Origin of the sequence: Pedobacter chitinilyticus, assembly GCF_003313385.1 — a bacterium.
Classification (GTDB): domain Bacteria; phylum Bacteroidota; class Bacteroidia; order Sphingobacteriales; family Sphingobacteriaceae; genus Pedobacter; species Pedobacter chitinilyticus.
Genome location: NZ_QMHN01000008.1, coordinates 1 through 115,343 on the forward strand (window position 1 = coordinate 1; position 115,343 = coordinate 115,343).

Consider the following 115,343-nt stretch of genomic DNA (forward strand, 5'->3'; position numbering starts at 1 on the left):
GTTTTGGCACCAACGATGATGTTGCCCGTAGTATAGCTGATGCTATAGTTCGCTGCAGTAAAGGTGCCTCCGGTAGCGGCACTTGGTGTAACGGAGCCTGTATAGGTACCAACCGAAGCATTTGCCAAAGCACCTGTGCCATAGGCCAAAGTTACGCTACCAATAGTCTCTCCATTTTGAAGCCCGTTTGATGTGAAAGTTGTAACACCAGTTCCATCAGTCAATGCCTGTCCATAAGTTTTATTAACGTTGTTAGCCGTTATTGTGAGTGACCTTCTACTAACTGAACTGTTACCCATGGCAACGTTAACTGCTGTTGCGCCAGTACTACTCAATAAAATATTGCCACTATAGTTACCATATCCAGCTGACGCCGCCAGACGAATATATACCGTTCCCGATATGGCATCCGAACTTCCTAAAGTAGTCGTAGGTGCATAATCAATGTCATTTACACTCACTTCAAAACCAGCTGGTGATGTTATCAACACCCCTGCCTGCATGTTGGTTCCTGTTACGGAAAACTGAGTAGCGGTAGAAGCTTGTCCGTAGGTGGTAAAAAGAGCCGCGGGTGTTCCACTAAATGTGATAGTGGGCTGGGTATTCACCAAAAAAGTATTAGTGCTAGAATTGACGCTTTGCGCTTTCGGGGAAAGCTCTGCGGTGGCGTAAAATGTATGTGATCCTTCGGCCAATGGAGCAGGTTGTGTATAACTGAAACTACCAGATACACCTGCAGTTGTAGCGTTGAGCAAAATCCCATCAACGTAAATCCTTACCGTACTATTAGGCGTGGCAGTACCTGTATAGGTTGGTGTATTGGTGGTAATAGTTGCCGCGTTGGCAGGTGTAGTTAGCGACGGTGCAGCCGTAATCTCCTGTACAGCTACGGTTGTTGATCCAGCAGTACTTGTACAGCCATTCACTGTGTAAGTTACACTATAAATTCCAGCCATACTGGTAGTGACATTGGTAATCGATGGATTTTGAAGCGATGAACTAAAACTATTAGGACCGCTCCAAGTGTAGGTAGCTCCAATAACAGTACCTGTACTTAGGTTGATGGTACCACCCTCTACCACTGTACCGCCGCCAGAAGCGGTTGCTGTTAATACAGGAGGCTCGGTGATGGTAGCACTTGCCGTTGTTGTACACCCTTTTGCATCTGTAACCGTGACGACATAAGTTCCAGGAGCTAGCCCCGTTGCTGTAGCGTTGATTCCGCCGCCTGAAGACCAGGAATAAGTATAAGGAGCAGTTCCTCCAGATGGTATAGCAGTGGCCGTTCCGTTTGAAACTCCGTTACAGGTTGCATTGGTTTGGGAACTACTGGCAGTTAAAACAGAAGGCTCGGTGATGGTGAATGTTTGAATAACCCCTTTACAGGTCTCATCGGTAGCGGTAACCGTATACGTTCCAGGAGCTAGCCCCGTTGCCGTAGCGGCCGTTCCGCCCGAAGGTGACCAACTGTAGCGCACAGCTCCTGTTGTGCCCAATGGTTGAATAGTGGCGGTTCCATTTGCTGCTCCAAAGCAGGTCACATTCGTTTGCGATGATACTGCGGAAAGCGTATAGGTTTGTGCTGTACCGGCAGTATTCTGCGTCATGGTCACCTCGAATGGCAAACCAGACCCATTACAGGAATACTGATGGAGTAAAATACGGACATAGCCGCAAAATGTTGCCGTGAAACTCACGGTAGACTGTAGGCCGCAATAATCATCATTATAGCCTATAAGCCCCCCCGTGGCATCGTTATATACCGTAAGTTGGGTATCATAACCAGGATAAACCCATTCGTCCCAATCTGGATCATAATATCCAGGACCTCCACCACCACAGGTGCTTACTGTATAAGAAGCGCCGCTCTGGACGTAGGCCAGCACGTACTGTCCTGAATTATAGGTGAGCTTGGTGTTCTGTCCCACTCCTGGAGGAGTGAGTGATCCCGCGACGAGTGTGTTGTTGTTGCCACATTGCGCCATTACAGCTCCCGCCACTAAAGTCAATAGAAAAGTAAAGATTATTCTCATAAAAAGTATTAAAATGTTTGTTTATAGTCAATAGGGAATAAAGCAAATAGAAAGGACGTAGCTAAAAAAGCATTTCCGCACAACTCATGAGAATATGTTGGCTGCCTAAAAAAACCTATCGAGAGCAACTTCGGCATGAAAGCGTATATACGGAAATAGTGTTTGGGTCTAAAACTTTAAGTTGGACGAAACTACTCTTTTTTTTTCATTCAAAAAAGCATCTAATTTAAAAACAGGCAGTTAACTTTTATTCAGCGCAAATAGTTTTGAGGGCCTGTATCTAAAAACACCTGTCCTTTGACGTTCTTTAACACTTAAAAACACTTCGGAAGGTCAATTGTGTAGCTTAATTTATTGTATGCGATTTAAACGTCTTTTTCCCCAATCAGCGATCAGGTTCAACAAAGTTTATTAAAATATAGAAGTGTGCTTATCCCCTACTTGACAGGTTGATCGTTCTTATTTGAAACCTTGACTTGGCCTTGATTTAGCGTTGACTTGGCCTTGATTAGACCTTGGCTTTAAGTATTTGATTATTTATACTTTATGCGTAACTTAGGGTAAGTTATTTCGGTATCATAAAGTTACGAAATTCATGGCGATCCAGCAAAAAGGATCTCTTCTTTCGGGGAAAGTTGGAGGTAAGGTTTATTCCAATCAACATGGGAAGACCGTTGTTAAGGCACAATCTAAAAGACCACACCGTTTATCGTTAGGTAGTTTAAGAAGTGGTAAAGATTTATCAGAGGCTAGTGTTCATAGTAAAAACGTAAGGCTTGCGCTTGCTGACTTGGTTAACGATTACGGCGACCGAACGCTTTACTATCGTTTAACTGCTCGTTTTTACGATGTTTTGAGGCCGCTCCCTAAAAGCAAGCTTGGCCGAAAGAAAATTAAGGATGGCGACATTAATGCTTTGCTCGACTTTCAATTTAATGCCCATTGTGGTTTGGATGCGCTGTTGTTTAAACGACCAACGGTGTTGGTTGATGTGCCAGGTTTTTTAGACATCCAATTTAGTGTTGATGGCTCGGAAAGGATTTCGGGTTTGTCTGCTGATTTGAAGGCTTTGTTGTTGCAAATTAGCTTGCTGCGATATGATTTAGAAACTGGTGCCAGCGATTTGATCAGTATGGGTGATTTGACTGGGGATCGGTTATTGGCGGCGAAGAAAAGGCTTGCGGTTGACTTGAAAGGGAATGTATTGTTTTTGGTAGTGGTGGGCATCCAATATCTTCGTGATGGTTACCGCTCTTTTGCTCAGGATAAATTTGCTGCTGCGATTACGCATGCTTTTCGTTTTAAGGATGGCAAACAGGTGTTTTTTAAGCCTGTTTTGGAAAAGGTTGCTCCTAAGGTAAAGGTGAGGAATCAAGTATTGTGGGATGAGTGATTATTTTATTTTCACATGCTACTTAGCGAGTGTTTCCATTTTTTTAGTCTAGTGAGATTTTGGCGAAGTTATGGTCGTCTTTTTAAAATAGCTTTTGAAAAGATGCACGAAAACCATGTGTCAAGTTCAATGTTTAAATGGTTGTGAAGATTTTAACATAGATCAAGATTTATGATTTTTCACCAATGTACTTTTGCTAATGAATAAAGACAACAACATATTTTAATCCTCAACAAAAACTTAAAACCATGAGCACACTAAAACTAAAAGACGGCACAGAGATTTTTTACAAAGACCAAGGTCAAGGACCCACTTTAATGTTTCACCACGGCTGGCCATTATCCTCAGATGATTGGGATGCACAGGTGATTTTCTTTTTACAGCGAGGCTACCGAGTAGTGACTCATGACAGAAGAGGTCATGGACGTTCAAGCCAAGATATTTACGGGCATACGATAGAGCAATACGCTTCGGATGCTGCTGAATTGGTTGAATTTCTTGACTTGAAAGATGTGGTGCATATTGGTCACTCTACCGGTGGTGGTGAGGTGATCCGCTACGTGAATAAATACGCGAAAGGTAGGGCAAAGAAAGCCGTGTTAATTAGTGCTGTTCCACCGATCATGGTTCAGAGCGACAGTAATCCTGATGGTGTTCCTATGTCGGTTTTTGATGGCATCAGGGAGCAAACACTGAATAATAGACAGCAATTTTATATTGATTTGACGATTCCTTTTTACGGATATAACAGAGAAGGTGCTGAAGTGAAAGAGGGTATCCAAAGAAACTGGTGGAGACAAGGCATGATGGGTGGTATTGTTGCTCATTATGATGGCATTAAAGCTTTTTCAGAAACTGACTTTACTGAGGATTTGAAAGCCGCTGATATTCCAGTGCTAGTGCTTCATGGTGAGGATGATCAAATTGTACCTTATCAAAATGCTGCTTTAAAATCGATTAAATTATTAAAACATGGAAAACTGATTACGTATCCTGGTTTTTCTCATGGCATGCCCACTACGGAAGCGGCTACGATTAATAAAGATCTTTTGGAGTTTATAGAAGATTAATGGTTTGAATTAAATCTACAGATGACCCAATTTTAAAAGCAGTTCTGAAAAGGGCTGCTTTTTTGTTTGAATTGATTTTAATATCATAAGCAAATGCTTGTCCTAGAGTGAGAATAAACCTAATATCTGGCAACTCATATGCAACATTTTGCGATCAATATCGTCTAGCCAATAATGAAACGAATCATCTTGATCATGCTTATGCTGTATGTGCACACTTTATCAGCACAGCAAACAGAAATAACTAACCACCATATTTCTTCTTATTTTAAGGAAATTGAGAAGGCAACCAAAAGGAATATCAAACTATGGGATAAGCAACTTTACCAGAACATACTTCTGGTTGATCCAAAGACACGACAAGTCTATAGCAACACACCAGATTCCGCAAACATTTTGACACTACAGCATGGTATTTATAGCGGTAAACTACCAGAAAACATCAATATCGCGAATACGGCACTATCGTGGAGTGGAAAGCGTTGGGCAATGATCATGCTTCCACTATCCAACCATAAATATGATAGAATCAATTTACTGGCCCATGAGCTATTTCATACGCTACAACCTGAGCTGGGTTTCCAGCAATACAACAAGGAGAGCAATCATCTAGATCAAAAAGATGGTAGAATCTATCTTCGATTAGAACTGGAAGCACTAAAAAAAGCTATCCTTTCCAAATCAGAGAAAGCGCGGCAAATACACTTGGCTAAGGCTATTCTTTTCCGCAAATACCGAAACTCTCTTTTTCCGAATTCGGATACCTTAGAAAACCAATTGGAACTTAACGAAGGTCTTGCAGAATTTACAGGTCTTATCATTAGCGGGAGAAATCATAAAGAAACCACAGCACATTTTAGGAACGAGATTGACTCGTTCTTCAAAAACCCCACCTATGTACGTTCTTTCGCTTATTACACTACTCCTGTATATGGCTATCTGCTTTACAAGAAAAATAAGTATTGGAATAAAGAAATCAGGCCAGATGCTAATCTTACCGATTTCTTCATCCAGCAATTAAATATCGCTGTACCGCAAGATCTCAAAGCAAATTCCTTAAAAAGTGCTGACGAATATCATGGGCAACTTATTTTTAAGGAAGAAATCCTCAGGGAGGAAAGAATCAAAAAACAGATTTACGAGTATAAGGTCAAATTCATAGAGCAACCTCATTTTGAGATACACCTTAAAAAAATGAACATCTCCTTTGATCCAAGAAACATCCTTCCAATAGAAGAAAAGGGAACAGTATATCCAAAAATGAGAGTCACTGATGTATGGGGCATCCTAGAAGTGGAAATGGGAGCATTAATGAGTTCCAATTGGAATAAGATATCCATCACCAACCCAACGAAAATATCTCCCAATAAAGTGGAGGGAGATGGTTGGATCCTCACATTAAAAGATGGCTACGTAGTGAAAAAAGAAGAAAAAACGGGTAATTACATCATTAGTAAAACAGAATAAGGATGACATAAGCTAAGACGGAATTATGCGGAAGTAATCAGTAAAGCTAGGAGAGCGAAGCTATTAATCCCTACAGCTCATTAGTGTTTATACAACCTTATTCGGTTTATTTAACTCCACAATTGACCCAATAAAAAAGCAGTTCCGAAAAGGGATGCTTTTTTATTTGAATTGATTTTAATCATATCACAAGCGGACGCTTGCGCTAGAAGAGGGAGTTCAATTTGAATACACTGTAAATTTATTTTTTAGTATTTTTGTATATATCAAAATATTATGGAGCTGATTTTAAAATCAAATGACGAAAAAAGTCTTGCAAAGATTATTGCGTTAGCTAAAAAGCTTAACATAATCATTGAAAAGAAAAATGCAGTTTCTAAGAAAACTGCAAAAAGTGATCTCAAGGATCGCATCCTTGATTTTAAGGCAAAAGAATCCTCATCTTTTGGCGATGCTACCGAATGGCAAAAAAAAGAAAGATCGGATCGTGAATTACCTTTTTCATAGAAATGGCTTTTCTTACACCTCATTAGACAACCTGGCAAACTTATTTCTATACTCAATTGGGGTAAGTCCTGTAAGCTTCTTGAAAATGTCCCTGAATGATTTGGTATCGGTATAACCTACATCAAACATAATTTCGGTGATGTTTTTTCTGGAGGCTTCAAAGAAAGTTTTAGCAGCTTCTATTCTTACCCTTTGTATATATTCTAGCGGCGTGTTATTGGTGGCGTCTTTAAACCTTCTTTCAAAAGTTCTACGGCCTGAATTGATCAATTTTGCTAAAATTTCTATGGATATTTTATCGCTGTAATTTTTCTCGATGTAGTCCTGCACTTTTTTAATGTCCTCGTCGCCATGGTTTCGTTGACCTTTGAAGATGGCGAATTGAGATTGGCTATCTCGCCCAATATCTAAGGCAAAGTATTTTGAAACCATTACGGCTACTTCCCTATCTGAAAATTTTTCGACCAAGTATAGAATCAAATTCCATAAACTGCTTGCGCCACCACTACTGTAAATGTTATCGTGCTCCGTAATGATTGCCCCATCCTCTACCCCTATTGTGGGATATCTTTCTTTAAATTCATTGATATAGGCCCAATGGGTCGAGCATTTTTTTCCATCAAGCAGACCTGTTTCGGCTAAAAGGAAAGCGCCAATACACAAACTGGCCAAGCTTGCGCCCTGATCGTGCAGCTTTTTAAAGTAAGGAATGGCTTCGGCATTGGCTTTAATGCCTTTGGCTGTATCGCCAAAAGTTGGTGGGATGATCAATAAGTCTGTTTTGGCCACGTCTTTAAGCAAACGGTTGGTTTTGACCATGTATTCGCCATTGTTGGCGGGTACATATTCGTTTAGTCCTACATATTCGACATTGAAAATAGGCTTTTTACCAAAGGCGGTTAAAAACTCGTTGGCGGTATGAAAGGTTCTAAACGGTGGGGTTACCGCTTCAATGACCCCATATTCGGGCACAAAAACAGAGATCTGCATATCAATATTGTTTATTGAGCTACAAGGTAAAAATTATTTTGTCACAATTGACCCCTTATTTGTCGTTTTCGCCACAGCTCCATTTTTTACCGTCCTCCTATCTTTGAAATATCAAATCAATCTAAAAATAAAGGATGACACAATTATCAAAAATTACGGTAGAAGCAACAGTGAATGCTCCCGTAGCAAAAGTATGGGAGGCTTGGAATACGCCAAGCGATATTATGCAGTGGAACACTGCCGATCCAGCTACCTGGCATACTCCTAGCAGTGAAAACGATTTGCGAGTTGGCGGCAAGTTTAAAAACAGAATGGAAGCTAAGGATGGCAGCTTTGGTTTTGACTTTGAGGGGGTTTACGACAGCGTGATCCCACACCAAGAAATTACCTATACCATGGGCGATGGCAGACAGGCGACCACCTTGTTTACTGAAAAAGATGGCAAGACTCATTTGGCTACTACTTTTGATCCTGAGACACAGAATGATCCTGAATTTCAGAAAGCGGGATGGCAAGCGATTTTAAATAATTTCATTAAATACGTTGAATCGAAATAATCATGAAAAAGAATAAAATTATCTTTTGGATAGCGACCATCATCATTGTACTTTGGGAAGGCGTGATGCCTTTGAGCACTGTTCTTTTTATGCCCGATTATGTTACTGCGGGCACTAAACCACTAGGTTATCCTGACTATTTTGCCTATGCCTTGATCATCTGTAAGGTGCTAGGTTGTGTGGCCATTGTATTTCCAAAAATACCGAGTAGGTTAAAAGAATGGGCTTATGCGGGGCTTACCTTCAGCTTGATTTTTGCCTTCATTAGCCATGCTTGTGTAGACAAGAACATTGCCTATATGCTGATGCCGCTGGTGGTATTGGCCATCTTAATGGTTTCGTATGTGTATCATCGTAAAATAAATCTTAATCGACATGAAAAGTAATTCAGTTTCCCTACATCGGGTAATTAAAGCAAGTCCTGAAAAAGTATTTAGGGCATTTGCAGATCCTTTAGCGCATGCTACTTGGTTACCTCCTTACGGTTTTATCTGCACTGTACAGCAAATGGATTTTAAAGAGGGTGGTCAGTTTAAAATGACGTTTATCAATTTCAGTACGGGTAATAGCCACTCTTTTGGCGGCAAGTATCTTGAAATTAAACCTAATGAATTTATTAAGTACACCGACACTTTTGATGACCCGAACTTACCGGGCGAAATGACCACTACTATTTGGCTGAACAAAGTGATTTGTGGTACTGAACTGAAAGTGGTACAGGAAGGGATTCCAGCAATGATTCCTGCTGAGATGTGCTATTTGGGCTGGCAAGAATCCTTAGAAAAATTGATGAAATTGGTGGAGCCTGAAATTCCAGACGCTTAATCGTTTTGCCATGGCAGCATCTAACCAAAACCCATTTGTGAGTGCTGTTTTCCTTACCTTTTCTGGTAATTGTAAGGAAGCACTCACTTTTTACCAAACTTGCTTTGGTGGAGCTCTTCGATTTGATTTTTTTGAAGGGCTACAGGGTTACGCACAGCTGCCAGTCATCAATGGTTCGCTTGTTTCCGACACCATCAACATCCATGGTTCTGATTTGGTGCACAATGAAGGTAGAATACTGGGAAATCACATCGCGATTTTTATGCAATGCGCAAATGTGGAGGCTAGAAAGGTACTCGTTGAAAAACTACAACAAAACAAAGAGTCTGGTTTTACTGGAAATAACGTAGAAAAGCTTATCGAAATCACTGATGCCTTTGACGTAAGATGGATATTGCACGCTTGACAATAGTATAATTCCAATCTCACTTGGTTTGAACGCAGTTCTGAAAAGAGCTGCTTTTTTTGTTACTTGCTATTGTTATTTTGAACACAGTGTAACAATTTGATTTTTTCTTTGATGAATAATACAATTAACTTGTCCAAAGTAGTTTGGTATTTATTTCTTCAATAAGAGTAACGATTTGAACGGATTGGCGATTATGAACAATGACTTTAATTTTACTTACATTGAACCTGAGAAGCAATTTGCCGATTTTGTAGAAAGTATTGGTATATTTTTTAATTCCTCGACAACACCCAAAGAAGTAGTGGTTTTACCTGATGGAAGAATTGATCTTTTCTTTTGGAAATCTGACGAGGAAACCTTTGAGATCATCCTTTTAGGCCTAGAAACAGTAGCAGAGCAAAGAAGCCTTCCGCCTAAAACCATCATTTATGTGATTAGTTTTAAACCGCTTGCGGTGGAATATCTTTTACGAGAATCTATTGCTGAGTTATTAAATACTGGGAAAAAGCTACCTTATGGTTTCTGGAGTTTCGGCATTAACGACCTTAATGACTTTGACACCTTTTGTTTAAAGGCTAACCAGCAATTAGCCGTACATTTACCAGCAAAAATTGATGAAAGAAAACGCAAACTTTTTGAGTTAATTTATGCGTCTAATGGTGAAATGACTGTAAAAGCACTTTCGGAAAATGTTTTTTGGAGCAGCAGGCAGATCAACCGATATTTTACCCAACAGTTTGGTCTGCCATTAAAAGCCTACTGCAGTATTTTACGTTTTAGGGCATCATTAAATCATATTGCTAAAGGAAAACTTTTCCCAGAACTAAATTTCACGGACCAAACTTATTTTATTAAGGAAATCAGAAAATTTTCTGGTGTGGTTCCAAGAGAATTATCCCAAAATAAAAACGACCGATTTGTACTATTATCCGTCCTTAAACAAAAATAGTTTTGTGTCATCATTTAATTGACACATTATGTTATTGACAAATAAAGAAATCGCTATTATTGGCGGAGGCCCTGGGGGCTTAACATTAGCAAAGCTTTTACAACTCAAAGGAATTAGGGTAAGGGTATATGAAAGGGATATAGATAAACATGCTCGTGTACAAGGTTCGCCGCTTGATCTTCATGAAGAGTCGGGCATGGCTGCCTTAAAGAAGGCAAACTTGTTAGACGAGTTTAAAAAGTGTTTTATGTACGGTGCGGATAAAAAGTTAATTACTGATGATCAAGCGAATATCTTTTTTAGTGATCATGACACCAAACTGGAAGAGAACTTTGGCGATCCGCATTTCCGTCCAGAGATAGATCGTGGTGTACTTAGACGGCTGTTGCTAGATGCGCTGCTACCTGAAACGGTAATTTGGGACAGCCATTTCGTGCGGATGGAAAAGCAGGATGATGGTTGGCTATTACATTTCAAAAATGGACAGTCTGCATACGCTGATCTGGTAGTGGCTGCAGATGGTGCCAATTCCAAAATACGTCCTTATCTTACTGATATTAAACCTTTTTATTCGGGCATCACCATGCTGGAAGGCAATATTAATTGTTCGAAACAGGCAGTACCTCGTATAGATGCTTTGATTAAAGGTGGAAAAATAATGGCTTTTGGAAATAAAAAGAATTTATTGCTGGGCCAGAAAGGTAATGGCGATTTGGGTTTTTATGCCAGTTTTAAAGCTGCCGAAGATTGGGCCACCACCAATGGACTAGATTATACAGATGGTGCTCAACTATTGGATTGGTATAAGAAAGAATATTCGGAATGGGACAGCATTTGGCAGGAGCTGTTTGAAAAAGCAGCACTACCTTTTATTCCACGGCCAATTTACTGTATGCCTTTGACACAAAGTTGGGAAACATGCCACAACTTGACCATGCTTGGGGATGCAGCGCATGTAATGCCACCCTTTGCCGGAGAAGGTGCTAACATGGCCATGTTGGATGCTTTAGAACTGAGCGAATGTTTGACCTCGGACCGATATGCTACTTTACAGGAAGCCATTTCATTGTTTGAAATAAATATGCGTAAAAGAGCGGCTGCTGCTGCACAAGAATCTTTGGAAAATGGGGAACTGATGCATTCGGAAAATGCATTGACCCACATGTTGGAAATGTTTTCTGGTCACTAAATTTGAGGTATTTATTGGCAACGATATGGCCAATTTTGTACCGCGTACTGATATTGAAGCCAGACGAGCTCTTGTTGAAAAATGGCATTCAACAAGAAGCTTAGGTCGTTGAAAAATTTGATGACAAGCTGATTGGGATCAACGGTGCTTTTAATGTAAGATGGGTGTTATGTGTTTAACTAAAATCAAAATGTCCACTAGTTTTTCTTCCATTGGTCTGTCCTGAATGAAGAAACTGGCAGCCCTTCTACGCTATATAACTCTCCTACACACCAATCTGTAAAGGCGTATCTTACGGCAACAGGCTGTTTTACCTTATCGCTATAAACCCTCACTACATCATTGTGTATTACGGCTGTAGCGGGATAAAATACCTGATCTGCTGCTGCCACCTCAAATTGTGTCAATGGTTTTCCATGAGTGGTTAAGCCTAGCGGAACGTGATTAAAACTCACGGTAACGGTATCATTTTTTACCACCATTTTTTTATAGGTTGGACTGGCTGCTGGAAAGCCCTTTTTTTGATAGGTATTGGATAATGCTAAATAAGCCAATCGCTTAGCCACGATGGTTTTATCGGGCGGATGAATGTTTCTTTCTTCGCCAGCATCAATTAGGATGGCCACTCCCGAATTGCTTAGCGTGTCGGGTAATTTCAACTGCGCCTCACGCAGCAAGGGCACCTTATATTCTTGTTTTTGTGGATATCTCATTGGTGCCAGCTGGGCCAAGTAGAATGCCCAGTCGCCTATTTTCCATTGCTCACGCCATGACTTCACCATTGTATATTGCAATGCTAAATAGTCATCGTAGTTATGGCGGTTTTGTTCGCCCTGATACCAAATTACTCCTGCAATGTGATAACCAATTAAGGGGGCAATCATGCCATTGAACAAATTGCCTGGGGTTTGATGCACTGCTTTGGAAATGGATTGGTTTGTGGCTAAGCGTTCTTGTAAAGTCTCGGTCACTAAATCTTTGTCTATCCACGCCTCAATTGCCGAGCCACCCCAGGTGACCTGAATAATGCCTACTGGCACCCCCAATTGCTTACGTAAATATTTGGCAAATTGATATCCCGCAGCACTAAATGGCGCCACTGATTCTGCATCGGCGGCCTGCCAATTCCCCTCTACCTTGGTTTGGGGAGTAGCGGCATGTTTACGAGCCATTTTAAATAAACGGAGCATGGGATCAGGTGATTCCATTAACAAATCCAATGAATTGGTAATTGGCAAGACATTGTAGCCTTTAACGGGCATATCCATATTTGACTGTCCCGAACAAATCCAAACCTCTCCTATCAAGATATCGTTAAGCACGATCTTATTTTGTTGGCTCACACTGATCTCAAAAGGTCCACCTGCATGAGGCGTGGCTACCTCTACTGACCAGTTCCCCTTTTCATCGGGCTTGGTGGTATAGGTTTTACGATCCCAAGAAGTTTGAACCGTGATTTCTTTTTTACCCATGGCGTTACCCCATATTTTGGCGTTACTTTGCTGTTGGAGCACCATATGGTTAGAAAAAAATGCTGGCAAGGTTACTTGTGCTTGTGCCATGGTGGCCATTCCGAAAAAGGAAGCAAATAGCAATGGTATCAATTTTTTCATGTATTGTTTTTAAGGTGAAGCTACCGATGGTTTAAGCAGCGATTAAAAATGAATGCACTACCTAACAATAGTAGTTGAAAAACTTGGAGCTACCAAACCTAAATGAATAAAACTGGTATGGGTAGTTTGTATTTTACTTGTACCTCCGCGTTAAGATTGCTTCGTGCCTCGCAATGACGAATGATAACTTTAATCTTGCGCATTTAATTCATTACCATCACTAGAAAGCGGCTCAGCTAGTATCCGTTTGAATTGGCTATCATTTGTCTAGAAAATTCATCCACAGATATTTAACACTTTTTAACAAGCCTTTAACAGTTTGGCCTTACTTCAAAAATTAGCTTTGTTATAAACTAAACAAGTATGGAAAAATATAGACGCATCAACAATCTAACTGGATTGGTAATTTTCTTCTTCGCCTCCTTTGTATACTGGTTATGCATGGAGCCTACCTTAAGTTTTTGGGACTGTGGCGAGTTTATTGCTGCTTCATTTAAAATGCAAGTGGGGCATCAGCCTGGAGCGCCTTTGTTTTTGATGATCGGTAAATTGTTCTCGTTATTGGCCGGAACGGATGTTACTAAAGTTGCTTACTGGGTTAATTTCGTTTCGGTGGTTTCCAGCGGGGCAACTATTATGTTTCTTTTTTGGACGATTAACGCCATTGCACTCAAATTAATTAAGCCCGAGAATGGAAAGATGAATGGCACTCAGCTGTTCACGGTGGTTGCTGCTGGAACTGTAGGTGCCTTGGCCTATACTTTTTCGGATACTTTTTGGTTCTCGGCGGTAGAAGCTGAGGTATACGCCATTTCTACGTTGTGTACGGCGATTGTATTTTGGGCGGCCTTGAAATGGGAGACTCACCTTAACGACAAATGGTTGTTATTCATTGCCTTTATTATTGGGCTTTCGATTGGTATGCATCTTTTAAGTTTATTGATTATTCCGTCGATCAGTTTGCTGTATTACTTTAAGAAATCTGCGAAGGTTAGCTTATGGGGATCGATAAAAGCATTTTTATTAGGTTGTTTGATCTTGGGTTTCATTCAATTTGGTATTATCCAATACCTGGTTTTATTTGCGGCTAAGGTTGATCTGTGGTCGGTAAACTCCTTAAAAATGGATTTTGGCCAAGGGGCGCTTTTATTTTTAATTGCTATTGCTGCTGTGTTAGCTACCGGCGTATTTTATAGTATCAAGAAACGCTTGTACCAACTTCATTTGGTCCTACTGTCTACCATTCTGGTTTTATTTGGTTTTAGTTCGTATTTCATGATCATTATTAGGGCCAATGCTAAACCGAACATTAACCTATCTAGTCCTGACACGCCTTTGTCGTTGTATTCGTATTTGAGCAGAACTCAATATGAAGAGAAACCTTTACTGAACGGGCAGTTCTTCGACTCCAAACCTATAGATCTCAAAGAAAAAGGAACCACTTACAGACGTGGAGAACACGCTTATGAGGTGTCAGGAAAACAATTTAGTTATGTTTACGACAAGAACACTTTTTTCCCAAGAATTTATAGCAGTAAGCCTGCTCACATTCAATTTTATCAAAATTGGCTAGGTTTATCTCCCGAGCAAAGTCCAACATTTTGGAATAGCCTTAGCTTTTTCAACAGCTATCAAGTTAACTTTATGTATTGGCGGTATTTTTTGTGGAATTTTTCGGGCAGACAGAATGATGTACAGGGACAGGGGTCTATTACTGAAGGCAACTGGACTACGGGCATCAAGCCGATAGATGCGTTGAGATTAGGCAATCAAAAGGAGTTACCGCTAAGTATTACTGAAAATGCAGGTCGTAATTCATTTTATGGTTTACCGCTCCTCCTTGGTATTCTAGGTTTAGCTTATCTGTACCGAAAAGACAAAAAAGCTACGATTGTTTTAGGTTCACTTTTCTTCTTTACAGGAATAGCCATCATTCTATTCATCAACCAAGATCCTTTACAGGTTAGGGAAAGAGATTACGCTTATGTAGGTTCATTTTATGTATTCGCCATTTTTATAGGCTTAAGTGTTTTTGCGCTTAAAAGTTACCTGCAAAGATTATTAGCGAATAGAACCAGTCTTGTGTTAGCTACCGCCATTGCTTTATTTGCTGCTCCTTTATTAATGGCCTTGCAGGGCTGGGACGATCATGATCGAACTGGCAAAACCACCGCTTTGGATATGGCGAAAAACTATCTCAATAGCTGTGAACCCAATGCCATTTTGTTTACCAATGCTGATAATGACACTTATCCGCTTTGGTATGCGCAGGAAGTGGAAGGCATTAGAACGGATGTACGTGTGGTGAATCTCCAGTTTTTATCTACGGCTTCTTATATCGATCAAATGAAGCGAAAACAGGATCAATCTGAAGCCCTACCCATCTCCACGACCAGAGAAAAGTATAAGGAAGGGGTGCGAGATTACCTTTCTTATGTTGATTATGGATTGACTGATAGTGTAGAGCTAAAAGATTTGCTGGCTATCCTGACTTCGGACCATAATGATGATAAAATTCAAATGAACGACGGTAGTTATGAGAACTTTTTACCTTCTCAACACTTGAAGCTGAGTATTGACCCTACTAAAGTGGTTGCCACACATACTGTACCAGCAGCGCAGAAGCACCTGATTGCGGATCAAATGGAATGGAAATTCAACAAAAACCATCTCTTTAAAAGCGAGTTAATGGTTTTTGATATCATTGCCAACAACCAGTGGAAGCGCCCCATCTATTTTGCTACCAATGTATCTGATGATACTTATGTTGGGCTAGATCAATATTTGTATCAGGAGGGTTTTGCTTATCGATTACTGCCGTTAAAGCCTACATCGGATGTGGCCACGGACAAGTCGGCACGGACCAATAATGCGTTGGCCTATCAACATTATGAAAAGTTTGCATTGGATGGCTTTAAGGAAGCGAAATATCTAGATCCGGAAAGTAGAAGGGTATTACATGCTACTTGGGGTTTTGCTAATACGCTAAGCTCAAACTTAATCCAAAACAACCAAATCAAGCAGGCTGAAAGGGTTATTCAATTGAGTATGGATAAATTGCCTTTGAAGAACAGTTCTATTTCTGATACGCTTAACAAGATTTCGTTGGTTCAAAACTTATACGCGATTAACCGTCATGGGGATGCGAATAGATTGATTAAAGAAACTTCGCAGTTTATTGATCAAGAATTTGGCTATATCCTTTCGCTAGCGAATAAAAATCAAAATGAGCTTATTTATGATATCAAACAAGGAATGTATGTTTTGCAGGCTTTTAATGAATTGGCCAAAATTTATCAGCAAAAGGCTATTGCAGACCAGCTTAAACTAAAAATAGAAAGTTATCACACGCGATTTTCTGCAAGTTAAGAGCTATATCACGTTTTTATAAAAAAGCAGTTCCGAAAAGAACTGCTTTTTTATTTATTAGAAACCGTTTAAATTTCATTCAAAGAAAGTACACGAATGGCGGGGACGCCATTCTTTGGCGCAAGGCTCCTTGGTATTAAGATTCTTTGACCTCAAGCCGACGTTTGACCAAGTACAAAATGGTGAGAGCGCGGTTTTGCCCATACAATTTCTTGTTACCAAAGTTCTTTTGGTGTCCCCTACAAATACCATTTGTAAAACATACAGTTTAAGGCTTTATAATTTTCTCTGATAGTGCAATCAGTTCGCCTTGAGTGCTCTGTGCTGCTTCATTGGAGAGTAAGACAATGCCTGAGTTCGATTCTGGATAAAACACCATATAACTGCTGAAACCTAAACTACCACCTGTATGTGAAATGCTTCGTTTGCTGTTTCCCGCTTGTTTCACTTTCCAATTGAGCGCGATGGCACCGTCTTCCAATTTACCAAAAGTAGGTTGGTGACTTAATTTCACTGCTTCATTTGCTTCGTTGAGCTGAAACGCCATGTATTTTAACATGTCGGCACTGGTAGAGGCGATACTTGCGGCTACTTGTAAGTCTTCCCAATCAATGACAGGCATGATACGCCCTTTACCATCATAGCCTTTTGCCATTTGTACAGGCTGCTTTCCAGGTTTAATGAGTAAGGTATTTTTCATTTTCAGCGGCTCTACAAAATGCGTTTTCAATAGTTGATCAAAAGGGCTTTGATAAACTGTTTCCATCATGTGTCCCAATAGTTGTGCGGCTGTATTGCAATGACGTGCCATCGTACCAGGTGCTACCTTTAATGTCACTTGATGAAGATCTCTGTAAAAATCTAGTTTGCTGTATTTTCGATGAACCGAATCCAATATATAATGGATTGAGTCTGGATTGGCCTTGCTAAAAAGATCCTTTTCTGGCATCCAGTTAGGCAGACCAGAAGTTAGATTTGCTAAATTGACTACGGTAATAGGTGTTCCATTGTAATTGAAATTAGGATATTCTTCTTTCAAATATTTACGGATATCGTCCTTTAGGCCAATTTTTTTATCCACTACCGCTTTAGCCAATAAGGTTGAGCCAAAGGTTTTAGTAATAGAGGCTAATTCATAAACGGTATTGGATGTCGGCAATTCCTGCTTATCTCTTGATGTTGAACCGTAATTGTAGAGATATGGTTTGCCATCTTTAATGATTCCTATGGACAAACCGACTCTAGCACTATTGTTCATAAATGTGGAAACGGTTTGGTCTACTAAAGAATCTAGTCCAGTTTTTAATTGATTATCGCTGGGGGTTTTGTTTGGATTGGTCTGAGCTACGCTAATTATTGAGTATGTCAGAAAAGCGAATGAGAGTAATGCTTGTTTCATCTATTTATCATTTGTTAACCATAAGACGACCATATTTTCAAAAGGTTGCAAGATTTTCCCATAGCTAAGCGAGCGTATCTTAAAACGAGTCCTATCCACAAGACTAAATGTAACAAACCATAAAATGATCTGTCTTAATTCCGAACCAAAAACATCTATCTAGCAATTAGTTACTTAAACCCATTTTTAAACCTCAAAAAATAAAACTATGCGCTATTCATTACTTTTTTTACTTTGCTTTTTTTTCGCTTTCTCTGCAAGTGCACAAAAAGACACTGTTTTTATCTCAGAAAAAAACATCAACCCAAAAGTTTTACGAGAAGGCACCCATCGATACCTTGTGTATTTTAAAATGAGCAAGGACTCGGTGCGCACGCAAACCCAATTTTGGACAAGAACCATCAAAAAGACGGATTACCATGGAGTACCAGCCATTGAAATTGATCAGATATGGGAAGATAAAGACAGCATTATGCATATTGTCAAATCGGTTTCGGATGCCAAAACCATGAAACCGCTGTACCATCAAACGTGGTGGAAAGTGCAAACTTCGAGAACATCTCCGACAAAAACAGTGAGTGCAACTACGGTTGATTTTTTAAACAAAACCGTTGAATACAATGGGAACAGGTTAAGTGATACTGATACCGAAAAGCAACCCAAAGCCATATGGGACGGATACAAATCATCTGTAGACAAGTTTTTCCTCAATTGGCATTCAGACTTAGAGACTTTTCCGCTATTACCCTACAAAGATGGATTGACTTTTGTTATTCCATTTTACGATCCTGGTACAGCTTCTAGTCTTCAAAAGGTTGCTTACACCGTTAGCGGCTCTGCCCAACTTGTTGGTTACGATGATCAAAAGATTGATTGTTGGTTACTGACGCACGAAAGCAAAGGAAACAAGGAGGTTTTTTGGATCAGTAAAAAAACAAATGAGGTATTAAAGTTAGAGCAAGAAATAAACGGAAAACTTTATAGATATAAAATAAAGCTAGGTTTTAGTAGCTAACGGGATACGCCCCTTATGTGTCTATGTGGTTATAAGTTTCCTTTAGTTTTAAAAAATCTATAAATGAACCACATAGACACATAGCAAACCCATAGCTTTAATAAATGGAGCTTATTCTTCTTAAAGTCCTATGTGTCTATGTGGTTATAAGTTTCCTTTAGTTTTAAAAAATCTATAAATGAACCACATAGACACATAGCAAACCCATAGCTTTAATAAATGGAGCTTATTCTTCTTAAAGTCCTATGTGTCTATGTGGTTATAAGTTTCCTTTAGTTTTAAAAAATCTATAAATGAACCACATAGGCACATAGCAAGCCCATAGCTTTAATAAATGGAGTTTATTCTTCTTAAAGTCCTATGTTTCTATGTGGTTATATTTCCCTTTATATTTAAAAATCTATAAATAAACCACATAGATACATAGGAAAATGAATAGCGGCTAATCTTTGCTTTGTTATTTAATATCCACTTTTTCAACTCCATAGTTTACGCCAATTCGTAAAGCTTTCAAACCACTTACTCCTTGTAGCTCTTCGAGTTCGAGCATTTCTACATCCGACATTAAAAGTCCTTGTTCTTGTAAGTAGCTGATGTAGGTGAGGTATTCATTCGCCTCGAAAGCGTTATAATAAATCATGGCAATTTTGCCAGGCTGGGTTAGTCTTTCGTCCTTATCCTTGATTTTCACTTTATCGATGCGTTTTTTAATCACCTCATAGCGAATGTTATAAGTTCCTTCTACGTCAAAGCGTCGCTCATCATTTCTAAAACTAATATCAATAGGGTTTGAATGAATGAAAATGAGCTGGGTAGTTAACAATGGTTTCTCCATTTTATCTACCAAGCGGTTGGTTAAACGTGCAATTTCCACCATTGATTGCAATTGCCAAAGCCGCATGTTCTTTAAGAAAAGCATGTCAAATGGTTTGTCAGGAGCAATGTCCTGTCCAATGTAAATATCGTATTCTACCCCATCGGTACGGAATTTCGCAAAATAAAACGGAAAGGTTTTCTGCAATTCGTCTTGGGCACTTTCTAAATACTCTCCTACTGAGGCGTTGATGAACTGCATGGATGTTTCCAAAGTTCTTCGGTTTTTGAAGGCTTCTCCTGTTTCTGGATTGATGCTTTCAAAATATTCATCTACAATGGCCTTGGTTGAAGGGTGGTTTTTTTCGACATGTTTCAATACAGGGTATACCTCGAACTCCAAAAACTCATTTAACGAATCTTCGTCACTAGAACTAATAAAAGCATCGGTTCTTTGCATCCAGTTTTTACAACTGTACAGGATTTTGTCTATTAAATCAAGCTTTACTGTTTTCTTTAACGCAATTAGCGATGTGCTCAGCTTATTTAACTGCAGTTTTAAATCTTCTTTTAAGGCTTGATTTCGTTCTATGGTAGAATTTCTAATATCAATAGCCCCAAATAATGGGTATAGATTTTTGAAGGTAACGGTTTCAATATCTTGAGCATTTTTGTTGCCTTTGTTTTTCTTGATGAATTCCCACACCTGCTCATTAAATTTCCACTGCACGGAAGGTTGTAATGCCGTAAATTTATCTTTAAGCACTTCGTCCATCTTGGTGTTAAATTCTTCTATACGATACTGGAAAAGCTGTCCTAGAAGCGGCATCGCCGAATGCAAACGCGAGAGTAGCATGTCGTCAATCAGTACTTCTTTTTTTGAGTAAATTTCCAATATCCCTACTAGTTGTGCATTGTAAAAAACAGGCAAAATAGAATACGATTGGATACCGCTTTTTCGAATGGCCTCCATAAATGGGGTTTTCTCTATTTGCTCATCCGTAATTTTATTAAAAAAGATCGGTTGCGGATTATTCTTGTATAGTTCTAACTGATTATAAAAAATGCTGTCATCTATGCCGAAATGTTTGCCCGCATTAATGAGAATACTCGAATCGTCATCGACATCTAGCACAGGCTTATCGTTTACCGTAATCAAGGGCAACAATCCAAATTCGATATCTGCATTCCCGCCCAATGTTCTCAGGGTTTGAATGACATGTTGGTAAGCCTCGGTTTGATAGTTATGGTTCACCAACGATTCCCTAATGCCATCGATGGCGTGCTGTAGTGTTACGTCCGTTACCGAAATTACGGTAAAACCATCAAACTTGAAATCGCTCAGGGGTAATACTTCATGTAGCAATTCCAAACCACGCTCATCGTCTACAAAGCCCGAGAATTGCTCAAAATTAAGTACTGGTAATTCTTTTTTATTATAACTGATATCTACAAACTGCGTGTCTACGTTCACATTATAATACTGCGTCAAGCCTGTTTCTGGATTGTTATAGGCAAAGCGCATTTCGTTATTGGTTAAAGCCGAATAGTTATAGTATCGCTTTAAAATCACGTTATAAATGAACTTGATTTGGTCTTTTTCTTTTTGTTTTTGATATTCTCCTCCAGCTTTGCTGTGCTCTTCTACATTTTTTTGAATGAAGTTATAAAGCAAATCGGTACTGAAGAAAATTTGATCTGGAACTGGCGTACTTAGTGCCCAATACAATTCCTTTTCGTTGGCCATTAAAGGCGTTAAAATGGTAAAAATGAGTTCCAACGTTTCTTTGTACTGAGCCAAATCCTCAACCATCAGGTTTTTAGCCAAAGCCCCTTCCTTCTCTATCTTTTCTAGTAAAAACCTGTAGAATTCCTTTTTAATGGTTTCTTCGGTTTTTAACCTCCTTTTTAAATAAGCAACCAATGGCCTGAAAGAGAGATTCCACTCTATCTGACAGGCAATACATTCGTTTTTATTTATTTTTATAACGTTGGTGTTCATTACTTAAAATCTAAAGTTCATTGAAAATTGAGGATACCAGCCCTCTTTTGAATAAGCGGCAATTATTCTTAAAATGGTTAACTGTGCTGGTGAGAAGTACAGACCGCCACCTACGCCATGATGCCAATTATCGGAAGCATCATTTCTTTCCCATACTCTTCCCACATCATACAACCCCATTAGTCCTACTTGGCCAGGTAATACATAACTGATAAAATCGCCCAGTTTTAACCTTAACTCCAAATTATTGTAAAAACTATGCTTGCCCGCAAAGCGATATTGCCTGTAGCCTAATAGCGTACCTTCGCCTCCCAAATAGGCATATTGATAAAAAGCAGGATTACCTACCGTTACCGCGCCGCCAAATCTGTTGGCCAATACCAAATTGGCACGTCCATCTAAGTTTTTGTACAAAGCTATGGAGCCGTTAAATTGCGCAAATGACCTTGCAGCACTGCTCACCCCTTGATAGCCTAATAACTTAAAATCGATATAGCTTCCTAAGGTGGGTAGCATTTCGTTATCCTTGGTGTTATTAATGAAGTTAACGATTGCGCCTACATACAGTTTTTCACGATCGATCACCAAACGATCTGACGAGTTTAGCTCCGATACGTTATTGATGAATTTATTTTGGTTATCCTCTTTATCGAAAGTATAGAATTGGAAGCTTGGCCCTACACTAAAGGTAGATTTTGGCCTACGCCAGCGTAAACTGGTTTCGAACTGAAAGAGGTTCATTCGGGTGCGGTAATATCTAATGTTGTTGTCGAAGGAGGTTTCGTTACCTACGCCAAAAAAGTTTCGGGTATTGTCTGGTGCCTGCACACTGGCATGCACCACCACATCAGCATTGCCAATAGCTTTTAACCAATCGCCAGTATATTTAAACCTAACCGCCGAAGTGGCAAAGGCATATAACATCCTAAAGGACTGCGAATTTCCGTAGGGTTGTTTTCTGAAGCCTGGGTTGGTAATGTTCATGAACGCTCCTAAAGAAAAGCCATCATCTACGTTGAAACCTACGTTTGGATAGAGCGAGGTTCTGCTATACAAATCCTTGCCCAAATAAGTAGCATTACCTGTATCGCTAGATAGTTTTGTGCGCAGTTTATTGGCTGCTTCGCCTTCAAATATATTCTCATCTTTAAGGCCAAACAAGCGAACGGATTGACGAGAAGCGGTTACATTGTACACTTTTTTCCCATGCCCAGCAATGATTTTCAAAGTAATGGGCGAAGTTTTATTGTTGAGGAATACGCTGTCATTTCCGTCTCGCATATATAAGCGAATTTGTTTTGTGGTTTTAGGATCGAAAACGCGGCTGAAAGTTACATCTTTTACATTCCCCGACTTGTTGATTTTGTACAGTTCTACTTTCAAATGACCATTGTCTAAACTGTTAATCTCGGCCTTCTCATTTTTATGGCTCGCTTGCACGTCTACAATGCGATTGAAAAAGTGGTAATACTCATTCATCACCTTGGGAATGGTGGCTTTACGTTGTTTAAGTTGCGCCAAAAATTGGTCATGCCTTAACGCATAGCTTTCTTTAGGCAGTCTTTTTAAAGCTTCCTCAAAAATCTCGTCGGTAAAAAGGTCACAAAACTCCTTCACATCCTTGTCCCATTGTTCTTCGGTATATTGTGACAACAGTTTGCTATTCATCGCCCTGCCTTCCCATAAGAACCAGTTTCCATCTTTCAAATCTCTTTCGAAGCCTTGCATCATTGGCAGCAAATCAGATTTTTGAGCAAAACGCTGAATTTTACCATCGGCCCTAAAGAATACTTGGTCACGGTCTCTTGGGATGGCGATATATTTCAAACCTTTTTTGGTGCTATCGGCTTTCCAACGCCATTGGTCTTCGTGTCGATCCCAATCGCCTAGCAACACATCCAAAGCCTTTGCCCTTAAGTACAACTTTGCATCGTAAGTATTGTCGTTGTCTTTATCTAGCTTTTTAAGCATTTTGGCTGTATTGTCCGAAGGTCCAAGGGGATTTCTTTCTTCCAATAGGCATATTGTGTTTTCAAATAAGGAAGCGTAATCGCCCAAATTTTTATCAGGAGAAACCAAACCAATCATCGGGTTGCTATGAGGTACGCCCGCAGCTTTAGCCAAAACAGGCACCACCAATGCCGTGAATGGATGTTGTGAAGCCATGTTGTCACGCATTACATCTTTAGCGAAGGTATTCCTCAATCCTTGCGGCAATAATACTTCAGGGTATTTCTCGACACTGCGCAGTACATATTCCTTACCGTTTTTATCCTCCAATCTTAAGGAACGAGATTGGTTACCCCCACCCAATTGGGTTGGTTTTAAACCTCCCGCTATTTCCGAAATACGGATGACAGGTACTTTGGTATCCGTAGCATAGTCTTTCCGATAGTTATCGCCAAACAGGTAACGGTGAAACCTGCTTACACTGTCGAACGATGGCTTTACTTTGACCATCACACTGTCCGCCGTAATTACTTTGGCTAATTTTGAGGGTGTATTTTCTGTTTTTTGAAAAGGCTGTGTATAGCTAAAAACTTTGTTTACGCCTGTATCGCTAAAGGTGTAATATTCGTAGCGCATGTCATTATTCATCAGCTGATCGGCTACCACGTAACCATTTTGAAAGCTATGGAATAGTGAGTTTTTTCCAAGCTTATTGGGTGAGTGCTTTGCTCCTGCCCCACTTACAATTTGCAATTGTTTATTTTTGATCAGCTGTAAACCATGCTCGTGCCCTGCAGCGTAAACCACGTTAGGGACCTCACCAAAAACACCATTCACCTTTTCTATCATTTCCTTATATAAAGGATGTTTCATATCCTCTGGGCTTAAAAAAGTTGTTCGTAAAAAAGGATAAAGGGAGCCGATGATTGGTAAAGGGATATATAAATTTTTATTGAGCGAGGTCAGTGGGAAAAGATGATTTTTAAAAGTAAAGTAACCACCATGTGCTCCATAACTTTGGAAAGGATGGTGAGAGGCCAAAATGATCATTTTATCCTTATTTTGGTCGAAGAGCTCCCGCATTCGCATGATCACCTCTTCTTTGCTATTGCATTCGCAATCTGGATTTGCTTTATCATAAGGAAAAAGCCACCATTCACTATCGTAAGCAATGATGGTCAATTTATCTGTAAGGTTAATGGCTACAGGATTGGGGCAACCATTATCAGGAATAAGCTTGAGCAAAGGATCGTTAAAAGAAGCTAAATACTGCCCCTGCGCCTGAATTTTAGCCAAACCATTGGGACCAGATTTATCCCAATCGTGATTGCCTGGCACAAAGTAAACCGCAGCACCGTTGGCACGCATGGGTTCAAACTGCGATTTTAAAATCTGCTCGGTTTCTTTAATGTTATTGCTTCCTGGCAAAGCCATCCCCGTAGGGTAAATATTATCTCCCAAGAAAAGGGTGGTTGTTTTTCCTTTGATGACATGGTTTGCCGCACTTTTTAGAGATTCTAGTTGGCCCGTATTCATTTCTCCAGCATCGCCAATTAAAATGACACGGTATTTTACTTCTTGCTGTGCAAAAGCAAACAAGTTAGTTAAGGTAAATAGAACGATTAGCGTAATTTTTTTAAGCATAAGCTACTTTTTTGTTCTTTTATAATCAAATCTCAAAATATTTCCATACTGGGTATCGCTACCTTCGTTGGAGATAAATAGGTTCCCTTGCTTGTCGAAGGCAATTCCCTCAGGTTGGTTAAATGTATTGGAGCTTAAATGGTAGGCGGCTTTAATTTTCCAATGCTGATCAGCTACGACCAATGCCTTGTTAATGGCTGATACGATGTACCATTCTTTGGTGATGGGATGCTGCGCCAAAGCTGATGGATGAAATGTTCCTTTTTTGCGACCAGTTAATTTTTCAAGGGTACTGGCATCTACATTAAAGTTGCTGGCCAAGGTAAAGCGACCATCATTTTGCATGTTTAGGATAAAACCACTGGTGTTTTTTGAGCCTTTATCTTGTTTACATTCCTTGCACAACACATAAAGTTGTCCATTGGCTGGATTGGCATACATGGCTTCGTATTCGCCTTTGGGTAAAATCGACTTGGTTTCTATTACGTTTGAGGCTTGCTCTTTCTGGGTCTCGGTAAGCGGAAATGCATATAAATCGCCATTACTTTTAAGCACGATGACTTTGTTTTTGGCTATCGCGATATCTTCATAATCGCCATTTTTAGCAAACTTGGTAGAGGTGTGTTTTTTTGATCCCAAAGGAAACACAAATACTCTCCCTTCTTCGTCTTGCTCGGCGTAAACCGTAGCATTATTTCCATTTAAGAAAGCAATGCCCGATATTTCCTGCAATACGTCTGGCATGTTATATTTTTGCGGGGTAGCCAGGTTGTAACCTGGTGGATTTGCATTCTTTTTTGTTTTTTCCTGTGCACAAGAAAGTAAAGTAATAGCGCAACCAAAACAGCTGGCAAAAAATAAAAACAAAAATTTCTGATATCTTTTGATGGCGTAATTATTCATGGTTATACTTTGTTTTTTAAATATTGATAAATGGCGTATTGCGACTGAACCAAATCACCTTCTACTGGCACTGGAATGTTGTTCATTTCTTCGTCGATCAACACCGCTTGTACATTGTCTTTTAGTTGCAGGGATAGGATTTCTTTCAATTCTGCCTTGATGGTTGTATTAAAAATAGGAAAACAAACTTCAATTCTTCGGTAGATATTTCTACTCATCCAGTCTGCCGAACCTAGGAACATTTCTTCGTTGCCATTGTTGTGAAACAAAAAGATTCTGCCATGCTCTAAATAGCGGTCGACAATACGTCTGATGGTGATGTTTTCCGTGGGCACTAGTCTGCAAATCCCCCTAATGATGAGGTTAATTTTCACTCCCGCATGGGCTGCTTCGTAAAGTTTGTTAATCATCACGGCTTCTTCCAAATTGTTGAGCTTAATGGTAATGGCTGCTGGTTGCCCCAAATTGGCAAATTCGATTTCACGCTGGATCAACTCCAAAAATTTGGTCTGCAAGTTAAATTGTGCCACCAATAAATGGTTGAACTTGATCAGATTGGGATTAGATGGCTTTTCACGTCGGGCCAAAAACAAGAACAATAATTCGAGTTCACGTAACATGCCTTTGTGAGCCGTCATTAAAATATGATCGGTATAAAAATTGGCCGTGGTTTCGTTAAAGTTTCCTGTCGCAAACAGACCAGTATATTGCATTCTAATTCCTTGTTTGCGTTTTACTAAAGCTACTTTGGCATGAACCTTTAAGGCGGTAACGCTGTAAATAATCTCCACCCCAGCGGCCTTCATTTTCTTTGCCCATTTGATGTTGTTGGCTTCATCAAAACGTGCTTTCAGTTCGACCAATACCGTCACTTTCTTTCCATTTTTGGCAGCGGTAATTAAGGCGTTCACAATCTTCGAATCGCTGGCTACCCGATATAAAGTGGTATAGATTTCGGTGGTTGACTCATCGGTAGCCGCTTCATTAAAAAAGCGCAACACACTGTCATACGATTGATAGGGCGGATTAATGAGCAAGTCGTCCTCGATAATTTGCTGGTGGAGCGTAATGTCTTTCCTAAATGTTGGATATACTACTTTAGGCCATTTTTGATTGCTCCATTTTGCATCCTTAATAGGGAAACCACCCAAATCTTTTAAATTATGGTATCTACCCCCTTCCACCACATTAGCATGCCCAATATTTAACTGCTGTACCAAAAGCATCAAGGTTGTTTGCGGAATATTTGGCTCGTGCAAAAATCTGGTAGCCAAGCCCAAATCACGTTTTTGGATTTGCTTTTCTATTAAATCAGCAATGTCCACGTTATATTCATCCTCCAACTCCATTTCGGCATTACGGGTAATCTTAAAGCTGTAACAAGCTTTAAGATCTTTGTTTTTAAACAGCAGCGAAAGATTTTGACGGATGATATCATCGATGAACAATACATATTTCTGTCCATCAACGCTTGTTTCGTAAAAGCGAGACAACTCATTGGAAGGAATATTCACCACATAACTGGTTATCTTTCCTTCGGTTTCTACGTTTACCAAAAAATAGAGTTCGTTATTATTTGGGAAAAAATCGGTTTTAGGATTAGCGATTTCAACAGGTTGAAGGAATGCCAGAATGTTGCTTAAGAAATAATTGCTCAATTCATCTTGTAAGCGCTCAGGAATAGGCTCATTGTAAATAAAATGAATCCCGTGGGATTTTAACTGTGGCAATACGATACTTTTCAAGATGGTTCCAAACTGCTCTTGTTGCTGATGGATGGTCTCAGTGGCTTGTTTCAGCAAATTATCTTCCTGTTGGATGTCGTTATTTTCCTTTTTGCTCAGCTTTTTAAGGGCCTGCAAAACAGGCATACGCACTCGATAAAACTCATCCAAGTTGGAGGAATAGATGGACAGGAATTTGATTTTCTCCAAAAGCGGCGTGGCTTCTCTTTCTGCCTCTGCCAACACACGCCCATTGAATGAAATCCAACTCAAATCTCTATCAAACATGGTATTGACTACCTCAAGCATATGATTAGAATTTACCATAAATGGCAGAGAAAAGGATATAAGCCAACACTGATGTGATTAAACCGAACATGAATATGTTGTAAGCGATGCGGATGAGCTTATATTTTCGGCCCAACACCACGCCTTGCGAATACACATCTTTAATTAAGGTGCCATACAGGAAATCTCGATCGGCCATCACCTTCTCCATGCTGTGATGATATTCGTCCAATGGCATTTTGTAGAAATTACCGAAGAATACCAGGTTTACTCTTTTCTGATCCACATCTTCCTTAGTGAAAACACCTTTGGGAATGCTTGGCCTAGTGGCTAGTATGGAGAATACGATGCAGGATAAACTTACCAATAAGAGTATAAAGGTAGGCACCACCAAGTAGGCATTGTCTTCGAGGCGGCGTAGCAGCAAACTCACAATCAACGATAAAATAATCGAATTCACCGTTATCAGCAATTGGGCTTTGTTGTCGGCCATATCGCTCAAGCGTTGGTTATTTGCCGAAGTAATGCGGAACATGGTTTCTACCCCTTTGCTAGGCAATGCATCTTTGTCTTCTTTAGCAGGCTTATCAGCCTTTTCCTTCTTATCGTGCTTCAATTTATCTTCTTCTTTATTTGCTTGTTCTAAAATATCTTCGTTAAATTTCTTTTTAAGCTTTGCCAAATTCTTGCTCTTTTGTGCTTCCAGTAACAATCTGCAATAGTCAGTATGATATTCGTGTTTTTCTAAAAATTCAATATCCTTTAAGCGCCAGCTCTTTTTACTGATTTCTTTATTGCAAAGCCGCTCTACTTCTTTATGCAAAAGCTTCGACCGCTCACTAAAATCATCGCTCCCCAAGTGGAATAAATCTGCATCGCACAAAATCTGCTCATTTAAATTGGTAGGGCTTTGTGGTAATCTGGTAGATAAAATGGCACTCTTTACCGCAGCAACAATCTTTTCATCTACCTGATGATTGGATAAATAGGTCACCGCATGTTCTGCCCCTTTTTCTTCGTGTGATAAATTCTCTATGAAATATCCCGTATCATGGAACCATGCACTCGCATAAACGATGAAAAAATCAACCTCTTTTAACTGATAATGATTGGCAATTTGTACGGCTGCCTGAACCACTCTTTTGGTGTGCGCTAAATTATGATAAACAAGATCAGCACGATGGTGGTCATTAAAATAATTCACCACATAAGTTTCTATCTCTTGCTGCAATTGATGGTAGTTCATGATCTACGAATTTGTCTCAAAAATAAATATTAAGCAGGGATGAAAGCTAAACAAATTACACACCCAACTAAACGTCCTTAAAAATTGCACGTATCAACCTACCCTAACCACTAAGTTACCACAAAATATTCTTCTGTGTACACGAAAAGGTGATAATAAAGCTACAATTTCAATGATCGTTATTAAACGAATGCATCACTGAACTGCCTAACAAAGCGCATGACACGCTGAACAAAGTAAGTTGACATGCACAACAAAATCCTCGGTTGCAAAGCCCGCTAAATTTGTGGTATCAAAACAATAAAGACATGACACAAAACAATTATCAAGGCGTATTGCAGCAACCTATTGGTTCTGGCTTTAACGCAACATCTACTTCAAGCGAAGTTATTAAAGGCATAGATTTAACTGGAAAAATTGCCATTGTGACTGGCGGGCACACTGGTATTGGTTTAGAAACCACTAAAACGCTGGTAGGTGCTGGTGCAACCGTGATTGTTATTGCCAGAGATGTGGAGAAGGCTAAAAAGAACTTGGAAAATATTCAAAACGTAGAATTGGAAGCCATGGATTTAATGGACAGTGCATCCATAGACCGCTTTTGTACTCAATTTCTCGCAAGCCAAAGACCTTTACACCTGCTAATTAACAATGCAGGCATTATGTGGGTACCCTTACGCAGAGATGTACGTGGTTACGAATCTCAATTGGTGACCAACTATCTCGGTCAATTTCAGCTTACTGCCAGGTTATGGCCTGCGCTCAAAAAAGCCAATGGTGCCAGGGTCATCAACGTATCTTCTTTTGGACATCAGATGGCTCCTTTCCATTTCGAAGATCCTAACTTTAAGCATCGGGAATATCAAACCTTGGAAGGTTATGGACAATCCAAAACTGCCGCTAATCTTTTTGCCGTAGAATTGGATCTTCGCGGGCAGCCATTCAACATCCGTGCTTATTCGCTTCATCCTGGCAGTGTGATTGGCACCGACCTTGGCAGAGAAGAACCGATTGAACTTTTTAAGCAGTTGGGCACACATGATGCCAATGGCGACCTTAAACCCGAAGTAGCTGCGACGCTTAAAACCATTCCTCAAGGTGCCGCAACCACCATTTGGTGCGCTACAAGCCCAGCGCTAAATAACATTGGCGGCGTTTATTGCGAAAACGCTGACATTGCCGAACTGGATATGGGAAACATCAACCATCAATACGATCAACCTGAAACCCTACGTGGGGTAAAACCTTACTCGGTAGATCGAGACAATGCCTTACGCCTTTGGGATTTGAGTGAAACGCTTTTAGGTTTCCAATTTTTGGCCGATTAAAAAGCGATTAAACAAAGATTAGAAATGGAGAAAACACCTAACTTTATAGCAATGGAACATATTTCTAGATACCTCACCCAAGAAATCAAGCTTTCGAGCTACGAGGATAAACTCTTCAAATCAGATTTGATGTTCGACGACCATATGCTGGTGTGGTTCATTTCGGGAGAAACGAAGATCATCCAAGCGGATCGCACCTTCTATTTCAAAACAGGCGATATCTTTCTTATCCCCAGAAACCAGCTGGCGACTGTAATTAACTACCCCAAGGATGGACAGCCTCACAAAACGGTAGTCATGCATTTGAGCATAGAAAGGCTCAAGAAGTTTTACGAGCATATTGACACGAGAGGAACACCGCCGCCAGAACAGCAAATATACCGTTTCAGCAATCATCCACTATTAGCAAGTTGTTTAGCTTCGCTGATCCCCTATTTTGATGTTTCTGGTGAATTTCCTGAGAGCTTGGCACAGTTGAAGATTACGGAAGCAATCAGTATCCTACGCACCATCGACCCGAAGGTAGATAGCGTTTTGGCCCACTTTGATGCTCCAGGAAAGATAGACCTGATTGGATTTATGCAACGTAATTTCATGTTCAATATGTCTTTAGAAAAGTTGGGCTACCTTTCTGGCCGAAGCCTGTCGACCTTTAACCGTGATTTTAAAAAGTTATTTAACACGACCCCGCAAAAATGGCTGACTGACAAAAGGCTTGAATTGGCTTATTACCATCTCTCTGAAAAAAAGCTAAAACCTACAGAGGTTTATTTGGAAGTTGGCTTTGAAGATTTATCCCATTTCTCCTTTTCATTTAAGAAAAAGTATGGCGTGTCGCCAACTCAACTGCTAGTAACCCGTTAGTTCTAAAGGTTTACCACTTTTTGATTTTATTTCCTAGAAAGGTTAGTATAACACATCAGCTTTGTTACCCATTTCTTAAAAAGTATCACTTATTTTAGCTTTAAGATTTAACTAACAAAGTTTATGAAGAAACTACTAACCTTATCTTTAGGTTTTTTGTTGTCTACCCCATTGTTTGCGCAAGAAAAACCGCAATGGATGAGATATCCAAGCATTTCTCCAGACGGCAGTACCATTGTTTTCACGTATAAAGGTGATTTGTATCGAGTAGCCAGCAACGGTGGAAATGCACAACAACTTACTTTTCATGAAGCGCACGATTTTATGCCTCAATGGAGTAAAGACGGCAAGCAAATCGCTTTTGCCTCTGACCGTTATGGTAATTTTGATGTTTTTGTGATGGATGCAAATGGTGGCCCAGCGAAAAGATTAACTTATCATTCGGCTGATGAAGTACCGTTCAGTTTCTCCGCAGATAACAAGTCGGTAGTTTTTGGTGCTGCCAGGCAAGATGCTGTGAACCATCGTCAATTCCCTACAGGTTCCCAACCAGAACTATACTCGGTGCCTACCACTGGTGGACGCATTTCACAAATTTTCACCATCCCAGCAGAAGCGGTACAAAGTAGCAAGGATGGTTCAAAAATGATTTACCACGACAAAAAAGGTGGCGAAAACGAATGGCGTAAGCATCATCAGTCGTCTATTGCCCGAGACATTTGGGTTTACGATAAAAAAACCGACAAACATACTCAGCTCACTGGTTTTTATGGCGAAAACAGGAACCCAGTATTTGCCGATAATGAGCAAAGCATTTATTATTTGAGCGAAGAAAGCGGCACTTTCAACATCCACAAAATGCCTTTGAAGGAAAAAGCCAAGAATGAGCAGATCACGAAGTTCAAGAATTTCCCAGTGAGATTTTTAAGTGCTGCCAACAATGGCACCTTATCTTTTGGTTATGATGGTGAGCTTTACACCTTAAAGCCTGGATTGAGCCCACAGAAACTAAATGTCATCATCAACACCCAAGAAAAAGCCAATAACGATGGCTTTATTACCATTAATGGTGGCGTAAGGGAAATGTCGGTATCTCCCGATGGAAAAGAAGTGGCCTTTATTGCTAGAGGTGAAGTTTTTGTGACTTCGGTAGATGGCAAAATGACCAAAAGAATTACCAATACGCCAGAGCAGGAACGTTTTGTGGAGTTTGCACCGGATGGCAAATCTCTGGTTTATGCCAGCGAACGGAATGGCAAATGGCGTATTTACGAAAGTAGAAAAACCCGTAAAGAAGAGCCTTATTTCTTTGCCGCTACGTTATTAGAAGAAAAGCCTCTGATCAGCAATTCAAATGACAACTACATGCCTACTTTATCTCCAGATGGCAAAAAAGTGGCTTTCATTGAAAACCGCAGAACCTTAAAGGTAATGGAACTTGGCAATAAAAATACGGTAACCTTGCTTACGCCCGACCAACTTTTTTATATGCAGGATGGCGACCAGTATTTCACTTGGAGCCCTGATAGCAAATGGTTATTAGCGACCTACAAACCAACCATGTCTAACGGCGAAGTGGTGTTGTTAGATGCAACAGGCAAACAAGCCATGAAAAACCTGACTAAAAGTGGTTACGGGGATGGTAGCGCTAAATGGGTAAACGGCGGCAAACAACTGATTTGGTTCAGTAATCGCGATGGGATGAAAGCCCATGCGAATAGCGGCTCTTCGCAACGTGACGTTTATAGCTTGTTTTTAACCAAAGATGGCTGGGACCGTTTCAACTTGAGCAAGGATGATTTTGCCTTGTTAAAAGACATCGAGGCTAGTGAAAAGAAAGCCAAAGAAGAGGCCGCGAAAAAAGAAGCCAAAGATCCTAAAGCTAAGACCGTAAAACCAGATTCAACCGTCGTATTTGATTGGGATGGTTTGGATATGAGAAAAGCGAGGTTAACCATTCACTCATCGTCGTTGAGCGATGCCGTACTTTCAAAAGACGGTGAAAAGCTTTACTATTTAGCCAGTTTCGAAAAAGGCAGTAATTTATGGAGCACCAACCTACGCACCAAAGAAACCAAAATGGAAATTCCATTAGATGGTATGGGCGGCAGTCTTTCATGGGATAAAGCTCAAAAAAACCTGTATTTATTAAGCGGTGGTCGTATTTCGAAAATCAACACCGACAATAACAAGCGTGACCAAATCAATATTGACGGCGAAGTAGAAGTTGATGCCGCTGCTGAAAGAGCTTACATGTTTGAACACGTTTGGTTGCGCAACAAAGGGATGTTTTACACCCCAACCATGCATGGTGCCGATTGGGATGGCTTAAAACCAGCTTACGCAAAATACCTTCCGCATATTGGCAACAGCTATGAATTTGCTGAAATGCTATCTGAACTATTGGGAGAGCTGAATGTTTCCCACGCGGGTGCTCGTTTCAGCAGAACCATCCCTAATGCTGACGCTACCGCATCTTTAGGGGTGATTGCCAGCTACAAACATCAAGGCGATGGTATTTTAATTGACGAAGTCCTTTCTGGCGGTCCGTTGGATAAAGCCAAACTGAGCGTAAAACCAGGAATGATCATTGAAAAAGTGGATGGTGTAGTAATCGAAGCCAACCAGGATGTTGCGAAGTTCTTAAACAGAAAGTCTGATCAATTTACCTTATTAGAAATTTTGGACCCTAAAACAAAAGAAAGACAACAAATCACGATCAAGCCAATTAGTCTTGGTGCCGAAAACCAGTTACTTTACAAACGCTGGGTAAAAATGAACCAAGCGGAAGTAGATAGCTTAAGTAAAGGTCAGTTGGGCTACGTGCATATCCCAGGAATGAGCGATGGCCCATATCGTAGCGTGTACGAAGAAATGATGGGCAAATTCGCCGATCGCAAAGCAGTAATTGTAGACACTCGCTTTAACGGTGGTGGCGATTTGGTATCGGATTTGGCGATGTTCTTCACTGGACAGAAATTCTTAGACTACGCTACCGAACAACGTTCGGTAGGTTATGAACCAACCTTTAGATGGACTAAACCAACCTTGGCCATGTTTAACGAAGCCAATTACAGTGATGGTCATTGCTTTTCATGCGGCTATAAGGATTTAGGTATTGGAAAAACCGTGGGAATGCCTGTACCTGGTACTTGTAGTTTTGCAGGATGGGAATTACTGCCCGACGGAACCCGCTGGGGATCTGTGCCTATTAGTGCTAAAAACAAGGCTGGTCAATGGTTAGAAAATAATGAAACCAAACCAGACATTCAGGTTAAAAACATGCCTGGTTTGATAGATAAAGGAAAAGACCAACAGCTTGAAGTAGCCATTGCAGAATTATTGAAAGCGGTGAAGTAAAACAAAACCGTCATTTCAAACGCAGAGAGAAATCTAGCAATATGATCTCATAACGCTAGATTTAACTGCGTTGATTTTCAATTCTCCTCATACTTCGTCGAAATGACGATAATAAAACTTAGTTTTGCTACTGTATTATGATAGAAATCTACACAGACGGAGCAGCAAGCGGAAATCCAGGTCCTGGCGGTTATGGCGTTATCCTACGTTCGGGCAAGCACTATAAAGAATTAAGTGGCGGTTTTAGAATGACCACCAACAATCGTATGGAACTTTTGGCCGTGATTGTAGCCCTTAAGGCTTTAAAAACACCAGGGCAGCAAGTCGTTGTCTTCTCCGATAGCAAATATGTAGTAGATGCGGTAGAAAAAGGTTGGGTATTTGGCTGGGTACAAAAAGGTTTTAAAGACAAAAAGAATAAGGATTTGTGGTTGCAATATCTTCAACAGCACAAATTACATCAAGTTAAATTCAAGTGGATTAAAGGCCACAATGAACACCCAGAAAATGAACGCTGCGACCGACTAGCGGTAGCGGCTTCACAAGATAAGGCGAACTGGGCCATCGACAGCGCTTTTGAAGCGGAACGAAATAGCAATAATACTTTTCTTTCTTAGCATTATTATGTAGTTTTAATCTAATTTACAATCTCATATGATGTTTGCCTATTGGAACGACTATTACTATATCGTTATCATTTTACAAATTATCGCCATCATCCACGCTATCAAAACTGGTAGAAGGGAATGGATATACCTATTGATTTTCTTACCCGCCATTGGGGCTATTGTCTATTTCTTCATGGAGTTCCTTCCTGAAATGCGTAGAGGAAGTGGTTCCAAAAGCCTCACCAAAGCCCTGTTTCCTAATAGAGAAATTAATGAATGGGAACGAAAGCTACAGGTTTCGGATAGCGTAACCAATAAACTGGGCCTTTCAAAGGCTTATGCCAACCAAAAAAAATATGACCAAGCCATCACGTTAACGCTGGATTGTCTTAAAGGACATTATGATGATGATCCCGCTATTTTACTACAGCTGTCACGTCAGTACTTTTATAGTGGACAATACCAAGAAAGCATCAAGTATTTCGACCGATTTAACAGCAAAACTTCTATTAAAACAGCAGAAGATGAACTGCTATATGCAAGAGCTTTGGAGGGCATCGGAAACGAAGATGCTGCAAACGATGATTACAAACGGATTATTCGTGTTCACCATTCCATAGAAGCGCGTTATTATTATGGCTTATTCTTAAAAAACCGCAAGCAAACAGAGCAAGCAAAAGAACAGTTTAGGGCTATAAGAAGCGAACTCAAACTTTTACCGCGATATTTAAGGAAAAGAAATGCGAAATGGCTAAGATTGGCTATTAAAGAATCCATCGCATTAAAATAAGAAAGCCATCTCAGCAGAGATGGCTTTCTTATTTACGTTTATATTTTTAATCTCTCTATGATTTCGCGAACGCTATAGGATTGCTTCGTACCTCGCAATGACGGTTAAATTATACCTCATTTCAACGAAGTATGACTAAGCAATTCCATAATTATAACTCCTAACACTAACGCTTTAAGATTGCTTCGCAAAGCTCGCAATGACGGTTAGGTCAACTTACTTTATTGAAACTGGAACAGATACTTTATCCCATTCCAAAGAAAATCCTTTGCTATGTACCTTATAAACCAATCTTTCTTGCGTTTCAGCTAAGGGCTTTACCTTTACATCAACCCTTAAAGCATCTTTAGCTTCTTCATATTTGTAAGCTCCCCATTGTTTAGGCTCTTTGTTAAAGATGGCCGTCCAAGTACCACTTTCTTTAGGGATTAAGAAAAAGCTATATTTTCCAGCAGGCAAGTTTTTACCTTCTACCTTAATATCTTTGTCGGTTTCAAAAGTAGTAGCATCATTAGCACCCGCACGCCAAACTTTGTCGTAAGCTTCCAATCCACCCCAAATTTTGCGTCCCTTTACGGCTGGGCTACTGTAGTTAATGGTAATTGTAGCACCATTCACCTTGCCTGTAGCCGTAGCCGCTGGGCTAGGTTTAGGTTTCGCATCTTGGGCCATTGCTCCTACAGAAACGAAAAGCGCAAGCACTGCTGTTGCCATTGTTTTAATTGTTGATTTCATAACTTTTAATTTTATCTTTTTGATTTGATACTAAGTTAACTGATAATCTCTCAAATATCCTAGCACCAACAATAAAATTACGGACAACAAAAAAGGCGAGTTTATGCACTCGCCTTCTTGTATTATTTAACCAATAAAAGACTAGGCTGTTTTAATTTCTACCGTTTTTTCTGAAAGCTTTTCAACAGGCGAAAACTCTGCCATAAATTCCTCAGCCTTCTTCACCATTTTAGGAGAACCCACAAAAATAGCTACACGTTGATGCAATTCAGTAGGTTCTATATCCAAAATTCTATTTAAACCATCAGAAGCAATTCCTCCAGCTTGCTCAATAATAAAGGCCATTGGATTACACTCGTACAACAAGCGTAGTTTGCCTTTTGGTGAAGCCGAGGTTGTTGGGTACATATAGATACCGCCCTTAATTAAACTTCTGTGAATATCGGCGGCCATGGCCCCAATATATCTCGAAGTATAAGGTCTGTTCGTTGCCTTATCTTCTACCTGCGCATATTTAATGTATTTTTTCACTCCTTCAGGGAAATGAACATAGTTTCCTTCGTTGATAGAATAGATCACCCCATCCTCTGGAATTTTCATATTTGGGTGCGATAGACAGAACTCCCCTATCGATGGATCCAAGGTAAATCCATTGACACCTTTTCCTGTGGTATAAACCATCATCGTAGACGAGCCATAAATTACGTATCCCGCAGCCACTTGTTCCGTACCTTTTTGCAACACATCATCCAAAGTAGCTGGTCCTTCTGTAGATTTCCTTCTATAGATCGAAAAAATAGTTCCCACGGTTACATTGATATCAATATTAGAGGAACCATCCAAAGGATCAATACATACAATATATCTGGCGTTTTTGGATACCGGTGATTCAATACGCACAAAATCATCCTCTTCTTCTGAAGCCACAATACAGCATTCGCCACCACTGGTTAGGGCCGAAATAAATTGCTCGTTAGCATATACATCAAGCTTTTTTTGTCCCTCTCCTTGTATATTAATGGTATCTGCATCACCCAAAATATCAACCAAACCCGCTTTATTCACTTCTCGGTTCACAATTTTTGAGGCAATACCAATATCTCTCAACAAGCGAGAAAGCTCTCCTTTAGCATACGGGAAATCCGCTTGCTTTTCAATAATAAACTGGCCTAATGTTTTTATACCCGACATTTTTTACTTAGTGTATTTTTTACGTTATCTATCCCCTAATTCTATGGCCTCTAAGGTATGGATTTTTTCTTCGGAAATACAAAAGCGAATCAAAGTTCTTTTCTTGTGCCAGCCGTGTTTTCCAGCCGCACCGGGATTAATATGCAAACATTGTATTTTTTTATCGAAAACTACTTTCAAAATATGTGAGTGTCCAGAAATGAAAAGCTGAGGAGGCTTAGTGTAAATTTCCTTCTTTACCTGAGGCGCATACCTATCGGGATAACCGCCAATATGCGTCATCCAAACATCCACCTGTTCGCACTTAAATCTTAAATGCTCTGGAAAAGCTGCTCGAATATCTGGCCCATCTATGTTTCCATACACGCCGAGCAAAGGTTTAAAGGCTGCCAAAGGCTCAATTACATTAGGCCCAAAATCACCAGCATGCCAAATTTCGTCTCTATCGTCAAAATATTTAAACACCGCATCATCTAAAAAACCATGCGTATCTGAGATTAAACCTATTTTTTTCATTTATTAGATATGAGTATTGAGATATGAGTATTGAGACTTCATCCCAAACTTATATCTGGTAAATATTTTTTTGGAAAGCATTTTCAGTGCTGCTATTTTAAATCCGTCGGGCTTTTTGCTACAATCTTTTTGTTTGTTGTCATTGTGAACGTTAGCAAAGAATCTCTAAGTTATTGCACATTGAAGGAGATTCCTCGTTCCTCGGAATGACAGGTAGACAAACAAAAAGTATTTCCGCTTCAATCCCGTTTAATTTACAAAGCCAGTTTTTCAAAGCGCACAACCCTACCATGCTATATACCCAAAAAGACTTACGAAGTTTTAGAAACTTCGTAAGTCTGATATGAGATTCCCTTAATTTTTCCTAGTTGCTTTAAAAGTACCGTTAGGCTGTACAAGCAACATAGAAGTTGCTTTTTTACCCGATGGACCTTCAAATTTAATGCTATAGCCCTCCAAAGCTTTTAGCTCAAAGGTCTTCTCATCAACTACCACCGTTTCGTATTCTGGTTGTCCAGGAACAGACACATACAACACATCTCCCTTCAAATAAACTTTTGCTGGCGTCTTTCCCAACATATATTCACCAACCAAATTCTCTAGTATTTTCGCCTCTAATTTTTTCACTTCTGGTTTAAAATCAAACATCACGGGTTTTTCGCTACCATCTAAAAAGATACCTATTCCGCTGATCTTACCATCAACACCACTAGAAAAATTAAACATCAAATTACTTTGTGCCGTATCTACCACACCATTTTTATCCACAGATTTTGGATCAAATACATCATAATGCATGTGTTTAAGCAATATTTTCTCCTCTCCCAATATTGTACGCAAAGCATTGTTCTCAAGCGTCACCTTAATGATACCATAAGCCTCATTTTCAAAAGAACCCACATAATCTTTCAACGGATGCGACGGATTTGTGTTTGAAATGATAGTTGCCTTTTTGAGTTCTTTGTTTGCCTTGTTAGCTTTTTCCGTTTCTGCTTTTGCTTCACCATTCCAATCCACCGGTTTCAAATCAAACATTATATCAGCAATAGCGCTCGTAATTATATCTGGCACTTTCGACACACTTTGATTGGTTAGTACTACAATGCCTAATTTATCTGAAGGGTAAAAGGCTACATTCGCCGAAAAACCATTGATATTACCGCCATGTTCTACCGAATAATGACCTCTATAGGAGCCAATCATCCAACCCAAACCATAATTAGACAAAAAGACATCGTTATGTTTATTAGGCAAACCTGCATCCATTACCATTTGAGAGCTTGCTGCTTCTCTAATGTAATTAGTAGGCAAAATTTCTTTTCCTTTGAAATATCCACCGCTGATCCAAACTTTTAACCAGTTGGCCATGTCGTTTACACTACTGTTAATGCTCCCAGCTGGCCCCATACCATTAATATTGTAGTAATCTATTTTTTTAATTTCATTACCATTAACAACGGTATAAGGCAATGCCGCATCGCTATCGTTCTTAAAAGTTTCGATATCAGTATTAGAACGGGTCATTTCTAAGGGATCAAAAAACTTCTCTTTGATATTTTGCTCCCAAGTTTTACCACTCAAGCGTTCTACAATCATACCTTGAGCTAAAAACATAAAATTGTTATAGTACCATCTCTCCCTAACACCAGAAGTTGGCTTCATGTATTTTACTCTTTTAATAATGCTATCTCTATTGGCTGTATTAAATAAAAACCAAGACAAATCGTACCTCGACAATCCTGTTCTGTGCGCCATTAAATCACGCACCGTAATTTGATTATTCATTTCGGCATTATAAAAGCTCAATTGAGGTAATAGGCTGGTTGCTTTATCATCCAATTTTAGCTTACCATCTTTTTCCAACAAACCAACCAGCGAGGAAGTGAATGCTTTAGAGCTTGAACCAATGGCAAAAAGTGTATTTGGTGTTACTGGTTTTTTATTTTCCAAATCGCGATAGCCAAACCCTTTGCTATAAATAACTTGATCTCCTTTTACAATGGCCACTGCAAAACCTGCAATATGCTGATCTTTTAAAACTTGGTTTAAAACCGAATCGATACTCGATTTTTGTACGGCTACTTTACTTTTTGTTTGCGCTTTTACCGAAAAAGCAGTGGTTATTAGTAACGAGGTAATTAAGACAGAAAGCTTCATTTAACGGGTTTAAAATGTATTTAAATTAGAAATTATCACTATAACAATTGTTTATTGGAACGATTTAGTATGCTAAAAAAAAGTCTTTTAGCAATAACTCGTATGCTTTGGTATATTTCTTTTCACTTTCGTAAATCATGAAATCTTTTTCTGCCAGACTAGACTTTTCTCTCTCCAAACAGACAATACGCCTAAACTCAGGCTTGGTAATGTCCGAGTGCAATTTAACCAAATGGGTTAGAAATAGGCCTTTCATTTTTGCTTTTTCTACTAAATCCTGAGCTTGCTTAACAGGCAGCACGACCCAAAAGCAACCCTCTGGACTTAGCAAAGCAGCTACTTTCTCAATCAGATCATTAAAAAAGGTATCACTGGCATGCCTGGCCATCTCCTTCTTTTTCTCCGCATTTTTAAGGTCGTTCACAAAAAAAGGTGGATTGCTGACGATTAGATCAAATTGATCTGAATTATTGTATTGCTCAATTGGCATGTGGTGAACGGATAATTGCCTATTGAAAACAGAATTCTCAAAATTTCTTCCTGCAGTTATTGAAGCCTGCTCATCTATTTCTACGGCGTGAACTTGTGCTTTTGGAAAACGTTGCGCCAACATTAATGCGATGACACCCGTACCTGTACCAATATCTAATATCCGTTGCGGATCTGGATGCTTCGCCATCGTCCCCAACAACACACCGTCGGTATTGATCCTCATGGCACAGCCAGTTTGGTCTATTTCAAATTGTTTAAAACGGAAAATATGTTTCATCTTATTTCTCGTAGACTTCCAAAGGCAATCCATCAGGATCGGTAAAAAAAGTAAATTGTTTTCCTGTAAACTCATCAATCCTTATGGCTTCGGTCACAATTCCTTTCTTATTTAATTCAGTAATGGTTGCCGCCACATCATCTACCTCAAAAGCCAAATGCCTTAACCCTTGCGCTTCTGGTCTCGAAGGCCTTGCTGGAGGATTTTCAAAAGAGAACAATTCAATTTGATAAACACCATTTACAGCCAAATCCAATTTCCACGATTTACGTTCCTTGCGATAAACTTCGCCAAGCACTTCAAAACCTAGCTTATTGACATAAAAGTCCTTCGATTGCTCATAGTCTGAACAAATTATAGCGATATGATGAATACGGTTAAACATTTTTCAAGTCAAAAGTTTGAAGTCGGGTGTCCGAAGATATGACGCCTATTAAATCATTCAAAATTTTATCATTCAAAATTCAATAATTCGGCATACAAATAAACCCAAAAACAGCGAAATTTCTCCTAAAAAAAACCTAAATTTGCGTCTTCAAAAAATAAGCATGATTCATTTCTTTTTAGGTCAATCTGACGAGGTTTTTGTTGTACAAACAAACCATACTTTATCCCAAACTGATACAGAAAAACTAGCGTGGCTTTTTGGCGGAGCTAAATTGAGCGCCGAAAGCATCCTAACTGGCTTTTTTGTAGGTCCACGAGCGGCTATGATTACTCCTTGGAGCACCAATGCTGTGGAAATTACTCAAAACATGAGCATAGAGGGAATCATCAGAATTGAGGAATTTAAAAAGGTTGACGAAGGGTTTGCTGCCTACGATCCCATGCTTTCGCAGAAATATCAGGAGCTTGGCCAAGATGTTTTCACCATTAACATCAAACCAGAGCCTATTTTAGAAGTAACCGATATCGCTGCCTACAATAAACAAGAAGGCTTATCGCTAAGCGACGAAGAAGTTGATTATTTAAATGGATTGGCCGAAAAACTGGGAAGACCTTTAACAGACTCTGAAGTTTTTGGTTTTTCTCAAGTAAACTCCGAGCACTGCCGTCACAAAATATTTAATGGCAAATTTGTAATTGATGGGGTGGAACAACCGACTTCGCTGTTCAAACTCATCAAAAAAACTTCAGAGACACATCCAAACGACATTGTCTCTGCCTATAAAGATAACGTAGCCTTTGTTAAAGGACCTAAAGTGCAACAATTTGCACCGTCTAAACCAGATGAGCCATCGTTTTACGAAACAAAAGACTTTGATTCGGTCATTTCCATCAAAGCCGAAACCCATAACTTCCCTACTACGGTTGAACCTTTTAATGGCGCTGCTACAGGTTCGGGTGGGGAAATCAGAGATCGTTTAGCTGGTGGACAAGGTTCATTACCATTAGCAGGAACTGCCGTTTACATGACTGCGCTTTCTCGTTTAGAAGAAAATCGTCCTTGGGAAAAAGGTGTTGAAGAACGCAAATGGTTATACCAAACACCAATGGACATTTTAATCAAAGCTTCTAACGGAGCTTCTGATTTTGGAAATAAATTCGGTCAGCCATTAATTACTGGTTCCGTATTAACTTTTGAGCACGAAGAGCACAATCGCAAATTAGGTTTCGATAAAGTAATTATGCTTGCTGGTGGTATTGGCTACGGCAAAGTAGACCAGGCCAAAAAACAAGAACCAAAAACTGGCGATAATATCGTGGTTTTAGGTGGCGAGAACTACCGTATTGGGATGGGTGGTGCCGCCGTATCTTCTGCAGACACTGGTGAGCATGGTTCTGGCATTGAACTAAATGCCATCCAGCGTTCAAACCCCGAAATGCAAAAGCGTGCAGCTAACGCAGTACGTGCCATGGTTGAAAGCGATCATAACACCATTGTCTCTATTCACGACCATGGTGCTGGCGGTCACTTAAACTGTCTTTCGGAATTGGTAGAGGCAACTGGCGGTAAAATTGACTTAGATAAATTGCCTGTAGGCGACCCTACTCTATCGGCAAAAGAGATCATCGGCAACGAGTCTCAAGAACGTATGGGATTGGTGATTGGTGAGGAACATATTGCCACACTACAAAAAATTGCTGACCGTGAGCGTTCACCTATGTACACCGTAGGTAAGGTAACTGGCGACCATCGCTTTACTTTTGAATCGGCTACTACAGGTGTTAAACCAATGGATTTAGCGCTTAGCGACATGTTTGGCAGTTCTCCAAAAATGATTATGGAAGACAAAACCGTTAATCATCAATATGCCGAAGTAACTTATAGTCAAGATAAAATCAACGAGTATCTAGAGCAGGTGCTTCAATTAGAGGCCGTAGCTTGTAAAGACTGGTTAACAAATAAAGTGGACAGATGTGTGGGCGGCCGTGTTGCTAAACAACAATGTGCTGGTCCATTGCAATTGCCTTTGAACAACGTAGGCGTAATGGCATTGGATTTTCAGGGTAAAGAAGGTATTGCTACTTCGGTAGGCCATGCCCCGCTTTCAGCTTTGATTGATGCTGGTGCTGGTAGTAGAATTGCCATTGCCGAATCTTTATCAAACATTGTTTGGGCACCGCTAAAAGATGGTTTGAAAAGTGTTTCACTTTCGGCCAACTGGATGTGGGCTTGTAAAAACGAAGGTGAAGATGCCCGCCTATACCAAGCCGTTCAAGCTTGTTCAGATTTTGCCATCGACTTAGGAATCAATATCCCAACAGGTAAAGATTCGCTTTCGATGAAACAGAAATATAAAGATGGCGATGTGATTGCGCCAGGAACGGTAATTATTTCGGCAGCAGGAAACTGTAATGACATTACCCAAGTGGTAGAACCTGTTTTGCAGAAAGATGGCGGCAACATTTATTACATCAACTTAAGTAATGATTCTTACAAACTGGGCGGTTCTTCTTTCGCTCAAATTTTAAATAAAATTGGCAATGAAACTCCTGATGTAAAAGATGCTGCTCAATTTAGCACTACTTTTAACGTCATTCAGGATTTAATCAAAGCTGGAAAAATTAAAGCTGGACACGACGTAGGTAGCGGTGGTTTAATCACCACGCTTTTAGAGATGTGTTTTGCAGATAAAAACTTAGGGGCAAACCTTGATTTAACTTCATTAGGTGAAGCTGATGCCTTAAAAGTATTATTCGCTGAAAACATCAGTTTGGTTTTCCAAGCCGATGGAAGTGTTGAAGCTGTTTTAACGGCTAAGGCAGTTAAGTTCCATAAAATTGGAACAGCAACAAACCAACCAACTTTGAGTGTGACAAATGGCTCACAAAACTATACGTTCGACATTGAGCATCTGCGTGATGTTTGGTATAAAACTTCTTATCTACTAGACCGCAAACAAAGTGGCGAAGTAAAAGCGAAAGAGCGTTTTGATAATTATAAAAACCAACCCTTAAAATTCAATTTCCCAGCTCAATTTGACGGTAAAAAGCCAGTGACTGATGCGAGCAAACCTCGTCCAAAAGCAGCTATTTTACGTGAAAAAGGAAGCAACTCTGAGCGTGAGGTCGCTAATGCGATGTATTTAGCTGGTTTTGATGTAAAGGATGTCCACATGACCGATCTTATCTCGGGCAGAGAAACTTTAGAAGACATTCAATTTATTGGTGCTGTTGGTGGTTTCTCTAACTCTGATGTATTGGGTTCTGCAAAAGGTTGGGCTGGTGCATTTTTATATAACGAAAAAGCTCGTGTAGCTTTAGAGAATTTCTTCAATAGAGAAGATACTTTATCGGTAGGTATTTGTAACGGTTGCCAGTTATTTATTGAATTGGGACTGATCAATAAAAACCACGAAGTAAAGCCTAGAATGCTTCACAACGATAGTCGTAAGCACGAAAGTGTGTTCACTTCGTTAGTGGTTCAGGAAAACAATTCTGTGATGTTGTCGTCATTAGCGGGCAGCACTATTGGTGTTTGGGTATCGCATGGCGAAGGTAAATTCCAGCTACCTTACGAAGAATCGAAATATCAAATTGTTTCCAAATATGGATATGACCAGTATCCTGCTAGTCCAAATGGTTCTGATTACAACACTGCTATGATGTGCGACGACAGCGGAAGACACTTAGTAATGATGCCTCATATTGAGCGTTCATTATTCCAATGGCACTGGGCAAATTACCCTGCTGGTAGAAAAGACGAGGTTTCTCCTTGGATGGAAGCTTTTGTAAATGCCAGGAAGTGGTTGGAAAAACATTGAAATAAGGAATAATTTGTTACTTTCAATTGTTTTTTCCTAAACGATAAGTGGCTATTTCTCTTAAAATCAATTTTGCTAGCCTCAAAGGGGCTCTTCCTCTTGCAATTTCCAATAGTATAGCCAAATCAATTGCGGCTATTGGAAGTTTGGTATTAGCAAAAATATATGGGCCACAAGATTTCGGTATATACAATGCAATTTTAAGTATTGCTTATATTTTCACTGTCGTGGTTTCTTTTAACCTCGACAGTATTATCATTTTAATAAGAGATAAAAAAGAGGCAAACTCTTTTTTCTATGGTACATTTTGGACAGCTAGTTTTAGTACGCTAATAGGCTTAATTATTCTTTTTTTCATTAACTACACAAATATTGTTGTTGTAAGTAGCAGTAATATAATCTTGATCATTCTAGCAATGGCAAGTTGGTTGACTGTCATCAACAATTCTCAAATCTCCTTACTAACCAAAAACAAAGAATATTACAAAATATCAGTGTTGATCATTACACTATCTGTTACTACGATTGGATTTCAATTCATTTTTCATCAAACTGAATACAAGTCAAATGGATTAGTTTATGGCTGGGCACTTGGATTATTGTTTACGGTACTTTGCGCACTATTTACTTCAATTAGAAGCATAAGAGACACCAGTCTTTATTCCTTTAAAAACAATATTAGAAAATACGCAGACATTATTAAACAATCCTATTTTGCATCATTAATAGATGTAATCAGCAGCAACCTATTTGTAATCCTAACTTTAGCCTATTTTTCGGCCAGCGAAGTTGGAGTCTATTCATTGGCATCTAAAATATTAACCGTACCATTGAGCATATTGTCGGCTTCTTTTTTAAAATTCTATGCAGAAAAAGCCTCGGTTCTATACGAGGACTCTCCTACAGAACTTATAAAGCTAACCAAATCTATCATTATTATAAATGCAAGTATTGTATTGTTATTTATTATTTTGATGAACAGTGTTGGTTTTTATATTTTAGAGATATATTTAGATAAAAAGGAATGGGCTAACTTGCAATATTATGTCCTAATATTGTCCTTTTGGATTCTATCAAGAAGCATGGTTAATCCCATATCTTCAATTATTAGCGTAATTAGAAAGAATCGATGGTCTTTGATTTTTAATACTTTTATACTTTTTATTTCTTTACTAAGTTTGTACGTAGGTGTAAAAGAGCAGGAGTATTTGATTTGTATAATACTATATTCCATATTATCCTCTTTAGCTTATATTATCCTTTTAATAGCCATTGTTAAAAATTTAAAAGAAAATGCGAGAAAAAAAATCAGTTAAATTTTTCTTGAAAAAATTGGATTTCATTCTTTTAAGCTGGCTAACAAGATGGTGTTATCCTCAATATTATAGACCAAAGTATAATTACGTCCCACACTATAGACTTTTATTTGAGTTCATCTTACCTCAAAAAATTTTAAGGATAAATGGCAATGTTCCCTGGCCTGTACATTACACTTCTAAAGTAAGGGCGGCCCATAAAATAAAGAAAGGTATTTTATGCGACCCAGGAGATAATATAAATGTTTATATACAAGCCATGAACGGAATTATTATGGGAAACAATGTAGGAATTAGCCCTGGATGCGCCATTATTTCTGCCAACCATAATCATGAGGACCACTTGCTACATGATGATTGCCCTCCAATTATTATTGGGAATGATGTGTTTATCTATGCTAACAGCATAATTTTACCTGGCGTACAAATAGGGAATAATGTGATCATTGGTGCTGGTTCTGTAGTAACTAAAAATATTCCATCTAATTCTATTGCTGTTGGAAATCCTTGCAAAGTGATAAAAAATAAATCAAACTATAACAACAAACTATTAGTAAAAGATTTCAATAGAAAAATACCTGAAGAATACCTTAACTACTTCGCTTAAAGCAAGTTTAAAGTTATCCATAATTAACAACAAGTTTATTTTTTAAGACAATGTATTGAGCAATAATTTCGTATGTTTGAATTTATGTCTCGCTTATACTTATTCATCATTTTAATCGCCTGTCATTTAACTTCGTTAGGACAAACAACCTACGGCAATGATTGGATTAACCCTACTCAACCTTATTACAAAATTAAAGTAGCTCAAAAAGGCATATTTAGATTAAATTATACTACGCTTAATCAACAAATCCCTACTTTAGGAAGTATCAACCCTAAAAACTTTCAACTTTTCAAAAATGGAAAAGAAGTAGCCATTTATGTGCAAGGTGAAAGCGACAATAGTTTTGACAATAGCGATTTTATAGAATTTTTTGGAGAACCTAATGATGGGACTTTAGACAAAGAGCTGTATACTGGCACTCAGCCTCACACTTACTACAGCTTATTTACTGATACTGCTGCATATTTCCTAACAATAAACACCAATATACAGGGAGCTAGAATACAAAATTTCAAAGCTTCAAAAACTGGATTGACTTCGGAAAGTTATGTCATATACGAAAGTCTAGGCGTGTATCCAAACACCTATTATCCAGGCAAATATATTATTGCCCAAATGAGTTTATCAGACTATCAAGAAGCAGAGGGCTTTATGGGTGAAACTTATGGATTAGGAGGTCAGCAAATAAAAACACTAGCCACGCCAAACCTTTACACTGGAATTGGAGCACCAGTAATTAAATTTCAAACTTATGTAGCAGGTCGATCTAATTCGCTATCTACAAATATTCAAGGCCATAATCATCATTTAAGAATTCGGATAAATAATGGCTCAACAACGAGTCTTAAAAAAGACACGCTTTTTACTGGTTATGATGTATATAACGGATCTTTCTCTATCTCACCCAATGAGCTTGGCACTTCAACACAAATTTTTTATGAGTCAATTAATGATTTGGGTGTATTATCAGATTATCAAGCTGTTGCCTATAGTAAAATTACCTACCCGAGGATTTTAGATCTTCAAGGAACAGCTGATTTTAATTTTATCATTCCAAGAAATAGTTCCAATCGATACTTAAACTTTTCAAACAACAATAAATCTAAACCTGTAATATGGGACGTCACTTCAGGACAAAGAATTATTGGCGAAGTAAATGGCAATAATGTAGAATTTGTATTAAGCACTAATGATACAGACAGAAAAGTTCTTTTATATGATAGTGCAGGGTTCAAATCTCCGTCTATTTCAAAAATTGAGATGCTAAACATCAACCCGAATAGCTTTGATAAAAATTTCATTATTGTTACGCATAAATCACTAATTAACGGTGCAAATAATTATGCTACTTATAGAACGCAAAGCGGATATAAACCGTACGTTATTACTACAGAACAGCTATATGATCATTTTTTCTATGGCGTGCACCATCCTCTAGCTATAAGAAATTTATCTAAATATCTACTTCAATATGCAAGTACAAAACCTGAATACCTATTATTGCTGGGAAAAGGCTTAGAGAATCACTTAATTCGTTCTTCAGAAGGACTTAATGCAGATCTTGTACCTACTTATGGCTCTCCTCCTTCTGATGATTTATTTACTGCCCGCATTAATAATTCCAGCTTAGCTCCAGCAATAGCCACTGGACGCATAGTGGCAAAAACAAATGACGAAATTGACATTTATCTACAAAAGATAAAAAGTTACGAACAATACCCAGATTCATTATGGAGGAAAAAGTTCATACACATAAGTGGTGGTAATTCACTATCAGAAAATCTATCGTGGGCAGGCTACCAAGCCAATATGTATAACATGGCCAAAGGAGAATTTTTTGGTGCAGACACGGTTAATTTCCATAAGAATATCAACCTCCCAATTAGCTCAAATAGAAAACAAAATATCATTTCCGAAATCAACAAGGGCGCTGCGCTATTATCATTTTTAGGGCACGGATCACACCAAGCTACTGAAATAGACTTTAGTATTCCAGAAGAATTAAGCAATAATACCAAGTTACTTTCATTTCTGGTTAACGGATGTACCACAGGAAATATGTATATCGTCGCACCCTCTTTAGGAGAAAAACACATTATGTATCCTGGTAAGGGAGCCATTGGCTGGATAGGAACTTCGAGTGAAGGTATTGCCAGTTATCTTTCGAACTTTAGTTCTATCTTTTACCAAAAGGCTTTTAATACTAGCTACGGAAAATCTATTGCTACCATCTTAAAAGAAACGAAATCACAGTATCAAAATTTAAACGATTTGATCAATGTAATGCACACTACGCAATATACATTCCAGGGAGATCCAGCATTGAAATTCTATAATCCTTCTAAACCAGATTATATGATTGAGAACAAGGACTTATTTATTTATCCAAATAATGTAACCGCGAGTGCAGACTCTTTTTCTGTAGCGATTGTTGTAAAAAATATAGGAAAAGCATTAAATAGTCCCTTAAAAGTTTCTCTTGTACGTACGCTACCAAACAACACCATTATTACTTATCCAAGTCAAACATTTACAAAGGCAGTTTTTAATACAGATACGCTTTACTTTAGCATTAAATCTAATGATGCTGCAACATCAGCAGGAACTAATAAATTTACTATAAAGTTAGACCCCGACAATCAGTATGACGAGCTTTCTAAAGTTAACAATACGGCATCCTTCGAATATAATATGCTTTCCAATGGCATAAACATTATTTATCCCCCAAAGTATGGCATTGTTCCTCAAACGAATGTTGAGCTCGTAGCCCAATCCATTAATCTAACTATAGGACAAACTAAATATGTTTTTGAAATAGACACAGTCAGAACATTCAATAGTCCTTGGAAACAATCTTCAAGCCTCAGCACTGGCTTTCTTCCAAAATGGACAACAAATCTGCTATCCAAAAACAATCAAGTTTATTATTGGCGAGCAAAGCTAGATGTTCCAATCGAAAATGGAGGGACTTGGCAGGAAAGCAACTTCACTTATATAGCCAATAGCCCAGATGGTTGGAATCAATCTCAATATGAGCAATATAAAAACGGAGTATTAAATAGTTTGGAATTCAATGAAAATACCAAGCTATTAGAATTTGCGAAAACATCGCTATATACTGTAGTGCAAACACGAGGAGACGATGCTCCTATTACCGAGGAAAGAAGGTATAGATCTAATCCTGGCGGATCCTTGGGATTTAGGCCAGACAGTTTTACTGGCTTCACGATCCTTGCGCTAAACCCAGCAAACTTACAAGAACTGAACTATCCATCAGCATTTAATTTTCAAAATCAAGATGCAGCTAATCAACCCCTATATTATTCAGGTCAATTCTATTATGACACAAATAATAGCGTTGAAGTTGATAGTCTCATAGATTATATCCATAAAATACCCCAAGGTTATTATGTAGTAGGATACAACGGTTTTAATATTAACTTATCGGCATTACCTCAAAATGCTAAAGATGCATTTTTACAAGTGGGCGTGGTTAATATCGGCAATATTGGAGCAGGAGAACCTTATATGTTTTGGGGGCAAAAAGGAGCAATTCCTGGCACGGCCATAGAGAAAATGGCTGAAACAGGCACTACAATACCAGCACGCAGTCAGGTCATAAGATTTGACAAATCTTATGCTTATCCGCTTACCCAGGGCAGCTATACTTCTGCAAAAGCTGGTCCCTCTAAAAAATGGAAAAGTGTAGATTATGAAGTAAAAAAAGAAGCTTCAGACCAAGTTTCTTTCGATTTACTAGGATACAACAAATCAGGGACAATGCAAGTACTCCAAACTAACCTCCCCTCAAATTCTTTAGATTTAAGCAATTTTAGTGCTGAAGATTATCCTACAATGGCAATAAGAGCCAATTTTACAGATGCTATAAACCGCACCCCATCACAGATTATAAAATGGAAATTTTTATATGAAGGCTATGGAGAAGCCACGATCAACCCTGAAATCAAAAATGACTTTTACAAAGAAATTATTCAAGAGGGAGACAGTGTTATCTGGAATATAGCTTATCAAAACCTATCTAAGTACCCTACAGACTCTGTTCATGTCTATTACACCCTGACAAAACCAGATAGAAGTGTTTCTAAAATTAAATCAGGAACAATAGAAAGTCTTCCTCCAGGCACTAATACGACATTTAAAATGAAACTCCCTACAATAGGTCTAGTTGGCAATAATCTACTTAAATTAGATTTCACACCTATTAATGAAAAAGATAGCTACAGTTTCAATAACTACATCCAAAAAAACTTTACTGTAACTAAAGATACAAAGGATCCTCTTGTTGAAGTAACGTTTGATGGCAAGCAGATTATGAACAGAGAAATTGTTGCTCCTCAGCCTAACATATTGATCAACCTCACCGATGAGAACGCATACAGATTGTTAAACGACACTACTGTTCTTGACATCTATCTAAAATCTGAAAGTGGAAATTATAAAAGAATAGCATACTCTTCAAACTTACTTAATTTTACACCTGCCAATTCTGCTACAAATAATAAAGCCACTGTAATATATAAACCTAATAGGTTAACGGATGGTATTTACAACTTAAAGGTTGAAGCGAAAGATGCTACAGGAAACGTTAATGGTCAAAACAGCTACACTATAGAGTTTGAAGTTATCAATGAGTCAACCATAACGCACTTTTATCCTTATCCGAATCCTTTCACCACGGCCATGAAATTTGTCTTCACCTTAACAGGAGATAAGGTCCCAGATAAGATCAAAGTACAGATTATGACGGTCACAGGAAAAATTGTGCGAGAAATTTTCAAAGAAGAACTGGGTAATATTCGTATTGGAAATAACATTTCAGATTTTACATGGGACGGAACGGATATGTATGGAGACAGACTAGCAAATGGTGTTTACTTTTATAAGGTGATTATCGAAAATAACGACAAATCAGAAATTAAACACAGAGGAACATCCAGTGATAGTTTTTTCAAGAAGAATACTGGAAAAATCTATTTAATGAAATAATGTAGAGTATTATTGGCTTTATATATTATCAAAAGTTCATCAACAATATTTACATAGTGCGTCTTCTGTATTTCGTCATATTGATAGATGCATATGGTCATATCTACGATGGAAAAAACATATTGGGTTAGCTAATAAATGAGAGTTAGATAGAGTAACCATCCATTATGAGATAGATAACCTTGATATATGTTTAAAACCGTATTATTTTGACTTCTTAAAAAAATGGGTGGCTATTATTACAACCCCAGATATAGTACAATAACTATTTAAACTAACTGCGAGCTATAACAATTGTTCGTTTTATTAGATAAGTTATTTTTTTATATACTATATCAAAAAATACTCTTGTTTTGCTATATCTAACAATATTTGCTGTATGCAAATCGGCCTTGAACCTAGATTTGAATAACGAAATCGGCTCCATATTCGCTCCAAGCAAATCTACATATTCAAAACCTTGAGATTTTAGATATATAAAAAGGTGATGGTACAAAACTGAATGTAAAGATCCTGATTGCTCTTTATATTGCTTGTTTTTTAGAACCGTATAGGCTATTTTGTTTTCCTTATCTAAAAATAATATATGCGATACGAGAAGCTGATTTTCAAAATAACAACTAAAACAAGTCAAATATTCAGTACTAGATAATTGAGTTATCAAATCTTTTATTTTATTAATCGATTTTTTAGAGTACAATTTAAGTTCAAGAAATATTCTAAGGTTTATATCTAAAATTTCCTTATTTAGCAACTCCTGCTTATATAAATAAGTTGCGTTAGAAGATTTTTCAATATTTTTGTGTACATCTTTGGCATACTCAAGTTTATCCAGTCTCTTTATATAGGTAAACCTGTTATCGATGGAAAAACCAGCCCATAAAAAAGGACGAACATCCTCAATAGACGGAGAAAGCCTAATATCTATTTTTTTAAATTGCAATTGAAGCATTCTTAGGAAATCGGAAACATATTCACAATATTTTGTATCCCCTAGCATTGGATCTATCCACAATGCTGAATAAAAAAAATGGATGGGTGATATGATATTTTTACTTTTAACCAAAGCTAGAAAACTTATTGCCACCCTACCTTTTTTCTCAAAAACTATATATTCGGCAGTACAACTATGCTTATGCACCAAGGCATCAACCACTTTAGGTTGCTCGTTAAAAAAGAGCTTTCTTTGGCTCTTCATTTTCACAATCCAATCATCTTGGCTTAGGAACTTAAGCATTAGTTATATTTATTTCGCAATAAAACTACATTAATTTAAAAGCTAAAAAAACAAAAAAGCGATGGAAATTACTCCATCGCTTCACAAATCAACATTAAACTTGAAACTAATTGCTTATGGTATAACTAATAGGCATGTTATACCTCACTCTAACAGGTAAATTATTTTGCATACCCGCTTTCCAACGCGGTGATTTTTTAATTACCCTCATGGCTTCGTCATCACAACCGTAGCCAATACCTTTAACTACTTTTACATCGGTAATGGTTCCATCTTTCTCTACCACAAAGCTTAAATACACCTTTCCCTGTATCCCTTGGTCTTGGGCCATACCAGGATACCTCAAGTTTCTTTGGATATATTTAGCCCAAGCTTCCATACCACCTGGAAATTCTGGATAAACATCAACCCCTGCTGCATCAAGAATCTCGGTGCCATTACCTCCAGTACCAGTGCCAGAACCTAATCCTGCTGGAGCTGTTGTAACATCCGCATTGCCCTTACCAGTAATGCCATCTTGAGTAGTACTTGCGATCACAGCATCTCTTAATTCATCGGAAGTTGGCGGTTGTAGCGTTACCAAATCATCTTTAACTACCTTAATGTTATCAGTCATTGCAACTGACTTCACTTTAGGCGCTACTACTTTTGGTGTTTCTACCTCTGCTTGTTTTTCCACTTGCTTTTGTTCCTGCTTAGGTTTAAGCTCATGAACAACGTTATCTACTTTAACTTCCTTTTGAATAGGATCTACCACGACCTCTTCATCCTTAAATGCTGAAGCAATATATGGACCAACAAACGCTGCTACGAACAAAGGCGCAACAATCAAAAATGCCTTTAATAAAGTACTGGAAGACTGTCTTCTTAATTGATAAGCGCCATAGTTTTGATTTCTGTTGGCAAATACAAGAGCGAGCCACTCGCTACCGTACAAATTTGATGATTTATTAAACATAGCTAATCGGTTTTTCAACTATGATGTTAGTTATATTCAAATTCCATACGTATCCAAAAAAAAATTTCCGTCAGGTAAAATTGAGTATCCTAACGTAATTGAGCAAAAGTCTTCGGCAAGCAACATTTTAAAAATCCAGCCAACAAAACACACAAAAAAGATAAAAAACCATACAAAAATTGATTTTAAAGCATAAAAAATTATTTTTTTTAAGATTTTTAACAAAAAATCAATCAAAAACCACAAAATATTTTATTTTTGAATAAAAATTTAAACAAATAAATGAAAAGCTTAAGAACCATAGCGCTAAAAGAAGCACAAACCAGAGAAATACCTGAAGTAAAAGCTCCATCAAGCAAAATTTCAGAATTCTACGGCTCGAATGTTTTCGACAAAAAGAAGATGAAAGAATATCTTTCTAAAGATGTTTTTGAAAAACTAATTTCTTCGATTAACCAAGGTGAGTTAATTAACCATGATGATGCAAATCAAATTGCAGCTGCCATGAAATCTTGGGCAATGAGCAAAGGTGCAACCCATTATACGCACTGGTTCCAACCATTAACGGGTACAACCGCTGAAAAACACGATTCATTTTTCGAGCCAAGCGGTGATGGTGCCATTGAGAAATTTGCAGGTAGTGCATTGGTTCAACAAGAGCCTGATGCCTCAAGTTTCCCTAACGGTGGTATCCGTAACACTTTCGAAGCCCGTGGTTATACTGCTTGGGATCCTTCTTCTCCAGCTTTCATTATGGAAAACCCAGCTGGTAAAACACTTTGTATTCCAACGGTATTTGTTGCCTATACAGGTGAAGCACTAGACTACAAAGCTCCATTATTAAAAGCACTATCAGCTATTGATAAAGCTGCTGTTGAGGTTTGCCAATATTTTGACAAAGCTGTATCTAAAGTAAATGCTTCTTTAGGTATCGAACAAGAATATTTCTTAGTAGACTTAGCGTTGTTTAACGCCCGTCCAGATTTAGTACTTACTGGCCGTGCCTTATTTGGACACATGTCTGCTAAAGGACAACAATTAGAAGATCACTACTTTGGTTCTATTCCAGAGCGTGTATTTGCTTACATGGTTGATTTCGAGAACGAAGCCATCAAATTAGGCATTCCTTTGAAAACCCGTCACAATGAGGTAGCTCCTTCTCAATTTGAGTGCGCACCTATTTACGAAGAAATCAACTTAGCGATTGACCACAACCAATTGTTGATGGACGTAATGGAGAAAGTTGCTCGTCGTCACAACTTCAAAGTATTATTGCACGAAAAACCATATGCAGGCATTAACGGTTCTGGTAAACACAACAACTGGTCGTTAATTACCGATACTGGTAAAAACCTATTGGCACCAGGCAAAACGCCTAAAAATAACTTAATGTTCTTAACCTTCTTTGTAAACACCATCAAAGCGGTTCACGAGCATGCTGATTTATTGAGAGCTAGCATTGCATCGGTAAGCAACGACCACCGTTTAGGTGCTAACGAAGCTCCTCCAGCAATCATTTCTATCTTCTTGGGCCAACAATTAGACGAGATTTTAGATGAAATCGAGCACTCACGTTTAAGCAAAAAATTAAAAGAAGACAATTCACTATGGTTAGGTATCCCTAAAATTCCTCAAATTTTATTGGATAACACCGACCGTAACCGTACTTCTCCATTTGCTTTTACTGGTAACAAATTTGAGTTAAGAGCGGTAGGTTCTACGGCTAACTCTTCTGCGCCAATGACTGTATTAAATGCAATTGTTGCAGATCAGTTAACTAAATTTAAAGTAGACGTTGACAAATTGATCAAAAAAGGCGACAAAAAAGACGTTGCTTTAATGACCGTTCTAAAACGTTACATCAAAGAATCTAAAGCAATCCGTTTTGAAGGTAATGGTTATAGCGATGAGTGGGCTCAAGAAGCAGAAAAACGTGGTTTATCAAATATCAAAACTACGCCTAAGGCGCTTGATGCTTATGTAAGTGAGAAAACTACAGAGCTTTTCGCCAAAACCAATGTGTTCAGCAAGCGTGAGCTACATGCCCGTCACGAAATTTTGTTAGAGAACTTCTACAAAAAACTTCAAATTGAGGCACGTGTATTTGGCGATGTTACCAATAGCCAAATTATCCCTGCGGTAATTGCTTATCAAAATACTTTAATCGAGAATGCTAAAGGTTTAAAAGAACTTGGTTTAAGCAAAGAAACTTTGGCTACTCCATTAGCAATTATCGACAAAATCTCTAACCATTTATCTATCGTTAAAACTAGCGTAGACACCATGTTAGAAGATCGTAAAGAGGTAAACAAAATTGAAGATACTCGCGAAAAAGCAATCGGTTACGATGAGAAAGTAAAATCTCACTTCGACACTATCCGTTACCATGTTGACAAACTTGAGCAAATTGTTGACGATAGCGTTTGGCCATTGCCTAAATTCAGAGAATTGTTATTCTTAAAATAAGCAGCAAATTTTCTTTTTATATAAAGGTGCAGAGTTCAACTTTGCACCTTTTTTATTTTATTTTTTTGTCATTCTGAGGGAAGCGCAGCGACGAAGAATCTCTACGTTGATTAGCAAAGCAAATCCCTACACCAATCAACATCAGTCCCGCTTTACGCTACAATCTTTTTGCGATCTTTAGGTATAAACCCCGTAGGTACGGGGTTTGTTCAGTCTCCACAACAAAAAGTATTTCCGCTGCAATCGGGTTTATGATACAACCAACTATGCAACTATCCGCGGTTAACCTGCAAACGCATAAATAATGTCACCCCTTCGGGTTATTGTTTAAACTACCTAAAGGCTAGAAAAATTTCACCACTTCGTGGTTTAACCAACAAAACATATTTGCCCGAATTCGATTATTAGAAAAATGATTATCAAAAAATTTTCAACTAAACCACCCCCCGTCTTCAACTACCCCTCTGGAAGAAGGGAAAGCAAGCTGCCATTCCCCTCTTTCAGAAGGGTGTCCAACGGGCGGGGTGTTTTACGAGATTTATTCGGCGCCCACAACAAAAAGTATTTCCACTATAATCGGGTTTATTATACACCCAACTATGCAACTATCCGTAGTTAACCTGCAAAAGCCTTAGTTAACTAAACGGGATTGCAGCGAAAATACTTTTTGCTTTTGTTTGTCATCCTGAACGCTAGTGAAGGGTCTGTAGCCTAAAGCAGTTCGGCAACAGATTCCTTGTTCCTCGGAATTACAGCAAAGAACCTAGCAAAAAGATTGTAGCGTAAAGCCCGACAGACGTTAAAATGGAGCACTAAACTTACCTTTCTAATTAAATTTAAACTGCTATTTCTTTACGTTTTCAGCTTTATGCTTTCGGCTTAAAAAGCTATCTTTGCAGCAATTATGAGCGACAATAGGTACAACCAGCGTGGCGTATCGGCATCTAAAGAAGATGTACACGCAGCCATCAAAAACATCGACAAAGGCATATTCCCTAAAGCATTCTGCAAAATCATTCCTGATATACTGGGAAATGATGAAGCGTATTGCAACATTATGCATGCCGATGGCGCAGGAACCAAATCCTCTTTAGCTTATACTTACTGGAAAGAAACAGGTGATCTTTCTGTTTGGAAGGGCATTGCACAGGACGCGATCATTATGAATATTGATGACTTGATTTGCGTGGGTGCTACCGATCAAATTCTATTATCATCGACCATTGGTCGTAATAAAAATCTAGTGCCTGGTGAAGTGATTGCAGCCATTATTAATGGTACTGAAGAAATTTTGGCCGAGTTGAGAAATTTGGGCATCTCTATTTACTCTACAGGTGGCGAAACTGCCGATGTGGGCGACTTGGTACGTACCATTATTGTTGATTCTACCGTAACTTGTCGCATGAAACGTGAGGAGGTGATCAGTAACGACAACATCAAAGCAGGCAACGTAGTGGTGGGCTTGGCTTCTTACGGAAAAGCGACTTACGAGAGTGAGTACAATGGTGGTATGGGTTCTAACGGATTAACTTCTGCCCGTCACGATGTTTTTGAAAAATCTATTGCTACAAAATATCCTGAGAGTTTTGACCCTGGTGTTCCTTTTGATCTGGTATTTTCGGGTGGCAAGCAATTAACTGACCTTGTTCAAATTAGCGATACTGAGAGCATAACGGCTGGTAAATTGGTACTCTCCCCTACTCGCACCTATGCGCCTGTTATTAAACAGATTTTAGATCAATACCGCTCGCAAATAGATGGTATTGTACACTGTAGTGGTGGTGCGCAAACGAAGGTGCTTCATTTTGTGAATGACGATGTTCATGTGATTAAGGACAACTTATTTCCTATTCCGCCGCTATTTAAATTGATCCAAGAACAATCGGGCACTGATTGGAAAGAAATGTACAAGGTGTTTAATATGGGGCACCGCATGGAGCTTTATGTGCCTGCGGAAATTGCCGAGGATATTATTGCCATTTCTAAAAGTTTTAACATTGACGCCCAGATTATTGGTCGTGTGGAGAAAAGCGAACAGAAACAGGTGACTATTCATAGCGAATTTGGCGAATTTGTTTACAACTAGGCCCATCGCTTATGATTAAGGGAACTGTGTAACAAGCATCATTTTTTTGAAAAACGATGTGCTCCACTTATTGCAGTACATTATTTCTCTTCTCTTTCATTGACGATGGTCGCAGTAATGGCTTTGAGTTCACTTAATGGTGCTTTCATTAAGGTGTCTTTTAGGTTTAAACTGTCGGAAGCTTGTTTTTTTAGCTTAGCTAGAGGAAAGTTTTCTGGATAATGCTGTTCACTCTCTGGCAACCAGGTTAATAAATCGTTTGGTTCACATACTAATATCTCACATAGTTTCTCTATGTGATCTAATCTATAAACGCGGTTTTTTCCATTAATTAATAGGTTGGCTGCATGCCTCGAAAAGCCATTCTTTACCAAATAGGAAAAAGGCTTTTCTATGCCACGTATTTTAAATATAGGGTTGAGATTCAAGATAAGCATAGGTGTTTGTAAAATTTCATCAACAATATTGTTTAATGTACAAATTATTTGACAAACATTATAAGTGCAGTTAATAAAAACACAAACGCAGTGATTAATAATACAAACGCAGTTACTAATAATACAAACACAAGTGAAAAAAGTACAAACTATATTGATAATAATACAAACGCAGTTATCAATAATACAAATGCAGTTATTAAAAATATAAACGCAGTTACTAATAATACAAACACAGTTACCAATAACACAAACTCAGTTACCAATAACACAAACAAAATTTACTAAAGCACAAACTAAGATCATAATTTTAAGGTGCCAGTTATAAAGTTGGAGACTACTTCGTTCCTCGCAGTGACGAGCGTGTTCCATCTTTACGGATGGGCACAAATAAGTATCCCCACTGGTGGTAATGAATGAGGTTTATGTTCCTACCCCGAAATTACTGAGAATATTATCGACATTTCTAAAAGCGTTAACATCGACCCCCAGATTATTGGCAGTGTTGAAAATAGCGAAAAGAAACAGGTATTAATAGCGAGCTTGTTTACAACCAGCATTGTAGTTCTGTCATCCAGAGCATTACTTGTAACGACACTTCGGTAGCGAAGGATCTCTTTTACTCTTGAGATTCCTCACTATGTTCGGAATGACAGGCAGCATTCGTTACACTCTGCTTGAAATGACGAGAGCCCTAACTCAATTTCTTCTTAAATAAATCGATGGTGCGCTGCCAAGCTAATTTAGCTGCAGCTTCATTGTATCTGGTAGGCGACGTATCGTTGTTAAAGGCATGGTTTACGCCTTCGTAAACATATAGTTGGTAATTGATGTTATTGGCTTTTAAAGCTTGTTCATAAGCGGGAATGCCGGCATTGATGCGTTCATCTAAACCGCCATAATGCAATAGCAAACTGGCTTTGATGTTAGGCACTTCTTCTGCTTTTGCCTGCGACCCATAATAAGCTACCGCCGCATTTAATTGTGGATCGTTTACGGCAAGTTTGTTGGTCATGGCTCCGCCCCAGCAAAAGCCTACACAGCCCGTTTTGCCATTTCCTTGTGGGTGCGCTCTTAAAAAGGCTAGGGCTTTTAAATAATTCTGTAAGTTCTTTTCGGCGTCTAATTTACCGATCAGTTCCCTGCCTTTATTTTCATCGGCTGGTGTGCCACCAAATGGAGACAGTGCATCGACCCCTAAAGCCAAAAAACCTGCCATAGCAACCCTTTTAGTTACATCTTTAATATGCGGTGTTAGCCCTCTGTTTTCGTGGATGACTACTACCGTTCCTAACTTCTTCTTATTCCCTTTAGGCATGGCAAAAAGACCTGACATGTCGCCATCAGCACCTGGGAAGGTGATTTCTTCACTAAATACTTCATCATCTTTCACCGTAGCTGCTGCTGCATAATTGCTTTCTAAGGATGGCAATATGGTTAGCGCTAAGGCCGTGCTTCCCGTTAAAATAGCCAGCTTTTTCATAAATTCTTTACGACTAATTTGGCTGTGGGTGTACGAATCGTACAAGTTGATGATTTTTTGATCCATGGTTTTGAGGTTTGGGTTTGTTCTAAGTTAGGCATAAACAAAAAATTCCCCAAGCTTTCACTTGGGGAATTAATATAAGATCATTTAATTTTTACCGGCTTTGAAGCTTTAAAATGCGGTTGTTCTCATATCTGAGTTCCGTATTAGAAATGATTTTAAACTTTGTTAAAGTTTTTCCTTCTTCTACTTGAAGTATACTTCCCTTAACATTAAACTTTCCTCGGTAAATAATATCCCCACCATACAAGATATCAGCTCTACCGTCTGGATATAGCGTTAAAATAATACCTCCAAAGCCAATTTCACTAGAGATTTTGCCCTGCTCTACATATACTTTGTCTGCATTTATTTCTAGGCTATCTTTACAGGCAAGCAAAAAGCATGTAAAAAGCGTCAGCATAATGATAGATAGTTTTTTCATAGTTTGTAAATAATTTAATTTATAGATTGACGATTATTTAATATTACGCCAAGATTTATCAAAACGCTACACCAACACTTAGCCAAATGACAAAAAAAATCCCCAAGTTTCACTTGGGGATTTCTGAAAAATAAGCCGAATTACCTCATTCGAATAACGTTATAAGTAATAGAGTAGGAGCCATCCATTTCATTCATATTTTGATCATATTGCTCTTCATAAGTCTCTGTTCCTATTTGATATTGCTGAGTTCCAGCTGGAAGGGTAATAATATTTTGACTTATAATTTGATAAACATAGTTATGATTACTATAATCTTTCCTTGTACATACGATCTTGACAGTTATTGGCTTGGGTAACGTTATCCAGTTAAAATTGCCTTCATAAAAATTAATCCAAATATCTTTTTTACACTTATTTGCATACTCACTCACATCTGTTATCTCTGAGTAATTAGATACCCAACCGATCTTTATAGGTGTATATATATAATTTATACCATCAATATCGCCTTGCGAAAGATAATAATTATCGCCCCATGTTGAACCATCTAGTCTTGTCATTTGAGGCACCGAACTACCATTAATAGAAGCTTCAGAGTTAATTGACCTATATAGCATCACTGATTGAAAATCGAACGGGCCATAATGTTCTCCTTCCCTACCTTGAACACTATAAGTATCATATTGAAACTTCCAATCATTATTAATATTGCTGTAATTTACATTAATATATTGATCTCTATCAGTTCTAGTCTGTTCATGCATTAATCCTAAAGCATGACCTATCTCGTGTACAGCAACAGTAAAGCCTGCATTTGGAATGAGCTTAATTTCTTGCATCCCGCCTTTCATACCCAAATACGAACTACCTCCACCTTGAGAAGGCACGCCGCTAAAATTTACATAATTATATTGATAAGTTCTTTGAACAAATCTAATAGGTGTATTACTTTCCCAATGATTAATAGCCGCTATTATACTTGAACTATTATTGGGGTCATTAATAGTGTAATACACAACACCTTCATACCATAATTTAACAAATTCTCCAGTAAATGTACTTTGCGTTTGATTACCGTTACTTTTAGCGCCAATTTTATTAGTTTCTAAATAATTGATTTGATCTTTTGATAGAACCACGTCCCCACCCACAATGTACTCTCCTTTCTCATTAATGTAAACAGAGACCTGTCCACCGTCTTTTAGTTTGTAGAGGATATAACTTCCTTTACTTTGTATCTCTTCTTGTTTTGTGAAATCTATTTTATTTTCCTTTTTACATCCTACGGTAAACATGATACAGCATAACACTAGTAAAGCCGCATTAATTTTGATTTTTTTTGTCATATCGTTAATTTATTTTGTCCTAATATAACAAATGAAACAGTATCAACAAATTAATTATCAACAACTTAAAACACAAAAAAGTTGTAATTAACAACAATATTCATCTAATCTTAACTTTAGCATATATAAAAAACCCCCAAGCTTTCGCTTGGGGGTTTTTTATATAGAGGTCTAAACGCGGCCTCAATTATTTAGCTTAAAAACGATGTACTAGTTAAACAAGTAACGCACACCAAATTGAGCTGCCCATCTAGATGATGTTTGGTTGATTTGATAAGCTGTATTACCTGCTGGAGCAGCAAAAGTAAAGCCACCACCACTAGCAGTAGTGTAGTTGATCAAAGTAGAAGCATTGTTACCCAATGAGTATCCACGGCCCCACTCTTTGTTCAATAAATTACCAACGTTAAATACGTCTACTGATAATTGGATTTTGTTAGAAGTGCCTTTGATTAGACCACCTAAATCTTGAAGTAATCTTACGTCAAATTGGTGCTCCCAAGGCATACGTCCACCAAATCTTTCAGCGTACTGACCTCTTCTTGAGCTTAGATATTTATCATTTTTAATGAAAGCATCTAAAGAAGCCCATTGCTCAGCAGGAGTAATTGTTCTTGCTGTAGCACCTGAACCAACAACCAAGTTTACCAATTTAATGTCAGATTGTGTTCTTGGAACAAAGATCAAGTCATTTTGGTTGGCACCGTCGCCATTTAAGTCGCCGAAGTATAAGTAACTAACTGGCAATCCAGATCTTCCAGCATAGAATACTGAGAATGAAGTACCAAAAAGTTTGTTTTTACCATATCTTACACCGTAAGAAAGGCTACCTACCAAACGATGACGAATATCATTGATTGCGTAACCCAAATCTGGATCGTTAGGGTCCATTACGATTTGGTTAAACTGCCAGTTTGATAACGCTGTAGAGCTTGTACCACTGTTTACTTCTTTAGCTTGACCATAAGTATAGGCCATGCTAGTGCTCAGACCAAAGTTAAAGTCTTTCTTCATTTGAGCCGTTAAAGTATACGAAGAACCTTTGTTACTATTTTCAATTAACAATGCATTGGTCACTGTACTGTTTACTCTACCTGAATAAGCTGTACGAGTATCGGCACCACCTGAAAGCGCAGGATTAATTACACCTGTCGTAGATTTTCCGGCGATGTTTAAGTTTCTGTAAACAATGTTATTGATGGTTTTATTGTAGATCGCTTCCAATGTAGTTACAATACCACCTGGCAATTTAAAGTCAGCAGCGATATTCGAACGGAACATTTGAGGCAATCTGAAGTTAGGAGTAACCAAGTTAAGCTCGTAAGTAGCGCCAGCTGGTGCAGCATTCGATTGCTTGTATGGGTCAGCAATGAATGGTACAGTTGGGTTGTTTTGGAATACCGTTGAGAAAAGGGTACCGTTGTTAGTAAACTGGTTAGACAACCATACAAAAGGAACCCTACCTGTGAAGATACCTGAACCACCACGCAATTGAAGTGATCTATCTCCGAAAACGTCATAGTTAAAACCTAAACGAGGAGAAACTAATGGAAGGCTTCTAGGCGTAATATCTGTTCTGTAACCAAATACAGTTTCCGCTAATTGGTTTCTGTTAGGTTTATCAAAGAACAAAGGAACGTCTACACGTAAACCTGCAGTAAGTTTGAATTCAGGAGATACTTGAATTTCATCTTGACCATAGAAACCTAACTGAGCTGCAGAGAAACGAGCTTCACCAGGATTGCTTGTAATTGGAGAAGTTGACTCAGCTCTTGTTGCTTTACCAATTTTGAAATCTTCGAAGTTTGCAAACTGCCAGTAACCAAAACGGTTGTTCACAAATAAGTTTCTAAATTTAAAGAACTCATTGTGTGTACCTAAGGTAAAGGTGTGGTTGTTTACAGCGATTTTCAAGTTATCAGTAAATTCAAAAATATCTTGATCTAACTGGTTAGCTGTGCTGCTTCTTTCAGAACCAAATACGATTTGGTTACTGGTAGAACCATTAAAGCTGTTGATTTGTACGTGAGGGAAAAGGGCTCCTGTAGTAGAACGAGCATCTCTTACTCTTGAGTAACCAACTAACAATTGGTTTGATACTGATTCAGACAATTTACTACGCAATTCCAACACAGTAATGTTTTGATTGTTGTTGTTTCTACCTCCGTTATTACCAAACTTAAAGCTGGTTGCAGTACGAGAGAAAACGTCATCAAAAGCTTTGATATAGTTATGTCTCAACATTAACTGGTTGTTTTTATTAATATTCCAGTCGATACGAGCAAACAATTTATCACTTTGGGTTAAGTTTTCAGAAGTTCCAAATGAACCAACGTCATATCCGTAAGTATTCTTAACGAAAGTAGCGATTTCTTGTGCTTGAGCTGTAGTTAATAAAGCGCCTGGCTCACCTGCATTTAATAATGTAGGGGCTTTAACTCTTCCAAACTCAGCGTTCACGAAGAAGAACAATTTGTCTTTGATGATTGGGCCACCAAAACGTGCACCGTATTGGTAGTTAGTAAAATCAGCTGATTTTAAACCGTTAGGTTGTTTACCAATTGTATTTTGATTACGACCAAAACCGTAAATCGAACCTTCGAATTTATTTGTACCTGAACGAGTAACTGCGTTAACACCAGCACCAGTAAAGTTACCATAAGTAATATCATAAGGAGCTAAAACCACTTGAATTTCTTGGATAGCATCCAAAGAAATTGGCTGAGTGTTAGCATTACTTCCTGGAGTAATTGCCGAGCTAGAAGCTGCGAAAACGTCATTGTTAACCGCACCGTCAATGGTAATGTTATTGTATCTTTGGTTTGCACCACCAAAAGAGTTGCCATTAGCTTGCGGAGTTAAACGCCAGTAGTCAGAAAGTGATCTGCTTAATGTAGGCAAGGCTTCAATTTGCTCTTTACTGATGTTTGTAGAAGCACCAGTTCTTTTGCTATTGAAAACTGCATCTTTTTTACCGCTAACTACAATTTCTTGTAATTGCCTACCAGCTTCTACCATTGTAATGGTTAATGCATAGGTATCACCTAGCTTAAGTGTTACGTCTTCGACTTTCGAAGATTGATAACCCAAATAAGTTACTTCAACAGTATACGGTCCTCCGACACGCATGTTACTGATGTTGTACCTTCCGTCGTTATTGGTAGTTACAGAATAAACTGTACCAGTTGGAAGGTGAGTTGCCTTAATGCCCGCACCAGGCAAAGGACCTTTTGAATCTTTAATTGTACCAGCCATTGATGAAGTAGTTACCTGTGCGTTCACTGAACCCACAAAACCAACCACAACAAGAACAATCGCTACAATTTTTAATAGTAAAGATTTTTTCATACTCTTTCTAATGAATTTTTAATTGTTTTGTTAAGATATGTTAAAAATACCGCCACAAATCTAGACATTAATTTGCGCTCCCAAAGTATTCTTAATATGAATAAATTGTTAAGTCTGCCAAAACTTTTCCACACTTAACATTGGATAGGCATAATGTAAAGTGGTATCTAATAACAGATTAAATGATAATTTAACAATATTTTAAACCTAACCTTAGCAATCTTTCATTAAGGCTATTTATTTATTACAATAACCTTACGACAGCATGCGATGGTTTAATCAACATTTTTTTTAATTTTGGCAGCAAATTATTACGTTAATTTCCTTTTAAAAAGAATATGAACTACGATTTAATTGTTATAGGTAGCGGTCCTGGCGGATATGTTACTGCCATCAGAGCTTCTCAATTAGGTTTCAAAACCGCCATTGTAGAACGCGAATCATTGGGTGGAATTTGCCTTAACTGGGGCTGTATCCCAACCAAAGCCTTATTAAAAAGTGCACAAGTTTTCGAATATATCAACCATGCTGCTGATTACGGAATTACCACCTCAGAAGCCAAAGCTGATTTCGAAGCAGTGGTTAAACGTAGCCGCGGTGTTGCCGATGGCATGAGCAAAGGTGTTCAGTTCTTGATGAAAAAGAACAAGATTGACGTAATTATGGGCACTGGAAAAGTAAAACCAGGCAACAAAGTAGAAGTTAAAGGTGCTGATGGTTCTCAAAAAGAACTTACAGCTAAAAATATTGTGATTGCTACAGGTGCACGCTCAAGAGAGCTTCCTAACTTAAAGCAAGACGGTAAAAAAGTAATTGGCTACCGTCAGGCAATGGTATTGCCACAACAACCAAAATCAATGGTAGTAGTGGGCTCTGGTGCTATTGGTGTTGAGTTTGCCTATTTTTATGCCACCATGGGAACTAAAGTGACTATCGTTGAGTTTATGGAGAACATTGTGCCTGTAGAGGACGAGGACGTATCAAAACAATTGCTACGTAGCTTGAAGAAAACAGGGATCGAAATCATGACCTCTTCAAGTGTTGAATCAGTTGATACAAGCGGCGAAGGCTGTAAAGTACAGGTTAAAACTGCTAGCGGTATGCAAACCATCGAATGCGATATTGTACTTTCTGCGGCAGGTGTAGTCGCCAACATCGAAAACATTGGCTTGGAAGAAGTAGGTATCAAAACTGATAAAGGAAAAATTGTAGTTGACGAATATTACAATACTTCGGTAAAAGGATATTATGCGATTGGTGACGTGGTTCCTGGTCAAGCGCTAGCTCACGTGGCTTCTGCAGAAGGGATCCTTTGTGTAGAGAAACTAGCTGGAATGCATGTTGAACCATTGGATTATAACAATATCCCTGGATGTACTTACTGCTCGCCAGAAATTGCTTCAGTAGGTTACACTGAAAAAGCAGCTAAAGCGGCTGGTTATGAATTGAAGATTGGCAAATTCCCATTCTCTGCTTCAGGTAAAGCAAGTGCTGCTGGTGCCAAAGACGGTTTCGTAAAATTAATTTTCGATGCTAAATATGGTGAATTATTAGGTGCACACATGATTGGTGCTAACGTAACCGAAATGATTGCAGAAATTGTAGTGGCCCGTAAATTAGAGACTACTGGACACGAAATGATCAAATCTGTTCACCCTCACCCTACCATGAGCGAGGCGATAATGGAAGCAGCAGCAGATGCATATGGAGAAGTAATTCACTTATAGTTTAATTGTTAACCTTTTGGTTAATTGTTTAAACTGTTCGAATTGGTTAATTGTTGATAATGCAATTAACCAATTTTTGTTTATACTACTTTTTATTTAAAAAATCATCAATAGATTAAAGTGTTGTAAACAAACAATTAACCAAATCTTCAAATAACCAATTAACCAACAAAAATGAAACTCTACACTATAAATACTGGAAATTTTAAATTAGATGGCGGTGCCATGTTTGGCGTTGTCCCTAAATCCATTTGGCAAAAAACCAATCCTGCCGACGACAATAATATGTGTTCTTGGGCTATGAGATGCTTGTTGATTGAAGACGGTGGCAGACTAATTTTGGTAGATAATGGCTTAGGCAATAAACAGGATGAAAAATTCTTTGGCCACTATTATCTGCACGGGAATGATACCTTAGATAAATCTTTGGCAGCGCATGGCTTTCATAGAGATGATATTACCGACGTTTTCTTAACGCATTTGCATTTTGACCATTGTGGTGGCTCTATCGAACGACAAGGCGACAAGCTAGTTCCAGCTTTTAAAAATGCGGTATACTGGAGCAATCAACAACATTGGGACTGGGCAGTTAGCCCTAACGCTAGGGAAAAAGCTTCTTTCTTAAAAGAGAATATTCTTCCTATTCAGGAAAGTGGTCAGCTAAATTTTATTCCTACACAAAACAATGTCCATTTTCACGACGGCATCAATATTCGCTTTGCTTATGGGCATACCGATGCGATGATGCTACCACAACTGCAATACAAGGATAAAACTATTGTTTACATGGCTGATCTGCTTCCGTCTACTGGACATATCCCACTTCCTTATGTGATGTCGTACGATATGTTCCCACTGCAAACCCTTCAAGAAAAGAAAGCATTTTTAGAAGAAGCAGCCGCTAACGACTACATTTTATATTTAGAGCACGATCCAATAAATGAGTGTTGTACGGTACAACAGACAGAAAAAGGGATTCGTCTAAAAGATACCTTCTCACTCACCAATATTTTATAAACAATAGCTCACGCTCTTGTTACCAACAAATGAAACAATTTTATTTTTATCTCGTCATTTTAGCTGCATTCAGTTTCAGCTGTAATGGTGTAGAATTTAGCCCCAACCAAAAATTCAGGGATGGCACACCGCAAGATGTTAATAATACCGAAATAGCTAAGCTGAAGCAGAAAAGCGCTGGAGCAAGAATTAGGATTGCCATTTCTAGCGACACGCAACGGATGTACAAAGAGGCACAGCTTTTTGTAGATCAAGTAAACGCCAGAAATGACATTGATTTCGTGATTTTAAATGGCGACATCTCTGACTTTGGTCAATTATTGGAGTTTGAAGGCATCTACAATATTTATTCAAAGCTGAAAGTCCCTTTTATTTCGATAGTAGGCAATCATGATTTGGTGGCCAATGGCCCTTATATTTTCAGGAGGATGTTTGGGGAATTTAATTTCACCTTTACTTATGGCACGATTAAGTTTGTGTGCTTTGATTCGAATAGCCGAGAATACAATTTCAATGGTGCTGTTCCTGATATCGAATGGCTAAAAGCCAATTTTAAGCTTGACCCCGGCACCTCCAATATTATTGCCTTTTCGCATGTACCGCCAAATGATGCCGATTTTGACCCAAAGCTTAGACCTGTTTACGAACAATTGGCCAATAGTACGCCTGGCTTTTTAGCTTCATTTCACGCACATCAACATCAGCCCGACAAAACATACAAACCTTACAACAATAGTGTGCCCTTCATCATTACCAATGCGGTACTTAAAAGAGCTTACACGATCCTAGATATTTCCAATGGACAAATTGAGACCACTCCTATTAATTTTTAGCTTTTTTCTTACGCCATCTCTAAGCTTTGGGCAAAACAAAATACTGAAAGCATTAACGCCCGATTATATCAATTTACAATATGGCGGCAGTATTGGATACGTAAGTGCAGGTGTTGGCTATCATTTTCTCGGAGAAAAGACCTCGCTAAGTTTCAATTATGGATTTGTCCCTTCGAGTAAAGGCGGCCCGTTGAATATACTCACACCAAAGTTCGACTACAAGCCTTTCAATATCCATTTTGGCAAAAATGTGGTATGGAAACCCATCAACCCTGGCTTGTTTATTTCCTACACCTTAGGACGTAACTTTGATAAGAAATTCGACCCAGACCAATATCCAGAAGGTTATTATTGGTGGTCTACGGCCTTAAAAATACATTTAGGATTTAGTACTGAAGTAAAGATTTTAGGAAGTCAAAAATCTGCTATTAAAGCGGTAAGTCTTTATGCTGAAACCAATACTAACGATCTTTATTTGATCAGTTGGTTTGAAAATCGCACCACAACGCCTATTAGCAGAATATTTTTCATGGGCTATGGGGTACGATTACATCTAAAATAAACCAGCCTTGCAATTGCTGTAGAGATTTGTACACAAGACGGTGACAAGTTGTTAGCTCATTTGTACGACAGCCACCACCTCAATGTCTCGTTCATTTGAACAAAATTGAAAATTTCACAAACAAAACACGTCAATAATAATTAAATAACAATGTATTTTAATTGAAAATCAATAAAAAAAGACTATCTATCAATAAAACATCAAAACTGACAGCAACATAACTTGGAATGATTTTTGTAGTAAAGAAATCGTTCAAAAATACGTGACAAAACGTAACATTTTCAGTAATTTAACTTTCAGATATGCATAAAAAAACACTATTTTTGCAGCACTGAAAAACAAAACGAGGATCAAAACACATAAATGAGACAACTCAAAATAACCCAATCCATTACCAACCGCGAAAGTCAATCGTTAGACAAATACTTGCATGAGATTGGAAAAGTAGATTTAATTACCGCAGAAGAAGAAGTAATTTTAGCCCGTAAGATTCGTGAGGGAGATCAAGCTGCTCTTGAAAGACTAACAAAAACCAACCTCCGTTTTGTGGTTTCGGTAGCTAAACAATATCAAAATCAAGGTTTAACCCTTGGCGATTTAATCAACGAAGGTAACCTAGGCTTAATTAAAGCGGCAAAACGTTTCGATGAAACCAAAGGTTTTAAATTCATTTCATACGCTGTATGGTGGATTCGCCAATCAATTTTGCAGGCAATTGCCGAGCAAAGCCGTATTGTACGTTTACCTTTAAACCAGGTAGGTTCGTTAAGTAAAATCAGTAAAGCTTTCTCTAAATTAGAGCAGGAATACGAGCGTGAACCTTCTCCAGAAGAATTGGCAGATATTTTAGAGACTACAGTTGATAAAATTTCAGATACTTTAAGTAACTCTGGCCGCCACGTTTCAATGGATGCGCCATTTGTTCAAGGCGAGGAAAACACACTTCTTGATGTATTAGAAAACCACGAACCTAATACTGATAGCAATTTGATCAACGAATCACTTTCAGAAGAAATTAAGCGTTCATTATCTACACTTACAGAAAGAGAACGTGAGATTATCGTATTGTTCTTCGGCTTAAGCACCAACCACCCTCTTTCATTAGAAGAAATTGGTGAGAAATTCAATTTAACACGTGAGCGTGTACGTCAAATTAAAGACAAAGCGTTACAACGTTTACGTCACACTTCGAGAAGCAAAATTTTAAAATCGTACTTAGGTTAGCAAGCTACATAGTGTACTTTCAACACACTATAAAACAATATTTTACAAGAAAATAAAAACAGAAAAGATTGGGAAAGCACCCAATCTTTTTTACTTTTGCGGCATTTCTAACCAAAATAATTTCTTGTATGTCTAATAAATATCAATCGGAGTTTCAAAACTGGATTGAAAAAGAAAAAAAAGCACTTGAGCTAATTAAGTGTGTAGGCCTTTTATGGTTCGATAGGTCTATCGAACTTGTACTTTTCCGCAAGCCCTTGTTTGATGTTGGCAGTAGTGAAATCCTTGCATACCATCAGTACGCCAAAGAAATTAGTGGGAAAGATATTTCTATCTATGAAACCCTGGAACTTGCCAACACCATCGCAAAATCTAGCATCGCCCCTTCTCGTATCGATATTGGCAGATTAGCATCTGAATGGCTTGATGAGAGCAACAACCAATCGTCTATGCATGATTTTATTATCAGCAAATTGGGAAGCCATATCGGCAAAGACAAAATCAATTTAAAGCCGAAGGACGTTGTTTTGTATGGTTTTGGGCGTATTGGACGTATTGCAGCCAGAGAATTGATTGTACAAGCTGGTAAAGGCGAGCAATTGCGCTTAAGAGCAATCGTTACGCGTAGCTATAGTGATGAGGAATTGACCAAACGTGCAGAATTACTTCGTACCGACTCGATACATGGTCCATTTAGCGGAACTATTGTGGAAGACCACGAGAACAAAGCATTAATCGTAAACGGGCAAACCATCTATTTAATTGAAGTGAAAAACCCTGAAGATGCCGATTATACTCAATATGGCATTAACGATGCGTTAGTGATTGATAATACGGGTGTATTTCGTGATAGAGATGGATTAGGCAGACATTTAAAAGCCAAAGGTGTAAGTAAAGTATTATTAACCGCTCCTGCCAAAGGTGATATTCCAAATATTGTGACTGGTATTAATGATGCTGATTTTAACTTCAGCGAAGAAACCATTTTCTCGAATGCTTCTTGTACGACGAATGCTATTATTCCTGTACTAAAAATAGTGGAAGATAACTTTGGAATAGAAAAAGGTCATATTGAAACGGTACACTCCTATACCAATGACCAAAACTTATTAGACAATTACCACAAAAAATATCGTAGGGGCCGTTCAGCAGCTTTAAACTTGGTGATTACCGAAACTGGCGCTGACAAAGCCGTTGCTAAAGTATTACCTCAACTAGCGGGCAAATTAACAGGAAATGCGGTTCGTGTACCTACTCCTAACGTTTCATTGGCCATTTTAAATCTATCATTAAATCAGGAAGTTACTAAAGATGTAGTGGAAAGCGTATTGAAACAAGCTTCTCTTTTCGGAGATCTTTCTGAACAATTGGAATACTCTGTTTCCAATGAATTGGTAAGCACCGATTTAATTGGTAACAGCCACGCTTCTATTGTAGACGGACCTGCTACTATTATTTCTAAAGACGGCAAATCTTTAGTGCTGTACGCTTGGTACGATAATGAGTACGGCTATACCCGTCAGGTGATCCGTTTAGCTAAGAAAATTGCTGGCGTAGTAAGGCTTACCTATTATTAGTCATTTAACCAAACAAACTACTATATTGTGGCACATTCCTTAATGGATGTGCCCTTTTTATTTTTGTACATATTAAAGCTAAATGAGTATCATGATTAAACTTCCCATTTATCAAGTAGATGCCTTCACTAATCAGCTATTTGGAGGTAATCCAGCTGCAGTAGTTCCTTTAGATCAATGGATACCTGCCAGTGAAATGCAAAAAATCGCTGCAGAAAACAATATCTCTGAAACAGCTTTCTTTATTCCACAGGGTGATCATTACGAGCTACGCTGGTTTACGCCAACTTTTGAAATAGATTTATGCGGTCATGCTACTTTGGCCACGGCTCATATCTTGTTTACAGAACTTAATTATGCAAAAGATGAAATCCATTTTCATACCTTAAAAGCTGGAACTTTAACCGTTACTCGAAAGGATGACTTGTATACCTTAGATTTCCCTGCTAGACCTGTTGCAGCATTTGAAGTTCCAGATGCGCTGATTGACGCCATTGGCGGTAAAAAGCCCACAGAAGTCCTTAGAGCAAGAGATATCATGTTGGTGTATGAAAATGAAGAAGACATCAAACATTTAAAGCCTGACTTTTCTGCTTTGGCAAAAATTGATAAAGACGGCGTTTTAGTAACTGCAAAAGGTAATAATTGTGATTTCGTTTCGCGCTTCTTCATTCCTGCAGCAGGCATTAATGAAGATCCAGTAACAGGTTCTACACATTGCAATCTCATCCCCTACTGGGCTGAAAAACTAGGTAAGAACCAATTACATGCGTTTCAAATTTCAGAAAGGAAAGGCGAGTTATGGTGTGAGTTAAAAGGCGATCGCGTATTGATGAGTGGTAATGCAGTGACCTACCTTAAAGGTGAAATATACATCTAAAAAAATCGAGGCAATCGGGAAGAGCTTTCTCAATTGCCTCGATTTTTTTTTGCGACCTTCGAAATTAAAAATCTGCCAACTTAGGCTTATTCGCTACAATTCCCTCAATCTCTTTAAGCACATCTTCCGTTAACAAAGGTAACACTTCCAACACCTGAAGATTTTCCTGCAATTGCGGCACTTTAGAAGCACCCAAAATTACCGTACTTACGTTTGGATTTTTCAAACACCAAGCAATGGACAGTTTTGCTAAAGAAACTTCCAATTGATTAGCTAGTCGTTGTAACTTCTCCGCTTTTTCCATTCTATCGGCAGCCAAAGTTCTATCCTTAAGCCATTCTAAACCTGCCATTCCTAACCTAGTACCTTCTACCCCACTATTGGTGTATTTTCCAGACAAAATACCAGAAGCTAAAGGCGACCAAATGGTAGTGCCTAAGCCATGGTTGTTAAATAAGTGCAAGTATTCATTCTCGAGCTTATTACGCTCAAACAAATTATACTGCGGCTGCTCCATAGTAGGACCAATCAAATTGTATTGTTTTGCAACGGCAATAGCCTCCATGATTTCAGCAGCACTCCATTCTGAGGTTCCCCAATATAAAATTTTACCTTGCTGCAAAAGCGTATTCATTGCCAAAACAGTTTCTTCAATAGGCGTATTTTTATCAGGGCGATGGCAGAAATACAAATCCAAGTAATCTATCTGTAAACGCTTTAATGCAGCATTACAAGCTTCGATGACATGTTTACGGGACAAGCCTATTCTATTAGGGCCTTTGTTTTCTGTACCGAAAAAAACCTTGCTTGAAACCACGAACGATTCGCGGTCCCAGCCTTTGCTTTTAAGGATATTTCCCATTACAATTTCTGATTTACCTTCCGCATAACCTTCTGCATTGTCAAAGAAATTAACACCTGCATCATAAGCAACGCCCATCAGTTCATCAGCTACTTTATCACTAATTTGGTTGCCAAAAGTTAACCAGCTACCAAATGAAAGGGCACTTACCTGTAACCCTGATTTTCCTAGTCTTCTATATTCCATGATATGAAAATTTGATGTGGCAATTTAGAAAGTTATCAGCACAGCGCAACTCACCTCCTAATGATTTTACAAAAACAAAACTTTTTTGTTAGATATTCATAACTTTAAGCTTCAAAGAAAATTTATGAAAAGATTATTATTGATGATACCGCTGGCGCTTCAATTAGGGTGTGGTTCGGTGAAGGAAACAAAAACGGTAAACAGTCAGCTATTAAAGGATGTGGAAATTTTATCCTCTGATGAATATGAGGGACGTAAATCAGGTACTAAAGGCAGTGAAATGTCAAGAGCTTATTTGACTAAACGTTTAAAAGAAATTGGTGTGGCTCCCCTATCCTCGTTAGGAGCGTATGAACAAAACTTTGAGATTAAAGGAAGAAACAGCATAACCAAAGGAGTTAATCTAGTTTCCTATATAAAAGGTAAAACCGATGACGTGATTGTAATTTCTGCGCACTACGATCATATTGGCGTGATCAAAAATGAAGTTTACAATGGCGCTGATGACAATGCTTCAGGTGTTGGAGCTTTATTAAGCTTTGCCAAATACTTTAAAGAGCACCAACCTAATAACACTTTGATTTTTGCATTATTTGATGCAGAAGAAATGGGACTTCAAGGCGCAAAAGCATTTGTGGCCACCCCTCCAGTGGCGTTAGATAAAATAAAATTGAACATCAACATGGATATGATTAGCCATAACCATAAAGGTGAGTTGTATGCTGTTGGAACGTTCAAATATCCTCAATTAAAGAAGTATTTGATTACCACTAATCCTAATGTCAAACTGATGTTGGGCCATGACGACCCTAAACTTGGCCATGATGACTGGACCAATCAAAGTGATCAAGGAGCATTTAATGCCAAGAACATTCCTTTTATCTACTTTGGCGTGGAAGACCATCCTGACTACCACAAAGCAACTGATGAATTTAAAAACATCAATAAGGAATTTTATGTGAATGCGGTGAGCGTTATCCAGGAAGTGATTTTGAACATCGATAAGCAGAGAGATATCCAAGCCATTTTCAAGGAGAACCTCCAAATGAAAAAGCAATAAAAACAAAAAATCCCAACCTTGAGCGTTGGGATTTTTTGTTAGAAATCTATATCGACTATTGATTTAATTGGCACATGGACGTTGTTTTTCAATTGTAGATATTTCTCGGTAACTGACCATACGGTTGTACTCACTTTTTTGACACCATGCTTAGTGTTAAAAGCAATGTCCGCTTTAGACTTGAACTCATTGCCTAACCTCTGCACGGAGGAAAGTTTAGACAACAACTCTTCAGACAACTGTATATCTGCAGGCAAAAATTCGGTTACGTCGATCTCTTCTTTTTCAATTAGTTCCCCTATCATAAGTATTTCAATTTTATGTGTAAACAAGCTTAACGATTTTTTACAAGAAAGACAATTTTGCTTCTTAATTTTTAAGCAATATTTTGTAAAAATTTTGAATACAAAAAAAAGGCCGCAACAGCGGCCTTTAGCATATTTTAACAGTTTTTTACTAATTTTTAAGCTTAAGTCGGTTTTCTACCATACCAACAAAACTATCATTCTTAACAGGCTTCATCTTTTCTACATCTTTCAAGTTAAAAACATTTCCATTAACACTCATAGTACTAGCTACTTTAGCAGAATTCGTAACTGTAGTACCAGGAGCTAATATTTTAAGTGCTCCTGCTAAATAGGCTTCATTTACATCTCCAAAATCATATCTCACATCATCCCAAAATGCTCCCGACGGATCTGCATCTTCATCATAACCTGTTTCTGGTTTAATTCCATCATAATAGCCTCCTTGCCCTAATGAATTCTTTGTTTCAAACAAAGAAAAATAAACTTCATACCTATTTTCAATGGTAATAGGGAAAAAACCAATAGGTTTACCATAAGTAGTAGCACCAATAACTTTCACTCCTATGTAAGGTTTTAACGAGTTTATAACCAGCTCGCTAGCCGACGCTGTATTTTTAGTCACCAAAAAAACCACATTTTGCACGGAATTTAAGCCTCCCTTTTTCGAAAACGTAGTGGTGTTATTAGCTACTGAATATGGATTGGCTATATAATCAAAATAGGTAACTATATTTCCATTTTGATACTGAACATTTCCACTAGCATTTAAAAGAGGTTGATTCTTAAGGATCGTTGCCTTATTGTTTTGCATCGTAGCGTTATAATGTTCCGTAAACATAACCTTACCATTATTGGAAGTAGAGGCTATTAAATTTATAAGATATTCTGCCGTTTCGATGTATCCTCCTCCATTATACCTAAGGTCAACAACTAAATCCGTAATACCCTGATTTTGAAAATCATTAAATACGGCGTCCAAATTAACATCAGAAGGTGTTCTTCCAGATACTGTTAATTTTGAAAATCTTGCAAAAGCAAAGTATCCAATTTTTTTAGATCCTGCTGTAATTACTTTCTGTTTGTAAATAGGGCTACTTTTATAAGATCTTTTTGTTAATGATTTTGTAAGTGTTGTGGCGCCAATAAATGTACGAGCTTCTATGTTTACAACAGAACCAGCTAATGCAGAATTTAAGGTCGACAAGTCATTTTCATAGTTTGCACCCACTGTATTGCCATTCAATTTAGTAATGATCATCCCTCTTCTAAATCCAGCTTCGTCAGCAGGTGAACCGTTATACACCGCAGTTACAAATAAGTAGTAAGCTCGAGTAGTTTCATTGGTGATATAGGCTATTAATCTTAATCCTATATCATTTCCATTGCCTTCCAAATCAACTGCCATAGACTTATCCATTACTACAGCCGTTGGATTTTTAGTGGTCTTATCAGATACATAAGAATACTTAGGAGAGTTTTGATAAACATTACCAATCTTGTATACATCATACTTCGACGTAGAATATCCTGCGATACCAAATATAAGGCTATTAAATTTGGCTAAGTCACTACTTCCAGAAGTATATTTTCTTGGATTAAAAACCTTATATGTTGGTAACTGATCATTCCAAAAATATAATTGCTTAGCATATAAAAAAATTGAATCTTGCGACAATTCAAATCTATTTGTAGTTACAGGAGGTATTTCGTCTTCAGGCTTAGTTTCTTCCTGTGTTGTAGGCTTAGGATCGACTTTATTTTTTTTACAAGCAGTTACAGCCAACATTGATACCATAAATAGCATCAAAAAATATTTTTTGTTCATGTTTAATAATTAATAAGCACTCTAATTAACGAAATATTTTTTACAATATTTCTGTTACAGAGAAACTTTGTAAACTAGAATCTACGAAGTTACTTTCAGATTGGTTTTTGGAAACAAAGATGGTAACCTCATCTTTAACAAGACTTTGCTCCTCCAACAACCCTGAGATGGTATTCGTGACTGAATGATCATACTCTGCCGTGAAATAAACCTTCAGGTAATCTTGTAATCCGTTCCACTCTATTTGCTTGATTTTATTGATCGCTTCTGCAGGATTTCCATCCACTAGTATAAAAATGCGCAGTCTTTCCACCACGGCCTCTTGCAGGAGATCCAATACTCCTTGAAAAAGCAACAGTTTTAGAGGCAGTCGAGCGGTTTCGAAAAGCAGGTTAAAGTTATGATCGTATTTATCAGGAATATTAAACTTGGCAGCAGTTTTAGCAAAAACCTCTTTTTCTCCACTTTGTAGATATTCCTTACTCATGAAATCAACAATAGCCTTCGCGTCAATTTGCTCAGAATACGCCATAAACTCCGAGAAGAGATAGTAAACTTGCAGTAAGTAATCCTTTTTAGGGTACAAAGCATCATCCAACGTAATGATCAATGCTTTTTTATTGGATAGATATTTTTCTAAAGACATGCTAAAAAGTGAAAAGTGAAAAATTAAAAGTCAAAAAGCCTACTTAGGATCGGCAATTGAAATTAACGCAAAGCTACCTGTTTCAACATCAAAAGAATATACACCATTTAAGTCACTACTATTTTCTACTGGAATGGCGGCAGAAGTGTAAATCATTTCTCCCAAATCAAAAACACACCAATTTGTAAATTTAGTTGAACTTAAAAGAGGATTCTCGGGCACCAAAACCTTCAAACCAAATTCTTCGAACAATAGCAAAGATTTTGAAACGGCTTTGATCTCCGCCTCGTATAAAGGCAGCAATACCTCAACGCCATAATCCAAACATTTAGTGAGCAAATTATGCGCTAAAACTTCGGCATTCCATGGTCCCAGGCTGGCAAATTCGTAAGTATTAACTTTTATTGAAGGAGCATCGCCATAATCGCCTAGAATGATCGATGCTTGATCGAAGGCCTTAATCAATTTTAATGCAGTGGCCGTTTTGCCTCCAGTAATAAGTATTTTCAAAATTTATATAATTGGTTAATTGATGATTTGTTTAACTGGTTAACTGAAGTTGCGAATTGCCTTATATTTTACAGTTAAACAATTCATCGGTTTATACGGTTAAACAATAGTTCCATCTTTCATAGTCACTACCCTATCGCTAATTTGAGCCAATTCAGTATTATGGGTAACAATGACAAAAGTTTGCTTAAAATTATCGCGTAGGCTGATAAAAAGTTTGTGCAACGCATCAGCATTAGCCGAATCTAAATTCCCAGAAGGTTCATCGGCCAATACAATAGAAGGTTGGTTAATCAAAGCCCTTGCTACCGAAATCCTTTGCTGCTCACCGCCAGAAAGCTCATTGGGTTTATGGCAGGCTCTTTGTTTAAGATCAAATAAATCCAATAGCTCCAACGCTCGTTTCTCTGCTTCCTTTTTGCTCTTTTTGGCAATAAATGCGGGGATACAAATATTCTCCAAAGCATTAAACTCGGGTAACAAATGATGAAATTGAAAGACAAAACCAATATTAAGATTTCTAAAAACGCTCAACATTTCACCAGATAATTTGCTAATGGCAGTTCCTTTTAAACGCACTTCCCCTTCATCAGGTTGATCAAGTGTTCCCAAAATATGCAAGAGTGTACTTTTACCAGCACCAGAAGCGCCAATGATACTCACAATTTCACCTTGTTCTACTTCAAAATCTACCCCTTTAAGTATTTGGAGGCTTCCGTAAGCTTTTTTTATCCCTTTGGCTTGTAGCATGTCGCAAATGTACTGATTTACCACAAAAGCATGAAGCACTCACATGCGAACTTAAATGCATATTCAATTAAAACTTTCAACAAAAATTTGCAAATCAAAAATCCATTCTTAACTTTGAAACACAAAGCACTTTAAAATGAACCAAAAAGAACAATTAGATACGCTGAATGATATTAGGAATATCATGAACCGTTCTTCGAAGTTTATCTCATTAAGCGGATTATCTGGCATTTTTGCGGGATTAACGGCACTTGTTGGCGCTTATTTCGCCCACCAAGCCTTAAAAGCATATGTGGCTGGTGACTACGGTTATGGCATGGACGCTGATTCGGATATTGAGATTGACTTGTTAAAAATTGGTATTTTGGTACTTATTGTAGCGGTTTTGGGAGGAATCTTTTTTACCTACCGACAAAGCAAAAAGAAAAATCTTCCGCTATGGGACAATACCAGTAAAAACCTACTGATCAATTTATTTATTCCGCTAGCTACTGGAGGTCTTTTTGTGATAGGACTTTTACTTAACCACAGTAGCGCTTTTGGTTTAATTGCGCCCAGTACTTTGGTTTTTTATGGCTTGGCGCTCATCAATGCGAGCAAGTTCACTTATTCAGACATTCGTTTTTTAGGCATTTGTGAAATTATTTTAGGCATTATTGCCATGTTCAATATCGGATTAGGTTTGTATTTTTGGGTCGCTGGTTTTGGCGTGCTGCATATTTTGTATGGCAGCATCATGTATTTCAAATATGAGAAAGGTGAAAAGTAGAAAGTTTTAGGTGTTAAGTCATACGTATGGGCACTACCATTCGTAAATCGTAATTCTAAAATCGTAAATAAACAAAATGAAAAACCCGATAGGCGCACTGAATAAGATTTTTGATAGCAGGATAAGGCTAGGCGTAATGTCGGTGCTTATTGTAAACGATAGTGTGAGTTTCAACGATCTTAAACAATTGTTGGAGCTTACCGATGGCAACCTGGCCTCTCATTTAAATACTTTAGAGCAGGCAGAATTTATTAAGATGCACAAAGCTTTTATTGGCAGAAAAACAAATACTACTTATACCCTTACCGACCTAGGAAGACAGACTTTTAAAGCGCATTTAGATGCTTTAGAGAAAATGATAAAAGGAATTTAATTTTTTTTAAACTTAAACTTTGCAAAACAAAGTACTTTACAACAAACAATAAAGATCATGAAAACAACAACAACATTAAGCACTACCACGAAACAAAGGTTAATTGTCACATTTGGCATTGTCGCATTTATTTTAGCCATCCCATTGGTGGCCATGCAATTTACTAATCAGGTAGACTGGAAATTATTCGATTTCATCATTATGGGTACCCTGTTGAGCATTACTGGGCTTGCTATTGAATTGGTTACTCGTAAAGTAAAATCAGCCAATGGGCGAATCGTCATTACGTTGGTTATTCTACTCGTACTCTTTTTAATTTGGGCTGAATTAGCTGTAGGCATTTTCGGGACACCTTTTGCTGGGAGCTAACTCCTAGCAAATATTTTTTTTGAACTTAAACTTTGAAATACAAAGCACTTTAAATAAAATGAAAGACTTCAACGATGACTTGCTGATTGTGAGTACAGCCAAACAATGCGCCAGAATATCACTGCTTGTTGGCACCAGCATTTTTTTACTGTTTGCCATAAGCGGCGTTGGTCAAATCATGATTCTGGGAGCTTTCTTTATTCCTTTAGCTGTTTTTGTCAACGGGCTGATCTTATTCATCTTATTACTTCATCTCATTAACCATCGTGCTGCCTGGAGAAAAATTCTTTTGGCAGCACTCATCATGCTTAGCAACATTCCCCTAGCCATATTATTCGCTTGGCTATCTATCCAGATATCTGAATTAAACCATATAAAATTATGAAACAACAAATTGATTATCGGCTGATCCTGATTGCTATTGGCGGATTGGTTTTCAACCTACTTTTTTGGAACGAAACCATCGGTTGCAATTTCGCTATATTCTCTGTTTTAGTGATGATTGCCACCTTCACAGACCGAGACATTCCCTACCACAACCACAAATTAATTACGGCTATAGGACATTTAGCCGTCGCCTTTTATTTGATCTACAACAATTCAGTATTAGCCATTATTACTTGGTTCATCACGATGCTGATATATCTGGGAAACGCCCATTTTGAACTGCTAAAATCTACGGGGACATCACTTATCATGGGCATACTCCAAGTGCTTAGCGGACCTTACGGCATCATTAAAAAGTTACTAGACACCAAGCTTGGCAAGGTGAATATCAAACCAGTAATAAGGCCTGCAAAGTATATTTTATTGCCTTTTGTGATGGTCTCTATTTTCTGTTTCCTATACAGCATTGCCAATCCCATTTTTGCAAAATATACCCATACCATTGCCAACAGCATCAGAGATTTCTTCGTTAATATCTTCAGTTTCTTTTTTGTAGACATCAGCATTGAAAAGTTCCTTTTTATCTTGTTTGGATGCGCCGTTACCGCGGGCATCATCGTCGGCATCAAAAGTAAAACCCTGAGCGACATAGAACTTGGCAGCGAAGATCAGCTGGAGCGAAGACGCAGAGATTTAAAGAGACCTTCCTTTGGTTACGAGTTCCGCACCCTATTGGCGGGAAACTTGATCAAGCGGAAAATGGCTTTGAAAACGGAAAACATCATTGGTGTAATTTCATTTGCTGCTTTAAATATGCTGTTGTTATTACTAAATGGTATAGATGTAGCGACACTATGGCTTAACAAAGCTATTGAAACTAGCAAAAACTTTTCGGCAGAGCTGCATGATGGCACGTATACCTTAATTTTCAGTATCGTGATTGCCATGCTCATCATTGTTTTCTTCTTCAGCGGTAACCTTAACTTCTACCGAAAAAACAAATGGATTAAACTGCTGGCTTATATATGGATGGCACAAAATATATTTTTGGTGGCTTCAGTATTCCACAGAGATTACGATTATATTTTTAACCATGGCCTTACCTACAAACGCATTGGGGTGTTGGTTTTTGCTACGCTTAGTTTAATTGGATTGATTACCGTGTACATCAAGGTGGCCAAACACAAAACTACTTTTTACTTATATCGCGTCAATTCAAAAATATGGTATGTGCTTTTAATCTCATTAAGCTTTGTGAACTGGGATGTACTGATTGTAAGCTACAACATCAACCAATTAGACAAAATTGGCGTGGATGCAGAACATTTAATGAGTTTTTCAGATAAGACCCTACCCCTACTTGAGAAAAACCGCGATCAATTAACCAAACATATTACTTCTTATCACCACTACGAACCTATAGAAACCGATGTAGTTTTAGAAGTTCCAGACACCGTTTCTGCTGCTACAGATAGTTTAACAAAGGCAAAACCCATGAGCGAACTTGAACGTAAAACACTGGAAACCAAAAATGCACAAGATGAATTTAATAAGCAGCTTGACCGCAGAATAAACTGGTTTTTGAAAAGGCAACCTATTGGCTCGGGGTTATCTTTTAGCTATTTGGAATGGGAAACGGCAAAAGTCTTGAAATATAAAAAGTAGTGAAAAGCCTATTCAAATACATGCTGCTATACTTCGGACTCCTTGCAGCCATATTAATAATCGACTTCTTAATCACCATCATTTCCCTCGCTATTTTTTGGGACTAGAAACTCAGTATCGTAAGCTAAATACAACATGAAAAATGATTTAGAAATTCAAATAGGCAAACAAAGTGCAATTTGGTCTTTTTCGGTCGGCACCTTCTTATTCTTGGCCTATTGCATCACGAATAGTTCAATTTTTTACCTATTGGACTGTGTTTCCTACTGCTCGCTATCGTTTACAACATCATCATTTTATTAATTGTGATGGTAGCCGCTTTTTTAAAAAGAGATATGTTTCTTGAACATCTTAAGACCATTGGTCTAATGCTATTAAACATCCCTGTGGCTTTTCTTTATTTAAACCTACTCGGCTTCTAACCATTTTTAAAAATCAGACATATGCAGACCTCCGAAAATTGGGTGCAATATTTTACGCAAAACCTACAGCAACATCGAATTGATTGGGGAATTGCTCCGACCTTGACTATTACAGAAAAAGAAAATATCCTTAAATCATTGCAGGCTTGGCAACTTGGCGAAACTTCTGATGGTTCGAATTTAATTAATGCTGCTACTAAATATGCTTTGAAGGTAAAAGACAAGAATTATGTAGAAGCTATTAAACTGTTCATCAAAGAGGAACAGAAACATGGGGAAAACCTAGGGAAGTATTTGGATTTAATTGGCGAAAAAAGAATTAAGAAAAACTGGGGCGACAGCTTGTTCAGGAAATTCAGGGGACTTTATACCGACATGGAGTTTTGGACCATTGCCGTAATTACGGTAGAAAGCGCTGCGCAAATATTTTATCAATGCTTAAAAGATGCAACCAATTGCAAGCTATTAAAACAAATATGTACCGATATTTTAATAGATGAAGCGCCTCACATCTCCTTTCAAATTGAGCGTTTGCAAACCATTTTCAATCAAAAGAACAAATTGACAAAATACCTCACCTATCAATATTACTATGCATTTTATTTCGCTACCGCCTTAGTGGTTTGGCAAGTGCACCTAAAACTGTTTAAAGCTGGCGGGGTAAATTTTGGTAAGTATTGGAAAAAGATGAGTTTGAAGTTTGAGAAAACGATCGAAAAATTAAAGCATCCAAGTACTGCCAGCAAACTTTGTCAATCTTGATTTACATGGTATTTAGAAGATTGACAAAACTTATTACATCATTAATTACGCTGCTGCCTAAAATATAATAAATGGGAATTTCCTTAATCTATGCCATACTGTTTCTATCTGTAGTTTTTATTCTTGGAATAGCGCTACTTATAAATTCACTAAAAAGGAAATCAGTAATCAGCTTTCTGATTTCTATAGTATTAATGAGTCCAATGATTTTAATTTCTTCTACGAATTATATCGATGAAGTCAGTATCTCTAAAAAAGACATTATTTCTGATCTAAAGCATTTGGATATCAATCTGACAGATGATTTCAAAATCAAAGAAAACACGGTAACAGGTATGCCAGAAAGAATACAAGATACGGAATTAGAAATTAGCACAAATGATAAACATCGAATTATAGAAATCGCTAAAAATGGCTTTAATTCCATCCCTTTTAAGAAGAAAAAAGAATTAAATGTTGACCTTTCCAGTATTAAGAATGAAATTTCCTATGTTAGATATCCAGATTTTTATGCCATAGAAATATATAAAGACATAGACCATTATCCCACTAGAATCATATTGACAATATACCGAAAAGGCAACATATTAAAGTACCAAAGAATAGAAGACTAAAATTTTGGGAATTATTGGATAAAGTTTGAAGTTTGAGAAAACGATCGAAAAATTAAAGTATCCAAGTACTGCCAGCAAGCTTTGTCAGCCTTCAAAAAAATCAACGCTCTATGCCAATAACAGATAAACCGAAACACACTTTAAGCTTATCAGCTTTATCACTGTCCTTATCATATTGCTTTTATCTTGTAGAAATAAATGATTACCTCTTGGATTATGAGCTAATATTAGATTTACTTATCGTAGTCAGTTTAATAGTCACAATAGGCTTATTCAGTATTTGTATCATTAAAGTAATTGAAACTAAAAAACTTCCTTCTTTCATCTCCATAATTCTGCTTGCAAGTATTTTATCCACCTATGTATTTACCTACGGAAATAGAAATGGCTTGTTTTGGGGTAAGCAAATCTTAAATGCAAATTTCATAGACGACAGAAGTGGAATGAAATTAGAACTTTATGAAAATGGCAAATATTTCATCTACTATAACTGGTTATTTGCCGAAAAAAGATTTGAAGGCACTTATCATATAGAACGAGACACAATCAATTTCCATAGCAATTCAGCATTTAATAATGATTTTATCTCCAAAAAGATAGTCATCGATCATGGCAATAAAAGGATATATTTTAAAAAGAATACGGATGGAAGTTACGACAAGTCCTTTTATTACTTCCAAATTATAGATAATTAGTGCTAAGCAGTTTATATTTTAACCTCGCCATAATGTAGTTTCTTTTGTTAAATAAACCCGATTGCGCGGATCCCGATTTTTCATCGGGAGAAGCAAAAGCGGGGCTAAAACTGCCAAGAACCACATCCATCAATTTTCAAAAAACTAAAAACAATAGGATTAAGGGGATCAACAATTTAACAATTCATCTATTTAACCACAGCAATAAGTTAACCTTACGATTTCTTTACATTTAAATCCATTTTTCTATTGGCATAAAGCATTTGAAATTGTAGATTTGGGCAAATTTTTAATCTAATGAATATCCACGAATATCAAGGTAAACAAATTCTAAAGAGTTTTGGCGTTGCTATACAAGAAGGCATTGTTGCTGACACAGTTGACCAAGCTGTTGAAGCCGCTAAACAAATGAAAACTGACTTTAACTCTGACTGGGTTGTGATTAAAGCACAAATCCACGCTGGAGGTAGAGGAAAAGGCGGCGGCGTTAAATTGGCCAAAAATTTGGATGAAGTAAAGCAAAGAGCTACCGATATTTTGGGAATGCAATTGATTACCCCACAAACTGGTGCAGAAGGTAAAAAAGTAAACAAAATTTTGGTTGCTCAAGATGTTTACTACCCAGGTCCATCGGAAACAAAAGAGTTCTACATGAGCGTACTTTTAGACCGTGCTGCTGGCCGTAACATCATCATGTACAGTACCGAAGGCGGTATGGACATTGAAGAAGTTGCTGAGCACACTCCACATTTGATTTTCAAAGAACAAATTGATCCTAAAGTTGGCCTACAAGGTTTCCAAGCTCGTAAAATTGCTTTCAACTTAGGTTTAAGTGGTGCTGCACATAAAGAAATGGTAAAATTTGTTGCTGCTTTATATAAAGCTTACGATTCTACCGATTCTTCAATGTTCGAAATTAACCCAGTATTAAAAACTAGCGACGATAAAATCATCGCGGTTGATGCGAAGGTTGACTTAGACGAAAATGCATTATATCGTCACCCTGATTATGCAGCAATGCGTGATAAATTGGAAGAAGACCCAACCGACGTTGAAGCAAGCGAAAGCAACCTTAACTATGTAAAACTTGACGGTAACGTAGGTTGTATGGTCAACGGTGCTGGTTTAGCAATGGCTACTATGGACATTATTAAACTTGCTGGTGGTGAGCCTGCTAACTTCTTAGACGTTGGCGGTACCGCTAACGCAACTACCGTTAAAGCTGGTTTCAACATCATTTTAAAAGACCCTAACGTAAAAGCAATCCTAATTAACATTTTTGGTGGTATTGTACGTTGCGACAGAGTTGCTCAAGGTGTAATTGATGCTTACAAAGAAATTGGCGACATCAGAGTTCCAATTATTGTTCGTTTGCAAGGAACCAACGCTGAAGAAGCTAAAAAATTAATCGATGAGTCGGGCTTGAAAGTTTACTCTGCGATCTTGCTAAAAGAAGCTGCAGATTTAGTAAGCGAAGTACTAGCTTAAGCAATCGAAAAAACACATACAAAAAGACCAGTCGTTCATCGAACTGGTCTTTTTTATTTTACACACCTTCTTTACTTTTCCGAAAAGTAACTCCAGAAGTTCTTCGGACCAGAAAGTCCCGCTTTACGCTGCAATCTTTTTGCTTAAATTTCATACTGTCATTCCGAGGAACGAGGAATCTACTGCTGAACAGCTCAATCTAACAGATCCTTCTCCCGAACCTTCGGGATCAGGATGACAAATAAACGCAAAAAGGATTTCCGCTCCAATCGGGTTTAGCTAACCAAAGCCAGCATTCCAGTCACTAAAAATGTCTTGCTACCAACAAAATATCTGCATTTTTTTTAGTTTTATGCAATTAATCCTTACAAACTAACTTAATAGGCTAACAAATGAATGCAGACTTCAAAGACGTCATGTCTAAACGTACAGACCAAGAACTTATCAAAATCATCACGCTAGACAGAGAAGATTACCAACCCTTAGCCATTGAAGCAGCAGAGGCAGAAATAAAAAACAGAGGCATCGACCAAAGCTTAATAGAGGAGTCACATTCCAAAATTAACGCTTCAGCAAAAGCATGGCAACCTTCTGTAAAAGTAAACGCAGCAACTAGGTTTGCTCATTTCGTCATAGATACGATTATATGGTTGGTGCTAACTACAATACTTACCCTTCCAATAAATGCGCAAGATAATACCCAAATGCTACTGGGATACCTTATCATGTTGGCTACATTTATAGGTTATTATACCTTGTTGGAAACAAAATATCAAAAAACTGTTGCCAAATTCATCACCAAAACCAACGTTGTTAACCAAGATGGCTTCAAACCTACAACTGCAGACATTCTTAGAAGAACACTTTGTAGAATTATCCCATTTGACGCCATCTCATTTTTATTTAGCACTAATGGATTTCACGATAGATTATCAAACACCAAGGTGATAAGAGACGAAAACTTATAGATTTTACAGTGCCTAGCTAAATATCAGAACCTCTACTCAACCAAACCATCCATGGACAAATACCAAGAAACTTTCGAAACCTGGAATAAAATTGCAAAGATTTACGAAGACAAATTCATGGACATGGACTTGTACAATGAAAGCTATGATTTCATTTGCCAAAACATCAATACTGAAAATGCCAAGCTACTCGAAATTGGTTGCGGGCCTGGCAATATCGCCAAATACTTGCTCAGTAAAAGACCCGATTTCAAAATTCTAGGGATTGATGTAGCCCCAAAAATGATTGAACTGGCACAAAAGAACAACCCCACGGCACACTTTGAAGTGATGGATGCCAGAGCAATCAATAACCTCAACGATCATTTTGATGGCGTTATCGCGGGCTTTTACCTCCCTTACTTATCCGTAGCCGAATGCAATGAGTTCATTAGCAAATCAAGTCAACTGCTCAATGACCGTGGACTCATTTATTTGAGCTTTGTAGAAGGCGACCCAAAAGCTTCCGAATTTAAGACCAATCATGAAGGTGATAGGGTTTATTTCCAATACCACGAATTATCGGAAATAGAAACACAATTAAAAGCTCATGGCTTTGGAGACATCCACGTTTCCAAAGTAGCTTTTAAAAAACCAGATATACACACCATTGTGATTGCTAGAAAGAAATCAAATACTGTCTAGATTTATCTCCCAAAAAAGTCCAAAGATTTCTCCACAAGGTCGAAATGACGGACGTAGGAAAATCCAGTAGTACAAGCAGAGGTAGCGTAAATAGTTCCGTCATTTCGACTGGAGTGCAACGAAACGGAGAAATCTTTGAATATGTTAATCAAAAAGCTCAAAGATTTAACTTAGTTACTGCTCTGCGGTCTCCACAAGGTCGAAATGACGAGCGTGGGAGCGACTAGAGCAATTATGATGTAATGAGGTTGCGTTACCCCTCACTCCTCCTTTCCCCATTCGCAATGATGGATACGATTAACATGTAGCTAACTCATATTCAAAAAACATAGCACATAAATAACAAAAGCCAATCAAAAATGACTGGCTCTTTATAGGTTGTTTAGGTTTAGTTTAAAATCTTTTCGTCATTTCATTTGTTTTATGAAAAAGCTCTGGCCATCCAACCAGAGCTTTAATCAAACCAAATATAAATGTACTTTTTTGTATGAACACCACAAATATATAGTATAATTTTCATTTTCAAAACAAAATTTCAAGTTTTTTAATAATTTATTTAAACAAAAAGATTAAAAACATGAAAATATACCAAAATAACCTCATTAAAAACAATAAAAACAACAATAAAACAACGAAAACAACAAGAAATAAACACATAAATCAATAAAAAACATACAAAAACACAAATATTACTGTAAAAAAATTATAAAAACACAAAAAAACACAACAAAACACAAAACAAACCAAAAATTGATTAAAATTTATTTACAGTATATTAGCAGACACAAACGAGCGGGATTTCGGCGTTAATTAAAATACCATGAAAAAGCATAGCGATGAAACTTTAAGCAGTCTTGATTTGAAGGATATTATTGGCACCATCAACAATATGATTGCCAAAGGCCTAAACATAAGCATGAGTAAAGTTCTACTCAACGGCGAAGACAACCTATCCATTTTCGACCATCAAGGAATTAAAACACTAAGCCCCCATCAAGCACCAGCGATATACATTGAAAGCCTAAGCTCATCGAAAACAATTGTCCGCAACAACATTACATTAGAAAGCCCTGAAACTATCAAGCTCTATTGTAGCACGCCTATTCTTTCAAAAAGAGGAGAAACCTTAGGTGCAATCATTGGCTTCGATAACCAAAAAGACAGCCTCAACCCAACGGAAATCATCTTATTAGAAAATACTGCTCAAATGGCAGCACTTGTTTTAGAAAAACACTTCGAAACACAAAAAATAAAAAAAGTTTTCACAGATTTTATACAAAAGACAGTGCACGATCTTAAAAATCCTTTTACCTCCATTGCACTTACCGCCGAGTTATTAAAAAGAAAAGCTGACGACAGCAAAACAGTCAACACTTTAGCCGAACGCATTGAAAAAGCGAACGACAGGGTTTTCACCAACCTGGAAAGATTAAAATCAGCTTTTCCTATCCACAATAGCTCTTTCAAACTCAACGTAGCCGAAATTAGCTTACCGCAACTGTTCGAGCAGATTAAACAAGATCTTCCTGAATACGATCTCAACACCGAGAGCAAAAAAGAAATCGCTATTTACGGTGATCCGCACAGACTGAGAGATGCCCTTACCTGCCTTTTAAAGCACCTATCAACGTTGTCAGGCTTAAACAACATGTACCTCATTACAACCGAAAAAGAAAATCATACCGAAATCAGCATCACAAACCATCCTATGGAGCATTTTGATTTGCTAGAAGACGAACCACAAAGCAACCCACTTGCCATTGCCAAAACACTCATCGAAATGCACAAAGGGAAAATCAACACCGCACAAAACCCGCAAACAGGAAATTATTGTTTTTATATCTCCCTGCCTTTAACTACCCCGTAAAGATTAAAAGAGACCACAAAAGTACTTCCCTTGTCTGTATTGGCTTCGTACCAAATTTTGCCATCCTGAAGTTCGGTAAATTCCTTACAAAGCAAAAGCCCCAGCCCTACACCCTTCTCATTGTTGGTTCCAAAAGTGGAATGTGCTCTTAATTTAAACAGGTTATCCTGCTCGCCTTCACTCACACCCAAACCATTATCCTTTATTTTTATAAAGCAGTTTTCATGGTTCACCTCCATCGAAACCTCCACCTTCCCCCCTTCTGGCGTAAACTTAATCGCATTATTTACCAAGTTGCGCACCACAATTAAAAACATGTTTAAATCGGCCGCCACCTGCACCTCCTCTTTTAAAACCAAATCGAGCGTGATGTTCTTATTATAAGCAATGCTTTTTTCCAAGCTTAAGCCTTTAGTTAATTCGCGGGATACATTTACGGCAATAATATCTACCCTGGCCCCATCCAATTGCGACTTTGACCAGGCCAACACATTGGCTAACATTTCTGAGGTTTCCTTAGTGACCTGCAATAAGCGGTGTTTGATTTGATTATTTTCTTCTTCAGTCATATCTGTTTCGGCCAAAACTTCTAAGTAGCCCAATATCGAACTTAAAGGGGAACGAATATCATGCGCCACGATGGAAAACATCTTTGATTTTTCAGAATTTAGCTTTTCCAACTCCACATTTTGGGACACTATCCTAGCATTTCGTTCTTCAATTTCAGTATTCTTCTGAAAAACAATATTCTTTTCCTTATCATAATTGTTTCTGATAAAAGCAATGCTCAAACAAATAAGCAAAGCAGCCACCGCATAGGTCACCCCAAAATCTACCGTCTTTGCCAAATTGTCTACGTAAACATTGGGAATCAATTCAGGATTAAAATACTCGAAAATAAGCAAACCAAAAACAGTCACCACATTTAATGCCACCCACACCAAAAGCTCCTTTTTAGGAACTACTACAATGGTAATGAGCAAAATCAAGCAAAAGAGCACCATATTAGGCCCGTAAATGCCCGAATTGAAGAAATAATTGAGCAAAAAGGTAAAATTGGCTACAATACCCAAACTTCTTATGGCCAATTTGGTTTTACGTCGATTACGAGACAAGTAATAAAGCAAAGCGGAGAATATTGTCCCGAACAGACAAATCAAAGCAACCACCTTAAGATTGATATAATAATTAAAGAAAATCTCTAAAAAGAGTGCAATAACAGCGATAACGCAAAAGGTGTTGAAAATTCTTTCTTCGAGTGAAAACTTTTTTGGATTGCCTATGATATAATCAGTACTGAACCAGGAACGAAATTTTGCCACCGTTTATCGAAAAATAAGATTAAAACAAACATAACTATATTCACCGAAAGATAGGCAAGGTTGCTTTAAAATTTAACGTCCAATAATATCGAAAATTAAAGCGTAAATGCTTATTTTTGCAGCTTTTACAATAAAAATCAATATGATTAAGAGACAACGAATTAAGGAACTATTAAAATCTACAGATTTTAACACTGAGGTAACGGTTATGGGATGGGTTAAGACCTTCCGTAATAATCAGTTTATTGCGTTAAACGATGGGTCTTGCATGGGCAATATCCAAGTGGTAGTTGATTTTAATAATACCGACGAGAATTTGTTGAAAAGAATCACCACTGGTGCAGCTATTAAGGCAACTGGTATTTTAGTGGAATCATTAGGCAAAGGTCAATCGGTAGAAATTAAAGCTACCGCTGTTGAAATTTTAGGCGATAGTGACCCTGAAAAATTTCCTTTACAACCTAAAAAACACAGCTTAGAGTTTTTGAGAGAAATTGCACACTTGCGTTTTAGAACCAATACTTTTAACGCTGTTTTTAAAGTACGTCATGCTTTGGCATTTGCTATTCACCAGTTTTACAACGAGCGTGGTTTTGTTTACATGCACACGCCTGTAATTACGGCCAGTGACGCTGAAGGTGCTGGCGAAATGTTTAAAGTAACTACGTTAGATTTTGACAATACGCCTCGTACTGAAGATGGTGTGGTAGATTTCAAAGAAGATTTCTTTGGTCGTGCGACTAATCTTACTGTATCTGGCCAGCTAGAAGGTGAGTTAGCAGCCATGGCTTTTGGCCACATTTATACTTTTGGGCCTACTTTTAGGGCTGAAAACTCAAACACTACCCGCCACTTGGCCGAGTTTTGGATGATTGAACCCGAGGTTGCTTTTGCAGACTTGGAAAACAACATGGAATTGGCAGAAGACATGATGAAATATGTGATCAGCTATGCTAAAGAAAACTGCAAAGAAGAATTAGAATTCTTGAACAATCGTTTGGCCGAGGAAGAGAAACAGAAACCTCAAAACGAACGTAGCGAGTTTACCTTATTAGAAAAATTAGATTTCTGTTTAGCGAACGATTTCCAACGTTTAACTTATACGGAAGCTATTGATATTTTGAAAGCTTCTAAGCCAAATCAGAAAAAACAGTTTAAATACTTGATTGATAGCTGGGGCGCTGATTTGCAAAGCGAACACGAACGTTACTTAGTAGAAAAACACTTTAAACGCCCAGTAATTCTGACTGATTATCCGAAGGATATTAAGTCGTTTTACATGCGTTTAAACGATGACAACAAAACAGTTGCCGCCATGGACATTTTATTCCCTGGTATTGGCGAAATGATTGGTGGTTCGCAACGTGAAGAACGTATGGATGTTTTGAAACAACGCATGGATGAAATGGGTGTGCCACAGGAAGAACTTTGGTGGTATCTGGATACCCGTCGCTTTGGTTCTGCGCCGCATGCTGGTTTCGGCTTAGGCTTTGAGCGTTTAGTGCTTTTTGTAACAGGCATGACCAACATTCGTGACGTAATTGCCTTCCCTCGTTTTCCTAAGAGCGCTGAGTTTTAATCCAGAGTAAGGATAAAAGAGCAAAGAATAAAGACAATAAATAACAAAGCCGCTTAAAATTTAAGCGGCTTTGTTATTTATAATACTTCTTTAATACATTTGTCATTTCGAGTGCAACGAGAAATCTCTAATATTTGTTAAACTTACGAAGTTTTTGAAACTCCGTAAGTCTTTCTGTATAGCCAATCGTTAGCTCTCTCCTATCGTCGAGATGACAACTACAGACAGAGCAGTCCGCTTTAGGATTGCTTTGTCCCTCGCAATGACGGCAAGAGGAAAGAGATAAAGCAAACGCTAATCATGATATGGGTTAGCCGTTTGATAATCCACCTCTGTTACCTTATAATCTGTAGGCAAGAAACTAGCTGATTCACTTAACGTCATTCCCAATTCGAAACGAGATGGGTACGGGGTTTTTAGTAAAGAACCTTCTGGGATATAAGGATAGGTCTCCCTGTAGTTCTGAATCACGTTAGGCGTAACTCTTCTATTAATATAAGCTCTAGTCAACTGACCAGGTTCACGCAGTCCCGCAGCGCCTAAAAGCTCTACCGCACTGGCCACCGTTAAGTTATGGAAATTTTTAACCCTTACTTTTTTATCTTCTACCACCAAGCCCTTCATTAAACTTGGGTCTTGCGTAGCCACCCCCGTTGGACAGGTGTTACTATTGCATTCCAATGCTTGGATACAACCCAAAGCGAACATCATTCCACGGGCAGCATTACACATATCTGCACCAAGGGCAATATTCTTCACAATATCAAAACCTGTAGATACTTTACCTGAAGCAATAATTTTAATATGCTTTTTCAAATCGAAGCCTACCAACACATCGTAAACAAAAGCCACAGCATCACGTAACGGCATCCCTACCGAGTTAGAAAACTCCTGTGGTGCAGCCCCTGTTCCACCTTCTCCACCATCAACCGTAATAAAATCTGGGTAAATTCCCGTCTCAACCATCGCTTTGCAAATGGCAAAAAATTCGCTTCTGCGACCAATACACAATTTAAAACCAACAGGTTTTCCGCCAGATAAATCTCTTAATTTCTTGATAAAAGCCATCAATTCCATTGGAGTAGAAAAAGCGGAGTGCCCTGGAGGAGATAGTACGTCTTTACCTTCTGGCACCAAACGGATACGAGCAACCTCTGCGGTTACTTTCTTACCAGGCAACATCCCACCATGACCTGGCTTAGCACCTTGGGAAAGCTTAATTTCAATCATCTTTACCTGCTCGTCGTGCGCACGCTCTCCAAAAGCTTCCTCGTTAAAAGTACCATCCAAGTTTCTGCAACCAAAATAGCCTGTACCAATCTGCCAAATCAAGTCTCCACCCATTTCACGATGGTAATCACTAATCCCCCCTTCACCAGTATTGTGGGCAAAACCGCCCAACTTGGCACCACCGTTTAAAGCCAATACCGCATTTTGACTCAACGAACCAAAGCTCATGGCCGATATATTATAAATACTAGATGAATAGGGCTGTTTACAATCTGGCCCGCCCACCAATACACGTGGGTGTAGGTTTAAATCGTGATGACTAATGGCCATGATACTGTGGCTCAGCCACTCGTAACCATTATCATAAACGTTTAATTGTGTTCCAAAAGGAATAGTATCCAGTTCTTTTTTTGCTCTTTGGTAAATTAACGAACGGTTTAATCGGTTATATGGCGTACCATTAGTATCACTTTCAACAAAGTATTGGTAAACTTTAGGTCGCATGTTTTCCATAAAATACCTTAACCTGCCAAAAACAGGATAGTTACGCACAATACTATGTTTAGGCTGGATCATGTCATAAATGCCGAGTAGCACAAATGGTCCAGTGAACAGAAAAGTCCACCATAAAAAAGGTTGGTACATTCCTAACATTACCGTAAATGCTACCAAAAAAGCAGCAATTGCAACAAATGCTTTTCTCATCTCAATTAATATTAATGTTCGTTTTTCGCTAATGTAGCAATATAAAACCCGATACTAAAACAAGTACGCCATCATTTTGTTATTTTTACGCATGCTCATTAAAATATATCCTGAAAACCCCAACCCCAAAGCCATCGAACAAGCGGTGGAGGTTTTAAAGAAAGGTGGCCTGATCATTTATCCTACCGATACGGTGTATGGTTTGGGATGTGATATTACCAATCATCGGGCCATAGAGAAAATTTGCAAAATACGGGGCATCAAGCCAGAAAAAGCCAATTTTTCTTTCATCTGCTCAGATTTGAGGCATATTTCAGACTATATCAAACCGATAGACACTACGGTTTTTAGGGTACTCAAAAAAGCACTTCCAGGACCTTTCACTTTTATCTTCAACGCCAACAATAACGTCCCTAAATTACTGAGCTCCAACAAAAAAACAGTGGGCATACGTGTACCTGACAACAATATTGCCCGCCAAATTGTGGAGGCTTTGGGCAACCCCATTATCTCTACTTCCATTAAGGACGATGATGAGGTGATCGAATATTCTACCGATCCCGAATTGATCCATGAAAAATATGAAGACACTGTCGATTTGGTAATTGATGGAGGCTATGGCGACAATGAAGCTTCAACAGTTGTAGATTGCACTAACGGTGATTTTGAAGTGATTAGGGAGGGAAAAGGAAATATCGAAGATTTCCTGTAAGCTTAGCGTTAAGTTATCGTTACGCTTTCTATCTTAATATCTGTTTAACACCTTCGTAATAACTACACGATAGCTTTGTTGCGTCCAAAATAATTTGGATAGCAAAACTTATTATATGAAAAGACTTTTACCAAAAATCATTTTCGTAGTGATGTTGGTTTTTCCAGTTTTCGTGTTCGCACAAAAAACCTACATCCTACAAGAAACATTTGCTGGACTTACATCTGGCGACAATACCACTACTGGGGGTTCTGGCTCTGCATGGGCAGGGAACGCCAATTTCACCACAGTAGATAGGGCCTACCAAGCTGGCGGCATGGTTAAACTAGGCACCTCAAGTCTTGTTGGTTCAATTACCAGTAAACCACTAAATTTGGGCGCAAATGGTGGCAGCTTTAAAATTGATCTTAAAGTAAAGGGATGGACTACTGTGGAAGGTGCTATTAAAGTTACCGTAAGCGGAATTGCTACGCCACAAACGGTTAGTTATACCGCAGTGATGGGCAGTAGCAGTACTGAAACCAAAACCCTTTTTTTCACTGGCGGAACTAACAATGCCACGATCAAGATAGAGACTACAGCCAAAAGAGCTTATATTGACGAAGTAGAAGTATATTACGAAGCGGCAAGCAATGCACCAACAATTACAGCCAATGCTTTGTCATTTGGTAACCAAAACATCAATACTACTTCTAATGAAAGTACCTTAACGCTTAATTATGCTTACTTAAATGGAAGCGATGTTACCTTAACTACCGCAGCTCCCTATACCATTTCAGAAACCAGCGGCGGTACTTTTACGAATTCTTTTGTCCTTTCAGGGGCCAGTCTAACAGGCACTAGCAAAAATGTTTTTGTAAAATTTCACCCAACCAGTATAGGAGCCAGCAATGGTACCATCAGCATCACTGGTGGTGGTCTGGCAAGTGCTACAAGCGTAGCATTAAGCGGCACAGGTGTCGATCCTTCTGTATTATCTTTTGATTTCGAAAACTGTACTCCTTCTGGAAGTACTAACCTTCCATCTGGCTTCAGCCATGAAAATATTACAGGCGCACAAACTTGGGCTTGTACTTCTTTCGGCAGAGATGCCTCGGATCCTACAGGCAAAGCCAGCAGCGGCAATGCGGTACAAATTAACGGCGGCTCTTCAACCTCAAGTACCGAAAATGAAGACTGGTTGATTTCTAAAGATTTCAATCTTTCAACCATGACCTATCCAATGTTATCTTTTTGGAGCAGAACCGCTTTTGCGGGAAATAACTTGCAATTAAAAGTATCGACAAACTACACTGGTACTGGTCCTGTTAATGCCGCAACATGGACTAATATCGATGGCAAGTTTCCCGTAATCCAATCTGACACCTGGACCAAATCTGACAATATTGATTTGAGCAACTACAAAGGCACTAAAGTTTACATCGCTTTTGTTTATACTTCATCAAATGCTACTCCATCCAATGGTGCTCGTTGGACTTTGGACGATCTCTCTATCCGTAACTCGTCAACACCAGCACCAGTTGAGCTTAGCCTACCAGTATCATCTTTAAGTTTTGGCTACCAAGCGGCTGGCAGTACTTCATCGGAACGTTCATTTAACTTCTCGGCTAGTGGACTTACCAACGACGTAACTTTAACAGCTCCAGCAAACTTTAGCATTTCCAAAACTAGTGGTGGTTCTTTCAACTCTTCGGCTACCTACACCGTAGCAGAAGCAAATAATGCGTCATCAACCGTTTTTGTGAAGTTTGCTCCAACTATGGCCAATACTAATTATTCGCAACAATTGAGTATTGCAACTACAGGTACTACCAACCAAACTTTAAACCTTTCAGGAAACACTTTCGATACCAACAATACTTTAGAGGTAGTAAACTGGAACATTGAGTGGTTTGGGGCTACTTCAAATGGACCAAGCGATAAAACACAACAAGCTGCTAACGTTAAAACCATATTTGGCAACCTTAATGCCGATATTTACGGCTTATCAGAAGTGGTTGATACCGCTTTGTTCAGAAACAGTACGTTACCTGCTGGCTACAATGTCATATTCAGTGATTTTGGTTCATACGCCGACGACAAAAACCACTCAGGTTACCCACAAGCGCAAAAACTTGCTTTCATGTATCGCACTGACATCATTAAACCTGTAAATTGGTTTGGGGTGTTAAGAGACACTTATTATCCAAGTAATCTTTCTAACAACGGCACTAACTCTCCTTACAAAAACTGGTCTTCAGGTCGTTTCCCATTTTTAATGGAAGCAAAAGTATTGGTTAATGGTGCCGAAGAAACCGTTTACTTTATCGAGATACATGCTAAGGCTAATACTGGAGATGTAACTGCACAAAATGATTCGTATGACAGAAGAAAAGGTGGTGCCTTACAGCTTAAACAATATATCGACACCTATTTAGCAGGCAAAAAAGTAATCATTTTGGGAGATTTTAACGATGTGCTTAATCCTGATAAAACCATTGCTCCTAAACCTACTGGAACAGGAACTTCTTATAGTGATTTCACTACAGATCAAGCTAATTATTTCCCCGTAACTTTGCCGTTAAGCTTGGCAGGCAAAAGATCAACAGCAGGTTTTGCCACCGTGATCGACAACGTCATCATCAACAAAAATTTGAATGACAATTATTTAAGCAACTCTGCCGAGGTATTAGATCAGGTTACCAGTTTGGTAAGTAGCTATAGCAATACAACTACGGACCACTATCCAATTCAAACCAGGTATTTTTTTAACACTACTTTAAGTGTAAACTGGGGATATTTTACGCCCAGCCTTAATGGTAATGTGGTAACACTTAAATGGGAAACTAAATCGGAAACGGACAACAGTCATTTTGTGGTAGAACGTTCTTTAGATGGCAAAACCTTCAGCAAAGTAGCTGAACAGCCAAGCAAAGGTGCACAAGGCGCTGTTTACCAATCTATTGATCAAAATCCAATCCAAGGATTAAACTATTACAGAGTTAAACAAGTAGACCGTGATGGCAAATACAGCTATTCGGAAGTAAAATCGGTAAGGTTTTTAGGTAATAACCAAGCTATTTTCTTTGTTTATCCAAACCCAGTGAAAAACAATATTACTTTAAACTATTCAAGCAGCAGCAATCAGTTGCAATTGTTAGTGAGCGGTATTGATGGACAGGTTAAATTACGTACTACTGGCAGCACTAGTGATTTCAACAACCAGCTTAATCAAAAAGTAAAAGAATTGGCCAGAGGTGTTTATATTGTTCAAATTACCGACAATGGTGCAACTTATCAAAGTAAGTTTGTAAAGGAATAAACCCAACAACAATATATTTTCAAGAAGGGATGTTCAAAAGACATCCCTTTTTTTATTCCGTCCAAAGCCCCCCAAGCCCAAAGGACGGGGTGTTTTAAGGATTTATAGAAACAACAAGCCTCTCTCACGATATAAATACAGGATCTCTCCCCTTAAGCGAGAGAGAAGTTTCGATGAATGCCTATTGGATGACAGGCAACAATCTCAGCATAGAAATCACTATTTCTCGTTGAAATCTTTTTCAATAGCATCTTAATTTTGGTATTTTAGCTAAATGCCTCAATCCAGTAAAAACGCTTTCGCTATAGTCTTCTATTCCCAAAAGACAGTAGGAATCCTTTTGTTATTTTGTGTAGCTTTCCTACCAATCATTGCCAATTCGAGTGGGAAACTGGCATTTCCACAATTGTTAGATCAAACTTTAAGTATCCAATTGGGTAATACCGAAATCAGTGATAGTGTTGTTGAATTTATTTCTTTTAAAATCCTTAAAATGTAAACATGCCTAACATCCTTATTGAAACCGAAAGATGTTTTATTAGACCTTTAGCGATTACTGATGCTACTGGTATTTTTGAATTGGACAGCAATCCCAATGTACATGCTTTTTTAGGCAAAAATCCCATTAAAACCATGGAGGAAGCTGAAAATGCCATTAAATATATCCAGAAGCAATATGCAGACTTGGGTATTGGCAGATGGGCCATTATAGATAAAGCCAATGGCGATTTTGTAGGATGGACAGGTTTCAAATATATCATTGAACCTATTAATGGACATGTGAATTATCACGATTTGGGCTATAGGTTGGTGGAGAGATACTGGGGTACTGGCATTGCTACCGAAACTGCCAAGGCGTGCGTTAAATACGCTTTTGAAACCATGAATCTGGAGGCTATTTACGGCATTTGTGATGTAGAAAATTTAGGTTCTAAGAACGTTTTACAAAAATGTGGACTAACTCCTATAGCAATTTTTGATTTTGACGACACACCACATTATTGGTTTTCTTTGCAAAGAAAAGATTGGCAAAAGCTAGGCCTCCTTAAGTAACATCAATTATGAGTGAAAGATCCATCAGCAAACCGCTATTTATTATTATAGCCATTGCTATACCCCTATTGATTGCTTCTGTCGGCGTGTTTTTTGCTTTCAAATCCGTATTAAAAAACATGCAAACGTCCCTTAAAAACAATCATCATATCAGCTTTACTGTTTTTGCAAACAGCTTTAAAGACAAGGAAAAGTTTAAAGAGATAATGATTGATTTTTATTCCATGGCAAACATGGCCGAAGATATCTTCCCTTTGGATACGACTTTAAAGGGAAGAGAAAAAGCATTGTCGGACGTTAAAGACATTGGCGTTTATTACTGGAACAGAAACATCGAAATTATTGACAGTTTAAATAAATTAACGCATAGCAAAAGTGTACAGCCCAAAATAGTCGTTTACAAAACTTATAGCACCTTAAACAAGGAATACTACACCTTAATTTATAAGGCTTTAGCCGAAGGTAGCACCAAGTATGATACTGAGCTTAAAGCTTACGAAACGAAAATCAGCAAACTATCGAAGGAAATCTACATTAAATAGCCGATTGCATAATTTTTAACATAAATAAAGTGACATGGCGTTTTATGATTTAGCGAAACAAGAGCGAGATGTATTGGTGAAACAAATTCAAGAGGTTATCTTAAAAGAGATTACCGCAGTAAACCATCTCCCTATTCTTCCCTATTTTTCCGATGAGGACACTTACATTAGAAAAACGGCTTACCTCGCGATTGGAAAAATCTACAAAATGCATATTGGGCAATTGCCTAACATCATTAAGCTGTTAAACGAACTCTTCGTTCATGATGATTTTAAGGTAAGACAGACCGTAGTTAATGCTGCTGGCGAAATTGGCAAAAGTGATTTTATGGCTGTTCAATCTTTTTTTGATCAGGGGTTGTTAGACGAACATCATGCTGTGAGAAATGCCGTGATTGGTTCTGTAAAAAAGATGGGCGAAGTAAACCCTACTCCAGTATTAGCGTGGGCCGCAACTTACTTACAACATCCCGATAAAGAAATTAGACGTGAGATTTGCCATGGCATTGAACTTAGGGGTAGAAAACATCCACAGGACATTTTACCCATGTTGAAACAACTACAATTTGACCCAACAAAAAGGGTGAGCAGCACCTTAGTTCATGTGATTGGACAAATTGCCTACAAAAAGGGCTGCTTGGCTACGGTAATTGCCGATCTTAAAACTTGGCAGAACAAGGAATTGGTAGATCAAGCTATTCTAGAAATTATTGATGTTCATGAGCGGTATAAAGATTTCGCCGTTTTGAGTCAACAGGAGGCTATTGATTATATTTCCAAGCATTTTTAAATAGATCCTAGTTACAGGATCTTAATCATCGTTGCAAGGACAGCTTGTCCCGACTTTTCGGAAAAAGCAATCTTAAAGCGATAAAATTCAGTAGCTAGCGATATTTATTAGATTGCCTCGTACCTTGCAATGACAACATATCCAAGCTACTTAAACTGCCCCATAAATTCCTTAATGCTTCCTTTTAGGTTATTTGCATCGATATTTTTCACAAAAGCACTTCCTATAATGGCACCACTTGCATATTGACTTGCGGCTTGGTAAGTTTCCTTATTTGAAATTCCGAAACCAATCACTACTGGGCTTTTTAAGTTCATATCAGCAATGCGCTTAAAGTAAGCTGTTGCACTTTCAGAAACTGCCAAATTACTTCCAGTAGTTGCTGAAGAGGATACCAAATAGATAAAGGCATTGCTCAGCCGATCAATTTTGCGGATGCGCTCTTCTGATGTTTGTGGCGTTACGAGAAAGATATTGCTTAAACCGTATTTTTCAAAAGTTGATTGATACAATTCCTCATATTCATACATCGGCAAGTCAGGAATGATACAGCCATCCACCCCAACTTCTTGACATTTTTGGCAAAAAGCCTCTACACCGTATTGTAAAACTACATTTACGTATCCCATCAGCAAAATAGGAATGTTTACTCTTTGACGTAAATCTTTCAATTGCTCGAATAAAATGGGCAAGGTCATACCGTTATCCAATGCCTGTTTGCTGCTGGCTTGTATAATGGGGCCATCCGCTACGGGATCTGAATAAGGGAAACCTACTTCCAGAAAATCGGCTCCTGCTTTTTCTAATTCCTCGGCAATATCCAAGGTATCGTTCAAATTTGGGTAACCTGCGGTATAATAAATGGAGAGTAAATCTCTTTGTTGTTGCTGAAATAATTGTTGAAGTCTGTTCATTTCTTTAGCTTGACGTCATTGCGAGGAACGAAGCAATCTCTTGGCTTAAAGATTGCCACGTCGCTACGCTTCTCGCAATGACGGACTTTGTTTATAAATTAAAATATTTCATATAAGTTTCCATGTCTTTGTCGCCTCTGCCCGAAAGACAAACTACTACATTATCACCTGCTTTAAATTGCATTTTTTCGAGATAGGCCAAGGCATGAGCACTTTCAATGGCTGGAATAATCCCCTCATATTGGGTTAAAAGCAATCCCGCTTGTAGTGCTTCATCATCAGTAATCGAAGCATAAAGACCACGGCCTGTTTTAAACAAATGTGCATGTTGTGGTCCAATACCTGGATAATCCAATCCTGCCGAAACTGAATGAGGTTCTACCACCTGACCATCGGGCGTTTGCATCAAAATGCTTCTACTCCCGTGCAATACGCCTTCTTTTCCCAAAGTAGTAGTCGCTGCAGAAAAACCGCTGTCTACTCCTTTACCTGCTGCCTCAACCGCAATTAGCTTTACACTTTCATCAGCTATAAAATGGTAGAACATGCCCATTGCATTACTTCCACCACCTACACAAGCCAATACATAATCAGGTAATGATTTTCCAGTTTGCTCTTGTAGCTGCTTTTTGGTTTCGAAAGAGATGATGGACTGAAATTGCGCCACCATGTCTGGATAAGGATGTGGGCCAACCACCGAACCAATGATGTAATGAGTATCCACAGGATTAGCGATCCAATCACGCATGGCTTCGTTGGTGGCATCTTTAAGTGTTTTACTTCCCGAAGTTGCAGCGACTACTTTTGCGCCTAGCATTTTCATACGGGCTACGTTAGGTGCCTGACGTTTGATATCTACCTCGCCCATGTACACCACACACTCCAAACCACGCAGGGCACAAACGGTAGCGGTAGCCACTCCATGTTGTCCTGCACCAGTTTCGGCAATAATTCTTTTTTTCCCAAGCTTTTCGGCCAGTAAAATTTGGCCTATGGTATTGTTAATTTTATGGGCTCCTGTATGGTTCAGGTCTTCTCGTTTTAAGAATATATTTGCGCCGTATTTATCAGACAAACGTTTAGCCAAATAAAGTGGCGATGGCCTTCCTACGTAATCTTTGAGCAAGGCTTTAAATTCCTGCTGAAATTGTTCGTCGTCAATAATGGCTTGGTACTGTTGACGCAGTTCTTCTACGTTCGGATAAAGCATTTCGGGGATGTAAGCTCCACCAAAATCACCATAATATCCCTTTTCGTCTACAAAATAATTCATGTTATCTCTTTTTTGTCACACTGAGCATCGCGAAGTATCTATGAGATTCTTCGTTACTCTCGGAATGACAGTTTATTTTACATTATCAAAAAACTCTTTCAACTGTTCTATATCTTTCAACCCTGGTTCTAGCTCAAATTTACTGTTCACATCTATGGCGTAAAGCCTTGGGTCTTGTATTGTTTTAATTTGTTGTGCATGCTCCAATCCTATTCCTCCACTTAGAAAATAAGGTTGATCCAACTGGTAATCGTCAAGTAATTTCCAATCAAATACTTTACCAGAGCCTCCATGTGCGGGTGTTTGGGTATCAAAAAGGAAATAATCTACTATTGGAGCATAAGGTTCTAATTGTTTAAAATCAAAGTCAGGATGGACACCAAATGCTTTGATGACTTCTATGCCTGCACTTTTTAGTTCCGTACAATAGGCCACACTTTCTGCACCATGTAACTGTACTGCTTTTAACTGGTGCTTGGCTATTTTTATTTTCACTTCTTCGATCTCTTCATTTACGAATACCCCAACGGTTTTGATCTCAGCAGGGACATATTTAATGAGTTCGGCAGATACTTCACTAATGAACCTTGGAGATTTTGGATAGAAGATGAAACCCAAATAATCGGGATGTAAGTTGGCTACCTCAGCAATATTGGCCGCATGTTTCATTCCGCAAACTTTGATTTTCATTTTCATGATTATTTATTTAAACCACCTAAGACACCTTAGAACATTTTAGTTTTAACCATTAAGGAATTAAGAGTATTAAGTTTGGATATCGTCTTAATTTTCTTAACGCTTTATTTTTTTTACCAGCACTTTATTTTCACCATCTTAGGCACCTTAGCGCATTTTAGTTTTAACCATCAAGGAATTAAGAGTATTAAGTTTGGATATCGTCTTAATTTTCTTCATTTTCTTAATGTTTTATTTTTTTACCAGCACTTTATTGTCACCACCTTAGGCACCTTAGCGCATTTTAGACTTAGATGTTCTAAGTTGTTTTAGGTGGTTATACTATCCTGTTATCAAATTTTTAAAGCTTCCCAATGCTCTTTTGCTTAATAGGGATTCTTCTGCTTCGTAGTAGCAATCGGCGAAACTTACATTTTGCTTAATGGTTTGTATGGCTAACGCTGCATTACATAGCACCACATTCGTTTGCGCTTCCGTAGCCTCTCCATTTAGCACTTCCGTAAATATCTTCGCCGATGATTCGATAGTATCTCCGCCTTGTATTTGCGTTTCCTGTAATTCTTCGAAACCTAAATCGGCAATTTTTGTTAAGGCTTCTCCTTTTTTGCTGAAAGTTTTAAAATCGCAGGTCAACGATACTTCATCAAAGCCATCCACAGCGTGTATAATCGTATAATTTTTATCGGTTTGTTGATACAAATAGGCATAAATACGGGCCAGTTCTAAACTAAACACCCCTACAATCTGATTTTTCGGCTTTGCTGGATTACACATTGGCCCTAGCATGTTAAAAAAGGTTTTCACACCCAATTCCCTACGGATAGGTGCTACGGTTTTCATTGCTGGATTGAACAATGGGGCATGGATAAAACAGATACCCGCCTTTTCTAAACTACGTTTTAATTCACTTTCATCGTTGGTAAAATGATAGCCTAAATACTCCATTACGTTGCTGGATCCACAGCCAGAAGAAACGCCATAGTTACCATGCTTAGCTACTTTATGACCCGCTCCTGCTACTACAAACGACGCCAAAGTAGAAATATTGAAAGTATCCTTGCCATCGCCACCCGTACCGCAAAGGTCTACCAGTTCAAAGTCGGAGAAATCAACTTTCAGGCACAAGTCCAACATGGCATCGCGGAAGCCTTGCAATTCTTCTACTGTAATATTACGCATACAATAGGCCGTAATAAATGCCGCAATTTGAGCATGATTAAATTCGCCCATAGCAATAGAGGTCAGTATTTTTTGAGCCTCGGCACTGCTAAAAGTCTTGTTTTCAAAAAGGTGGTTAAGTATTTTCTTCATGGTTATCAACAAAAAAAGGTTGCCTTATCAGCAACCTTCTAAAATATTCTTATTAAAAAAATAAACGTACAAAAGGTCACATCACGCTATTGCGTTATGCCACCACCAAATTGTATTTACGTTTACTTGTCTCATTCTGTAGGCAAATATGTAATTGTTTTTCTTTAAATGCAAAAACGATTTCACTTTTTATGTAATATTTTTAAAAAAACCCTTCATGGTGAAAGAAAAAGTAGTGCCTTTTCCTATCTGGCTTTGTACTTCGAGCTTACCAGCGTTAGCCAATACAAATTCTCGACAAATGATGAGTCCTAAACTGGTTCCTTCTTCTGCCGATGTGCCTTTGGTTCCTGTTGCAGAGAGTTCAAAAAGCTTCTCAATTCTGGATTGACTAATGCCTACCCCATTGTCCATCACCTCGAACTTAATGGTATGCTTGTCTATGGCTTTCGCTTTTAAAGCAACCTGCCCACCTCTTTCGGTGAATTTAATGGCATTGGCCAATAGGTTTCTGACCACAAAATCAAAATGGTCGGCATCTGCTTTAAGCACTACCCCTTCTTGTATATCAACATCCAAGGTAATCCCTTTTTCTGCTGCCGACTCTTGTAATAAGCCCAAGTTACGATAGACATTAACCACAGGATTAAATTCAGAAATGTTCAATCGAACACCCTTAATTTGCATTTGCCCCCATTTAAGCAACTTATCCAATATCTCTAAACTGCTGTCGCAATGGGCTACTAGCTTCCCTACCATCTTTTCCTGCATATCTTGGTCCAATTCCTTATCGGAAATTAGTTTAAGAATGCTAATGGTAGATACCAATGGCGAACGAATATCATGGGCTATAATGGAGAAAAACTTATCCTTGATCTCATTACTTTCTTCCAGCTCTTTATTGGCTTTGGTCAGTAATTTATTCAAATGTCTAGAACGAAAATAGTTGCCTAAGGTAACAATGAGTACTAAAAATATGGCAATGGCTACATAAAGATAGATGTTTTTAATCATCTTCTGCTCCTTGGTTTGCGCTGTGAGCTCGCTGAGCTGAGCTTTGGATTTCTCCAACTCATAAGCATTCTCTAAGCTCGAAACCTGTTTCATCATATCAGTATAAAATACCTGCTCGGCCAAACTGTTCCGCTGCTCGCGATAATAAAGTGCCTTGGCTAAATTCCCTTTTGCTTTATATAAATCGCCAATATTATCCAATGCCGCAATTTGCTGTCGGTACATTTTATGTTTTTCAGCAATTTTTAAAGCCTGAGAAAGATAAAAGAGTGCACTATCTGGTTGATTTTTAACATACACTTGAGAAAGTTCAATCAAGGTTGACTGCTCCCTAAGCACATTTTTAATTTCCCTAGTAAAGGCCAGTGCTTCTTTATAGATGCTGATGGCCTGATTACGCTTGCCACTTTTGTAATAAGCCGTACCCAACTGCACCAATAAACTAATCCTTAAACCATTAAAATCTGGTCGATTGCTTTTAGAAAGGCCTTTATTTAAATAGGCAATCGCCTTGTCGTACTCTCCTATTTTGGTGTACACATTGCCATAGTTAATGTACATGTTTAGCGAGAGGTTAGATAACGGAATTTGACGATCAATTTCTTCGGCCATGCGTAAATTACTCAAGGCATTTTCATACTCTCCTAAGGCATAATAAGCCTCTGCAAATACGACCCTTCCTTCCAGCATTCCTAACTTATGACCGTTTTTTTCGCTGATATTAAGAGCATCCATAAAATAGGCCAAGGCTTTATCGTAGTTCCCTTTACGCTTTTCGACCACACCCAACCTCACTAAAGTAGCGGCCAAGCCAATATCATCACCCGCATCCCTATAAATGGTTTCGGCTTCCAAATATTTTTCCCGAGAATCCTTATACCTCGTGGCATTGTCGTCAATCATGCCGTATTGGTTAAGCAAGGCTGCTTTGCCCAACAGGTCGCCCTGTGCTTCAGCCACTTTAAGGCCTTGTTTTACAAAATAAAGTGCCGAATCTGGGTTAAGGTATCTGTAATATTTAACGATTTGGATGTAATCCTTGCTATTATTTAGGGCGTGAGAAGGCCGCTGGGCAAAAGCTCCCGAGATGAAGAGGTGATTTAACAAAAATCCTAACAAGACAAAAATGAGCGTTTTTTGCTTGTGACGCGTCATTATTTAATCAGGGGATTTTTTTCTTTAGTGAAAAGTTCAAATACTTTTTTATCGGCAAATGCCGGAAACAACTTATTGACCCAAACGGCAAGTTTACCTTGTCTTGTCATGATCAAGGTACGTTTCTTTTGTTCAATACCATCGCAAATGCGCTGTGCCACTTCTTCGGCAGTCATCATTTTTCCTTCTTCCATACTGGTTTCCCCATGGGCAGTTCCGTCTTGCGATAAAGCAGCCACACGGATATTGGAAGTGGTAAATCCTGGACAAGCCACCATTACATGTACGCCCGTTTTCAGTAACTCGGTACGTAATGATTCCATAAAACCGTTCATGGCAAATTTAGAAGACGAATACCCAGTACGTCCAGGTAAACCTCTATAACCCGCAATAGAAGATACGGCTACGATACTTCCAGTGGTTTTTAAAATCTCTGGCAAGGCATATTTAGTGCAATAAACGGTGCCCCAAAAGTTCACATCCATCAAATTTTTAAGTACCGAAAGGTCTAAATCTTTAAATAAAGCTCGCATGGATAAACCTGCATTGTTAATGAGCACATCCAGCTTGCCAAATGTGAGGATGGTTTGTTTAACCAATGCTTCGCAATCTCCTTCCTTGCTCACATCGGCCTGTACAGCCAAAGCTTTAACGCCGTATGCTTTCTCCAGCTCTGCGGTAATTTCGCAAAGGGTTACATATTGGCGTGCGGCAAGTACAATATTAGCACCCCGCTTTGCCATTTCCTGTGCCAGTGCTTTTCCAATACCAGAAGATGCGCCAGTGATGACTACCGTTTTATCTTTTAAACTCATAAATTACTTGATTAGGGTGTTTTCATAAGGTACACGAGTAGCAATAGAGCGACCAAGTGTCACCTCGTCTGCATATTCAAGCTCGCCACCGAAGGCTATTCCTCTAGCAATAGTAGTAATGGGGATATTAAAATCTTTCAATTTTTTATGTAGATAGAACAATGTGGTATCCCCTTCCATATTAGCGCTTAAAGCTAAGATAATTTCTTTTACCTCGGAGGTTTTTACCCGTTCTACTAAATCTTCAATGGTTAAATCCGAAGGGCCAATACCATCCATGGGCGAAATCAATCCTCCTAAAACGTGATATACGCCAAAATATTGATTGGTATTTTCAATGGCCATCACGTCTCTAGCATCCTCAACCACACAAATCACTTCTTTTTCTCTTTTTGGTGCCGAACAGATATTACAAATGTCGTAATCAGAAATGTTATGACAAACCCTGCAATTTTTGATTTCGTTCTTGAGTTTGATCAAGGTGTTTCCAAATTGGGCTACTTCAGCCTGTTCTTTTCCTAAAAGATGCAAAACCAAGCGTAATGCCGTTTTTTGGCCAATACCTGGTAACTTACCAAACTCATTCACTGCATCTTCGAGTAACTTGGAAGAAAAATTCATACTGCAAATTTATTAGTTATTTACCACAGATGCACAGATTATTTGATCTCTTATGAGATTTAATCATCTACTTTAATGAGATAAACTTCAACTCCATTTTATTTTTACTAACTTTTGCTGTTTTTAAAAACCATGTTGCAAGTTTTAGCAAGTTTTTGCTACTTTTAGCAACAAATCAGATTATATATGAGTCCAACATTACTACTGTGCTTCTTAGTAGGCTACTTTGGCGTCTTAATCGCAATTGCATTTGCGACGTCGAAAAATTCATCCGACAACTCGACCTTCTTTTTGGCAAACAAAAACTCTAAATGGTATTTGGTTGCGTTTGGGATGATTGGAACGGCATTATCGGGGGTGACTTTTATTTCGGTACCAGGTGAAGTTGGTGCTCCAGCAGGTAATCAATTCCAATATTTCCAGTTTGTTCTAGGAAATGCGGTCGGGTTTATCATTATTGCAACGGTATTATTGCCCTTGTACTACAGGATGAATTTAACATCCATTTATAGTTATATAGAACAACGATTAGGTTATTATAGCTACAAAACAGCCGCTTTTATTTTCTTGGTGAGCAGAACCCTTGGCTCGGCCACAAGATTGTACTTGGTAGTGATTGTATTGCAACGTTTCATATTCGACACTTACGGCGTTCCTTTTTGGGTAACGGTACTGATTTCATTAGGTTTAATTTGGTCGTACACCTTTAAAGGCGGTTTAAAGACCATCATTATTACGGATACCTTGCAAACGTTTTTCTTGGTATTATCTGTTTTCCTTACCATTTATTTTATCTGCGATAGCTTAAGTCTAAGCATCCCACAAGCCTTTGAAACCATCAAAAGCAGCAGTTACTCTAAAATCTTTTTCTTTGAAGATTTCTTAACCAGCAAGTTTTATTTCAGCAAACAGTTTATTGGTGGCGTTTTTGTAACCATTGCCATGACGGGTCTTGATCAAGATTTGATGCAGAAAAACCTGAGCATGAAAACCATTGGGGAGGCACAAAAAAACATGTTTACCTTCACTGGTATCTTTGTGGTACTGAACATTTTCTTTTTAAGTGTTGGTGCTTTGCTTTATATTTTCGCTACTAAAAATGGTATTGAAATTCCTTTGGATCATATCACTGGCAAACCAAGAACGGATCTTTTGTTTCCTGAAATTGCATTGAACCATTTAACCACTATTCCTGCTATTGTGTTTATGCTGGGTTTAACAGCAGCTACTTTTGCCACTACCGATAGTGCTTTAACTGCTTTAACGACCTCTTTCTGTGTAGACTTTTTGGGCATGAACAAAAAAGAAAATGCAGAAAAGAAAGATGCGGTGAAGAAAAGACACATTGTACACGTTGTTTTTTCGCTATTGATGTTTTTCGTGATCATCATCATCAATTCCCTAAATAGTTCATCGGTAGTGAGCTTAATTTTCTTGATTGCTTCGTACACTTATGGACCGTTATTAGGTTTATATTCCTTTGGACTATTTGTAAAGTCACGTGGTTTGCACGACAAATTAGTTCCTTTGGTGTGTATCGTCTCTCCTATCCTTTGCTATTTATTGGCTACTAATACAGAGAAACTATTGGACGGCTATGTTTTTAGCGTAGAACTTATTTTAATCAATGGATTTATTACTTTTATGGGACTATTGCTGATCAGCAAAAAAACAGATCAGCAAACTAGATTTTAAAACCCAAGTAAAAAGTATGAATAGTGAAGAGAAGATAAGAAGTGCATTTGCCAACAAAGACTGGCAAGAAATTAAAGTAACTGATAGCTGGCAGATTTTTAAAATCATGGCCGAATTTGTAGATGGTTTTGAGAAGTTATCGAAGATTGGGCCATGTGTAAGTATTTTCGGTTCGGCTAGAACTGCAGAAACCAATCCCTATTACCAAATAGCCGTTGAATGTGGCCGTTTGCTTACCGAACGTGGCTACGGCGTAATTACTGGCGGTGGACCAGGTATTATGGAAGCTGGAAATAAAGGCGCCCATATGAATGGTGGTAAATCTGTAGGTTTAAATATTGATTTACCTTTTGAGCAGTTCCACAATAAATATATTGAGCCTAGCCGTTTGCTAGAATTTGATTACTTTTTTATCAGAAAGGTAATGTTCATGAAATACTCGCAAGGCTTTATTGTATTGCCTGGCGGTATGGGAACCATGGATGAACTTTTTGAAGCCTTAACCTTAATCCAAACAGGTAAAATTGCTCGTTTCCCTATTGTATTGGTAGGCTCTGCTTACTGGGGCGGATTGGTTGATTGGCTAAAAAACACCATGTTGGAGAAAGAACATAACATTCATGCAGAGGATTTGAACTTATTCAGATTGGTGGATACGGCCGAAGAAGCTGCTGAACATATCTTTAGGTTCTACGACAAATATGTATTGAAACCAAACTTCTAGGTGATCAAAAACCTGAAATTGAAAAGCCTTATAGAACGACAAATTCTATAAGGCTTTTTTATGTGGTCAGGATTCTCTAAAAATTGTTACAATCCAAACAAGTAATCGCTTCGTATGTTGTGTAAATTTGTTTTTTGGCCTTCAATTGCAGGTATTTTGTAACGCAAGGTTGGATAAACCATCTAAGATGAAAAAGCTATCATGGAAAAAACAGTAACATGGACAAAGGGCGTATTTGATAGTTCTTATCAAATCTTCTGCAACGGACAAATTTGCGGCAATCTCATTTTTAACACCTGGAACAACCATGCGGTAGGCATTATGTCGCAAACCAACTATCAATTTAAATGTAAAGGTTTTACAGACACTACGGTAACCATATATGGCGATAACCATGTGGAGCTGGGCAACATTAAAATGAATGTATGGCAAATGCGTGCCATCATTAACTTACCTGGGCAAATTCCCTTATCATGGAATTACAGTAATGGTTGGTTGAGCCAATGGACCATTAGTAATCATCAAGAAACACAAATCCACTATAAAGCATCTTCGGGTTCGGGCATGGTAGCAGGACAAAACCTAGACGATGAACTGGCCTTACTTGTTGGGCTTTACATCCGCGAATTCTTTTCTCGTTTGCTAGTGGCTTTTATTTCTTTGGTTGCTATCCTGGTGATCCTTAGGGATATTTAAAGGTGGGTAACTCCGCCACTTACCACCAGTTTCATGGCATCGGCCGCACTCATGTTTAAAGGTTTTATTTTTTCCTTTTTAACGATGTAGATCTGCCCTGCAAAAGAATATGAAAATGGAAAGTAAACAATGGCCTCATCAAGCATATCTAGTTTACTCAAATCGTTTTGCGTAAGGAAACCAATACGTTTCATATCTCCTTCGGTTTCTACCAATACGGGATGATTGAACTTTTTCTCATCTCCCACAAAAGCTTCTGTTAAATCCTTAATGGAGGTATAGATGAAGTTGAATAGTGGCAATTTGTTTAGCCAGCGCTGAAACCAATTGTACATGGGTTCGGTCACGAAATAGGTCACGAAAATACCTGCACCGAGAATAATCAAGATGACCAGCGCCAAACCCAGCCCAGGAATATTCCTACTCTCCCCAGTGGTTGGGTTAACCCCAAAAATACTGTTGATATTCACCCAACTGTCTACCGTGGTTACCGCCCATACTACAATAAAAATGCTTAGGGCAATGGGCACCACAATTAACAATCCTCTAATCAGGTAGTTCAATAAGGCTTTTCCAATTCTATTCATAGCGCAAAACTAGGCAATTTTGAACAGTTTTCAGTTGGCAATTCTCAGTTAACCCGTTAAACGATTAAGCGGTTAAACCGCCTTCTACTCAAAATAATAAACCCTTTTTACTCTTTGCGATACGTTGGTGAGGATTTCGTATGGAATGGTTCCGATGGCCTTGGCTAAATCCACAATGCTATGTTGGTGGTTAAACACAATGACTTCATCGCCAACGTTCAGCGATAGGCCCGTGATATCCAACATGCACATATCCATACAAATAGACCCAATGGTAGGCACCAGCTTTCCGCCCACCAACATTTTCCCTACGCCATTACCAAAAGCTCGGCTGTAACCATCGGCGTAACCAATTTTAATGGTTGCAATAGTCCCACCGTTGGGCAGTACTCCCCTTCGGCTATACCCTACCGTTTCGCCTGCTGCCAAATGCTTAATCTGCGAAATAGTCGTTTTCAATACGGCTACCGTTTGTAGTTCATCAAGAGATTTTTGTGCGGCATCAAAACCGTACAAACCAATTCCCAACCTCACCATATCAAACTGATATTTGGGCCAACGGCTAATGCCCGAAGTGTTCAATACATGTCTAATGGGCGAATAGCCAAGTTCGGCAACAATTTGTTGGTACATGCTTTGGTAACTGGCCACTTGTTGTTCGGTAAACGCATCATGTTGCGCATCATCGGTAGCTACCAAATGCGTAAAAACAGAAACCACTTTTAGTTTTTGGTTGCCTTTTAATAAATGGAGTAATTCTGCTAAATGTTCCTCCTGAAAACCCAAACGATGCATCCCTGTATCCAACTTCAAATGCACAGGAAAATTATTGACACCCTCTGGCAGAAAGTGCAGAAACTCCCGCAACAGCTCCAAACTATAAATTTCGGGTTCCAATTTGTACCTCAACATG

The 115,343-nt window shown here is 38.4% G+C and carries 91 protein-coding genes (1 of these 91 running past the window's edge); 52 read left to right on the forward strand and 39 right to left on the reverse strand.

Annotated elements, in window-relative coordinates:
* The coding region (locus DUT70_RS19690; protein WP_240432202.1) for a beta strand repeat-containing protein at window positions 1-2,033 on the reverse strand (2,033 nt) is incomplete at its 3' end.
* Window positions 2,034-2,628: 595 nt separating this feature from the next.
* Between DUT70_RS19690 and DUT70_RS19695 the strand changes: the two genes are divergently transcribed.
* The 4 genes from DUT70_RS19695 to DUT70_RS19710 all read left to right on the forward strand — a co-directional run bounded on the left by DUT70_RS19695 (window position 2,629) and on the right by DUT70_RS19710 (window position 6,470).
* Window positions 2,629-3,426 (forward strand): hypothetical protein, encoded by a 798-nt coding sequence (locus DUT70_RS19695; protein WP_113649096.1) that lies wholly within the window; start codon window positions 2,629-2,631, stop codon window positions 3,424-3,426.
* A 248-nt stretch (window positions 3,427-3,674) separates the two neighbouring features.
* A complete protein-coding gene (locus tag DUT70_RS19700; RefSeq protein ID WP_113649097.1) occupies window positions 3,675-4,496 on the forward strand; it encodes an alpha/beta fold hydrolase in 822 nt (273 codons plus the stop codon).
* Between the two features lie 174 nt (window positions 4,497-4,670).
* Window positions 4,671-5,963 carry a hypothetical protein gene (locus DUT70_RS19705; protein WP_113649098.1) on the forward strand — a complete coding sequence of 431 codons (1,293 nt, stop codon included), beginning with the start codon at window positions 4,671-4,673 and terminating at the stop codon, window positions 5,961-5,963.
* Between the two features lie 276 nt (window positions 5,964-6,239).
* Entirely contained in the window at window positions 6,240-6,470 is a 231-nt protein-coding gene (locus tag DUT70_RS19710; protein ID WP_113649099.1) for a hypothetical protein, read from the forward strand.
* 12 nt (window positions 6,471-6,482) lie between these two features.
* On the opposite strand, the gene DUT70_RS19715 is transcribed toward DUT70_RS19710, so the two are convergent.
* A complete protein-coding gene (locus tag DUT70_RS19715; RefSeq protein WP_113649100.1) occupies window positions 6,483-7,460 on the reverse strand; it encodes a GlxA family transcriptional regulator in 978 nt (325 codons plus the stop codon).
* A gap of 134 nt (window positions 7,461-7,594) precedes the next feature.
* On the opposite strand from DUT70_RS19715, the gene DUT70_RS19720 reads away from it, so the two are divergent.
* From DUT70_RS19720 to DUT70_RS19745, 6 genes are all read left to right on the forward strand, one after another.
* Window positions 7,595-8,017 carry an SRPBCC family protein gene (locus DUT70_RS19720; protein ID WP_113649101.1) on the forward strand — a complete coding sequence of 141 codons (423 nt, stop codon included), beginning with the start codon at window positions 7,595-7,597 and terminating at the stop codon, window positions 8,015-8,017.
* 2 nt (window positions 8,018-8,019) lie between these two features.
* The gene (locus tag DUT70_RS19725; RefSeq protein WP_113649102.1) at window positions 8,020-8,403 is read left to right on the forward strand and encodes a DoxX family protein; all 384 of its coding nucleotides are present in this window, start codon (window positions 8,020-8,022) and stop codon (window positions 8,401-8,403) included.
* Complete coding sequence (locus tag DUT70_RS19730) at window positions 8,393-8,842, forward strand: SRPBCC family protein (protein ID WP_113649103.1); 450 nt, start codon at window positions 8,393-8,395, stop codon at window positions 8,840-8,842. The genes DUT70_RS19725 and DUT70_RS19730 overlap by 11 nt, the downstream gene beginning before the upstream one ends.
* A 10-nt stretch (window positions 8,843-8,852) precedes the next feature.
* On the forward strand, window positions 8,853-9,248 hold the full coding sequence (locus DUT70_RS19735) for a glyoxalase (protein ID WP_113649104.1): 396 nt from the start codon (window positions 8,853-8,855) through the stop codon (window positions 9,246-9,248).
* Window positions 9,249-9,426: 178 nt separating this feature from the next.
* Window positions 9,427-10,200 carry a helix-turn-helix domain-containing protein gene (locus DUT70_RS19740; protein WP_240432204.1) on the forward strand — a complete coding sequence of 258 codons (774 nt, stop codon included), beginning with the start codon at window positions 9,427-9,429 and terminating at the stop codon, window positions 10,198-10,200.
* A gap of 28 nt (window positions 10,201-10,228) precedes the next feature.
* Complete coding sequence (locus tag DUT70_RS19745) at window positions 10,229-11,389, forward strand: FAD-dependent oxidoreductase (protein ID WP_113649106.1); 1,161 nt, start codon at window positions 10,229-10,231, stop codon at window positions 11,387-11,389.
* Between the two features lie 197 nt (window positions 11,390-11,586).
* Here DUT70_RS19745 and DUT70_RS19750 read toward each other — a convergent pair whose 3' ends face one another.
* Window positions 11,587-13,002 carry a sialate O-acetylesterase gene (locus DUT70_RS19750; RefSeq protein ID WP_113649107.1) on the reverse strand — a complete coding sequence of 472 codons (1,416 nt, stop codon included), beginning with the start codon at window positions 13,000-13,002 and terminating at the stop codon, window positions 11,587-11,589.
* Between the two features lie 363 nt (window positions 13,003-13,365).
* On the opposite strand from DUT70_RS19750, the gene DUT70_RS19755 reads away from it, so the two are divergent.
* Entirely contained in the window at window positions 13,366-16,371 is a 3,006-nt protein-coding gene (locus DUT70_RS19755; protein ID WP_113649108.1) for a glycosyltransferase family 117 protein, read from the forward strand.
* A gap of 268 nt (window positions 16,372-16,639) precedes the next feature.
* On the opposite strand, the gene DUT70_RS19760 is transcribed toward DUT70_RS19755, so the two are convergent.
* Entirely contained in the window at window positions 16,640-17,770 is a 1,131-nt protein-coding gene (locus tag DUT70_RS19760; RefSeq protein WP_113649109.1) for a serine hydrolase domain-containing protein, read from the reverse strand.
* A gap of 208 nt (window positions 17,771-17,978) precedes the next feature.
* Between DUT70_RS19760 and DUT70_RS19765 the strand changes: the two genes are divergently transcribed.
* Window positions 17,979-18,785, forward strand: coding sequence for a hypothetical protein (locus DUT70_RS19765; protein ID WP_113649110.1), 807 nt, complete (start codon window positions 17,979-17,981; stop codon window positions 18,783-18,785).
* Between the two features lie 457 nt (window positions 18,786-19,242).
* On the opposite strand, the gene DUT70_RS19770 is transcribed toward DUT70_RS19765, so the two are convergent.
* Genes DUT70_RS19770 through DUT70_RS19790 form a run of 5 tightly spaced genes read right to left on the reverse strand, consistent with a single transcriptional unit; the run spans window position 19,243 to window position 29,355 of the window.
* Window positions 19,243-21,600, reverse strand: coding sequence for a GAF domain-containing protein (locus DUT70_RS19770; RefSeq protein WP_113649111.1), 2,358 nt, complete (start codon window positions 21,598-21,600; stop codon window positions 19,243-19,245).
* 3 nt (window positions 21,601-21,603) lie between these two features.
* Complete coding sequence (locus DUT70_RS19775; RefSeq protein ID WP_113649112.1) at window positions 21,604-25,194, reverse strand: metallophosphoesterase; 3,591 nt, start codon at window positions 25,192-25,194, stop codon at window positions 21,604-21,606.
* Window positions 25,195-25,197: 3 nt separating this feature from the next.
* The gene (locus DUT70_RS19780) at window positions 25,198-26,097 is read right to left on the reverse strand and encodes an SdiA-regulated domain-containing protein (protein WP_113649113.1); all 900 of its coding nucleotides are present in this window, start codon (window positions 26,095-26,097) and stop codon (window positions 25,198-25,200) included.
* 2 nt (window positions 26,098-26,099) lie between these two features.
* Window positions 26,100-28,130: a polyphosphate kinase 1 gene (gene ppk1 / locus DUT70_RS19785; protein WP_113649265.1), complete on the reverse strand. Its 2,031-nt coding sequence runs from the start codon at window positions 28,128-28,130 to the stop codon at window positions 26,100-26,102.
* A 4-nt stretch (window positions 28,131-28,134) separates the two neighbouring features.
* Entirely contained in the window at window positions 28,135-29,355 is a 1,221-nt protein-coding gene (locus DUT70_RS19790; RefSeq protein ID WP_113649114.1) for a Pycsar system effector family protein, read from the reverse strand.
* Window positions 29,356-29,663: 308 nt separating this feature from the next.
* On the opposite strand from DUT70_RS19790, the gene DUT70_RS19795 reads away from it, so the two are divergent.
* The 5 genes from DUT70_RS19795 (at window position 29,664) to DUT70_RS19815 (ending at window position 36,305) form a co-directional block, all read left to right on the forward strand.
* The gene (locus DUT70_RS19795) at window positions 29,664-30,683 is read left to right on the forward strand and encodes an SDR family NAD(P)-dependent oxidoreductase (protein WP_113649115.1); all 1,020 of its coding nucleotides are present in this window, start codon (window positions 29,664-29,666) and stop codon (window positions 30,681-30,683) included.
* 24 nt (window positions 30,684-30,707) lie between these two features.
* Window positions 30,708-31,547 (forward strand): helix-turn-helix domain-containing protein, encoded by an 840-nt coding sequence (locus DUT70_RS19800; protein ID WP_240432207.1) that lies wholly within the window; start codon window positions 30,708-30,710, stop codon window positions 31,545-31,547.
* 123 nt (window positions 31,548-31,670) lie between these two features.
* A complete protein-coding gene (locus DUT70_RS19805; RefSeq protein WP_113649116.1) occupies window positions 31,671-34,907 on the forward strand; it encodes a S41 family peptidase in 3,237 nt (1,078 codons plus the stop codon).
* A 137-nt stretch (window positions 34,908-35,044) separates the two neighbouring features.
* Complete coding sequence (gene rnhA, locus DUT70_RS19810; protein WP_113649117.1) at window positions 35,045-35,524, forward strand: ribonuclease HI; 480 nt, start codon at window positions 35,045-35,047, stop codon at window positions 35,522-35,524.
* Window positions 35,525-35,561: 37 nt separating this feature from the next.
* Window positions 35,562-36,305 (forward strand): hypothetical protein, encoded by a 744-nt coding sequence (locus DUT70_RS19815; RefSeq protein ID WP_128353406.1) that lies wholly within the window; start codon window positions 35,562-35,564, stop codon window positions 36,303-36,305.
* Between the two features lie 216 nt (window positions 36,306-36,521).
* Here the strand turns inward: DUT70_RS19815 and DUT70_RS19820 are convergent, their stop codons facing one another.
* From DUT70_RS19820 to gloA2, 6 genes are all read right to left on the reverse strand, one after another.
* Window positions 36,522-37,040 (reverse strand): DUF2911 domain-containing protein, encoded by a 519-nt coding sequence (locus DUT70_RS19820; RefSeq protein ID WP_113649119.1) that lies wholly within the window; start codon window positions 37,038-37,040, stop codon window positions 36,522-36,524.
* A 141-nt stretch (window positions 37,041-37,181) separates the two neighbouring features.
* The gene (gene fbp / locus DUT70_RS19825) at window positions 37,182-38,231 is read right to left on the reverse strand and encodes a class 1 fructose-bisphosphatase (protein WP_113649120.1); all 1,050 of its coding nucleotides are present in this window, start codon (window positions 38,229-38,231) and stop codon (window positions 37,182-37,184) included.
* Between the two features lie 24 nt (window positions 38,232-38,255).
* The gene (locus DUT70_RS19830; protein WP_113649121.1) at window positions 38,256-38,747 is read right to left on the reverse strand and encodes a metallophosphoesterase family protein; all 492 of its coding nucleotides are present in this window, start codon (window positions 38,745-38,747) and stop codon (window positions 38,256-38,258) included.
* 354 nt (window positions 38,748-39,101) lie between these two features.
* Window positions 39,102-40,904: a serine hydrolase gene (locus tag DUT70_RS19835; RefSeq protein ID WP_113649122.1), complete on the reverse strand. Its 1,803-nt coding sequence runs from the start codon at window positions 40,902-40,904 to the stop codon at window positions 39,102-39,104.
* 64 nt (window positions 40,905-40,968) lie between these two features.
* Entirely contained in the window at window positions 40,969-41,673 is a 705-nt protein-coding gene (locus tag DUT70_RS19840; RefSeq protein ID WP_113649123.1) for a tRNA1(Val) (adenine(37)-N6)-methyltransferase, read from the reverse strand.
* Window position 41,674: 1 nt separating this feature from the next.
* The gene (gloA2, locus tag DUT70_RS19845; protein ID WP_113649124.1) at window positions 41,675-42,058 is read right to left on the reverse strand and encodes an SMU1112c/YaeR family gloxylase I-like metalloprotein; all 384 of its coding nucleotides are present in this window, start codon (window positions 42,056-42,058) and stop codon (window positions 41,675-41,677) included.
* Window positions 42,059-42,221: 163 nt separating this feature from the next.
* Between gloA2 and purL the strand changes: the two genes are divergently transcribed.
* The 4 genes from purL to porU2 all read left to right on the forward strand — a co-directional run bounded on the left by purL (window position 42,222) and on the right by porU2 (window position 52,814).
* A complete protein-coding gene (purL, locus tag DUT70_RS19850) occupies window positions 42,222-45,881 on the forward strand; it encodes a phosphoribosylformylglycinamidine synthase (RefSeq protein ID WP_113649125.1) in 3,660 nt (1,219 codons plus the stop codon).
* Between the two features lie 47 nt (window positions 45,882-45,928).
* Entirely contained in the window at window positions 45,929-47,197 is a 1,269-nt protein-coding gene (locus tag DUT70_RS19855; RefSeq protein WP_113649126.1) for a lipopolysaccharide biosynthesis protein, read from the forward strand.
* Window positions 47,175-47,804, forward strand: coding sequence for an acyltransferase (locus DUT70_RS21375; RefSeq protein ID WP_205529850.1), 630 nt, complete (start codon window positions 47,175-47,177; stop codon window positions 47,802-47,804). The genes DUT70_RS19855 and DUT70_RS21375 overlap by 23 nt, the downstream gene beginning before the upstream one ends.
* Window positions 47,805-47,876: 72 nt before the next feature.
* On the forward strand, window positions 47,877-52,814 hold the full coding sequence (gene porU2 / locus DUT70_RS19865) for a putative type IX secretion system sortase PorU2 (protein ID WP_113649127.1): 4,938 nt from the start codon (window positions 47,877-47,879) through the stop codon (window positions 52,812-52,814).
* Window positions 52,815-53,088: 274 nt separating this feature from the next.
* Here the strand turns inward: porU2 and DUT70_RS19870 are convergent, their stop codons facing one another.
* Complete coding sequence (locus tag DUT70_RS19870) at window positions 53,089-54,051, reverse strand: hypothetical protein (RefSeq protein WP_113649128.1); 963 nt, start codon at window positions 54,049-54,051, stop codon at window positions 53,089-53,091.
* Window positions 54,052-54,157: 106 nt separating this feature from the next.
* Window positions 54,158-55,009, reverse strand: coding sequence for an energy transducer TonB (locus DUT70_RS19875; protein ID WP_113649129.1), 852 nt, complete (start codon window positions 55,007-55,009; stop codon window positions 54,158-54,160).
* A gap of 282 nt (window positions 55,010-55,291) precedes the next feature.
* Between DUT70_RS19875 and DUT70_RS19885 the strand changes: the two genes are divergently transcribed.
* Together DUT70_RS19885 and DUT70_RS19890 are read left to right on the forward strand one after the other, a co-directional pair.
* Window positions 55,292-57,475: a glutamine synthetase III family protein gene (locus DUT70_RS19885; RefSeq protein ID WP_113649131.1), complete on the forward strand. Its 2,184-nt coding sequence runs from the start codon at window positions 55,292-55,294 to the stop codon at window positions 57,473-57,475.
* Window positions 57,476-58,379: 904 nt separating this feature from the next.
* On the forward strand, window positions 58,380-59,561 hold the full coding sequence (locus DUT70_RS19890) for an AIR synthase related protein (RefSeq protein ID WP_113649132.1): 1,182 nt from the start codon (window positions 58,380-58,382) through the stop codon (window positions 59,559-59,561).
* 80 nt (window positions 59,562-59,641) lie between these two features.
* Here the strand turns inward: DUT70_RS19890 and DUT70_RS19895 are convergent, their stop codons facing one another.
* The 5 genes from DUT70_RS19895 to DUT70_RS19915 form a co-directional block, all read right to left on the reverse strand.
* A complete protein-coding gene (locus DUT70_RS19895; protein WP_113649133.1) occupies window positions 59,642-59,998 on the reverse strand; it encodes a helix-turn-helix domain-containing protein in 357 nt (118 codons plus the stop codon).
* Window positions 59,999-60,692: 694 nt separating this feature from the next.
* Complete coding sequence (locus tag DUT70_RS19900) at window positions 60,693-61,547, reverse strand: dienelactone hydrolase family protein (RefSeq protein ID WP_113649134.1); 855 nt, start codon at window positions 61,545-61,547, stop codon at window positions 60,693-60,695.
* A gap of 91 nt (window positions 61,548-61,638) precedes the next feature.
* Window positions 61,639-61,968: a hypothetical protein gene (locus DUT70_RS19905; RefSeq protein ID WP_113649135.1), complete on the reverse strand. Its 330-nt coding sequence runs from the start codon at window positions 61,966-61,968 to the stop codon at window positions 61,639-61,641.
* A 140-nt stretch (window positions 61,969-62,108) separates the two neighbouring features.
* Window positions 62,109-63,317, reverse strand: a complete 1,209-nt coding sequence (locus DUT70_RS19910) for a M12 family metallopeptidase (RefSeq protein ID WP_113649136.1) — start codon at window positions 63,315-63,317, stop codon at window positions 62,109-62,111.
* A gap of 210 nt (window positions 63,318-63,527) precedes the next feature.
* Window positions 63,528-66,665, reverse strand: coding sequence for a TonB-dependent receptor (locus DUT70_RS19915; protein ID WP_113649137.1), 3,138 nt, complete (start codon window positions 66,663-66,665; stop codon window positions 63,528-63,530).
* Window positions 66,666-67,003: 338 nt separating this feature from the next.
* Between DUT70_RS19915 and lpdA the strand changes: the two genes are divergently transcribed.
* The 7 genes from lpdA to DUT70_RS19950 all read left to right on the forward strand — a co-directional run bounded on the left by lpdA (window position 67,004) and on the right by DUT70_RS19950 (window position 74,485).
* A complete protein-coding gene (gene lpdA / locus DUT70_RS19920) occupies window positions 67,004-68,392 on the forward strand; it encodes a dihydrolipoyl dehydrogenase (protein ID WP_113649138.1) in 1,389 nt (462 codons plus the stop codon).
* A gap of 174 nt (window positions 68,393-68,566) precedes the next feature.
* Window positions 68,567-69,409, forward strand: coding sequence for an MBL fold metallo-hydrolase (locus DUT70_RS19925; protein ID WP_113649139.1), 843 nt, complete (start codon window positions 68,567-68,569; stop codon window positions 69,407-69,409).
* 29 nt (window positions 69,410-69,438) lie between these two features.
* A complete protein-coding gene (locus DUT70_RS19930) occupies window positions 69,439-70,242 on the forward strand; it encodes a metallophosphoesterase family protein (protein ID WP_113649140.1) in 804 nt (267 codons plus the stop codon).
* Complete coding sequence (locus DUT70_RS19935; RefSeq protein ID WP_113649141.1) at window positions 70,208-70,804, forward strand: hypothetical protein; 597 nt, start codon at window positions 70,208-70,210, stop codon at window positions 70,802-70,804. The genes DUT70_RS19930 and DUT70_RS19935 overlap by 35 nt, the downstream gene beginning before the upstream one ends.
* 363 nt (window positions 70,805-71,167) lie before the next feature.
* The gene (locus DUT70_RS19940; RefSeq protein ID WP_055130013.1) at window positions 71,168-72,028 is read left to right on the forward strand and encodes a sigma-70 family RNA polymerase sigma factor; all 861 of its coding nucleotides are present in this window, start codon (window positions 71,168-71,170) and stop codon (window positions 72,026-72,028) included.
* A gap of 128 nt (window positions 72,029-72,156) precedes the next feature.
* Window positions 72,157-73,605: a glyceraldehyde-3-phosphate dehydrogenase gene (locus DUT70_RS19945; protein ID WP_113649142.1), complete on the forward strand. Its 1,449-nt coding sequence runs from the start codon at window positions 72,157-72,159 to the stop codon at window positions 73,603-73,605.
* Window positions 73,606-73,696: 91 nt separating this feature from the next.
* Window positions 73,697-74,485, forward strand: coding sequence for a PhzF family phenazine biosynthesis protein (locus DUT70_RS19950; RefSeq protein WP_240432208.1), 789 nt, complete (start codon window positions 73,697-73,699; stop codon window positions 74,483-74,485).
* A gap of 64 nt (window positions 74,486-74,549) precedes the next feature.
* Here the strand turns inward: DUT70_RS19950 and DUT70_RS19955 are convergent, their stop codons facing one another.
* On the reverse strand, window positions 74,550-75,533 hold the full coding sequence (locus DUT70_RS19955) for a potassium channel beta subunit family protein (RefSeq protein ID WP_113649143.1): 984 nt from the start codon (window positions 75,531-75,533) through the stop codon (window positions 74,550-74,552).
* A gap of 124 nt (window positions 75,534-75,657) precedes the next feature.
* On the opposite strand from DUT70_RS19955, the gene DUT70_RS19960 reads away from it, so the two are divergent.
* Window positions 75,658-76,593: a M28 family peptidase gene (locus DUT70_RS19960; RefSeq protein WP_113649144.1), complete on the forward strand. Its 936-nt coding sequence runs from the start codon at window positions 75,658-75,660 to the stop codon at window positions 76,591-76,593.
* 38 nt (window positions 76,594-76,631) lie between these two features.
* Here DUT70_RS19960 and DUT70_RS19965 read toward each other — a convergent pair whose 3' ends face one another.
* The 5 genes from DUT70_RS19965 to DUT70_RS19985 form a co-directional block, all read right to left on the reverse strand.
* Window positions 76,632-76,898: a hypothetical protein gene (locus DUT70_RS19965; protein ID WP_113649145.1), complete on the reverse strand. Its 267-nt coding sequence runs from the start codon at window positions 76,896-76,898 to the stop codon at window positions 76,632-76,634.
* Between the two features lie 151 nt (window positions 76,899-77,049).
* Window positions 77,050-78,726 (reverse strand): S41 family peptidase, encoded by a 1,677-nt coding sequence (locus DUT70_RS19970; protein ID WP_113649146.1) that lies wholly within the window; start codon window positions 78,724-78,726, stop codon window positions 77,050-77,052.
* A 40-nt stretch (window positions 78,727-78,766) separates the two neighbouring features.
* Window positions 78,767-79,372: a haloacid dehalogenase gene (locus DUT70_RS19975; RefSeq protein ID WP_113649147.1), complete on the reverse strand. Its 606-nt coding sequence runs from the start codon at window positions 79,370-79,372 to the stop codon at window positions 78,767-78,769.
* 39 nt (window positions 79,373-79,411) lie between these two features.
* Window positions 79,412-79,882: an ATP-grasp domain-containing protein gene (locus DUT70_RS19980; RefSeq protein WP_113649148.1), complete on the reverse strand. Its 471-nt coding sequence runs from the start codon at window positions 79,880-79,882 to the stop codon at window positions 79,412-79,414.
* 99 nt (window positions 79,883-79,981) lie between these two features.
* Window positions 79,982-80,632 carry an ABC transporter ATP-binding protein gene (locus DUT70_RS19985; RefSeq protein ID WP_113649149.1) on the reverse strand — a complete coding sequence of 217 codons (651 nt, stop codon included), beginning with the start codon at window positions 80,630-80,632 and terminating at the stop codon, window positions 79,982-79,984.
* Between the two features lie 136 nt (window positions 80,633-80,768).
* Between DUT70_RS19985 and DUT70_RS19990 the strand changes: the two genes are divergently transcribed.
* The 12 genes from DUT70_RS19990 to DUT70_RS20045 all read left to right on the forward strand — a co-directional run bounded on the left by DUT70_RS19990 (window position 80,769) and on the right by DUT70_RS20045 (window position 91,695).
* The gene (locus DUT70_RS19990) at window positions 80,769-81,401 is read left to right on the forward strand and encodes a hypothetical protein (protein ID WP_113649150.1); all 633 of its coding nucleotides are present in this window, start codon (window positions 80,769-80,771) and stop codon (window positions 81,399-81,401) included.
* Between the two features lie 76 nt (window positions 81,402-81,477).
* Window positions 81,478-81,774, forward strand: a complete 297-nt coding sequence (locus tag DUT70_RS19995; RefSeq protein WP_113649151.1) for a winged helix-turn-helix domain-containing protein — start codon at window positions 81,478-81,480, stop codon at window positions 81,772-81,774.
* A gap of 57 nt (window positions 81,775-81,831) precedes the next feature.
* On the forward strand, window positions 81,832-82,143 hold the full coding sequence (locus tag DUT70_RS20000) for a hypothetical protein (protein ID WP_113649152.1): 312 nt from the start codon (window positions 81,832-81,834) through the stop codon (window positions 82,141-82,143).
* Between the two features lie 58 nt (window positions 82,144-82,201).
* Window positions 82,202-82,528 carry a hypothetical protein gene (locus tag DUT70_RS20005; RefSeq protein ID WP_128353407.1) on the forward strand — a complete coding sequence of 109 codons (327 nt, stop codon included), beginning with the start codon at window positions 82,202-82,204 and terminating at the stop codon, window positions 82,526-82,528.
* Entirely contained in the window at window positions 82,525-84,195 is a 1,671-nt protein-coding gene (locus DUT70_RS20010) for a DUF4153 domain-containing protein (protein ID WP_113649154.1), read from the forward strand. Before DUT70_RS20005 ends, DUT70_RS20010 begins: the two co-directional genes overlap by 4 nt.
* Before the next feature lie 443 nt (window positions 84,196-84,638).
* Entirely contained in the window at window positions 84,639-85,379 is a 741-nt protein-coding gene (locus DUT70_RS20015; RefSeq protein ID WP_113649155.1) for a ferritin-like domain-containing protein, read from the forward strand.
* A 71-nt stretch (window positions 85,380-85,450) separates the two neighbouring features.
* Complete coding sequence (locus DUT70_RS20020) at window positions 85,451-85,993, forward strand: hypothetical protein (RefSeq protein WP_113649156.1); 543 nt, start codon at window positions 85,451-85,453, stop codon at window positions 85,991-85,993.
* 209 nt (window positions 85,994-86,202) lie between these two features.
* Window positions 86,203-86,688 carry a hypothetical protein gene (locus tag DUT70_RS20025; RefSeq protein ID WP_128353408.1) on the forward strand — a complete coding sequence of 162 codons (486 nt, stop codon included), beginning with the start codon at window positions 86,203-86,205 and terminating at the stop codon, window positions 86,686-86,688.
* Window positions 86,689-86,985: 297 nt separating this feature from the next.
* Window positions 86,986-88,176 carry an ADP-forming succinate--CoA ligase subunit beta gene (sucC, locus tag DUT70_RS20030; RefSeq protein WP_113649158.1) on the forward strand — a complete coding sequence of 397 codons (1,191 nt, stop codon included), beginning with the start codon at window positions 86,986-86,988 and terminating at the stop codon, window positions 88,174-88,176.
* A 392-nt stretch (window positions 88,177-88,568) separates the two neighbouring features.
* Complete coding sequence (locus DUT70_RS20035; RefSeq protein WP_113649159.1) at window positions 88,569-89,144, forward strand: RDD family protein; 576 nt, start codon at window positions 88,569-88,571, stop codon at window positions 89,142-89,144.
* A 51-nt stretch (window positions 89,145-89,195) separates the two neighbouring features.
* Entirely contained in the window at window positions 89,196-89,828 is a 633-nt protein-coding gene (locus DUT70_RS20040) for a class I SAM-dependent DNA methyltransferase (protein WP_113649160.1), read from the forward strand.
* 820 nt (window positions 89,829-90,648) lie between these two features.
* The gene (locus tag DUT70_RS20045; protein WP_113649161.1) at window positions 90,649-91,695 is read left to right on the forward strand and encodes a GAF domain-containing sensor histidine kinase; all 1,047 of its coding nucleotides are present in this window, start codon (window positions 90,649-90,651) and stop codon (window positions 91,693-91,695) included.
* Here DUT70_RS20045 and DUT70_RS20050 read toward each other — a convergent pair.
* Entirely contained in the window at window positions 91,665-93,017 is a 1,353-nt protein-coding gene (locus tag DUT70_RS20050; RefSeq protein WP_113649162.1) for a sensor histidine kinase, read from the reverse strand. The genes DUT70_RS20045 and DUT70_RS20050 overlap by 31 nt on opposite strands.
* A 142-nt stretch (window positions 93,018-93,159) precedes the next feature.
* Between DUT70_RS20050 and asnS the strand changes: the two genes are divergently transcribed.
* Complete coding sequence (gene asnS, locus DUT70_RS20055) at window positions 93,160-94,596, forward strand: asparagine--tRNA ligase (protein ID WP_113649269.1); 1,437 nt, start codon at window positions 93,160-93,162, stop codon at window positions 94,594-94,596.
* A gap of 294 nt (window positions 94,597-94,890) precedes the next feature.
* Here the strand turns inward: asnS and DUT70_RS20060 are convergent, their stop codons facing one another.
* On the reverse strand, window positions 94,891-96,531 hold the full coding sequence (locus tag DUT70_RS20060) for an FMN-binding glutamate synthase family protein (RefSeq protein WP_113649163.1): 1,641 nt from the start codon (window positions 96,529-96,531) through the stop codon (window positions 94,891-94,893).
* A gap of 91 nt (window positions 96,532-96,622) precedes the next feature.
* Here DUT70_RS20060 and DUT70_RS20065 point away from each other — a divergent pair, with 91 nt between their 5' ends.
* The 5 genes from DUT70_RS20065 (at window position 96,623) to DUT70_RS20090 (ending at window position 102,929) form a co-directional block, all read left to right on the forward strand.
* Window positions 96,623-97,243, forward strand: coding sequence for an L-threonylcarbamoyladenylate synthase (locus DUT70_RS20065; RefSeq protein ID WP_113649164.1), 621 nt, complete (start codon window positions 96,623-96,625; stop codon window positions 97,241-97,243).
* A 115-nt stretch (window positions 97,244-97,358) separates the two neighbouring features.
* Complete coding sequence (locus DUT70_RS20070; protein WP_113649165.1) at window positions 97,359-100,544, forward strand: T9SS type A sorting domain-containing protein; 3,186 nt, start codon at window positions 97,359-97,361, stop codon at window positions 100,542-100,544.
* A 501-nt stretch (window positions 100,545-101,045) separates the two neighbouring features.
* Window positions 101,046-101,597: a GNAT family N-acetyltransferase gene (locus tag DUT70_RS20080; RefSeq protein WP_113649167.1), complete on the forward strand. Its 552-nt coding sequence runs from the start codon at window positions 101,046-101,048 to the stop codon at window positions 101,595-101,597.
* Window positions 101,598-101,605: 8 nt separating this feature from the next.
* Window positions 101,606-102,139, forward strand: coding sequence for a hypothetical protein (locus tag DUT70_RS20085; RefSeq protein ID WP_128353409.1), 534 nt, complete (start codon window positions 101,606-101,608; stop codon window positions 102,137-102,139).
* A gap of 34 nt (window positions 102,140-102,173) precedes the next feature.
* Complete coding sequence (locus DUT70_RS20090) at window positions 102,174-102,929, forward strand: HEAT repeat domain-containing protein (RefSeq protein ID WP_113649169.1); 756 nt, start codon at window positions 102,174-102,176, stop codon at window positions 102,927-102,929.
* A gap of 146 nt (window positions 102,930-103,075) precedes the next feature.
* Here DUT70_RS20090 and trpA read toward each other — a convergent pair whose 3' ends face one another.
* From trpA to recR, 7 genes are all read right to left on the reverse strand, one after another.
* The gene (gene trpA, locus DUT70_RS20095) at window positions 103,076-103,843 is read right to left on the reverse strand and encodes a tryptophan synthase subunit alpha (protein ID WP_113649170.1); all 768 of its coding nucleotides are present in this window, start codon (window positions 103,841-103,843) and stop codon (window positions 103,076-103,078) included.
* 91 nt (window positions 103,844-103,934) lie between these two features.
* On the reverse strand, window positions 103,935-105,116 hold the full coding sequence (gene trpB, locus DUT70_RS20100) for a tryptophan synthase subunit beta (protein WP_113649171.1): 1,182 nt from the start codon (window positions 105,114-105,116) through the stop codon (window positions 103,935-103,937).
* 72 nt (window positions 105,117-105,188) lie between these two features.
* Window positions 105,189-105,806, reverse strand: coding sequence for a phosphoribosylanthranilate isomerase (locus tag DUT70_RS20105; RefSeq protein ID WP_162926688.1), 618 nt, complete (start codon window positions 105,804-105,806; stop codon window positions 105,189-105,191).
* A 327-nt stretch (window positions 105,807-106,133) separates the two neighbouring features.
* The gene (gene trpD, locus DUT70_RS20110; protein WP_113649173.1) at window positions 106,134-107,123 is read right to left on the reverse strand and encodes an anthranilate phosphoribosyltransferase; all 990 of its coding nucleotides are present in this window, start codon (window positions 107,121-107,123) and stop codon (window positions 106,134-106,136) included.
* Window positions 107,124-107,312: 189 nt separating this feature from the next.
* Window positions 107,313-109,292, reverse strand: a complete 1,980-nt coding sequence (locus DUT70_RS20115) for an ATP-binding protein (RefSeq protein WP_113649174.1) — start codon at window positions 109,290-109,292, stop codon at window positions 107,313-107,315.
* Window positions 109,292-110,107 carry an SDR family oxidoreductase gene (locus DUT70_RS20120; RefSeq protein ID WP_113649175.1) on the reverse strand — a complete coding sequence of 272 codons (816 nt, stop codon included), beginning with the start codon at window positions 110,105-110,107 and terminating at the stop codon, window positions 109,292-109,294. The genes DUT70_RS20115 and DUT70_RS20120 overlap by 1 nt, the downstream gene beginning before the upstream one ends.
* A 3-nt stretch (window positions 110,108-110,110) precedes the next feature.
* Complete coding sequence (gene recR / locus DUT70_RS20125; RefSeq protein WP_113649176.1) at window positions 110,111-110,728, reverse strand: recombination mediator RecR; 618 nt, start codon at window positions 110,726-110,728, stop codon at window positions 110,111-110,113.
* 186 nt (window positions 110,729-110,914) lie between these two features.
* Between recR and DUT70_RS20130 the strand changes: the two genes are divergently transcribed.
* The 3 genes from DUT70_RS20130 (at window position 110,915) to DUT70_RS20140 (ending at window position 113,843) form a co-directional block, all read left to right on the forward strand.
* Window positions 110,915-112,423 (forward strand): sodium:solute symporter, encoded by a 1,509-nt coding sequence (locus DUT70_RS20130; protein ID WP_113649177.1) that lies wholly within the window; start codon window positions 110,915-110,917, stop codon window positions 112,421-112,423.
* Window positions 112,424-112,439: 16 nt separating this feature from the next.
* Window positions 112,440-113,147 carry an LOG family protein gene (locus DUT70_RS20135; RefSeq protein ID WP_113649178.1) on the forward strand — a complete coding sequence of 236 codons (708 nt, stop codon included), beginning with the start codon at window positions 112,440-112,442 and terminating at the stop codon, window positions 113,145-113,147.
* Between the two features lie 201 nt (window positions 113,148-113,348).
* Complete coding sequence (locus DUT70_RS20140; protein WP_113649179.1) at window positions 113,349-113,843, forward strand: hypothetical protein; 495 nt, start codon at window positions 113,349-113,351, stop codon at window positions 113,841-113,843.
* Here the strand turns inward: DUT70_RS20140 and DUT70_RS20145 are convergent.
* Window positions 113,840-114,430, reverse strand: coding sequence for a DUF502 domain-containing protein (locus DUT70_RS20145; RefSeq protein ID WP_113649180.1), 591 nt, complete (start codon window positions 114,428-114,430; stop codon window positions 113,840-113,842). The genes DUT70_RS20140 and DUT70_RS20145 overlap by 4 nt on opposite strands.
* An 84-nt stretch (window positions 114,431-114,514) precedes the next feature.
* On the reverse strand, window positions 114,515-115,343 hold the 3' portion of the coding sequence (locus DUT70_RS20150; RefSeq protein WP_113649270.1) for a bifunctional UDP-N-acetylmuramoyl-tripeptide:D-alanyl-D-alanine ligase/alanine racemase. The gene runs 1,628 nt beyond the window's last position; 829 of the gene's 2,457 nt are visible here — the last part of the coding sequence; its start codon lies off the right edge, out of view; it ends in the stop codon at window positions 114,515-114,517.

What these genes read in the sequence shown, in the direction of transcription:
- DUT70_RS19695 (WP_113649096.1), top strand. Translation starts at nt 2,629, where the DNA reads ATGGCGATCCAGCAAAAAGGATCTCTTCTTTCGGGGAAAGTTGGAGGT.
- DUT70_RS19700 (WP_113649097.1), top strand. Translation starts at nt 3,675, where the DNA reads ATGAGCACACTAAAACTAAAAGACGGCACAGAGATTTTTTACAAAGAC.
- DUT70_RS19705 (WP_113649098.1), top strand. Translation starts at nt 4,671, where the DNA reads ATGAAACGAATCATCTTGATCATGCTTATGCTGTATGTGCACACTTTA.
- DUT70_RS19710 (WP_113649099.1), top strand. Translation starts at nt 6,240, where the DNA reads ATGGAGCTGATTTTAAAATCAAATGACGAAAAAAGTCTTGCAAAGATT.
- DUT70_RS19715 (WP_113649100.1), bottom strand. Translation starts at nt 7,460, where the DNA reads ATGCAGATCTCTGTTTTTGTGCCCGAATATGGGGTCATTGAAGCGGTA.
- DUT70_RS19720 (WP_113649101.1), top strand. Translation starts at nt 7,595, where the DNA reads ATGACACAATTATCAAAAATTACGGTAGAAGCAACAGTGAATGCTCCC.
- DUT70_RS19725 (WP_113649102.1), top strand. Translation starts at nt 8,020, where the DNA reads ATGAAAAAGAATAAAATTATCTTTTGGATAGCGACCATCATCATTGTA.
- DUT70_RS19730 (WP_113649103.1), top strand. Translation starts at nt 8,393, where the DNA reads ATGAAAAGTAATTCAGTTTCCCTACATCGGGTAATTAAAGCAAGTCCT.
- DUT70_RS19735 (WP_113649104.1), top strand. Translation starts at nt 8,853, where the DNA reads ATGGCAGCATCTAACCAAAACCCATTTGTGAGTGCTGTTTTCCTTACC.
- DUT70_RS19745 (WP_113649106.1), top strand. Translation starts at nt 10,229, where the DNA reads ATGTTATTGACAAATAAAGAAATCGCTATTATTGGCGGAGGCCCTGGG.
- DUT70_RS19750 (WP_113649107.1), bottom strand. Translation starts at nt 13,002, where the DNA reads ATGAAAAAATTGATACCATTGCTATTTGCTTCCTTTTTCGGAATGGCC.
- DUT70_RS19755 (WP_113649108.1), top strand. Translation starts at nt 13,366, where the DNA reads ATGGAAAAATATAGACGCATCAACAATCTAACTGGATTGGTAATTTTC.
- DUT70_RS19760 (WP_113649109.1), bottom strand. Translation starts at nt 17,770, where the DNA reads ATGAAACAAGCATTACTCTCATTCGCTTTTCTGACATACTCAATAATT.
- DUT70_RS19765 (WP_113649110.1), top strand. Translation starts at nt 17,979, where the DNA reads ATGCGCTATTCATTACTTTTTTTACTTTGCTTTTTTTTCGCTTTCTCT.
- DUT70_RS19770 (WP_113649111.1), bottom strand. Translation starts at nt 21,600, where the DNA reads ATGAACACCAACGTTATAAAAATAAATAAAAACGAATGTATTGCCTGT.
- DUT70_RS19775 (WP_113649112.1), bottom strand. Translation starts at nt 25,194, where the DNA reads ATGCTTAAAAAAATTACGCTAATCGTTCTATTTACCTTAACTAACTTG.
- DUT70_RS19780 (WP_113649113.1), bottom strand. Translation starts at nt 26,097, where the DNA reads ATGAATAATTACGCCATCAAAAGATATCAGAAATTTTTGTTTTTATTT.
- ppk1 (WP_113649265.1), bottom strand. Translation starts at nt 28,130, where the DNA reads ATGCTTGAGGTAGTCAATACCATGTTTGATAGAGATTTGAGTTGGATT.
- DUT70_RS19790 (WP_113649114.1), bottom strand. Translation starts at nt 29,355, where the DNA reads ATGAACTACCATCAATTGCAGCAAGAGATAGAAACTTATGTGGTGAAT.
- DUT70_RS19795 (WP_113649115.1), top strand. Translation starts at nt 29,664, where the DNA reads ATGACACAAAACAATTATCAAGGCGTATTGCAGCAACCTATTGGTTCT.
- DUT70_RS19800 (WP_240432207.1), top strand. Translation starts at nt 30,708, where the DNA reads ATGGAGAAAACACCTAACTTTATAGCAATGGAACATATTTCTAGATAC.
- DUT70_RS19805 (WP_113649116.1), top strand. Translation starts at nt 31,671, where the DNA reads ATGAAGAAACTACTAACCTTATCTTTAGGTTTTTTGTTGTCTACCCCA.
- rnhA (WP_113649117.1), top strand. Translation starts at nt 35,045, where the DNA reads ATGATAGAAATCTACACAGACGGAGCAGCAAGCGGAAATCCAGGTCCT.
- DUT70_RS19815 (WP_128353406.1), top strand. Translation starts at nt 35,562, where the DNA reads ATGATGTTTGCCTATTGGAACGACTATTACTATATCGTTATCATTTTA.
- DUT70_RS19820 (WP_113649119.1), bottom strand. Translation starts at nt 37,040, where the DNA reads ATGAAATCAACAATTAAAACAATGGCAACAGCAGTGCTTGCGCTTTTC.
- fbp (WP_113649120.1), bottom strand. Translation starts at nt 38,231, where the DNA reads ATGTCGGGTATAAAAACATTAGGCCAGTTTATTATTGAAAAGCAAGCG.
- DUT70_RS19830 (WP_113649121.1), bottom strand. Translation starts at nt 38,747, where the DNA reads ATGAAAAAAATAGGTTTAATCTCAGATACGCATGGTTTTTTAGATGAT.
- DUT70_RS19835 (WP_113649122.1), bottom strand. Translation starts at nt 40,904, where the DNA reads ATGAAGCTTTCTGTCTTAATTACCTCGTTACTAATAACCACTGCTTTT.
- DUT70_RS19840 (WP_113649123.1), bottom strand. Translation starts at nt 41,673, where the DNA reads ATGAAACATATTTTCCGTTTTAAACAATTTGAAATAGACCAAACTGGC.
- gloA2 (WP_113649124.1), bottom strand. Translation starts at nt 42,058, where the DNA reads ATGTTTAACCGTATTCATCATATCGCTATAATTTGTTCAGACTATGAG.
- purL (WP_113649125.1), top strand. Translation starts at nt 42,222, where the DNA reads ATGATTCATTTCTTTTTAGGTCAATCTGACGAGGTTTTTGTTGTACAA.
- DUT70_RS21375 (WP_205529850.1), top strand. Translation starts at nt 47,175, where the DNA reads ATGCGAGAAAAAAAATCAGTTAAATTTTTCTTGAAAAAATTGGATTTC.
- porU2 (WP_113649127.1), top strand. Translation starts at nt 47,877, where the DNA reads ATGTTTGAATTTATGTCTCGCTTATACTTATTCATCATTTTAATCGCC.
- DUT70_RS19870 (WP_113649128.1), bottom strand. Translation starts at nt 54,051, where the DNA reads ATGCTTAAGTTCCTAAGCCAAGATGATTGGATTGTGAAAATGAAGAGC.
- DUT70_RS19875 (WP_113649129.1), bottom strand. Translation starts at nt 55,009, where the DNA reads ATGTTTAATAAATCATCAAATTTGTACGGTAGCGAGTGGCTCGCTCTT.
- DUT70_RS19885 (WP_113649131.1), top strand. Translation starts at nt 55,292, where the DNA reads ATGAAAAGCTTAAGAACCATAGCGCTAAAAGAAGCACAAACCAGAGAA.
- DUT70_RS19890 (WP_113649132.1), top strand. Translation starts at nt 58,380, where the DNA reads ATGAGCGACAATAGGTACAACCAGCGTGGCGTATCGGCATCTAAAGAA.
- DUT70_RS19895 (WP_113649133.1), bottom strand. Translation starts at nt 59,998, where the DNA reads ATGCTTATCTTGAATCTCAACCCTATATTTAAAATACGTGGCATAGAA.
- DUT70_RS19900 (WP_113649134.1), bottom strand. Translation starts at nt 61,547, where the DNA reads ATGGATCAAAAAATCATCAACTTGTACGATTCGTACACCCACAGCCAA.
- DUT70_RS19905 (WP_113649135.1), bottom strand. Translation starts at nt 61,968, where the DNA reads ATGAAAAAACTATCTATCATTATGCTGACGCTTTTTACATGCTTTTTG.
- DUT70_RS19910 (WP_113649136.1), bottom strand. Translation starts at nt 63,317, where the DNA reads ATGACAAAAAAAATCAAAATTAATGCGGCTTTACTAGTGTTATGCTGT.
- DUT70_RS19915 (WP_113649137.1), bottom strand. Translation starts at nt 66,665, where the DNA reads ATGAAAAAATCTTTACTATTAAAAATTGTAGCGATTGTTCTTGTTGTG.
- lpdA (WP_113649138.1), top strand. Translation starts at nt 67,004, where the DNA reads ATGAACTACGATTTAATTGTTATAGGTAGCGGTCCTGGCGGATATGTT.
- DUT70_RS19925 (WP_113649139.1), top strand. Translation starts at nt 68,567, where the DNA reads ATGAAACTCTACACTATAAATACTGGAAATTTTAAATTAGATGGCGGT.
- DUT70_RS19930 (WP_113649140.1), top strand. Translation starts at nt 69,439, where the DNA reads ATGAAACAATTTTATTTTTATCTCGTCATTTTAGCTGCATTCAGTTTC.
- DUT70_RS19935 (WP_113649141.1), top strand. Translation starts at nt 70,208, where the DNA reads ATGGACAAATTGAGACCACTCCTATTAATTTTTAGCTTTTTTCTTACG.
- DUT70_RS19940 (WP_055130013.1), top strand. Translation starts at nt 71,168, where the DNA reads ATGAGACAACTCAAAATAACCCAATCCATTACCAACCGCGAAAGTCAA.
- DUT70_RS19945 (WP_113649142.1), top strand. Translation starts at nt 72,157, where the DNA reads ATGTCTAATAAATATCAATCGGAGTTTCAAAACTGGATTGAAAAAGAA.
- DUT70_RS19950 (WP_240432208.1), top strand. Translation starts at nt 73,697, where the DNA reads ATGATTAAACTTCCCATTTATCAAGTAGATGCCTTCACTAATCAGCTA.
- DUT70_RS19955 (WP_113649143.1), bottom strand. Translation starts at nt 75,533, where the DNA reads ATGGAATATAGAAGACTAGGAAAATCAGGGTTACAGGTAAGTGCCCTT.
- DUT70_RS19960 (WP_113649144.1), top strand. Translation starts at nt 75,658, where the DNA reads ATGAAAAGATTATTATTGATGATACCGCTGGCGCTTCAATTAGGGTGT.
- DUT70_RS19965 (WP_113649145.1), bottom strand. Translation starts at nt 76,898, where the DNA reads ATGATAGGGGAACTAATTGAAAAAGAAGAGATCGACGTAACCGAATTT.
- DUT70_RS19970 (WP_113649146.1), bottom strand. Translation starts at nt 78,726, where the DNA reads ATGAACAAAAAATATTTTTTGATGCTATTTATGGTATCAATGTTGGCT.
- DUT70_RS19975 (WP_113649147.1), bottom strand. Translation starts at nt 79,372, where the DNA reads ATGTCTTTAGAAAAATATCTATCCAATAAAAAAGCATTGATCATTACG.
- DUT70_RS19985 (WP_113649149.1), bottom strand. Translation starts at nt 80,632, where the DNA reads ATGCTACAAGCCAAAGGGATAAAAAAAGCTTACGGAAGCCTCCAAATA.
- DUT70_RS19990 (WP_113649150.1), top strand. Translation starts at nt 80,769, where the DNA reads ATGAACCAAAAAGAACAATTAGATACGCTGAATGATATTAGGAATATC.
- DUT70_RS19995 (WP_113649151.1), top strand. Translation starts at nt 81,478, where the DNA reads ATGAAAAACCCGATAGGCGCACTGAATAAGATTTTTGATAGCAGGATA.
- DUT70_RS20000 (WP_113649152.1), top strand. Translation starts at nt 81,832, where the DNA reads ATGAAAACAACAACAACATTAAGCACTACCACGAAACAAAGGTTAATT.
- DUT70_RS20005 (WP_128353407.1), top strand. Translation starts at nt 82,202, where the DNA reads ATGAAAGACTTCAACGATGACTTGCTGATTGTGAGTACAGCCAAACAA.
- DUT70_RS20010 (WP_113649154.1), top strand. Translation starts at nt 82,525, where the DNA reads ATGAAACAACAAATTGATTATCGGCTGATCCTGATTGCTATTGGCGGA.
- DUT70_RS20015 (WP_113649155.1), top strand. Translation starts at nt 84,639, where the DNA reads ATGCAGACCTCCGAAAATTGGGTGCAATATTTTACGCAAAACCTACAG.
- DUT70_RS20020 (WP_113649156.1), top strand. Translation starts at nt 85,451, where the DNA reads ATGGGAATTTCCTTAATCTATGCCATACTGTTTCTATCTGTAGTTTTT.
- sucC (WP_113649158.1), top strand. Translation starts at nt 86,986, where the DNA reads ATGAATATCCACGAATATCAAGGTAAACAAATTCTAAAGAGTTTTGGC.
- DUT70_RS20035 (WP_113649159.1), top strand. Translation starts at nt 88,569, where the DNA reads ATGAATGCAGACTTCAAAGACGTCATGTCTAAACGTACAGACCAAGAA.
- DUT70_RS20040 (WP_113649160.1), top strand. Translation starts at nt 89,196, where the DNA reads ATGGACAAATACCAAGAAACTTTCGAAACCTGGAATAAAATTGCAAAG.
- DUT70_RS20045 (WP_113649161.1), top strand. Translation starts at nt 90,649, where the DNA reads ATGAAAAAGCATAGCGATGAAACTTTAAGCAGTCTTGATTTGAAGGAT.
- asnS (WP_113649269.1), top strand. Translation starts at nt 93,160, where the DNA reads ATGATTAAGAGACAACGAATTAAGGAACTATTAAAATCTACAGATTTT.
- DUT70_RS20060 (WP_113649163.1), bottom strand. Translation starts at nt 96,531, where the DNA reads ATGAGAAAAGCATTTGTTGCAATTGCTGCTTTTTTGGTAGCATTTACG.
- DUT70_RS20065 (WP_113649164.1), top strand. Translation starts at nt 96,623, where the DNA reads ATGCTCATTAAAATATATCCTGAAAACCCCAACCCCAAAGCCATCGAA.
- DUT70_RS20070 (WP_113649165.1), top strand. Translation starts at nt 97,359, where the DNA reads ATGAAAAGACTTTTACCAAAAATCATTTTCGTAGTGATGTTGGTTTTT.
- DUT70_RS20080 (WP_113649167.1), top strand. Translation starts at nt 101,046, where the DNA reads ATGCCTAACATCCTTATTGAAACCGAAAGATGTTTTATTAGACCTTTA.
- DUT70_RS20085 (WP_128353409.1), top strand. Translation starts at nt 101,606, where the DNA reads ATGAGTGAAAGATCCATCAGCAAACCGCTATTTATTATTATAGCCATT.
- DUT70_RS20090 (WP_113649169.1), top strand. Translation starts at nt 102,174, where the DNA reads ATGGCGTTTTATGATTTAGCGAAACAAGAGCGAGATGTATTGGTGAAA.
- trpA (WP_113649170.1), bottom strand. Translation starts at nt 103,843, where the DNA reads ATGAACAGACTTCAACAATTATTTCAGCAACAACAAAGAGATTTACTC.
- trpB (WP_113649171.1), bottom strand. Translation starts at nt 105,116, where the DNA reads ATGAATTATTTTGTAGACGAAAAGGGATATTATGGTGATTTTGGTGGA.
- DUT70_RS20105 (WP_162926688.1), bottom strand. Translation starts at nt 105,806, where the DNA reads ATGAAAATCAAAGTTTGCGGAATGAAACATGCGGCCAATATTGCTGAG.
- trpD (WP_113649173.1), bottom strand. Translation starts at nt 107,123, where the DNA reads ATGAAGAAAATACTTAACCACCTTTTTGAAAACAAGACTTTTAGCAGT.
- DUT70_RS20115 (WP_113649174.1), bottom strand. Translation starts at nt 109,292, where the DNA reads ATGACGCGTCACAAGCAAAAAACGCTCATTTTTGTCTTGTTAGGATTT.
- DUT70_RS20120 (WP_113649175.1), bottom strand. Translation starts at nt 110,107, where the DNA reads ATGAGTTTAAAAGATAAAACGGTAGTCATCACTGGCGCATCTTCTGGT.
- recR (WP_113649176.1), bottom strand. Translation starts at nt 110,728, where the DNA reads ATGAATTTTTCTTCCAAGTTACTCGAAGATGCAGTGAATGAGTTTGGT.
- DUT70_RS20130 (WP_113649177.1), top strand. Translation starts at nt 110,915, where the DNA reads ATGAGTCCAACATTACTACTGTGCTTCTTAGTAGGCTACTTTGGCGTC.
- DUT70_RS20135 (WP_113649178.1), top strand. Translation starts at nt 112,440, where the DNA reads ATGAATAGTGAAGAGAAGATAAGAAGTGCATTTGCCAACAAAGACTGG.
- DUT70_RS20140 (WP_113649179.1), top strand. Translation starts at nt 113,349, where the DNA reads ATGGAAAAAACAGTAACATGGACAAAGGGCGTATTTGATAGTTCTTAT.
- DUT70_RS20145 (WP_113649180.1), bottom strand. Translation starts at nt 114,430, where the DNA reads ATGAATAGAATTGGAAAAGCCTTATTGAACTACCTGATTAGAGGATTG.